The sequence below is a fragment of the Thauera sedimentorum genome, assembly GCF_014489115.1.
GTDB lineage: Bacteria > Pseudomonadota > Gammaproteobacteria > Burkholderiales > Rhodocyclaceae > Pseudothauera > Pseudothauera sedimentorum.
The window spans coordinates 56,104-168,233 of sequence record NZ_JACTAH010000003.1 but is presented as its reverse complement, the minus strand read 5'-3'; the positions used below and the strand labels follow the sequence as shown (position 1 = coordinate 168,233).

The window sequence follows — 112,130 nt, the reverse complement described above, 5'->3', positions numbered from 1 at the left end:
TACGCCGTGTTCGGCGGCATGAAGGGCATCACCTACACCCAGGTGGCCCAGTACATGGTGCTGATCCTGGCCTACACCGTTCCGGCCGTGTTCATCTCCCTGCAGCTCACCGGCAACCCGCTGCCGCAGCTCGGCCTGGGTTCCGACATCGCCGGCACCAGCGTGTCGCTGCTCGACAAGCTGAACCTGGTGGTCAAGGACCTCGGCTTCAGCGAGTACACCAGCTCCGTTCCGGGCTCCTACCTGAACATGTTCGTGTACACCATGTCGCTGATGATCGGTACCGCCGGTCTGCCGCACGTGATCGTGCGCTTCTTCACCGTTCCGAAGGTGAAGGACGCCCGTAGCTCCGCCGGTTGGGCCCTGGTGTTCATCGCCATTCTCTACACCACCGCTCCGGCCGTGGCGGCGATGGCCAAGCTGAACCTGATCGCCACCACCAACACCGCGGTTGGCCTGGAGCGCAGCGCCGATGGCCGCATGGTCACCAACGCCGAAGCGATCATGGCCAACAAGGACCTGTACGCGGCTGATGCCAGCCTGGTGTACGAAGAGCGTCCGGGCTGGATGAAGCGCTGGGAGCAGACCGGCCTGCTGAAGTGGGAAGACAAGAACGGCGACGGCCGCATCCAGTACTACAACGACAAGAGCAAGAACGCCGATGCCGTTGCGAAGGCCGAACAGGCTGGCTGGAAGGGCAACGAGCTGACGGTGAACGCCGACATCATCGTGCTGGCCAACCCGGAAATCGCGCTGCTGCCGAACTGGGTGATCGCGCTGGTTGCTGCCGGTGGCCTGGCCGCCGCGCTGTCGACCGCTGCCGGCCTGCTGCTGGCGATCTCCTCGGCGGTGTCGCATGACCTGGTGAAGAACGTCTTCGTGCCGGATCTCTCCGAGAAGGGCGAACTGATGACCGGTAAGGTGGCGATGGCCGGTGCCATCGTGGTGGCGGGTTACCTGGGTCTGAACCCCCCGGGCTTCGCTGCCGGTACCGTGGCCCTGGCCTTCGGTATTGCCGCCTCCTCGCTGTTCCCGGCGATCATGATGGGCATCTTCTCCAAGAAGATGAACAAGGAAGGCGCCATCGCGGGCATGCTGGCAGGTCTGTTCATCACCCTGTTCTACGTGTTCGCTCACAAGGGCATCTTCTTCATCAAGGGCACCGACTACCTCGGCCTGATCGGTGGCGCCAACAGCTTCTTCGGCATCACGCCGGAAGCCTTCGGTGCGATCGGTGCGCTGGTGAACTTCGCCGTGGCCTTCATCGTGGATAAGGTCACCAAGGAGCCGCCGGAGCACATCCAGGCGCTGGTCGAAAGCGTTCGTATCCCGCGTGGTGCGAAGGCGGTCGACGGTTCCCACGCCCACTAAGCAAAGGGTGTAAGCAAGCGATCCCGGCGGGCCCGCGACGCGGGCCCGCACCGGGAGAACAAGGAAAACCCCGCCGGATCTTCTGGCGGGGTTTTTTCTTTTGTGGCACCTTGCGCCCCTCGGCTCGCCGACGGCGCGAGCGAATCCGGAGTACCGTATGACCGCAATGGCACCCCATGTCAGCCTAGTGCTGAACTGGATCCTCTTTCTCGCCCTGTTTCCGATCGCCTTCTTCTGGCTGCGCCGGGCCTGGCGCATCGTCGTCAAGCGGGACTTCTCCGAGGTGGCGCTCAAGCGCGGCGAACCGCCCCCCAATCCCGCCAAGTTCGCGCCTTACAGCGCGGCCATCAATCTGGTGGGCGGCGTGGTGGTGGTGTGGACGATCTTCGGCGTGCTGACCGGCAGCTTCGATTTCGAGACCTGGACGACGCTGGCGGGGATCACCATCTGGAGCAAGTTCATGCTCGATTTCGCCCTGTCCCGTCACGCCCACCCGATGAAGCTCGGCCGCAAGCGTGGCGAGGCCCAGCCGGAGAACGGCAAGGGCGAGTAAGCGCCGGCACGCCCCGCGGGCAAACGCCCGCTGCATGGCGGGCTTCCGGCCTGCGAAGCGTGAAGGCTCGCTGCGCGGCTCAGCGCCGCTCGGCCACCCCGTAGGTGTGATCCAGGCGGTTCATCACGTAGACGTAGATGGCGATGATCGCCAGGTAGACGATCAGCGCGCCCTGGGCAAAGGCGTAGAAGCCCAGCGGGAAGCCGAACAGCTCGAACTCGTTGAGCGCGATGGCGTAATAGGCGCCGACGAAGGTCACCCCGAACCATACCGCCAGCAGGGCGGCCGTCAGCATGCGGGTACGGCGCCAGTAGGCGAGTTGCTTGTCGGTCAGCTGCATCGTGTGGCCACCGTCCTTGAACTCATTGCTCGTGCGCCCGGTGGCGGACGAAGTCGCCGGCCAGGCGTTGCTGCACCTCGCCCGGGGCCGGTTCGTAGGAATGCGGGCTCAGCGTGCATTCGCTCTCGCCGGCACAGATCGACTTCAGGCGGGCCTCGAAGCCTTCCAACTCGGCCATCGGCACCAGTGCGGTCAGGCTGATCCGTCCCTGCGCGTGGCTGTCGGTGCCGTTCAGGCGTCCGCGCCGGCTGGCGAATTCGGCGCTGATCTCGCCGAAGTGGCGCTCGTCCGCGCTCACCCTGACCTCCAGCAAGGGCTCCAGCAGCACCGGCCTGGCGGCGTTCACCGCCTCCTGCAGCGCGTGGCGCGCCGCGGTGACGAAGGACACCTCGTTCGAGTCCACCGCGTGGTGCTTGCCGTCGGTCACCACCACCTTCAGGTCCTGCAGCGGGAAACCCGCCAGGCAACCCTCGGCCACCGCCTGACGCACGCCTTTTTCCACCGCCGGCATGAACTGGGTGGGAATCGTCCCGCCCTTGATCTCGTCGGCCAGTTGCAGGCCGCTGCCGCGCGGCAGCGGCTCGACGCGCAGCGCCACTTCGCCGAACTGGCCGGCGCCGCCGGACTGCTTCTTGTGCCGGTAGCGCGCCTCGGCACTGGTGGCGACGGTTTCGCGATAGGGCACCGCCGGCGTGGCGGTGTCCACCTCCAGGTTCCAGCGGCTGGCGAGCTGCTCCAGCACCATGCGCAGGTGCAACTCGCCCAGGCCGCGCACCACGGTCTGGCGTGCCTGGGTGTCGAAGCTCACTTCCAGGCAGGGGTCTTCGTCGAGCAGGCGGGCGAGCGCTTCGGAGAGTTTCTGCTCGTCGCCATGTTTCTTCGGGATCAGTGCCAGGCCGTGGAAGGGCTGGGGGTAGGGAGGCGGCAGCAGGTGGTGCAGGTCCTCGTCGTGCGAGTCGTGCAGCACCGCGTCGCGGTGCAGTTCGTCGATGCGCGCCAGGGCGCAGATGTCGCCGGTCACACCGCGCGGGATCTCGACCTGCTGGCGGCCCTGGATGCGCAGCAGGTGGGCGACCTTGACCGGCTTGCGCGCATCGCCGATGTAGAGCTGCGCGCCGGCATCGAGCGTGCCCTGGTGAATGCGGAAGAGCGCCAGCTTGCCGCGGTAGACGTCGTTCTGGACCTGGAACACATGGGCGACGACATGGCGCCCGGGGTCCGCCACGACCTCCACCGGCAGCGCATTCGCGCCCTCGCCCTTGACGAAGCGCGGCGGGTTGCCTTCGGTGGGGTCGGGCATCAGGCGGGCGAGCACGTCCAGCAGTTCGGCCACGCCCGCGCCGGTCCGGGACGAAACGAAGCACACCGGTACCAAGTGGCCTTCGCGCAGGGCCTGCTCGAAGGGGTCGTGCAGCTGCTCGGGGTCCAGGCTCTCGCCTTGTTCCAGGTAGCTCGCCATCAGCGCTTCGTCGAGCTCGACCACCTGGTCGACGATGGCGTCGTGGGCGGCGGATACCGAAGAGAAGGCGGTTTCGGCGTCGTATTCGGGGGTGAAGAAGCAGTCGATGACCCGGCTTGCGTCCGGCGCGGGCAGGTTGATCGGCAGGCACTCGCGGCCGAAGGCCGATTCGATGGCGGCCATCACGCCGGCCAGGTCGGCGCCGCTGGCGTCGATGCGGTTGACCACGATCATCCGGCACTTGCCGGCGGCGGCTTCCATCAGCCGGCGGGTCATCGATTCGATGCCGGCCTGGGCATTGACCACGATGACCGCGGTCTCCACCGCCGGCAGGGCGAGCAGGGCGCGGCCGAGGAAGTCGGGGGTGCCCGGGGTGTCGAGCAGGTTGATCCAGTGTCCGGCCCATTCGAGGTGGGCGAGCCCGGTGTTGAGCGAGTGGCCCATGGCCTTCTCGGCCGGGTCGAAGTCGCTCACCGTGTCGCCGCGCTCGATGCTGCCTGCGGCGCCGATGCCGCCGGAGGCGGCCAGCAGGGCCTCGAGCAGCGTGGTCTTGCCGGCGCCGGCCTGGCCCAGCAGGGCGAGGTTGCGGATGTCGTGAACCGAGCTCGGTGTCATGATGCTTCCCCCCGTGGTTATCCGGTCGCGAAGACCTTTGCCCGCAAGTTTCCGCCTCCGGCGGCAAAGGAGCAATGGATCAGGTCAACATCCCGGCAGATTCCTCACGCGCTGCGCAGCCCGAGCGCGCGTGTCAGCGCCACCGCGGCCAGCGGCAGCAGCAGGCCGAGCACGGTCACGGTGAGCAGCAGCAGGCCCAGCTCGCTGTAGTCGGCGGGCACCTTCACCGCGCCGCTGACCGCATCGCGCACCTCGCGGGTCACGGTGTAGATCTGGTTCAGGTACTTGGTGCCCAGCTGCGAGGCCGACAGCGCCAGGTTGGTGAAGGAGGCCATCACCGCGAAGAAGGTGGCCTTGAGGTGGGGCGGGGCCGAGTTGGCGATCCAGGCCAGCATCGGCACCATGGACACCTGGCCGAGCGGCGACTCCAGCGCGGTGTTCGCGATGGCAATGAAGCGCGCATCCACCACGCCGCCGGTGACGCTGGCGGTCCATTCGTGCAGGCCGTGGTACATGCCGATGATGGGCAGCGACAGCAGGGTGCCGGCCAGGGTCAGGAAGATGACGATCTGGGCGATGGACTTTTCCGCCATGAAGCGGCGGAAGAGGAACAGCCCGGCCAGCGTGAGCGTGCTGACGATCAGGTCCAGGCGCGACAGGAAACTCTGGTCGAAGCCCAGTTCGTCGATCATCCACCAGCCCGAGCCGGCGCCGGACGAGGGCATGGCGCGGAAGATGAAGATGACGATCACCGTGCCGAGCAGGGTGCGTGCGGCTTCTGGGGCGAGTTCGCGCAGCAGCCGCGAGATCATGAAGCCGATGATGGCGAAGGAGCACACGAAGATCAGCTCCTGGCCGTACTCGATGCCGGACAGGCCGACGGTGAGGGTGATCGCCACGAACACCGCGCTGCCGCCCAGGATCCACCAGTTGGGCGCGGTCTTCTCCTCGGGCTGGTGCAGCAGGCGGTCGATGGCCTCGTCCTCATGGCCCAGGGCGGCGAGTCGTCGCGCCTCGCGGCGCTTGAGCAGGGCGGCCAGCAGCACGCCGCTGACCGACAGCAGCGGGATGATCAGCGCGTACTCGTAGATGCGCAGGTAGATGGCGACCTTGTCCGCCTCGGGCAGCGCCTCGCTGCCCTGGAACAGCACCACGTTGGCGAGCGCCACCAGCACGGTGCCGCCGATGATCGCCACCCGGCCGAGCATCTGCATGGTGGTGTGCATCAGGCGGATGGTCTCGGGTGCGATCGGCTGGCCGTGTTCGTCCAGGCGCGGCACCGCCTCCACCGTCATCGCGTCGGCCACCGCGTCCTGCATCACGTAGCCCACCGGGGCGAGCAGCACCGAGAGCACGAACCAGGCCTCGGCCGGCATCACCGCGCGCATCGCCTCCGGGTTGCCGATCAGGCCGATCATGATCAGCAGGCTGGCGGCGATCAGCGAGGCGCCGAGATAGACCAGCCCGGACTTGTAGCGCCACAGCAGGTCGACCAGGTGGCCGATCGGCATCTTCAGCGCCCACGGGATACCCGCCCAGAAGCCGAGCGCGGCGAGGAAGGCGGCGGAGAGGTCGAGGTAGTCCTTGATGAAGAAGGTGCCGACGATGCCGGTGAGGCCGGAGACCCCGGCGGCCATGTACACCATCAGCGGCGGCAGGTAGGACAGCCGCATCTCGCGGCCGAGTTCGAGGATGTTGCGGTCGAACCAGCGGTACAGGGCGTTCAAGGGCGCATCCTCATGCGTCGTGCGGACTTGTGGTGGAGATTCAGAGGCCGAACCAGCGCAGGATGGGCGGCAGCAGCCAGGGGAGGGACAGCGCGGTGATCAGTCCGTTCAGGCCCATCGCCAGCGCGGCGAAGGCGCCGCACTGCTCGCTGACCTGGAAGGCGCGCGCGGTGCCGATGCCGTGGGCCGCCACGCCGGTGGCGAAGCCGCGCACCGCGTGGTCGTCGATGCGCATCAGGCCGAACAGCCCGCGTGCGCCTATGGCGCCGAGGATGCCGGTGAGGATCACCAGCACCGCGGTCAGCGAGGGCAGGCCGCCGAGGCTCTCGGCCACGCCCATGGCGATCGGCGTGGTCACGCTCTTGGGCGCGAGCGACATCAGCGACTGGGTGCTGGCACCGAGCAGCGCGCCGATGCCGAAGGCCGACAGCGCCGCGGTGAGCGAGCCGGCGACCAGCGCGCCGAGCAGCGGCAGCAGCATGGCCTTGAGGCGCGGCAGTTGCGCATAGAGCGGAATCGCCAGCGCCACGGTGGCCGGGCCGAGCAGGAAGTGCACGAACTGCGCGCCGTCGAAATAGGTCTGGTAGTCGGTGCCGGTGATGCTCAGCACCGCCACCAGCAGGGTCACCGCGATCATCACCGGGTTGGCGGCGGGATGGAAGTTGGCCCGCTTGTACAGCCACCAGGCGCACTGATAGGCGACCAGGGTCAGGGTGAGGCCGAGCAGCGGGGTGGTGGAGAGATAGACCCAGATCTCGTCGATGCGCGGATTCATTCCGGTGTCTCCGCGCCGTTGCGGGGGCTGAGCGCGCGCAGCACCAGCGCGCTGACCGCCATCGCCAGGAAGGTGGAGCCGACCACCGCGGCCAGCAGCGGCAGCCATTCGTCCGCCAGGCGCTGGTAGTGCAGCATCACCCCGGTGCCGGCGGGCACGAAGAGCAGCGACAGGTGCTGCAGCAGGCCGCCGGCGGTGCTGCGCAGTTCGTTGCCCACCCGCCCGCGCACCACCAGGGTGAGGAAGAGCAGCAGCATGCCGATCACCGGGCCGGGCACCGGCAGCGCGAAGCCGCGGGCGATGACCTCGCCGATCAGCTGGTAGACGAGCAGCAGGGTGAGTGCGCCGATCATGGGTGTCCTCCCGCCTTCATGCTCAGTGCTGTGCCGCCTCTTCGGCCGCCAGCGCCCGGCGCATGCGCCGCAGGCCGAGCGCGACCAGGCCGGCGATCAGCGGGATCGACACCGCGGTGACCACCTCCGGGCTGGCCGGCGCGATGTAGTCCTTGCCGCCCTTGGCCAGGTACTGCACCAGCTGCGAGCCGTAGTAGGTGATCGCCACCACGGAGAGGCCTTCCACCGTCTCCTGCAGGCGCAATTGCAGGCGGGCGCGGCGGTTCATCTGCGCGAGCAGCTCCTGGTTCTGGCGCTGCAGCTCGATGTCCACCCGGGTGCGCAGCAGCTGCGAGTTGCGCGCGATCCGGCCGGAGAGGTCCTCCTGGCGGCGCGACATGGTGGCGCAGGTGTCGATGGCCGGGGTCAGGCGGCGGGCCATGAACTCGCCGATGGTGGGGAAGCCGGTCAGCCGGGTCTCGCGCAGTTCTTCGATGCGCTGCGTCACCAGGCGGTAGTAGGCGGCGGCCGCGCCGAAGCGGAAGGTGGTGTGCGCCACCGAGCGTTCGACCTCGGCGGCCAGACGGGTCAGGCGGGCGAGCACCGCGCGCTCGTCCTCGGCGCTCTCGGCACGGCCGATGCTGTCCATCAGGTCGGCCAGCTCGTCCTCGGCGCGCGACAGCAGGCGGCCGACTTCCTTGGCCACCGGGAAAGCGAGCAGGGCGATCACGCGGTAGGTCTCGATCTCCAGCAGGCGCTGCACGGTGCGCCCGGCCTGGCGCCGGGTCAGCGAGGCGTCGAGCACCTGGAAGCGCGAGAAACCGTCCACGATCTGGAAGTCGGTGAACACCCAGGCGGCGTCGTCGGCCACCTTGGCCACCACGGTCTGCCGGCCGTGAGGCGAGAGCTCGGCCATCACCTGGTCGGGCGCCACCTCGGCGACCGAGCGCACCTCCACATGGGTGGCGACGATCAGCTGGCCGGGAATGGCCTTGCGCCAGGCGGCCGGCACGTCGAGCAGGGCGTTGTCCTCGGCGCTGTCGCCGGTCTGTATGCGGCGGAAGAAGGTGTAGCTGGAGAACTCGTTGTGGCGCTCCCACTTCAGGCGGAAGCGGCCGGCGTCGAGGAAGAGATGGCCCGTGTCGGTGGCCGGCTCGGGCAGTCCGAGCTGCTCGGCCAGCAGGCGCAGGTGCTGGGCCTCGCGCTCGACGTTGCCCGCCTCATGCAGGAAGGCGAGGTAGGTGACCAGCTCCGGCGTGTCGATGGCGACCGGCGGGCGGGCGTGGATCTCGTCGCTGAGCGTCTGGCGCAGCGGATGCGACTGGAACAGGGACATGGGCGGCAGGTATGACCACGGGTTGGGCGCCTGTCCCGGCGGTCATGCCGGGGGTGGCGGAACAAGCGCAAGAGTACCTGCCTGCGCGCTTTGCGGGGAAGTCCCCGGCGTCATCGGCCGTCGTGCGCCGCGGCACCGGGGCGCGCGGCGCGCTACTGCTGCTGTTGCTGCGGCACGATGAGGATCTCCACCCGGCGGTTCTGTGCGCGGCCGGTTGCGGTGCTGTTGTCGGCAATCGGCCGGCTCATGCCGTAGCCCACCGCGAGCAGGCGGTTGGCCTCCACACCCTGCTGCACCAGGTAGCTGCGCACGCTGGCGGCGCGGTTCTCGGACAGCGTCTGGTTGTAGGCCGCCGAACCGGTGGAGTCGGTGTGGCCCTCCACCTGTACCACGGTGCCGGGGTATTGGCGGATGCTCTGCGCCAGCTGGCCGAGCACCGGCTGGAACTGCGGCTTCACGTCGGCGCGGTTGGTGTCGAAGGTGATGTTCTCCGGGGCCTGCAGGCGGATGGTGTCGCCCTCGCGCATCACCTCCACGCCGCTGCCCGACATGCTCTGGCGCAGCTCGGCCTCCTGCTTGTCCATCTGCCGGCCGATCAGGCCGCCCACCGTGGCGCCGATCGCGGTGCCGATCAGCACGCCCTTGGTGCGGTCGCCGCGGCTGGAGACCACTCCGCCGAGCACCGCGCCCGCGCCCGCGCCTATGGTGGCGCCGGTGGCGGTCTTGGCGTGTTCACCGGTATAGGGGTTGGTGGCGCAGGCGGTGAGCAGGGCGGTGGACAGGGCGGCGATGATGAGTTTGTTCATGGTTCGTTCTCCTCTCGTCGGTTCGTGACTGTCGTTGGACGGTGACACCCGGCAATGGTGCAATCCGCAGCCCGTGGGCGTCAGCCCCGGACGCGCCGATTTTTGTAAGCGCGTGTCAGCGGTGCGCAAAAAGAAGCCCGCTCCGCGTCGTGCGGGCGGGCCAAGGCCTGTAAAGGCAGGGATCGGGGTGTCGCGCCGGCTCAGGCCGCCTGCGCGTAGCGGCGCGCCAGCACGGCGAGCGGCAGGGGCTGGATGCGCGCGGCCTGGCCGGCGCAGCCGAAGGCTTCGAAGCGCGCGCGGCAGATCTCGCGCGCGGCCGCGGTGGCGGCGCGGAAGACCTTGCGCGGGTCGAACTCCTTGCGGTCCTGGTCGAGCAGGCGACGCATGGCGCCTGTCATCGCCAGGCGCAGGTCGGTGTCGATGTTCACCTTGCGCACGCCGTTCCTGATTCCGGCGACGATGGCCTCGACCGGCACGCCGTAGGTCTCGCCGATCTCGCCGCCGTGCTCGCGGATGATGGCCAGCCATTCCTGCGGCACGCTGGAGGAGCCGTGCATGACCAGGTGGGTGTCCGGGATGCGCCGGTGGATGGCGGCGATGCGGTCGATGTCGAGGATGTCTCCGGTGGGCGGGCGGGTGAACTTGTAGGCGCCGTGGCTGGTCCCGATCGCCACCGCCAGCGCATCCACCCCGGTGGCGGCGACGAAGTCGGCGGCCTGCGCGGGGTCGGTGAGCATCTGGCTGTGGTCCAGCGTGCCTTCTGCGCCCACGCCGTCCTCCTCGCCGGCCTGTCCGGTTTCCAGCGAACCGAGGCAGCCGAGCTCGCCTTCCACCGACACGCCCACCGCGTGGGCCATGTCGACCACCCGGCGGGTCACCGAGACGTTGTAGTCCCAGCTCGCCGGGGTCTTCATGTCCTCACGCAGCGAGCCGTCCATCATCACGCTGGTGAAGCCGGAGCGGATGGCCTGCTGGCACACCGCCGGGCTGGCGCCGTGGTCCTGGTGCAGGCAGATCGGAATGTCCGGCCATTCCTCCACGGCGGCCGCCACCATGTGGCGCAGGAAGGCCTCGCCGGCATAGCCGCGCGCGCCGGCCGAGGCCTGCAGGATGACCGGGCTGGCGGTCTCTGCGGCGGCCTGCATGATGGCGTGGATCTGTTCCATGTTGTTGATGTTGAAGGCCGGCACGCCGTAGCCGTGTTCGGCGGCGTGGTCCAGCAGCTGACGCAGGGCGATCATCGCCATGGGGGTGTCTCCTTTGTCGAATGTGTTCGCGGTTGTGGGCGTCAAATCGGGGGCGATCGCGGCCAAGGCCGCTCCTACGGGCGATTGCGGGACTTCAGGCGGCCTCGGATTCGTTCTCGTAGTGCGCGGTCGGCAGGATCCGCCGGCTGTTGGGCCGCGCGCGGATCTTCAGCGCGGCCACCGCGGGCAGCTCGCGGCCTTCGAGGAACTCCAGGAAGGCGCCACCGCCGGTGGAGATGTAGTCGATGTGGCGCTCCACGCCGAAGGCGGCGATCGCCGCCAGGGTGTCGCCGCCGCCGGCGATCGAGAACGCCCGGCTGGCGGCGATGGCCTCGGCCAGCGCGCGGGAGCCCTCGGCGAAGGCGGGGAACTCGAACACGCCGAGCGGGCCGTTCCACACGATGGTGCCGGCGGCGGCGAGCACCCCACCGAGCGCGGCGCGGCTGACCGGGCCGACGTCGAGGATCATCTCGCCTTCGGGCACCGCCTCGGCCGCGCGTACCGCCACCCGCGCGTCGGCGGCGAAGCGGTCGGCGGTGAGCACGTCTGCCGGCAGCCACAGGCGCGCGCCGCGCCGTTCGAGGCGGCGCTCCACCCGGCGGGCGGCGTCGAGCAGCTCGGGCTCGTGCAAGGACGCGCCGACCGACGCGCCGCGCGCGGCAAGGAAGGTGTTGGCGATGCCGCCGCCCACCACCAGCACGTCCACCCGGTCGGCCAGCCGCTCCAGCACGCTGAGCTTGGTGGATACCTTGGAGCCGCCGACGATGGCCACCAGCGGGCGGGCCGGGGCGGCGAGCGCGCGGCCCAGGGCGTCGAGCTCGGCGGCCATCAGCGGGCCGGCGCAGGCCAGCGGGGCGGCGAGCGCCAGCGCGTGGGTGGTGCATTCGCTGCGGTGCGCCGCGCCGAAGGCCTCGTTCGCGTAGACGTCGATCCAGCTCGCGATGCAGGCGGCCAGCTCCGCGCTGTCGGCCTTCTCGCCGCGGTTGCCGCGGCAGTTCTCCAGCAGCACCGCGCTGCCCGGGGCGACGTCGAAGGCGCCGCCCACCCAGTCGCGCACCAGCGGCACCGGGGCGCCGAGCAGTTCGGTTAGGCGTGCGGCCACCGGGGCGAGCGAGTCGGCGTCGCCGAGCGCGCCCTCGGTGGGGCGGCCGAGATGGGAGGCCAGCATCACTGCGGCGCCGGCCTCCAGGCACAGGCGGATGCCGGGCAGGGTGGCGCGGATGCGGGTGTCGTCGGCGAGCGTTCCGTCGGCGGCCAGCGGCACGTTGAAGTCGGCGCGCAGGAAGACGCGCTGGCCGCGCAGCCGGCCGTCGCGGGCGAGGTCTTCCAGACGGAGGAAGTCGGGTGCGCTCATCATTCGGCCTCCATCATCGCCACCGCGGTGTCGAGCATGCGGTTGGAGAAGCCCCATTCGTTGTCGTACCAGGCGGTGACCTTGACCAGGTCCTTGTCCACTCGGGTCAGGGTGGCGTCGAAGATGCTCGAATGCGGGTCGTGGTTGAAGTCGCAGGACACCAGCGGCAGCTCGTTCACCGCCAGGATGCCGCGCAGGCGGCCGTGAGCGGCCTCGCGCACCAGGTCGTTCACCTCGTCCACCGTGGTCGGCCGCGCGGCGACGAAGGTGAAGTCGGTGAAGGACACGTTGGGCGTGGGCACCCGCACCGCGAAGCCGTCCAGGCGGCCGGCCAGCTCGGGCAGCACCAGGCCGACCGCGGCGGCGGCGCCGGTCTTCGTCGGGATCAGCGACTGGGTTGCGCTGCGCGCGCGGCGCAGGTCGTCGTGATAGACGTCGATCAGCACCTGGTCGTTGGTGTAGGAATGCACCGTGGTCATCAGCCCGCGCACGATGCCCAGCGGACGGTGCAGCGCGCTGGCGAGCGGCGCCAGGCAGTTGGTGGTGCAGCTGGCGTTGGACACCACGCGGTGCGCGCGGCGCAGGCTGTGGTGGTTCACCCCGTACACCACGGTGGCGTCGACGTCCTCGCCGCCGGGCGCGGAGATCAGCACCTTGCCGGCGCCGGCCTCCAGGTGGGCGCCGGCCTTGGCCTTGCTGGTGAACAGGCCGGTGCATTCGAGCACCACGTCCACCCCCAGCTCGCCCCAGGGCAGGCGGGCGGGGTCGCGCTCGGCGAACACGCGGATGGCCTGGCCGTCGACCGTGAAGCCGTCCGCTCCAACCTCGATGTCGTGTGGGAAGGGACCGTGCACGCTGTCGTAGCGGGTGAGGTGGGCGTTGGTCTGGGCATTGCCCAGATCGTTGATGGCGACGATCTCGAGCGGGTGGCGGCGACCGTTCTCGAAGTGGGCGCGCAGTACGTTGCGCCCGATGCGGCCGTAGCCGTTGATGGCGACTCTGATGGTCACGTGGGTCTCCTCGGATGGTGGGTAGGGGAATTCGGGCGGGGATGGTGTGACGGGCGGATCGCGGCCAAGGCCGCTCCTACCGCGCTGTAGGAGCGGTCTTGGCCGCGATCGGCGGCTATACGAGGCGGCGCGCGGCGTCGGCCACGCGTTCGGCGGTGAAGCCGAAGAAGGCGGCCAGGTCCGCGGCCGGTGCGGATTCGCCGAAACGCTCGATGCCGACCACCGCGGCGCGCGGCGCGTCCGCCAGGTATTTCCACCAGCCGTCCGGCTGCGCGGCCTCGACCGCCACGCGCGGCACCCCGGCGGGCAGTACCGCGGCGCGCCAGTCGGCGTCCTGGCGATCGAAGGCGGCGGTGCAGGGCATGGACACCACGCGGGTGGGGATGCCGTCGGCCTGCAGGCGCTCGCGCGCGGCCATTGCCAGCGCCACCTCGGAGCCGGTGGCGATCAGCAGCAGCGCGGGCTTGCCCCCGGCGGCCTCGGCCAGCACGTAGCCGCCGCGCGCGATCGCCTCCAGCTGCTCGGCGTCGCGGGCCTGGTGGGGCAGGTTCTGGCGGGAGAGCGCCAGCAGGCTGGGGCCACGGTGTTGCACCGCGGCGCTCCACGCGGCCTGGGTTTCGACCGCGTCGCAGGGCCGCCACACGTCGAGGCCCGGAATCAGGCGCAGGCTGGGCAGGTGCTCGACCGGCTGGTGGGTGGGGCCGTCCTCGCCCAGGCCGATGGAGTCGTGGGTCATCACGTACACCACCCGCTGGGCGAGCAGCGCGCTCATGCGGATGGCGTTGCGGGCGTAGTCGGAGAACACCAGGAAGGTGGCGCCGAAGGGCAGGAAGCCGCCATGCAGGGCGATGCCGTTGAGTGCCGCGGACATGCCGAACTCGCGCACCCCCCAGTTGATGTGGCGCCCGCCGGCGTCGGCACGCACCGCGCCGCAGCCCGGCCAGTCGGTGAGGTTGGAGTGGGTCAGGTCGGCCGAGCCGCCGAGCAGTTCGGGCAGCGCGCGGGCGAGGCGGGCGATGGCCTGCTGGCTGGCCTTGCGGCTGGCGACGGTGGCGGTGTCCTTGTTCACCCCGCGCAGGATGGCCTGCGCCAGCACCGGGAAGCCCACCGGCAGTTGGCCCGCCATGCGGCGTTCGAACTCGGCGGCGGCTTCCGGCCAGGCGGCGCGGTAGGTCTCGAAGCGCGCCTGCCAGGCGGCGCGGCGTTCGGCACCGGCGGCGCGCGTGTCGAAGGCGGTGCGCACTTCCGCGGGAATCTCGAAGGGCGCGTGCGGCCAGCCCAGCGCCGCGCGGGTGGCAGCGATCTCCTCGGCGCCCAGCGGCGCGCCGTGCACGTCGGCCGTCCCGGCGCGCGCCGGGCTGCCGCGGCCGATGGTGGTGCGGCAGCAGATCAGCGTGGGGCCGACGTCGTTCTCCGCATTGGCAACCGCCTCGCGGATGGCGCGGTCGACCGCCGCCACGCTGTGGCCGTCCACGCTCTCGATGACGTTCCAGCCGTAGGCGCGGAAGCGCGCCGGGGTGTCGTCGGCGAACCAGCCGTCGACCTGGCCATCGATCGAGATGCGGTTGTCGTCCCACAGGGCGATCAGCTTGGACAGGCGCTGCACGCCGGCGAAGGAAGCGGCCTCGTGGCTGACGCCCTCCATCAGGCAGCCGTCGCCCATGAACACCCAGGTACGGTGGTCGACGATGTCGTGGCCGGGGCGGTTGAATTCGCGCGCCAGCAGCTTCTCTGCGAGCGCCATGCCGACCGCGTTGGCCAGGCCCTGGCCGAGCGGCCCGGTGGTGGTCTCCACCCCGGGGGTGAGGCCGTGTTCCGGATGGCCGGGGGTCTTGCTGTGCAGCTGGCGGAAGCGCTTCAGCTCATCGACCGGCAGGTCGTAGCCGGTCAGGTGCAGCAGGCCATAGAGCAGCATGGAGCCGTGGCCGTTGGAGAGCACGAAGCGGTCGCGGTCGGCCCACGCCGGGTCGGCCGGGTCGTGGCGCAGGTGGCGGGTCCACAGCGCGACGGCGATCTCGGCCATGCCCATCGGCATGCCGGGGTGGCCGGATTTCGCCTGCTCGACCGCGTCGATGGCGAGAAAGCGCAGCGCGTTGGCGCACAGGGTGTCGAGGGCGGCGGAATCGAAACGCATGTTCATGGCTGTGGCCTCCTCAGAGCAGCTTCTTGCGCCGCTCGATCAGGCGCCAGATGAAGGGGGTGAAGATCAGCTGCATCGCCAGCTCCATCTTTCCGCCGGGCACCACGATGGTGTTGGCGCGGCTCATGAAGGAGCTGTCGATCATGTTCAGCAGGTAGGGGAAGTCGATGCCCTTGGGGTTGGCGAAGCGGATCACCACCATGGACTCGTCGGCGGTCGGCACCGCGCGGGCGATGAAGGGGTTGGAGGTGTCCACCGTCGGCACGCGCTGGAAGTTCACATGGGTGCGGGCGAACTGCGGGCAGATGTAATGCACGTAGTCGTGCATGCGGCGCAGGATGGTGTCGGTGACCGCCTCGGTGGAGTAGCCGCGCATGCTCTTGTCGCGGTGCAGCTTCTGGATCCACTCCAGGTTCACCACCGGCACCACGCCGATCAGCAGGTCAGGGTGCTGGGCGACGTTGGCGGTCTCGGTGTGCACCGCGCCGTGCAGGCCTTCGTAGAACAGCAGGTCGCTGCCGGCCGGCAGGTCTTCCCAGGGGGTGAAGGTGCCGGGCTGTTGGCCGTAGGGCTCGGCTTCCTCGGCGTTGTGCAGGTACTTGCGGCGGCGCCCCCGCCCGGTTTCCGCGTAGCTGCGGAAGAGCTGCTCGAGCTCTTCGAACAGGTTGGCCTCGGGGCCGAAGTGCGAGAAGTGCGAGAGCTCGCCGCCGGCCTCGAATTCGGCCATCTTCTCGCGCATGGCCTGGCGGTCGTAGGCGTGGAAGCTGTCGCCCTCGATCACCGCGGCGCTCACGCCTTCGCGGCGGAAGATCTCCTCGAAGGTGCGCTGCACGGTGCTGGTACCCGCGCCGGACGAGCCGGTGATGGCGACGATGGGGTGGCGTTCGGACATGGCGTCCTCCTGGAGCGATGGGAAATCAGTGCTGCAGGAACAGGCTGCGGCTGTGGAACAGCGGCAGCTCGGCGTTCCCCTCGGTGGCCGGTTCCGCGTGATAGCGTTCGATGCGCTCGACCTCTTCGCGCGAGCCGAAGACGAAGCCAATGCGCTGGTGGAGTTCCTCGGGCGGCACCGTCAGTACCGGGCGGTCGCCGGTGGAGGCGCGCCCGCCGGCCTGCTCGACGATCATGCCGATCGGGTTGCACTCGTAGAGCAGGCGCAGCCGCCCGGGCTTGGCCGGGTCCTTGCGGTCGCGCGGGTAGAGGAAGACCCCGCCGCGCATCAGGATGCGGTGGGTCTCGGCCACCAGCGAGGCGATCCAGCGCATGTTGAAGTCCGCGCCGCGCTCGCCGGTCTTGCCGGCCAGGCATTCGTCCACGTAGCGGCGCACCGGCGGCTCCCAGAAGCGCGCGTTGGAGGCGTTGATGGCGAACTCGCGGGTGGCCTCCGGGATGCGGATGTCCGGGTGGGTGAGGAAGAAGTCGCCGATCACGGGGTCGAGGGTGAAGCCCGCGACGCCGTCGCCCACGGTGAGCACCAGCATGGTGGAGGGGCCGTAGATCGCGTAGCCGGCGGCCACCTGCTGGGTGCCGGGCTGCAGGAAGTCGGCGGCCATCGCGTCCTCGCCGGGGGCGGGGGCGCGCAGCACCGAGAAGATCGAACCCACCGAGACGTTCACGTCGATGTTGGACGAGCCGTCCAGCGGATCGAACACCAGCAGGTACTTGCCGCGCGCATGGCCCGCGGGCAGCGGGATCGGTTCCTCGTTCTCCTCGGACACCATGCCGGCCAGGTCGCCGCCCCAGTGGGTGGCGCGCAGGAAGATCTCGTCGGCCAGCACGTCGAGCTTCTTCTGCGTCTCGCCCTGCACGTTCTCGCTGTCCAGGCTGCCGAGCACCCCGCCGAGCGCGCCGTGGGCCACCGCACGCGAGATCGCCTTGCAGGCCTGCGCGACCTGCAGCAGCAGGGCGTTGAGTTCGCCGGTGGCGCCGGGATGGCGGCGGCGCTGGGTGATCAGGTACTCGGTGAGGGTGGTGCGCTCGATGGAGAACATGCTCGTGTCCCGGATTTGTTGCGAGGTCGTGACACGAGCCTAAGCATTTGCTGAAATAAGCTCCAATGAGGTTTTTGCGTGTTTTGAGATAAGGAATCCTGATGAAGCTCCCTCAACGCACCACGCTGCGCCAGCTGCGCGCCATCGTCGCGCTGGCCGACAGCGGCAGCTTCACCCAGGCCGCGCGCCTGCTGCACCTGACCCAGCCGGCGGTGTCGATGCAGGTGCGCGAACTGGAGGCCATCGTCGGACGGGTGCTGGTGGACGGCCGTCGCGAGATCCGCCTGACCAGCGCCGGCGAGGTGATCGTGCGCCACGCGCGCGAGGCGCTGGCCGCGCTGGAACTGGCAGAGGTCGAGCTGAAGGCGATGAGCGGGGTGGCGGCCGGCACCCTGGAGGTGGTGGCGATCACCACCGCGGAGTACTTCGTGCCGCACCTGCTGGCCGAGTTCGGCCGGCGCTACCCGGACATCGTCTTTCGTCTGACGGTGAGCAACCGCGAGGCGGTGTATGAGCTGCTCAAGGAGCGCCGGGTGGACCTGGCGATCATGGGCACGCCGCCGCGCGGCCTGCCCTTGCGCCGCATTCCCTTCGCACCCCACCCGCTGAGCTTCGTCGCCGCGCCGGATCACCCGCTGGCCGGACGGCGCAACATCCCGCCCGCCGCGCTGGCCGGCGAGCGCCTGCTGCTGCGCGAGCGCGGCTCGGGCACCCGCAGCAACCTGGAGCGCTTCCTGCGCGCGCACGGCGTGAAGGCGCTGCGCGCCGACGAGATGGGCAGCAACGAGACGCTCAAGCAGGCGGCGATGGCCGGCATGGGCGTGGCCTTCCTGTCGCACCACACCTTCGCGATGGAAGTGGCCAGCGGCCGGCTGGTGCGCCTGGACGTGCAGGACACCCCGGTGATCCGCGAGTGGAACGTGCTGGTTCATGCCGACCGCCCGCCGACGCCCGCGCTGGAGGCCTTGCTCGATTTCCTGCAGGCGGAAGGCGCGGAGCGCCTGCGCGAGAGCAGCGGCTGACCGCCGGGCCGCCGACGGCCGCACTTTCCCGTGGGAGCGGGCTTGCCCGCGATGCGGCGTTCATTGGCGCCCGGGAGCGCCGTTCGGTCCATGTCCATACACATGGCATGGTTTTGCGGGCATAATCCGAACGATCTATCTCGTGGCGCGCTCCGGCGCCATGCAAAGCGGAGAGTTCGGCGGTCGCATGAATCTCAACAGCAAGGTAACGTTCCTGTTCGCGGCGATCGCGCTCGGCATCCTGGCGATGCTGGTGGCGATCAGCCTGTATGCCTTTCGGTCGTTTTCCATCACCTCGTCGTCCGCGCATGTGCGCACCGCCGCCGAGGTGGTCCGCGTGCACCTCACCGAGGCGATGATCCAGGGCACCATCCAGCATCGCGAGCAGTTCCTCGCCCGGCTGATGGAGGTGCAGGGCCTGTCGGTGGCGCGCGTGGTGCGTTCGCCCATCGTGGACCAGCAGTTCGGCGCCGGGCTGGTGCGCGAGCTGCCGGCCGACGAGATCGAGAAGGCGGTGCTGGCCAGCGGCGAGCCGCGCTACGAGCTGCGCGAGGTCAATGGCGACACCCTGTTCCGCGGCACCATCCCCTTCGTGGCCTCCACCGAAGGCACGCCCAACTGCCTGCAGTGCCACAACGTGCCGGAAGGTGCGGTGCTCGGCGCGGTGACCATGGAGATGTCGATTGCCGACCTCAAGGAGCGCGCGCTGATGACCGTGGCCGGCCTGGTGGCGATGGTGGCGCTGTTCGCGCTGCTGGCCATCGCCCTGGTCCGCCGCATCATCCGCCCGGTGGGCGAGGCGGCGCGCGACGTGGAGGTGGCGGTGCAGCGGGCGCTGAAGGGCGATTTCAAGAGCCAGATCGCCGCCTATCCGCAGGACGAGATCGGCCAGATCGCCAACGACACCAACCGCCTGCTGAGCTACCTGGACGGCGGGCTGGAGCGCATCACCCAGCGGGTGGTGCAGCTCACCGGGCGCAATCCGCGCCAGGATGAGAACAAGCTGGAAGCGACCATCGACATGGTCAACAGCCTGGCCGACGCCGCAGCCTTCAAGCAGGCGATCGAGGAGGACGAGACCAAGGGCGAGATCTACGACCGCTTCGGGCGCATCCTCACCGAGCGCTTCGGCATCACCACCTACTCGATCTACGAGGCGGCCGACGGCAAGCAGATGGCGCCGATGCTGGTCGATGGCGAGGCCGGCGGCGCCTGCCGCTGGTGCGATCCGCAGATCCTGGTGCGTTCGGAGACCTGCCGCGCCAAGCGTTCCGGCCATCCGGTCGACGCGATCGCCCAGCCGGGCATCTGCTACGCGTTCCGCGGGACGCCCGACGGTGGTGAGCCCCGCAGCCATTACTGCGTGCCCATCATCCAGTCCGGCTCGGTGGGCAGCGTGATCCAGCTGGTGGTGCCGGAGTCCGACACCCGCCGCCTGCAGGAGGTCGCGCCCTTCATCCATGTCTACGTGCGCGAGATGGCACCGGTGCTGGAAGCCAAGCGGCTCACCGAGACCCTGCGCGACTCCTCGCTGCGCGACGCGATGACCGGGCTGAACAACCGCCGCTTCCTCGAGGAATACGTCGACACCCTGATCGCGTCGGCCCGCCGCCGCCAGGTGTCGCTGGCCATCATGTTGCTCGACCTGGACTACTTCAAGGTGGTCAACGACACCTACGGCCACGACGCCGGCGACACCGTGCTGAAGGCGCTGTCCGGCGTGCTCAAGCAGTCGGTGCGCGCCTCCGACATGGTGATCCGCTTCGGCGGCGAGGAATTCCTCATCGTGCTGCAGGAGGCCACGGTGGAGGGCGCGGAGAAGGTCGCCGAGAACATCCGCCGCTCGGTGGAGCAGTTGAAGATCCAGGTGGCGGGTGCGGTGCTGCAGAAGACCATCTCGATCGGCCTGGCGATGTTCCCCGAAGACAGCGAAACCTTCTGGCAGACGGTCAAGTTCGCCGACGTGGCGCTCTACCGTGCCAAGGAGGCGGGGCGCAACCGGGTGGTGCGCTTCGAAGCGCAAATGTGGGAAGGCCACGCCGAGGCTTACTGAGCGCGGCCTTCGCTGTCGCTGTCTACAGCTTGCTGAAGCCCAGGTAACGCGCGAGGAAATGCGCCTTGCCGTGGGCGAGGAAACGCTCGAAGTCCCATTCGCCGGGCATCAGCAGATGTTCCCATGCGGGGCGGAACACATAGGCCTCGGCATCGGCACGGCCGCCGTCGGGCAGTTCGACGCATACCGGGGTCCTTGCGTACATCTCGCCCTCGAAAGCATCCAGGCGCTGCAGGGCAGCCGCGTCTACCTCGCGATAGAGCCTTCCCGCAACGCTGGCGCCGTGCCGGGGGACGATGGCCGGATAGGTCTCGTCGCGCACCGGATGGCGTGCGTAGCCGTGCAGCATGGCCGCGGTGGAAGAAAACGCCCCGCCTGCGACCCGCGCCATGATGTCCTCGCACATCAGCGAACCGTAGGTAAAGCAGGCGCGCTTCATGGTGTGCAGGCTCAGGTGCGCTGCCAGGCCTCGATCAGCGGATCGCGGTGGGAGGCAAGCTGCGCGACGCTGACCTCGATCACCGGCCCGCTCAGGGTGTGGCCCGCGCAGGCGGCTTCGAGCCGCACGCCGGTGCCGACCGGTTCGACGACGATGGCGCCCTGGTTGGCCTGCAGCCGGCTCTGGCGGTCGCGTTCGCCGATCAGCACGCTGCCGTTGGTGAGGTTGAGCTTGCCTTCGAGCTGGGCGGGCGTGCCGGAGCTGAGCTTGGCGGCCACCGTGCAGGGCAGCATGCGGTAGTCGCTGACCAGCTTGAGCGCGTGGCGGCGCAGGTGGCGCTGCAACTCTTCCGGCGTTTCGGGCAGCTTGCCCTGGGCATTGCGCGCCAGCTGTTCGAGTTCGTCGTCGGTCAGGTGGGGCGCCGCGGCGATCAGGGCTTCGCGCTCCAGCGGGCGGGCGGCGAGCGACGTGGCGGAGAGATGGTAGTGGTGGGCCGCGATGCTGGCCCCGGCCTTGGCAAGCTGCTTGCCGGCAACGGTGGGCAGCCCCTGGAAGACCATGGAGCCGAGGATCTCGCTGAAGGTCTTGCACAGGCTCTCGTGGTCCAGCTCCAGCAGGCGCTCGGGCGCGGCGACGTCTAGATCGAAGGTGAGTTGCAGCTTGACGTTTGCCTTGGACATCCGGGAACTCTCGGCCGATGGCGGAAAACTCGATTATGTTCCAATTTTCCAGCCTCGTGAAACATGACGAATGGGGTATCTGCCATGGATGCCCGTCCACGAAAAACGCGCCCCGCGGGGCGCGTTCTCTGCGACTGCTGCCGGCGCTCAGCGCACGACCTGGGCCAGCTCGCCGGCCTTGTAGCGCGCGGCCATCTTCTCCAGCGACACCGGCTTGATGCGGCTGGCCTGGCCGGCGCAGCCGAAGGCCTCGAAGCGCGCCTTGACGACCAGCTTGGCGGCTTCGCGCGCCGGCTTGAGGAATTCGCGCGGGTCGAACTTGGAGGGGTTCTCGACCAGGAACTTGCGCACCGCGCCGGTCATCGCCAGGCGGATGTCGGTGTCGATGTTGATCTTGCGCACGCCGTACTTGATGCCTTCGACGATCTCCTCGACCGGCACGCCGTAGGTTTCCTTCATGTCGCCGCCGTACTGGCGGATGATCTCCAGCAGCTCCTGCGGCACCGAGGACGAGCCGTGCATCACCAAGTGGGTGTTGGGGATGCGCGCGTGGATGGCCTTGATGCGGTCGATGGCGAGGATGTCGCCGGTGGGCTTGCGGCTGAACTTGTAGGCGCCGTGGCTGGTGCCGATGGCAATGGCCAGCGCGTCGCAGTCGGTCTGCTTGACGAAGTCGGCGGCCTGGTCGGGGTCGGTGAGCAGCGCGCTGTGGTCGAGCTTGCCTTCGGCGCCGATGCCGTCCTCTTCGCCGGCCATGCCGGTCTCCAGCGAACCCAGGCAGCCGAGCTCGGCTTCGACGGTGACGCCGATGGCGTGCGACAGCTTGACCACCTCGCGGCTCACCGCGACGTTGTACTCGTAGGAGGAGGGTGTCTTGCCGTCTTCCATCAGCGAGCCGTCCATCATCACGCTGGAGAAACCGGAGCGGATCGCCGCCATGCACACCGCGGGCGACTGGCCGTGGTCCTGGTGCATGACGATGGGGATGTTCGGATAGGCCTCGACGGCGGCGTCGATCAGGTGGCGCAGGAAGGCTTCACCCGCGTATTTGCGGGCACCTGCGGAGGCCTGCATGATGACCGGGCTGTCGGTTTCGGCGGCGGCTTCCATGATGGCCTGGACCTGCTCCAGGTTGTTCACGTTGAACGCCGGCAGGCCGTAGCTGTTTTCCGCGGCGTGGTCGAGAAGCTGTCGCATTGAAACGAGCGGCATGGTGTTCCTCCGAAGGGCGCCGGGCGGACCGGCATGAGCGTGTGAAAGACCGCCATTTTAGCCCGAGCGCGCGTGCCTTGCAGTGACTGCTTACCGGTGGACACAGCTCGCGGCGGGCAGCGATAAGGCGCTCAGCCTGGCAAGCGCGCTCCGTTGGAACGTAGGAGCGGGCTTGCCCGCGATGCGGCCTGCGGGGAAACGGACGCCGCAATCGCGGCCAAGGCCGCTCCTACACGAAGCGCGCCCGCAAAGTGCGCAATCGCCTGCCGGTGATGTGGCCCCTGCCCGGGTAGGAGCGGGCTTGCCCGCGATTGCTGCCTTGCAGGAGGCCATCGCCGCAATCGCGGCCAAGGCCGCTCCCACACGGGGTGCCCCGGCAGGGGTCGCCGGGAACGCGTCGCCACCTACTCCTGGCGCGGGGCGGGGTGGTCGCCGACGCGCACGATCTTCAGCGTGTTGGTGCCGCCCGCGGTGCCGATCGGTTCGCCGATGGTCAGCACGATCAGGTCGCCGTAGGTGACCACGCCCTGGTCGAGCAACAACTGCTCGGCCTCCCACAGCAGCACGTCGCGGTCGTGGTGCTGCTGGCTCATCAGCAGTGGATAGACCTCGCGGTACAGGGTCATCTGGTTGCGCGCGGCCACTTCCGGGGTGAGCGCGTAGATCGGCACGCCGCTGTTCAGGCGGCTCATCCACAGCGCGGTGGAGCCGGTCTGGGTGAGCGAGGCGATGGCCTTCACCTTGAGGTGGTAGGCGGTCCAGATCGCGGCCATGGCGATCGACTGGTCGATGCGGGTGAACACCTGGTCGAGCACCTCGCGGTCCAGCGTGACCTCGGCCGACTTCTCCGCTTCCAGGCACACCCGGCTCATGGCCTCGACCACCTCGACCGGGAACTGCCCGGAGGCGGTCTCGGCCGACAGCATCACCGCGTCGGTGCCGTCGAGCACCGCGTTGGCCACGTCGGAGACTTCGGCGCGGGTCGGCACCGGGCTGGTGATCATCGATTCCATCATCTGGGTGGCGGTGATGGTGAGCTTGTTGCGCTCGCGCGCGGCGCGGAGCATGCGCTTCTGCAGCGCGGGCACCGCGGCGTCGCCGACCTCCACCGCGAGGTCGCCGCGCGCCACCATGATGCCGTCGGAGGCTTCGAGGATTTCCTCCAGGTTGGCCACCGCCTCGGTGCGCTCGATCTTGGCGATCAGCAGCGCCTCGCCGCCGGCCGCGCGCATCAGCTGGCGGGCCATGTACATGTCGGCGGCGCTCTTGGGGAAGGATACGGCGAGGAAATCGACGCCGATCCTCGCCGCGGTGCGGATGTCGTCCATGTCCTTGGCGGTGAGCGCCGGCGCGGTCAGCCCGCCGCCCTGGCGGTTGATGCCCTTGTTGTTGGACAGTTCGCCGCCGACGCGCACCGAGGTATGGATCTCGTGACCCTGCACGCGCTCGACCGCCAGCTTGAGGCGCCCGTCGTCGAGCAGCAGGATGTCGCCCTGCTTTACATCTTTGGGCAAATCCTTGTAATCGAGGCCCACGCGCTCGGAATTTCCGAGCTCGCAGCGCGCGTCGAGGATGAAGGGCGCGTCTTTCTGCAGCGTGATCCGGCCGTCGGCAAACTTGCCGATGCGGATCTTGGGACCCTGCAGATCCGCCAGAATGCCCACCGGGCGGCGCGCTCGGGCCGATGCCTCGCGGATCGCCGCCGCGCGCGCGACGTGATCCTCCGCCGTGCCGTGGGAAAAGTTCATGCGCACCACGTCGATTCCGGCATGAACCATGCTTTCAAGAATCTCGGGGCTGGACGAGGCGGGACCCAGGGTGGCGACGATCTTGGTGTGACGCGGCATGCTGTCTCCTTGAATGATTCCGCGGCGGCCGGCGAGCGGGCCGTGCCGCGCGTGTGGCGCATCGCCCGATTCTAGCCGAGTGACCAGGGCACGGGGCGACCGATCCCCCGCGCCTGTCCTATGCTGCAAGCAAGTGGTGGGGAGAATGCGAATGGAAAGCGTGTCGGTAATCTTGCTGCTCGCTGCCGGAGTGGCCCTGCTCTGGCTGCTGTCGCGCATGCGCCTGGGGGGCATGGAGCCGGAGGAGATGCGGGAGCAGGCCGGCGAGCACCGGCCTTCCTTCCATGCGGTGGAGATCCGCACCCCCGACGGCGGTTGCGATACCGTGCGCTCGCTGAGGGGCAGACGCTTCCTGTCCGCCGAGGCGCCACCCATCCCCTTGCCCTCGTGCAGGCGCGACACCTGCGCCTGCTACTACGTGCACCACGAGGACCGGCGCTCCACCCAGCGGCGCAACCTGCAGGCCCAGGCGGCCTACGCCACCAACGGCAGCGTCACCGAGCGCCGGCGCAGCGTGGGGCGACGTGCGTCGGATCACATCCTGTTCGACGGCGGGCATTGAGCCCGCTCCCGCCGCTGAGCGGTTTCACACCGGCGAGCCGATACCTCGCTCCTGGAGGTCGGCAAGGTAGTCGTTGAGGTCGTCCGGGTGCAGGCCGAGTTCGCTGAGGACCTCGAGGCCGACGCGGTCCCAGTTGTAGTCGTGAATGCGCTGCGCGCGCAGGCGGGCGTGGTTGGCCAGGTGCAGGATGGCGACCAGGCTGCGCACCGCGCCGAGTTCGTCGCGCGGCACCACGTCGTGGTGCAGGATGGCCTGGGCGACGAACTCCGGCAGGTGCCAGTGGCGGGCCACCAGGTAGCCGATGCTGCAGTGGTCGACGTCGAAGCGCTGGTCTTCCTCGCGCAGGCTCGGGAAGTCCAGCCGTTCATCCAGCAGCAGGGTTTCGCAGTAGTCCGGAAAGCGCTGCATCAGCACCGGCACCCCGCACTCCAGGAACATGCCGGCCATGTAGGCCTGGTCGGCGAAGATGTTGCACACCGATACCCGCTCGTCGGCCACCAGGGCGGCCAGTTCGGCCAGCTCCCGGCTGCGCCGCCAGAACAGTTCGTAGGCCCGGCGGTTGGCGTCGCCGACGCTGGTGCTCAGCGCCACCGCGCGGGCGATGTTGAGCGTCTGGCCCACGCCGATGCGCATGATGGCCTGCTCCAGCGAGGCGGGCGGGCGGGTACCGCGCAGGGCCGGGCTGTGCACCACCTTGAAGATCATCGCGGCCAGGCCGGGGTCCCGGCCGATCACGGCGGCCACGCGGCGGGCATCGTAATCGTCGGTGGCCATCAGCTGGGCGAGGTCCAGCAGAACCTGCGGTTGGGGAGGAATGCGGATGCCGCGGGCGGCGGCGTCGGCCAGGCTGGCCTCGGAGGTGCGGGCGTTCATGGTCGGTCTCGCGACGTGGTTCGTGTTGCTGCGCACCATGGTGGGCCCGGATGCTCGCCGCGGCAAGTCGGCAAATCACCTACAGGGACACGGGAGACGGCCCCCGTGTCCCGCTCGCGTTCAGTCCTGGAAGCGCGCCTCCAGCGCGGCGATGGCCGGCAGGGTCTTGCCTTCCAGGAACTCCAGGAAGGCGCCGCCGCCGGTGGAGATGTAGCCCACGTCGTCGGCGATGTGGAACTTGGCGATCGCCGCCAGGGTGTCGCCGCCGCCGGCGATGGAGAAGGCTTCCGAGTGGGCGATGGCCGAGGCCATCATCTTGGTGCCGCCGGCGAACTGGGCGTGCTCGAAAACGCCCACCGGGCCGTTCCACACGATGGTGCCGGCGTGCGCGATGATGTCGGCGAGCTTGGCCGAGGACTTCGGGCCGAAGTCGAGGATGCGGTCGTGCGGGCCGACCTCGTCCACCGAAATGCGGTTGGCGCGCGCCAGCGCGGAGACCTCGTCGGCCACCACCACGTCCACCGGCAGCGGCACCTCGGCGCCGCGCGCCTTCATGATGTCCATCACCTGCTGGGCCTCGCGCACCATCTCCGGTTCGGCCAACGATTCGCCGATGCGCTTGCCGGCGGCCAGCAGGAAGGTGTTGGCGATGCCGCCGCCGACGATGAGCTGGTCGACCTTGTCGGCCAGGGTCTTGAGGATGGTGAGCTTGGTGGATACCTTGGCGCCGCCGACGATGGCCACCAGCGGACGCTTCGGCTCGTGCAGGGCCTTGGAGAGCGCGTCGATCTCGGCGCCCATCAGCATGCCGGCGCAGGCCACCGGGGCGAAGCGGGCGATGCCGTGGGTGGTGGCCTCGGCGCGGTGGGCGGTGCCGAAGGCGTCATTGACGTAGATGTCGCACAGCGCGGCCATCTTCTTCGCCAGTTCCTCGTTGTCCTTCTTCTCGCCCTTGTTGCAGCGGCAGTTCTCCAGCAGCACCACCTGGCCGGGTTCGACGGTGAAGCCGCCGTCCACCCAGTCGGAGACCAGCTTGACCGGCTTGTTGAGCAGCTGGCCGAGGCGCACCGCGACCGGCGCCAGGGTGTCGTCCGGGCCCACGGTGCCTTCGGTGGGGCGGCCGAGGTGGGAGGTCACCATGACCGCGGCGCCGTTGTCCAGGCAGTACTGGATGGACGGGATGGAGGCGCGGATGCGGGTGTCCTCGGTGATGTTGCCGGCCTCGTCCTGCGGGACGTTGAGGTCGGCGCGGATGAACACCTTTTTGCCGCGCACGTCGAGATCGGCGAGTTTCTTCACTTGCATGACAGTCTCCAGGGTTTCGGTTCAGTCGGATGTCGTTGCGGTATGCGGGTGGGCGCGGCGCGCCTGCCAGTGGTGCAGGGTGTCGACCATGCGGCTGGCGAAGCCCCATTCGTTGTCGAACCACAGCAGGGTGCTGGCCAGGTGGGCGCCGCTGGCGCGGGTCTGGCTGGTGTCGACGATGGCCGAATGGGGGTCGTGGTTGAAATCGATCGAGGCGTGCGGGTCGTCGGACCAGGCGAGCAGGCCGGGGAAACGGCTCTCGGCGGCCTCGCGCAGCACCGCGTTGAGCGTGTCCACGCTCATCTCGCGGCGGGTGGTCAGGGCGATGTCGATGGCCGAGACGTTGTGGGTGGGCACGCGGATGGCCTTGGCGGTGACCCTGCCGGCCAGTGCCGGCAGCAGGCGTTCGATGCCGCGCGCCAGTCCGGTGGACACCGGGATGATGGACTGCATGGCCGAGCGCGTGCGGCGCAGGTCGGTGTGGTGGTAGCCGTCGATCAGCGGCTGGTCGTTCATTACCGAGTGCAGCGTGGTGAGCAGCGCGTGCTCCAGGCCGAAGGCCTCATCCACCACGGTGAGCACCGGCACCGCGGCGTTGGTGGTACAGGAGGCGTTGGAGACGATGCGCTCGGCACCGGTGAGCGCATCCTGGTTGATGCCGTACACCACGGTGGCGTCCACGTCCTCGGCGCTGTGGCCGGGGTGGGAGAGCAGCACGCGCGGCGCGCCGGCCTTGAGGAAGCGTTCCAGCTCGATGCGCCGGCCGTAGCGCCCCGAGCATTCGATGACCACGTCGAGGTTCATCGCCGCCCAGTCGACCGCCTCCGGGCTCTCCGCATGGGTCACGGTGACCGGCTCGCCGTCGATGATCAGGCCGGTGTCGGTGGTTTCCACCTTGCCCGGAAAGCGCCCGTGGGTGGAGTCGAAGCGGGTGAGGTAGGCGATGGAGGCCAGATCGGCGGGCTCGTTGATCGCCACCACGCGGTAGTGTTCGCGCCAGGGCGATTCGTGCAGCGCACGCAGGAAACAGCGGCCGATGCGGCCGTAGCCGTTGATCGCGAGTCGAACCGGGGTGGAGGCGGAGCTGGTCACGGTATGGCCGGGTTATGGACCGGTAGTGGGGCCGGGAAAGCCGCGTATTTTAGCGTGTTAGCGCGCCGCCGTCCGGGCGACGCACGTCGAGCGGCAGACAAGGAAAAGCCCGCCGGGCCGGGGCCGGGCGGGCTGTCGCGGGGACGGTGCCGATTACTTGGCGGCCATCCAGGCGCGGGCGGCATCCAGCATGCGGCAGGAGTAGCCCCACTCGTTGTCGTACCAGGCCAGCACCTTCACCAGGGTGGAGCCGTCCTCGCCCTGGATGACGCGGGTCTGGGTGGCGTCGAAGGTGGAGGACACCGTGGTGTGGTTGAAGTCGGAGGACACCAGCGGCTCGTTGTTCACCGCCAGGATGCCCTTCAGCGGACCGTTGGCGGCAGCGGCCATCAGCTCGTTGATCTCTTCCTTGGTGGTGGCACGCTCGGCGGTGAAGGTGAGGTCCACCAGCGAGACGTTGATGGTCGGCACGCGCAGCGCGAAGCCGTCCACCTTGCCCTTGAGCTGCGGCAGCACCAGGCCGACGGCCTTGGCGGCGCCGGTCTTGGTCGGGATGATGTTGGCGGCGGCGGCACGCGCGCGGCGCAGGTCCTTGTGGCGCACGTCCACGGTGACCTGGTCGTTGGTGTAGGCGTGGATGGTGGTCATCAGGCCCTGCTTGATGCCGACGCTGTCGGCCAGGATCTTGGCCACCGGCGCCAGGCAGTTGGTGGTGCACGAGGCGTTGGAGACCACGCTCATGCCGGCCTGCAGCGCGCCTTCATTGACGCCCATGACGATGGTGGTATCCACGTCGTCGCCGCCCGGGGCGGAGATCAGCACACGCTTGGCGCCCTGTTCCAGCAGCGCGGCGGCCTTGGCCTTGGTGGTGTAGGCGCCGGTGCATTCCAGCAGCACATCCACGCCGTGCGCACCCCAGTTCACGCCCTTGGGGTCCTTGGTGGAGTAGAAGGGGATCTTCTTGCCGTCGATGATGATGACGTTCTCGCCTTCGGTTTCCACCGAAGTCGCGAAGCGGCCGTGGGTGGTGTCGTACTTCAGCAGGTGGGCGTTGGTGGCCAGATCGCCGGAGGCGTTGATGGCGACGACCTCGAACTCGTTCTGCAGGCCCTGCTCGTAAATGGCGCGCAGGGTGCAGCGGCCGATGCGGCCGAAACCGTTGATGGCAACCTTGATGGACATGGGGTTCTCTCCTCGTTACGAATCTGTCTGTCGGTCGTGCGCCTTAAAGCACGCCCTTGACCGCATCGACCACCGCCTCCGCGGTGATGCCGAATTCCTTGAACAGCTCGCCGGCCGGGGCGGACTCGCCGAAGCGGTCCAGGCCGATGACGCGGCCTTCCAGGCCGACGTACTTGTACCAGCCGTCGGTCACGCCGGCTTCCACCGCCACGCGCGGCAGACCGGCCGGCAGCACGGAAGCCTTCCAGGTCGCATCCTGGCGCTCGAAGACGTTGGTCGAGGGCATGGACACCACGCGCACCGCGATGCCGGCTTCACCCAAGGTCTTCTGCGCGGCCATCGCCAGCGCGACTTCCGAGCCGGTGGCGATGATCACCGCCTGCGGCTTGCCGCCCGAGGCTTCCGACAGCACGTAGCCGCCACGGCGGATCGCCGCGACCTGCTCGGCCGTGCGCGCCTGGAAGGGCAGGTTCTGGCGCGAGAAGCACAGGCTGCTGGGTCCGTCCTTGCGCTCGATGGCGCTGGCCCAGGCCACGGCCGACTCGGTGGTGTCGCAGGGACGCCAGACGTCCATGTTGGGGATCATGCGCAGCGTGGCGGTCTGCTCCACCGGCTGGTGGGTGGGGCCGTCCTCGCCCAGGCCGATGGAGTCGTGGGTGAACACGAACACCTGGCGCGCCTTCATCAGCGCGGCCATGCGCAGGGCGTTGCGCGCGTACTCGCTGAACATCAGGAAGGTGGCGGTGTAGGGGATCAGGCCGCCATGCAGGCTGATGCCGTTGGCGATCGCGGCCATGCCGAACTCGCGCACGCCGTAGTACACGTAGTTGCCGCCGCTCTCGCGCGAGACGCCCTTGGCACCCGACCACAGGGTGAGGTTGGAGCCGGCAAGGTCGGCCGAGCCGCCGATCAGCTCGGGCAGCTTGGGCGCGTAGGCTTCGATGCTGTTCTGGCTGGCCTTGCGGGTGGCGATGGTCTCGGCCTTGTCGACGACCTTGGCGAGCACCGCGTCCACATGGGCGTTCCAGTCGGCGGGCAGCTCGCCGGCCATGCGGCGCTGGAATTCGGCGGCCAGTTCCGGGAAGGCGGCGCGGTAGGCGTCGAAGCGGGCGTTCCAGTCGCGTTCGGCAGCGGCGCCTTGCTCGCGTGCGTTCCAGGCGGCATAGACCTCCGCCGGGATCTCGAAGGGGGCGTGCTTCCAGCCGATGTGCGCGCGCGCCGCGGCGATCTCGGCCGCGCCCAGCGGGGCGCCGTGCACGTCGTGGCCGCCCTGCTTGTTGGGGCTGCCGGCACCGATCACGGTCTTGCAGCAGATCAGCGTGGGCTGGGTGGTGTTGGCCAGCGCCTGCTGGATGGCTGCTTCGATTTCGACCGGGTCGTGGCCCTGCACGTCGCGGATCACCTGCCAGCCGTAGGCTTCGAAGCGCTTCGGGGTGTCGTCGGTGAACCAGCCGTCGACGTGGCCGTCGATGGAGATGTTGTTGTCGTCGTAGAAAGCGGTGAGCTTGCCCAGGCCCCAGGTGCCGGCCAGCGAACAGGCTTCGTGGCTGATGCCTTCCATCAGGCAGCCGTCGCCGAGGAATACCCAGGTGCGGTGGTCGACGATCTCATGGCCGGGGCGGTTGAACTCGGCGGCCAGCACCTTCTCGGCCAGCGCCATGCCCACCGCATTGGTGATGCCCTGGCCGAGCGGGCCGGTGGTGGTTTCCACACCCGGGGTGTAGCCGTATTCCGGGTGGCCCGGGGTCTTGCTGTGCAGCTGGCGGAAGCGCTTGATTTCCTCGATCGGCAGATCGTAGCCGGTGAGGTGCAGCAGCGCGTAGATCAGCATCGAGCCGTGGCCGTTGGAGAGCACGAAGCGGTCGCGGTCGGCCCACTTGGGGTTGGCCGGGTTGTGCTTGAGGTGGCGGCGCCACAGCACTTCGGCGATCTCGGCCATGCCCATCGGGGCGCCGGGGTGGCCGGAATTGGCCTGCTGCACGGCGTCCATGGCCAGCGCGCGGATGGCGCCGGTGATCTCGTTGAACACCGGGGCCTTGACGTTTCTGGAAAGCGACATGGTTTCCTCGGAAAGCCGCCGGCAGCGGCTGGAAAAAACCGGAATTATCGCCGAAAAACCGCCTTTCTTGGTAGCGCTTGATGCGCTGCATCAAAGAGGATGACGCCCGCTTTCGGGTTCGCCTGTAGGAGCGGCCTTGGCCGCGATGCGGCGGAGGTTTCACAACGGCCGCATCGCGGGCAAGCCCGCTCCTACCGCCCTGTCAATCGCCGTGGCCGGTTCTCTGCAGGCAGGAGCGGCCTTGGCCGCGATTGCGGCGGTGGTTTCCCGCAGGCTGAATTGCTGCCAAGGCCTCCTACACCCACTGGCGGCGGCGTTCCATCAGCTTCCAGATCAGCGGGGTGAGGATCAGCTGCATCGCCAGGTCGAGCCGCCCGCCGGGAATCACGATGGTGTTGGCGCGGCTCATGAAGGCGCCGTCGATCATCGTCAGCAGGTAGGGAAAATCCACCCCGCGCGGGTCCTTGAAGCGGATCACCACCATGGACTCTTCCAGCGTGGGCACGTCGCGCGCGATGAAGGGGTTGGAGGTGTCCACCACCGGCACGCGCTGGAAGTTGATATGGGTGCGGGAGAACTGCGGCACGATGTAGTGCACGTAGTCGTGCATGCGGCGCAGGATGGTGTCCTGCACCGCTTCCTTGGAGTAGCCGCGCAGCTTGGTGTCGCGGTGCAGCTTCTGGATCCACTCCAGGTTGATGGTCGGCACCACGCCGATCAGCAGGTCCACATGGCGGGCGACGTCCACCTCCTCGGTCTGCACCGCGCCGTGCAGGCCCTCGTAGAACAGGCAGTCGGTGCCCACCGGCAGGTCTTCCCACTCGGTGAAGGTGCCCATCGGCAGATTGCGCCGCATCGACTGTTCTTCGTTGTGGATGTAGTAGCGGCGGCGGCCGGTGGCCGACTCGCCATAGGCGCGGAACAGGGTTTCGAGGTCGTCGAACAGGTTGGCTTCCGGGCCGAAGTGGCTGATGCCGCGCTCGCCGCGCGCCTCGGCCTCGTCGATGTGCCGTTTCATCTCGTCGCGGGTGTAGCGGTGGAAGCTGTCGCCTTCGACGATGGCGGCGTTGACGTTCTCGCGGTGGAAGATGGCCTCGAAGGTGTGCTTGACCGTAGTCGTGCCCGCGCCGGAGGAGCCGGTGACCGCGATGATGGGGTGTTTCAGCGACATGGCGTGCTCCGCGGGGCCGTGCTCAAGTGCCTGCGGCCCGTTCGGCCTGAAGTTCGGTGAACACCCGCTTGGCGGCGACCACCAGGACGTGCACTTCCTCGAAGGAGAGCTCCGGGTAGTTCTCCCTCAGCACGCGGTAGGCCAGATGGTCCAGGGTGGCATTGCCCCAGCGGTTCTCCTTGGCGAAGAAGGGCGTGATCAGCTCGTAGGCGTCGTCGAAGATTTCCCGGACGTGGTGATACTTGCGGCGCTCGGGGCTGGTGGTGGGAGTGTCCATGAGCAGACTCGAATATTGGATGTCCGGCGAATGATAGCGCGGGGACGGGGCTCAGGAGTGTGCAGTGAGCCAGGCCCGCCATTCGGCGAACAGTCCGGGGCTGCCGGCGGCAATGACTCCGCGCTTGACGGCCGGGCCGGCCATCAGCGTGCCGCCGTCCAGCGCCGCGGCTTCGCCCCCCGCTTCCGCCAGGATCAGGCGGCCGGCGGCGTAGTCCCACAGCATCTGGCCGCCGTGCAGGTAGACATCCAGCCGCCCGGCGGCGACGAAGCACCATTCGAGCGCGCTGGAGCCGAAGTTGCGCTGCGAGTAGTAGGGCGGGCGCACCGCGAGCTCGTCACCCAGGTGATGGCTGATGCGCTTGAAATCCACGCCGGCGACCGCGTCGCGCAAGCTGGTGGCGGCCGGGCGCAGCGGCAGTTCCACGCCGTTGAGGAAGGCGCCCGCGCCCTTGGCGGCGTAGAAGGACTCGTCGGTCACCGGGTTGTACACCACGCCGAAGCGCGGTTCGTGCTCCACCAGATAGGCGATCGACACCGCGAAGAAGGGGATGCCGTTGGCGAAGTTGGTGGTGCCGTCGATCGGGTCGATGCACCACATGCCGCGCTTGCCTTCGGACCACAGGCGGGCCTGGGCTTCCGGGGTCATCTCCTCGCCGAGCACCGGGCCGGGCAGCAGTTCGGGCAGCGCGGCGGTGAAGCGGCGTTGCGACTCGACATCCGCCTCGGTGAACAGCGAACCGTCGGCCTTGCGATTGCGTGCGGACTTGAGATAGCGCGGCAGGATTTCGTCGCGCGCGATGTCGCGCACCAGGGATTCCAGGGCGCGGGCGCGGGCGAGGCGTTGTGCGGCTGTCGGCATGTCAGGGGTGTCCTGTACCGGAAGGAGGCGCCGGTGGGGCGGAAAGGGTGCAGTCGATGCGCGCCGGGCGGGTGGCCGGTGGCATTGATATCCGCATGGGTATTACGCGGTCCTTATAATAGCACGATGATTTCGCGCTTCTTTTTCCCCGAAAGGCTGCCTGCGGGCGGCGAAGTGGTGCTGCCCGAGGCACTGGCCCATCATGCCGCCCGCGTGCTCCGGCTGCAGGACGGCGACGCTGTGATCCTGTTCGACGGCAGCGGCGGCGAAGTGCCGGCCCGGCTGGCGGTGTCCGGGCGGCGTTGGTCGGCATGGCTGGACGCGCCGTGCGCGGTCGAACGCGAGTCGCCGCTGGAGTTGGTGCTGGTGCAGGCCCTGGCCAGCGGCGACAAGATGGACTGGGTGGTGCAGAAATCGACCGAGCTGGGCGTGGCCGCGGTGCTGCCGGTGGCCGCTGCGCGCTCGGTGCTGCGCCTGGCGGGCGAGCGCGCGGACAAGCGGGTGGCGCACTGGCGGCAGGTGGCGGTGTCCGCCTGCGAGCAGTGTGGCCGCAACCGCATCCCCGAAGTCGCGCCGGTCGCCAGCCTCGACGCCTACCTGACCGCCTCGCGCGGCGTGCGCAAGCTGATCCTCGCGCCGGTGGCGGGAAAGGCGCTGCGCGACATCGCCCCGCCGGCCCGCGATGAAGCCGTGCACCTGCTGGTGGGGCCGGAAGGCGGCTGGAGCGAGGACGAAGTGGCGGCCTGCCTGCGGGCGGGCGCCGAAGCGCTCAGCCTGGGGCCGCGGGTGCTGCGTACCGAAACCGCTGGCCTGGCGGCGCTGGCCGCCATGCAGGCGCTGTGGGGCGACTACTGAGCCGCCGCCGGCATCGATCGATCACTACAACGAAGAAAAAGGGAGCTAAGGCATGTTCGAGTCCGCGGAACTGGGGCACAAGACCGACAAGGCGGAGTACGAGGCCGCGGTACCGCCGCTGCGTGCGGAACTGCTCGATGCGCAGTTCGACCTGCTGGAGCTCAAGCAGTTTGCGGTGGTGGTGCTGATCAACGGCATCGACGGCGCCGGCAAGGGCGAGACGGTGAACCTGCTCAACGAATGGATGGACCCGCGCCACATCGAGGCCTGGGCCTTCGACGCGCCCTCGTCCGAGGAGGCCGAGCGCCCCTTCATGTGGCGTTTCTGGCGGGCGCTGCCGCCCAAGGGCAAGATCGGCGTGCTGTTCGGCAACTGGTATTCCGAATCCATCCATGCCCGGGTGCACAAGATCTGCAAGCGTGCGGAGCTGGACCAGCGCCTGGATGCGATCAGCCGCTTCGAGGCCATGCTGGTGCATGAGGGCGTGCTGCTGATCAAGCTGTGGTTCCACCTCTCCAAGTCGGGGCAGAAGGCCAGGCTGAAGGCGCTGGAGAAGAACCCCAAGACGCGCTGGCGGGTTACCGAGCGCGACTGGAAGTACTACGAGCTGTATGACCGCTACCGGGAGACCGCCGAACACGTGCTGCGCCATACCAGCACCGGGGACGCCCCCTGGCTGATCGTGGACGGCTCCGACGAGCGCTTCCGCTCGCTGCTGGTCGGTCGCACCTTGCTCGACGCCTTGCGCAAGCGCATCGAGTCGGTACAGAAAGGCTGGGTGCCGCGCCAGATTGCCGCGCCCCTGCCGCCCTCGCTGGATAACCTGAACCTGCTCAACAGCCTGGTACTGAGCCAGGAGATGAGCAAGAAGGAATACAACGAGCTGCTGGAGGAGTACCAGGGGCGGCTTGCGCTGCTGTGCCGTTCCGAGGCCTTTCGCAAGCGCTCGCTGGTGCTGGTGTTCGAAGGCGCCGACGCAGCCGGCAAGGGCGGGGCGATCCGGCGCATCACCGCGGCACTCGATGCGCGCAGCTTCCGCGTCGTGCCGGTGGCTGCGCCGACCGAGGAGGAGCGCGCCCAGCCCTACCTGTGGCGCTTCTGGCGGCATGTGCCGCGCCAGGGCAAGGTCACCATCTTCGACCGCTCGTGGTACGGGCGGGTGCTGGTCGAGCGGGTCGAGGGTTTCTGCTCGGAGGCCGACTGGATGCGCGCCTATGCCGAGATCAACGACTTCGAGGACCAGCTGATCGATGCCGGCGCGGTGGTGGTGAAGTTCTGGCTGGCGATCAGCGCCGATGAGCAGCTGGCGCGCTTCAAGGCGCGCGAGGCCGAACCGCACAAGCGCTTCAAGATCACCGAGGAAGACTGGCGCAACCGCGACAAGTCCGGCGAGTACGCCCAGGCGGTGTGCGACATGGTCGACCGCACCAGCACCGAGAATGCCCCGTGGACGCTGGTCGAGGCGGACAACAAGCTGTATGCCCGCATCAAGATCCTGCGCACCCTGTGCGAGCGGCTGGAGGCGGCGCTGGGCTGATGCGCGGTGCATGTGGCGCCCGGCCGGACGATTTGTCGTGCATGGGGCGCTAGAATAAGCTTGCAGCCAGGATGACGGCCGCCGCAGGCCTGCGGCGGCCCGTTTGATATCACGCCAACCTGTGGTGAGCGCTTGAACGCCGAACTTCCCCAACCCGCCGGACTGTCCGCCGAGGCGGTCGACAGCACCGCCAGCTTCGTCGCCTGGGTACGCGGCGCGGCGCCCTATATCCATGCCTTTCGCGGCAAGACCTTCGTCATCGCCTTCGGCGGCGAGGTGGCCAGCGGTGACTCCGCCCAGCGCCTGGCCTACGACTGCAACCTGCTCGCCGCCCTGGGCATCCGCCTGGTGCTGGTGCATGGCGCGCGCCCGCAGATCGATGCGGAGTGCGTGCGCCGCGGGCTGGAGCCGCGCTTCCACAACGGCCTGAGGGTCACGGATGCGGCGACGCTGGAGTGCGTCAAGGCCGCCATGGCGGTGACCCGCATCGAGGTCGAGGCGCTGCTCTCCCAAGGCCTGCCGAACACCCCGATGGCCGGCAGCTACATGCGCGTCACCGGCGGCAACTTCATCACCGCGCGCCCGGTGGGCGTGGTCGACGGCGTCGACTATCAATACACCGGCGCGGTGCGCAAGATCATCGCCGAGGAGATCAACGCCGACCTCGACCAGCAGAACGTGGTGCTGATCTCCCCGCTGGGCGTGTCGCCGGCCGGCGAGATCTTCAACCTGTGCATGGAGGAGGTCGCCGAAACCGTCGCAGTCGCGCTGAAGGCCGAGAAGCTGATCTACCTGTGCGACGCCCCCGGCCTGCTCGATGCCGACGGCCGGCTGATCGACTCGGTGACCGCAGACGAGGCCGAACGCATGCTGGAGGCGGGCGAGGGGCTTACCGAGGACCTGCACCTGTTCCTGCCCTGCGCCCTGCGAGCGGTGCGCCGCGGGGTGGCCCGCGCCCACCTGATCGATCGCGACAAGGACGGCGGCCTGCTGCTGGAGTTCTTCACCCATTCCGGGGTCGGCACGGTGGTGTCGCGCGCGCCGCTGTTCCGCCTGCGCGAGGCCACGGTCGAGGACGTCGCCGCACTGGTGGCGCTGATCACCCCGATGGAAACCGACGGCACCCTGGTGCGGCGCGGTCGCGAATTGCTGGAGCAGGAGATCGAGCGCTTCACCGTGGTCGAGCACGACGGCGTGCTGGTCGGCTGCGCCGCGCTCTATCCCTTCTCCGAGGAAAACGCCGCGGAACTCGCCTGCCTGGCGGTGACCCCGGAATACCGTCGCGCCGGGCTGGGCGACCAGCTGCTGCGCCGCATCGAGCGGCGCGCGCGCGCCCAGCGCCTGGAGCGCCTGTTCGTGCTCACCACGCGCACCGCGCACTGGTTCCGCGAGCGCGGGTTCAACGAGATCGGTCCCGAGGCGCTGCCGCGCCAGAAGCGCGAGCTGTACAACTACCAGCGGCGCTCCAAGGTGTTCGTCAAGCCGCTATGAACATCGCCCGCCCCTTTCTGAACCGGAATGCCTCGGGCTGCCGGGCCGGGAGGGGCAGATGAGCGGGCGCTTGCGGGGTGTCGTGCTGTCGGTGCTCGCGGCGGCCGGTGCGACGCTGGTGTCGGGTGCGGCAGCGCTGGGCGGCAGCGTCCTGGGCGCGGATGCCTGGCCGGGCATCACCGCCGCCGCGCTGGTTGCCGGCCTGTTTGGCGGCACGACGGCCTATGTCTGGCTGGGAGCACGCGGGGGCGGGGGCCTGCCCTCGTCCGCCAAGCCGGGAGATCCGGGTGAATCGGGGCTGCTCGCCACGCATGCCGCACACGGTCCGGCGATTCGCGGACGGCTGACCGGCGTAGACAGCGATGCGGTCGCCGAGCTGCGCAGGCTGCGCGAAGTGGCGGAGGGCGTGCACGGCGTGGAAGCGCTGTTCGACGCCGATCTGCGCCTCGAATGGATCAGCCCGTCCATCCAGCGTCTGACTGGGCGCACCCCCGGAGAATGCCTGGCCGCCGAGCGCTTCGTCGATTTCCTGGTGCACGACTCGGATCGCCGGTACTGCCTGCGCACCATGCAGAAGGTGCTGGCGCGCGGGCAGGGCGAGGACTTCGAGATGCGCTTCGTTCAGGAAGGGGGACAGGTGTGCTGGGTCGCCTGCCACTGGCGCCCCTTGTACCTGGAAGACGGCACGGTGGGCGGCTTGCGCATGTCCGCAGAGGACATCCAGGGGCGCAAGGAGGCCGAGTACAAGCTGCTGGAGACCGTGGCGCAGCTGCGCCGGGCGCAGGCGCTGTCCGAGAACTATCTGATGCGCAGCAACGACGAGCGTCAGCGCCTGTCCGCGCTGCTCAACGTGATCCGGCTGGGCATCCTGTTCATGGATCGCGACCATCGGGTGCTGTACTACAACCGTGCAATGCTCGACATCTGGCAACTGCCGGTCCACGAGAACCTGATCGGCGTGCGCGATGTGGTGCTGGAGAGCCGCGTGGTCGGCCTGCTCGAGTCGCCGGAAGCCTACTTTTCCCATATCCGCGAGGTGGTCGGGCGGCACGAGATCAGCGACCCCTTCGAGATCCGCCTCAAGGACGGCAGGGTGCTGACCGACGTGTCGGCGGTGGTGGAGGACGGCAGCCAGGGGCGGCGCGGCATCGGCCGCGTGTGGATCTACGAGGACGTCACCGAGCAGCGCAACACCGCGCGCAAGCTGGTGGCCATGGCCGAGCGCGACCCGTTGACCAATCTGTACAACCGGCGGCGTTTCCACGAGGAGCTCGAGCGCCTGCTCGCCGACGCGGCGCGCCGCGAGGTGAAGGTGGGCCTGCTGGCGATCGACCTCGACGGTTTCAAGCCGATCAATGACGAGTTCGGCCACCAGGCCGGCGACGAGGTGCTGGTGACGCTGGCGCGCGAGGTGGGCGGCATCATCCGCCGCAACGAGCTGTTCTTCCGCCTGGGCGGCGATGAGTTCGGCGTGCTTGCACCGGATGCCGACGAGGAAGACCTGATCGGTCTGGCGAGGCGCATCGTCGAAGGCATCGGCGCCCTGCGTTTCGAGTTCGGAGGCCGGCCCGCCAGCCTGACCGCCAGCCTGGGCATCGCCTTCTACCCGGATCATGCCACCGACGGCGAAGCGCTGATTGCCGCCGCCGACCATGCCATGTACCGCTCCAAGAACAGCGGGCGCAATTGCTGGAGCGTTGCCGAAAGGGCAGGAGGCGAATCCGCTAGAATGTCCACCTCAGGACGTGATGAACCCCAAACAGGAGAACAGTGAAGATGGCCCGGATGGTCAACTGCATCAAGCTCGGTCGCGAGGCGGAAGGGCTGGACCTGCCGCCGATTCCCGGCGAACTCGGCAAGCGGATCTACGAGAGCGTCTCCAAGGAGGCCTGGCAGCAGTGGGTCAAGTACCAGACCATGCTGATCAACGAGAACCGCCTCAACCTGATGGACGCCAAGGCGCGCAAGTACCTGGCCGAGCAGATGGAGAAGCATTTCTTCGGCGGCGGCGCGGATCAGATCGGCGGCTATGTGCCGCCTGCGAGCTGAGCCGGGCGGCAGGTCGATGAAAAAAGGGATGGCAGTGCCATCCCTTTTTCTTTGGACGTGGAGCGTGCCGCCCCCGGTGTCAGCTGCCTGACCTGGCCCTGTCCTTGGCGGCTTCCTGCTCGATCACTTCGGTTCCCGCGTAGCGCACGTCGCGGCCGTGGGCCATGTAGATCACGTACTCGGAGATGTTCACCGCGTGGTCGCCGATGCGCTCCAGCGACTTGGCGATGAACAGGGTCTCCAGGCTGTTCGAGATGGTGCGCGGGTCTTCCATCATGTAGGTGATCAACTGGCGGGTCACCGCCTCGAAGCAGGCGTCGACCTCCTCGTCCTTGTGCGCGATCTCGGGCGCCAGGGTGACGTCGCCACGGGCGAAGCTGTCCAGCGCCTTGCGCAGCATGTCCTGGGCCAGTGCGGCCGGATGGCTGAGGTCGACCTTGGGCGAATAGGGCAGGTCGCCCGAGTGCAGGCGGCGCGCCGCCTTGGCGACCTTCTTGGCCTCGTCGCCGATGCGCTCCAGGTCGGTGACCGTCTTCATCGCGCCGAGCACTGCGCGCAGGTCGCCGGCGGCCGGCTGGCGCTTGGCGATCAACTGGCTGCAGGCCTCGTCGATCTCCACTTCCAGCAGGTTGATGCGGTGGTCGCCGGCGATGACCTTCTCGATCAGCGCCTTGTCGGCGGTGCGCAGCCCGGTGAAGGCGTTGCTCACCTGGCTTTCCACCAGGCCGCCCATCTGCAGCACCCCGGTGCGGATCGCTTCGAGGTCGGCGTCAAACTGCTTGTAGATGTGCTCGGTCATTTTGGGCATGGGAGTATCCGTAACCGCTGCAGGCTAGCATTCGTGCGTTAAGGTTTTGTTTCAGCCGCGCTCGTGGCGCTGTACCCCGCCGGGGGCGGCGAGCAGCAGCACGTCGGCGCCGCGGCGGGCGAACAGGCCGTTGGTGACCACGCCGACGATCTGGTTGATCGCGCTCTCGAAGGCCTGCGGGTCGTCGATGGCCAGGCCATGCACGTCCAGGATCAGGTTGCCGTTGTCGGTGACGAAGCCCTCGCGAAGCTTGGGCGTGCCGCCCAGCGCGGCGAGCTCGCGGGCCACGTGGCGCACGGCCATCGGGATGACCTCCACCGGCAGCGGGAAGCGGCCCAGGGTGGCGACCTTCTTGCTGGCGTCGCAGATGCACACGAAACGCTCGGACACCGCGGCGACGATCTTCTCGCGCGTCAGCGCGCCGCCGCCGCCCTTGATCATCGCGAAGCCGCCGTCGATCTCGTCGGCGCCGTCCACGTACACCGGCAGGCTGTCCACCTCGGTGAGCTCAACCAGCGGAATGCCGTAGGCGCGCATCCGCGCCGAACTGGCCTCCGAGCTGGACACCGCACCGGCAATGCGCGACTTGATGCCGGCCAGGCCGTCGATGAAGTGGTTGACGGTCGAGCCGGTGCCTACGCCGATCACCGCGCCGTCGGGTACATAGTCGAGCGCGGCGAGCGCGGCGGCTTTCTTGAGTTCGTCCTGGGTCATTGCCTTGGGTCCTGCGGGGAGAGGGCTGGCGTGCCAGCCGCTGGAATGGTTGCGGAGCGGGGCATTATTACCATAAATCCGCGTTTCGTCGTGCCGAAGGCGGCCGCGCTTGGCCGTATACTTCGGCGCCATGACAACTAGCCTGCATTTCTCGCACCATCCCTGCTGCGGGTGCCGATACGCTCGCCGTGGCACGCCGTACTCGCTTACGCCGCCTCGACCTAGGGTCGGCTACGCCTTCGGCGTCGCCCGGTCCGTGCGGCGCACCACAGCGGCGCCCCGCCCCCCTCGCTACGGGACGCTGTGAGAAATGCGGTCTAGATCCGTCCACCAGGCCGCGCTGGACGTGCTGATGCGCGTCGAGCCGGATGACAAGTGCCGCGCCACCGATGCGCTGCTCGCCGACTGGCGCGCGGGCGTGTTGCCTGCGGTGCCGGCCGGCAACGATACCGAGGCGGTGCGGGAGGCCGGCCGGCCGCCACGCCCGGAACTGGTTCCGCCGCAACAGGTGCCGCTGCGCAAGGCCGGCTCGGTGGAAGGCCACGCCGCGTTGCTGCACGCGATCGCGCATATCGAGTTCAATGCGATCAACCTGGCGCTCGATTGCGTGCACCGTTTCCGCGCGCTGCCGGCCGACTTCCACGACGGCTGGCTGGTGGTGGCGGCCGAGGAGGCCTATCACTTCCGCCTGGTGCGCGAGCGTCTGCGCTCGCTGGGTTTCGACTATGGCGATTTTCCGGCGCACAACGGCCTGTGGGAGATGGCCTGCAAGACCGCGGACGATCCGCTTGCGCGCATGGCGCTGGTGCCACGGGTGCTGGAAGCCCGCGGGCTCGACGCCACCCCGCCCATCATGGCCAAGCTGCGGGCCATCGGCGACCGTGACAGCGTGGCGGTGCTGGAGATCATCCTGCGCGACGAGATCGGCCACGTGGCGCTGGGCGACCGCTGGTTTCGCATCCTGTGCGCCGAGCGCGGGCTGGAGCCGGAGGCGACCTACCTGAAGCTGATCGACGCGTTCGACGCGCCACGGCCGCGGCCGCCCCTGCACGTCGAGGCGCGGCGCGCGGCCGGTTTCAGCGAGGCGGAACTGGCGGGCTTTGGCGCGAAGGCTCCTTCAGTCACCCGTCCGCAATAGCGGTCCTGGCCGCGCTGGGGCGGTTCGACGCCCCCGTGACGGCCATCGCCGGCAGCCCCTCTCTTACAGGTTGCCGTAGGAGTGCAGGCCCGACAGGAACATGTTCACGCCGAGGAAGGCGAAGGTGGTGACCAGCAGTCCGACCACCGCCCACCAGGCGAGCATCGTGCCGCGCAGGCCCTTGGTCAGGCGCATGTGCAGCCAGGCCGCATAGTTCAGCCAGACGATCAACGCCCAGGTCTCCTTCGGGTCCCACTGCCAGTAGGTGCCCCAGGCCTCGGCCGCCCACAGCGCGCCGAGGATGGTGGCGATGGTGAAGAAGGCGAAGCCGATGGCGATGGCCTTGTACATCACGTCTTCCAGCACGCGCGGGGCGGGCAGGCGGGAGGCGAGTATGCCGCGCTCGACCAGCAGGTGCGCCACGCCGACCATGGCCGCCAGCGCGAAGGCGCCGTAGCCGACGAAGTTGGTCGGCACGTGCACCTTCATCCAGTAGGACTGCAGCGCGGGAATCAGCGGCTGGATCTCGTGGGCGCCGCGCGAGAATGCGTACCATAGCAGGAAGGCCACCGCCGCGGAGATCACCACCATGACGAAGGCGCCCATGCGGCGGGTGTTGTAGCGCAGCTCGTAGTAGAGGTAGAGCAGGGCGGTGATCAGGCTGAAGAGGACGAAGACCTCGTACAGGTTGCTGATCGGGATGTGGCCGATCTCGGGGCCGACCAGGTAGGACTCGTACCAGCGCACGAACAGGCCGGCCGTACCCATCGTGGTGCCGATCCAGGTGAGCGTGGAGCCGGTCTTCTCGCCGAAGTCCGAGCGCGCCAGCAGGCCCAGCCAGTAGGCGCCGGTGGCCATGAAGTACAGCGCGCTCATCCACATGATCGCGGTCTGGCTGGAGATCAGGTACTTGAGCAGGAAAACCTGCTCGGCGCGCGCCAGGTCGTCCTGGTAGAGCCAGATGCTGGCCAGCGACAGTACCGCGACCGCCGCCAGGAAACCGCGGAAGGGCTTCCAGTACCAGCCGATGGCGATCAGCACGGGTACGTGCAGCACGAGGATGATGTCGTCGTAGACATCCATGAAGGCGCTGTAGTGCGCCAGTGCGATGCCGGCACCGACGACCAGCGCCAGCGCGTAGAGCCAGTCGAAGAGATCGCGGTTGCGGAGCACGCCGGACGGTGTCCGGACGGTTTGTGCGAGTTCCATCAGTGTCCTCGTTGGGTGGCATCGACGGCGCCGGCCGCCGGGTCGAGCAGGGTGCGCAGTGCGCTGGCGTGGCGCTCGAAGGTCTCGTCGACGTCGATCGCCTTGCGGTTGGACGACATCGTCACGAGTCCGTTTCCATCTTGCTTGAGCAGCACGAAGAGGCGCCGCTCGCGGATGTAGAGCATGGCAAAAACGCCGAGCACGAGCAACAGCGAACCGATATATACCAATGGCTTGCCGGGCGAACGGGTGACCTGCAGCACCGTGGCCTGCACCTGTTCGTAGCCGGTCAGCTGCATGTACAGCGGCGCGTCGTAGAACAGGCTGTCGGACAGCGCGGCCATGGTGTCGCGCAGGTAGGCGGCGCGCGATTCGTCGATGGTGACCGGCGCCATCCCCGCCTGCTCGCGCGCCAGTTGCCAGGCCTCCCATACCAGGCTCTGGAGGATGCGGACGAACACCTCGGCGGCGCGCTCGCGCTCGGCCTCGGGCACGCCTTTCTCGATGAAGGTGCCGATGCTCTCGTAGCCGCGTTCGCCGAACAGGGTCAGCGTGTTGATGGCGGTTTCGACCAGGCGCGCGCGGGTGTCCGCGGCCTGCCCGCTCTCGCCCAGGCTGGCCGTCGCGAAGCGTGCGGCGAGCGTCTCGCGCCGCTCCGGATCGAAGACGATGTCGCGGATGGCGAACCAGGTGTCGATCTGGCCGTCCTCGTCCACCGGCAGGCGCAGGAAGCGGAAGGCTTCGGCCTGCGAGGCGCGGGTGCCGGTGTACATGTACCAGCGCCCGTCCACCTGGATCGGCAGCATGTAGTTCTTGTATTCGCGCGCCTGGCCGGCCTCGTCGCGCAGCTTGAAGGTGAAGCTCGGGCCGATGTTACGCAGGTCGCGGCCGTCGTCGCTGGGGCGGGCGCCGCTGCCCAGGTGGCGGGTGAACTGCTCGACACCTTTGCCGGGCTGGTCGCCCTCGCCCATTTCTTCGACGTTGAACGGTGTGAAGCCGGTCAGCTCCAGCGCATAGCTGAAGCGCGGGTGGTTGAGTTGCAGGGTCTCGCCCACCCGACCCTCGATCTCGAGCACCGGCAAGGGGGTGCCGGTGAGCATGTTGCGTCCGGCGATCTTCAGCAGGGAGCCGCCGTCGTCGAAGCTGGCCTGGTACATCAGCACGCCGCGGTACTCGAGCGGATGGTTCACCTCGATGGTGTGCTCGAAGGATTCGCCGCTGGCGTCGTCGGTGACCACGATGTCGCTGGCGAAGCGCTTGGGCATGCCGTTCTCGTAGTGGTCGATGTGGAACTTCTTCAGCGACACGCTGAAGGGCAGCTCCTGCAGCAGGATGCCGTCTTCCACGCTGAGCACCGCGACGTTGGCCGAGCGCCCTTCCGGGATGAACACGTTGCCGCGATAGCTCCAGTTGTCCTCGCCCAGGCGGGCGGACTCGGGGATATCGACGATGAGCTGGTTGCCGGTGGTGGTCTGCTTGTCGCCCAGCCACATCTGCATCTTCAGCGGCAGGTTGCCGTCGAGCAGGCCGCCGATGCAGATCAGCACGATCGCGCCGTGCGCGAGGAAGTAGCCGCTGCGTCCCGCGCTGCCCTGCTTGGCGGCGATCAGCACGCCGTCAGAACGCTCGTTGACCCGCGCCTTGAAGCCGTTCTGCGCCAGGTAGCTGCCCACGCGGGCCTGTCCCTCGCCGGTCGGCAGTCCGCCGGGCAGATCGGCCTGATGGGCGAACTGTCGCAGCGAGACCTCCCGCGCATGCTCGCGGAAGCTGCGCATCTCGCGCAGCATCGGAGCGGTCTGGCGCATGATGCACAGGCTGGTGGAGATCACCAGGAAAGCCAGGATCACCAGGAACCAGCCCGCGTTGTACACCGCGTACAGGCCGAGCTTCTCGAAGATCGGGAACCAGAACGGGCCGAACTGGTTGAGATAGGCGTTGAAGGGTTCGTTCTGCTTGACCACGGTGCCGATCACCGAGGCGATCGCCAGCACGGTGAGCAGGCTGATGGCGAAGCGCATCGAACTCAGCAGTTCGAACAGCGCCTTGGAAGTGCTGCGTTGCATCCTGGTCCTTCAGCGGGAGGAGCGTCAATCGGGAATGGACCGCCGGCGTCGCCGCGGGTTCGGCCCATCTGGACGAAAAAAAGGGGTGGACGAGCCACCCCTTTCTCTACCGCATGGCAAATGCGCTCAGCGCAGGCCGGCCGCGTAGTCGGCCACCGCGCGCATTTCGGCGTCGGTCATCTTGAGCGCGATCATGCGCATCATCTGGTTGGGATCGTTGGCACGGCCACCGTCGCGGAACTTCTGCAGCTGCAGCGTGGTGTACTCGGCGAACTGGCCGGACAGGCGCGGATACTGGGCCGGCATGCCGGAGCCGGTGGGGCCGTGGCAGGCGGCACAGGCGGGCACGCCCTTGTCGGCGATGCCGGCGCGCCAGATCTTCTGGCCGAGTTCGACGGTTTCGAGGTTCTTGGTGGGCTCGGGCTGCAGGGTCTGGCTGGCGTAGTACTGGGCCACCGCAGCGATGTCCTCATCGGCCACCAGCGCAGCCATCGCGCTCATCGCCGGGTCCTGGCGGGCGCCGGACTTGAACTCGGTCAGCTGCTTCGCGAGGTACTCCTTGACCTGCCCTGCGATCTTCGGATTGGCCGAAAGCTGGCTGTTGCCGTCCGCCGCGTGACAGGCCACGCAGATGGTTTCGGCGATCTGTTTCGCCTTGGCGAGATCGGGAGCCTGCTCCTGGGCCTGGAGGCTGCCTCCGACCAGCAGCAGCGAGAGCAGCAGGGAACGCTTGATCATAGTGTCCTCGGAAAGCCGTGAGTGGTTGTCTCAAACTTGGTATTCTAATACAGGAAGCCGGTTTTGCGCGACGCAATGTGGGTTTTCCGGCCGCAAGCCCGCCCGCTTGCCCGCTCTACGACAGCCCTTCATGCCACTATTTCGCAACGCAACATTCGAGATCTCCATCGCGCAGAGCGCCGCGCTGCCTCTGGCGACCGGCGCGGAGGTCGCTTTCGCCGGCCGTTCGAACGCCGGCAAGTCCAGCGCCATCAACACGCTTGCCGGGCATACCCGGCTCGCCTACGTCTCCAAGACGCCCGGCCGGACCCAGCTGATCAACTTCTTCCGCCTCAATTGCGGCGCTGCGCTGGTGGATCTGCCGGGCTACGGCTACGCCCAGGTGCCGGAGAAGGTTCGCCGCCAGTGGCAGGGCCTGCTCGAGGACTACCTGAAGAAGCGCGAGAGCCTCATCGGCCTGGTGTTGATCATGGATTCGCGCCATCCGCTGACGCCGCTCGACCAGGCGATGATCGGCTGGTTCGCCCCGACCGGAAAACCGATCCACGTCATGCTGACCAAGAGCGACAAGCTCTCGCGCAACGAAGCCAACAAGACCTTGTTTGCCGTGCGCAAGGAACTCGCGCCGCTCGGCGAACGGGTGACCGTCCAGCTTTTCTCCAGCCTGAAGAAGACCGGTGTGGAGGAATGCGAGGCGGTGGTGGCTGGCTGGCTGGGGCTGGCGCCGCCGAGCGCGCAATAAAAACCCCCGGCCAAAGGGGAGAAATGCCGGGGGTGGAAAATGCCTTAACTGGATTAAGGCACCCGCTCAGGGAGGTGAAGCGGGAGACGGCTCAGCACCATCTGCTTGCTAAGATTGAGGCTGTCCGCGGAAGTTCCAGCCTGATTTCGTTACCGGATGTATCCCTGAATTTCGATTCCTGAAGAGAGTGAACGCGACCATGCGACCCACCGGATCCTTTCCCCTTACCCGCATGCGGCGGATGCGCCGTGACGATTTCTCCCGCCGGCTGATGCGCGAATCCGCGCTGAGCGCCGACGACCTGATCTACCCGGTGTTCGTGCTCGATGGTGCGGATCGCAGCGAGCAGGTGGCCTCGATGCCCGGCGTGGAGCGGGTCACCATCGACCGCCTGCTGCGTGTGGCCGAGCAGGCGATGGAGCTCGGCGTGCCCGCGCTGGCGCTCTTCCCGGTCATCGAGACGAGCCTCAAGAGCGCAGGGGCCGAAGAGGCCTGGAATCCGGAAGGGCTGGTGCCGCGGACGGTGCGCGCACTCAAGGACCGTTTCCCGGAACTGGGGGTGATCACCGACGTGGCGCTCGACCCCTACACCAGCCACGGTCAGGATGGCCTGATCGATCCCGAAGATCCGCGCGGCTACGTGATGAACGACGAGACGCTGGAGGCGCTGGCCCGCCAGGCGCGCAGCCATGCCGAGGCCGGGGCCGATGTGGTTGCGCCGTCCGACATGATGGATGGGCGTGTTGGCCGCATCCGCGCCGAACTGGACGCCGGCGGCCACATCCACACCCGCATCCTGGCCTACTCGGCCAAGTACGCGTCCAGCTTCTACGGCCCTTTCCGCGACGCGGTGGGTTCGGCCGGCAACCTTGGCAAGGGCAACAAGTACACCTACCAGATGGACCCGGCCAACTCGGACGAGGCGATCCGCGAGGTCGCGCTGGACATCGCCGAGGGCGCGGACATGTTCATGGTCAAGCCTGGCATGCCCTACCTGGACATCGTGCGGCGGGTGAAGGCCGAGCTCCAGGTGCCGACCTACGTCTACCAGGTCAGCGGCGAGTACGCGATGCTCAAGGCCGCCGCGGCCAACGGCTGGCTGGACGGCGAGGCCTGCATGCTGGAGAGCCTGCTCGCCTTCAAGCGCGCCGGGGCCGACGGCATCCTGACCTACTTCGCGCTGGACGCTGCCCGCAGCCTGAAGCGCGGCGCGTGAGCGCAGCTTTCCTGCGTACGCCCGGCACCGTGCCGGGCTGTGTCCTGCGCCCCTTGCAGGCTTCCGATCTGCCCGCGGTGCTGCGCCTGCAGGCTCGGGCCTATCCGCCGGCCTATCACGAGGGCGTCGAGGTCTTCGCCTCGCGCCTGGCGCTGGCGCCGGGCGGCTGCTGGTTCGCCGAGCGCGGCGGCCAGGCCGCCGGTTACGTCATCGCGCATCGCTGGGCGGAACCTCGACCGCCGGACCTGCATGCGCCGCTCGCCACCTCTGGCGTGGGTGAGCGCGACGTCGTCTTCCTGCATGACATGGCGATCTGCCCGCAGGCGCGCGGCAGCGGGTTGGCGCAGGGACTGTTCCGCAAGGTGCGGGCCTGGGCCATGCGCGAGGGCCTGGCGGAGATCGTTCTGGTGTCGCTGGCCGACGCGCGCGGCTTCTGGCAGCGGATGGGCTTCGTCGCCGATCCGGTGGCATTGCCTGCCGCCTACGGCGACGGGGCGTGCTGCATGCGCCTGGCGCTGTCAGCGAAGTAGGCCACTCATGCCGCGGCGCAGATCGAGCACCGAGGCGATCTTCAGATCCACGTAGGCGGGGCTGCGCAGGCTGCGGCTGACCCACACGGTGCGTATGCCGAGGCGGCGCGCGGTGCGCAGGTTGTCGGGCGAATCCTCGACCAGGATGCAGCGGCGCGGATTGAGCCGGTGCGCGCGCAGGACCTCGCGGTAGGCGCGGATCGCCGGCTTGGGGTGCAGCTTCATGCGCTCGATGCCGAACACGTCGGCGAAAAGCCTCCGTACGCCCATCAGCTCGAGGACCGTCTCGGCATAGCGCTGCGGACCGTTGGAGAACACGATCTTCGGCCCGGGCAGCGTGCGCAGCAGGCCGCCGAGGGCGCGGTCGAAGACCATCAGTTCGTGCAGGCGGTCGAAGCGGTGGGTCTCGTCGAGGAAGTGATGCGGATCGGTGCCGTGGTGGCGCATCAGGCCGGTGAGCGTTGCGCCGTAGCGCCGCCAGTACCCGACCCGCAGGGCGTTGGCCTCGTCGGTGCTCAGCCCCAGATGGCGCTCCAGGTAGGCGGTCATGCTGCGGTTGATGTGCGGGAAGATGTGCGGGCTGGCGTTGTGCAGCGTGTTGTCCAGGTCGAACAGCCAGACGGGGGCTTGGGTCATGCGCGGCGCTTGCTCAGAGTGGGCGGGGCTGGAAGCGGACGATCGCGCGTCCGTCCTCGGTGGTCTTGGGCGCGGCCTTCCAGGCATGCCCCTGAATGAGCTCGAAGGTGGCCGGCAGGCGGCCGTCGCGTCGCAGGGTTTCGTACCGCGAGCGGGCGGCCTCCCATCCGCCTCGCCCGCTCAGGCCGCGCGGACGGCTGCTGGCTGCGTTGCCGCAGCCCGGCAGGCGCAGGTCGGCCAGCAGGCTGTCGAAGTCGGCGTAGGTCAGGGTGAGCATCTCCATGTCCATCACCGGATCGGCGAAACCCGCCTGCACCAGCGCGTCGCCGATGTCATGCATGTCGATGAAGCGGTGCACCCGCTCGCCGGCATCTGCGGGCAGGACATCGCGCAACTCCCTCAGGGTGTCCGGCCCCAGGGTGGAGAACATCAACATGCCGCCGACTTCCAGCACGCGGTGCATCTCGCGCAGCGCGGGCAGCGGGTCGTGCAGCCAGTTCAGCATCAGGTTGGACCACACCATGGACACGCTGGTGCGCGCCAGCGGCAGTGCGGCGGCGTCGGCGCACAGCAGCGGCGTGGCATTCCGGCGGCCGAGCAGGCGCCCCAGCAGGCCGCGCGCAGCGCGCTCGCGGCCGGATGCTTCGGCCAGCATCGGTTGCGCGAAGTCGACCCCGAGCAGCCCGGCCTGCGGATAGCGTGCGGCGAGCAAGGCCAGGTCGGCACCCGGTCCGCAGCCCAGGTCGAGGATGCGGCTGGGCTCGATGCGGATGTATTCCAGCCGCTCGTCCATGCGCCGGGCGAGTTCGCGCGCGAGCACGTCCGCCCCGTCATAGCGAGCGGCGGCCGCGGCGAAGCGGCGGCGCACCAGCGCGCGGTCTAGCGCGAAATCCTGCGGGGCCGGCACGGCGCGGGTCAGATGGACTTGAGTCCGAGCCGTTCGAAGAGCTGTTCGTCGCGGTCGGCGCCCGGGTTGTCGGTGGTCAGCAGGCGGTCGCCGTAGAACATCGAGTTGGCGCCGGCGAGGAAGCACAGCGCCTGCATCTCGTCGCTCATCTGCTGGCGTCCGGCCGACAGGCGCACGTAGCTGGTGGGCATGGTGATGCGCGCCGCGGCGATGGTGCGCACGAACTCGAAGGGGTCGATGGGCTCGGCTTCGGCCATCGGCGTGCCCGGAATCGGCACCAGGTTGTTGATCGGCACCGATTCGGGCGGGGTGGGCAGGTTGGCGAGCTGGGCGATCAGCGCGGCGCGCGCACGGCGCGATTCGCCCATGCCGACGATGCCGCCGCTGCACACGTTGATGCCCGCCTTGCGCACCTCGCCCAGGGTGTCCAGGCGGTCCTGCTGGCTGTGGGTGGTGATCACCTGGCCATAGAACTCGGGCGCGGTGTCGAGGTTGTGGTTGTAGTAGTCGAGGCCGGCGTCGGCGAGCTTCTCGGCCTGACCCTCCTTGAGCATGCCCAGGGTCACGCAGGTCTGCAGGCCGAGCTTCTTGACCTCGCGCACCATCTCCAGCACCGGTTCGAGGTCATTGTCCTTGGGGCCGCGCCAGGCCGCGCCCATGCAGAAGCGCGAGGCGCCCTTGGCCTTGGCGGCACGGGCATTGTCCAGCACCTCGTCGAGCGGCAGCAGGCGCTCGCGCTCGAGGCCGGTGTCGTAGCGTGCCGACTGCGAGCAGTAGCCGCAGTCTTCCGAGCAGCCGCCGGTCTTGATGGAGAGCAGGGTGGAACGCTGGATGGCGTTGGCGTCGAAATGCGCGCGGTGGACCTGCTGGGCGCGAAACACCAGGTCCATGAAGGGCATCTCGAACAGGGCCTGCACTTCAGAGACCTGCCACAGGTGGCGGTCGGTACCGTTGGGGGAGATGGGGGCTGCGGGGCGTTCTGCGACGCCTGCGATCGAAGTCATTGTCATGAAACGGTTTCCGGGCTGTAATGCGTAATTATGGATGTTCCGACATTGGCGGAAAGCTTGTCAAACCCGACTTCCTTTCAGCGCGTGTTCCGTGTCGTCGCCGACCTGCTCGCGCCGCAGGATTGCTTCGTCTGTGGCGGCGCTTCCGGCGGCGACGCGGTGTGTCCGGCCTGCCTGGCGGAGCTGCCCCGCCAGCCCGAGCTGGCCTGCCCGGTGTGCGCGCTGCCCACTCCGGGGGGCGCAGTGTGCGGCCACTGCCTGAATGCGCCGCCGGCCTTCGACGCCACGCGGGCGCTGTTCAGCTATGCCTTCCCGGTCGACCGCATGGTGCAGGCGCTGAAGTATCATCACCGCCTCGCGCTGGCGCGCTTCTTTGCGGACGGCCTGCAGCGAATGCCGGCGTCAGGGGGCGTGGATCTGCTCTTGCCCATGCCCCTGCATGTGCAGCGCCTGCGGCGGCGAGGCTTCAACCAGGCGGTGGAAATTGCGCGCCCGCTCGCCAGGGCCTGGGGCCTGCCGCTGGAACTGGCCGCGGTTCGGCGCGAACGCGATGTCCCGGCACAGGCAGGTCTGGCCCGCGCGGCGCGCATCGCCAACCTGCGTGGCGCCTTCCGCTGCGAGCGGCCGCTGGCGGGGCTGCACGTCCTGGTGGTGGACGATGTGATGACCACCGGCGCCAGCCTCAACGAACTCGCCCGCACCCTGAAGCGCCAGGGCGCCGCGCGGGTGGAAAACCTGGTGCTTGCCCGGACTCCGTAAGCTGGGGGCGGGCAGCCCCTTTGCCTTGAGTCCGGATTGCTCATGTTCGACATCGTCCTTTTTCAGCCCGAAATTCCGCCGAACACAGGCAACGTGATTCGATTGTCGGCCAACTGCGGCGCCCGGCTGCATCTGGTGAAGCCGCTCGGCTTCGAGATCAGCGACAGGACGCTCGCGCGCGCGGGGCTGGACTATCACGACCTGGCCCATGTGAGCATCCATGAAGACTGGAGCGCCTGCCTGGCGGCACTGGCGGGCCGGCGGATCTTTGCCTTCAGCACGCGCGGGCGCCGGCGCTACGACGAGGTGCGATACCAGTCCGGGGACGTGCTGCTGTTCGGCCGCGAGACCAGCGGCCTGCCGGACGAGATCCTCGGCGCGCTGCCGCCGGCCCAGCGCCTGCGCATCCCGATGCGTCCGGCCAATCGCAGCGTCAACCTCTCGAATGCCGTGGCGGTGGCGGCGTTCGAGGCATGGCGGCAGCACGATTTCGCCGGTGCGGCCGTGCCGGACTGAGAGTGTGCGAATGAATCTACTGCGCGGGCCGATGGCGGCGTTGCGCGGTGCTCGCTACGATTGCTTCGCACATTCTGAGCGGGACAATATCGGTGGATAGACCGCCTTCACGCCTGTAGGAGCGGCCTTGGCCGCGATTGCAGCACCATTCCGTCATCGACCGAATCGCGGCCAAGGCCGCTCCTACACGGGCTTACTCGTGTTTGGGGTCGCGGGCGAGGAGCTGGTCTACCGCCTGCTCGGCGGACAGACCCTGATGCAACAGCGCGTCCACCGCCTCGCACAGTGGCATCTCGACGCCGTGGCGGGCCGCCAGGGCGGCGACCTCGCGTGCGGTGGACACCCCTTCCGCGACGTGTCCGAGCTCGCGCAGGATGTCGTCCAGCGTCTTGCCCTGGGCCAGCGCCAGGCCGACGCGGCGGTTGCGTGACAAGTCGCCGGTGCAGGTGAGGATGAGGTCGCCCATGCCGGCCAGGCCCATCAGGGTTTCCGGCCTTCCGCCCAGGGCCACCGCCAGGCGGGCGATCTCCGCCAGGCCGCGGGTGATCAGCGCGGCACGGGCGTTCAGGCCGAAGCCCATGCCGTCGGAGACCCCGGCCGCGATGGCCATGACGTTCTTGATGGCGCCGCCGATCTCGGCGCCTACCAGGTCGTTGTTCGCGTATACGCGCAGCAGGGGCTGGTGCAGGATGGGCAGCCAGCGTTCGATGAAGTCGGCGTCGCGCGATGCAAGGGTGATCGCGGTGGGCTGGCCGCGCGCCACTTCGGCGGCGAAACTCGGGCCGGTCAGCACGCCGCAGGGTGCGTCTTCGCCGAGTTCCTCGGCAACGATCTCGTGCGGCAGGCGTCCGCTACCCGCTTCCAGCCCCTTGCAGGCCCAGACCAGCGGTGTTCCGGGCTGGATCTGCTGCAAGCGGCGCACGGCTTCGCGCAGGCCCGACAGCGGCGTGACGACCAGATGCAGGTCCGCTCCGCGGGCTCCCTCCGCCAGGTCGTCGGTCAGGTTCAGCGTATCGGGCAGGGGCACGCCCGGCAGGTAGCGGCGATTCTCGCGCTCGTTGCGCATCGCGCCTACATGCACGGTGTTGCGGGCCCACAGCGTTACGGAATGCGGGCCATGGAAAGCCAGGGCCAGGGCGGTGCCCCAGGCGCCGGCTCCAAGGACGGCGATCCGCATCCGTCTACAGCCCCCACACGTCGGTGACGCGCAGGAAACCGGTGGCGCCGTCGCGGTGGCGGACGCTCACCCAGCCATTGGGGGCGCTGCCGGCCAGTTCCAGCACGACGTCCTTGACCGCCTCGAAGGCGACCGGAGCGGCTTCGTCCGGGCTGCGCCGCGCGGTGGTGCGCTCGGCACTCACCAGCACGGTGCGCTTGTCGACCAGTTGCCGCGCCTCGATCCAGCTCAGCGCGCCGCGGGGGTCGCGCACCTTGACCCACTTGTCGAGCACCACCACCACTTCGACCGGCGTGCCGGGCGCGATGATGTAGAGGCGCTTGCCCTGGGCCGACGGGGCGTCGAAGAGGATGGCCGGTTCGCTCACCGAGCGGAAGTCGATGGCCTGGGCAGTGCCGGCAAGCAGGGCGAGGGCGGCGGCCAGGGCCGCGGAACGGAAAGGCGTGCGCATCGGCGTTTACTGCACCGGCGCCTCGGCCCCGGCGCGCTGCTGTTGCTGAGCCTGGTAGAGGGCCTCGAAGTTGACCGGGGCGAGCATGACCGGCTGGAAGCCCGCACGGGTCACCGCGTCCGATACCGCCTCGCGGGCGTAGGGGAAGAGGATGTTCGGGCAGCCGATCATCAGCACCGGTTCGAGCTCGCCTTCGGGGATGTTGCGGATCTGGAAGATGCCGGCCTGCTGGACTTCGACCAGGAACACGGTCTTGTCCTCGCCCAGGGTGGCGGTGACGGTGACGGTCAGGGTCACGTCGAAGATGCCGTCATCGACGCCGTTGCCGTCGGTGCGCAGCTGCACGTTGATCTGCGGGGTCTCGCGGTCGAGGAAGATCTGCGGCGCGTTCGGCACTTCCAGCGAGAGATCCTTGACGTACAGCTTCTCGATGCTGAACACGGGTTGGGCGTTTTCGGTCATGTATCTGGTCCGGTGGGATTCTGATGGGTTGATCTGCGATTCCGCAGGGCGTCAGGCGCCGCCTTGGAGCAGCGGGTCCAGCTTGCCTTCGCGGTCGAGCGCGTAAAGGTCGTCGCAGCCGCCGACATGGTAATCGCCAATGAAGATCTGGGGAACCGTGCGGCGCCCGGTGAGCTGCATCATCTCGTCGCGGCGCTCGGGGTCGAGGTCGATGCGGATCTTCTCCACGCTGTCGATGCCCTTGCGCTTGAGCAGCGCCTCGGCGCGGACGCAGTAGGGGCACACGCCGGTGGCGTACATGCGGATGTTGGGCGGATTGCTCACTTCTTCTTCCCCTTGTCTTTGTTGCGGCCGCGGTCGACCGGCTGGCCGGCCTTCTCCCATTCGTAGAGGCCGCCGCGCAGGTTGAAGAGCTTCTCGAAACCGGACTTCTTCAGCGCGGCGATGGCACCGGCCGAACGGGCGCCGCTGGCGCAGCACAGGATGAGCGGGCGGTCGCGCAGCTTGTCGAGTTCGCCCTTGCGCCGTTCGAGATCCTTCAGCGGGATGTGGCGTGCGTTGGGGATGTGCCCCTTGTTGTATTCACCGTCCTCGCGCACGTCGATCACCACCGCGTCCTCGCGGTTGATCAGCAAGGTGGCCTCGATCGGCGAAAGCAGCGACTTGTCGGCCTTGGCACGCACCGCCTCGATCAGCAGCCAGGTGCCGCTGAATGCCGCCAGCGCGGCCCAGTGCCAGTTCTGTTGCAGGAATTCCACTTCGTGTTGCTCCGTTGAGTATGGTCAGTTGCCCGGCTTGTCGCTGCAGAACACTTCGCGCATCAGCACGATGAGCTGCAGCGTGCGCTGGTCGCCCACGCGGTAGAACACGCGATTGGCGTCCTTGCGCGTCTGCAGCACGCCCTTGTCGCGCAGGATGGCCAGATGCTGCGAGATGTTGCTCTGCGAGGTGCCGACGGCATCGACGATGTCCTGCACGCAGACCTCGGTGTCACCGAGCACGCACAGGATCTTCAGTCGCAAGGGATGGGCGATGGCCTTCAGTGCCCGGGCGGCGGTCTCGATGTGCTCGTGCCTGTCGATGAGCGTGAAGATGTCGTCTTTGTTCACGATGGTCCGCGGGAAGGCAAAGGAGCTAGTATAAAATACCGCGCCACGGATTGTTGCTTGACTGTTGGACGCCCTGCGACAGCCCGCGCTGCCCGTCGTCCTCCCTTTCCGGATACCCGAGCGTACATGCACAACACCGTTCTGCCACGCGAAGGCCAAGTTGCCCGGGCCGCCGCCAGCCACCGCCAGCCGGCGCACGGTGGCGCCAGCCCAGGTCCTGCGGCAACCGCAGGTGAGCCGTCCGCCGCCTAGGCGCTTCAGGGACGACCGCCGAACGCTCCATGCCAGCACTATCGAGTCATCGATTCCTCGCCCTTGCCGCCACGCTTCTGATCGGGCTGTTGCCGCTCGGCGAGAGTGCCGCCAATCCCGCGAGCGAGGCCGAGCAGCGGCGTGCGGATCTGGACGAGGTCAAGCAGCGCATCCGTGCCCTGCAGAAGGAAATTGCCGCAACCGAGGAGTCGCATGGCGGCGCCACCGCGGCCCTGGTCGCTGCAGAGCGCGAGGTGTCGAGGCTCAAGCGCCGCCTGCGGCAACTGGCCGGCGAGCGGCTGGAGGCCGAACGGGCGATCGCCCGCCTCGAGCGCGAACGCGCCGAGGTCCAGGCGCGTATCGACGCCCGTCAGACAGAACTGGGCGAATGGTTGCGGCGGCATTACATGTACGGCGGCGCCGACGGCGTTGCGCCCTTCCTGTCCTCGCGTGACCCCAACCAGCTCGCGCGCGACGCCCATTACCTGGAGCATCTCGGTCGCGCCCGATTGGCGCTGATCGACGTGTTGCGCGGGGATCTCCGGCACAAGGCGGAACTCGCGACCGCAGAGGCGGCGCGCCGCGACCGCCTGGCCGCCCTCGAGGCGGAACAGCAGGCGCGGCAGGGCGAGTTGCAGGCGGTGCAGGAGACACGCAAGCGCGCAGTGGCCGAGCTGGCGGCGCAGCTGAAAGGGCAGCGCAGGGAAGAGGCGAGCCTGCGCCAGGACGAGCAGCGGCTCGGCCGCCTGATCGACGCTCTGGCGCGCGCCGCACGCGCTCAGCAGCGTGCACGCGAACAGGCCGCGGCCAACGCCTCGCGCCAGCGCTCCGGCACGGTCAAGTCGCCCAGCCAGTCGGCCGAGCCGGTCGTCGGCCGGGTGCGCGAGGCGGCTGCTCCGGGCGCGACTTCGGTGGCCTTCGACAAGCTGCGCGGCAAGCTGCGTTTTCCGGTGCGCGGAGAACTGGTTGGCCGCTTCGGCGCTCCAAGGGCGGAGGGTGGCACGAGCTGGCGCGGTGTGTTCATCCGGGCGGCGGGTGGAGAAGATGTGCGTGCAGTGGCGGCGGGCGAGGTGGTGTATTCGGATTGGCTGCGCGGTTTCGGCAACCTGATCATCATCGACCACGGCAAGGGTTATCTCACCGTGTATGGCAATAATGACGCCCTGCTGCGCGAGGTGGGCGACGGGGTGGCCGGTGGCGACCCGATTGCCAGCGTGGGGAGCAGCGGGGGCGGCGAAGAATCCGGTTTATACTTTGAAATCCGCCATGAGGGCAGGCCGGTGGACCCGATGCAGTGGGTCAGGCTCGATTAGCGTGGTTGGTTAGTGGCGGTGGTCCGCCGATGGAGTTTTCATGCGTAGCAAGTTGCAGAACCTCGGGCTCATTTTCACCGGCGTGCTCGCCGGCGTCCTGATCAGTCTGAATTTTTCCGCCAATGCCGACAAGGCGACGATGGCGCCCCTGCCGGTCGAAGAGCTGCGAGCCTTTGCCGATGTGTTCAACGCCATCAAGCAGGGCTACGTCGAGCCGGTCGAGGACAAGAAGCTGATCACCCATGCGATCAGCGGCATGCTCTCGAACCTCGATCCGCATTCGGCCTACCTGGACGTCGAGGCGTTCAAGGACCTCCAGGTCGGCACGCAGGGCGAGTTCGGCGGCCTGGGTATCGAGGTCGGCATGGAAGACGGCTTCGTCAAGGTGATCTCGCCGATCGAGGACACGCCCGCGTTCCGCGCCGGCGTGCAGGCGGGCGACCTCATCGTCAAGCTGGACGATACCCCGGTCAAGGGCATGTCGCTCAACGATGCGGTCAAGCGCATGCGTGGCAAGCCGAGTACCCGCATCACCCTGACCATCATGCGCAAGGGCGAGACCGCACCCATCGTGGTCACTCTCACGCGCGAGGTCATCAAGGTGCGCAGCGTGCGCTCCAACGTCGTCGAGCCGGGTTACGGCTACGTGCGTGTCGCGCAGTTCCAGGAGAACACTGCGGCTTCGCTGGTCGAACATCTCGGCAAGCTCACCCGCGAAGGCCCGCTGAAGGGCTTGGTGCTCGACCTGCGCAACGATCCGGGCGGCCTGCTGCATGGCGCGGTCGGTGTGGCCGGCGCCTTCCTGCCGTCGGAGACTCTGGTGGTGTCCACCGACGGACGCGCCGAGGACGCCAAGCGCGAGTACCGCGTGATCCCCGAGGACTACCTGCGCGGCCGGCGTGACGACTTCCTGCGCGCGCTGCCGCCGGAGATCCGCGACGTGCCGATGGTGGTGCTGGTCAATGGCGGCTCGGCCTCCGCGTCCGAGATCGTCGCCGGCGCGCTGCAGGATCACAAGCGCGCGGTGGTCATGGGCACGCAGACCTTCGGCAAGGGCTCGGTGCAGACCATCCTGCCGCTGAATAACAACACCGCGATCAAGCTCACCACGGCGCGCTACTACACGCCGAGCGGGCGCTCCATCCAGGCCAAGGGCATCGAGCCGGACATCGTGGTCGAGGAGAGCGTCAATGGCTCCTCGCGCCGTATCCGTGAAGCCGACCTGCAGGGCCATCTGGGCAACGACCGCTCGCCCGAGGAAGCTGCACCGCCGGCCGAGCAGGGGGGCGCCGATCAGGAGGAGCCGCAGGTGCGCTTCGAGATGGGCGGAAAGGACGATTACCAGCTCAGTCAGGCGATCAGCCTTCTAAAGGGTCTGCAGATCGTCCAGAATAAAAAGTAGCGTCTGAAGTCGGGCGTCGAGGAGAGGGGGAGTGATGCGCCGCGAAACCGCCTACAAGCTGGCCGGACGGCAGCACGAGCATCCGGTCAGCGGTGCGGGCATCGACAAGGAGCGCGAACTGCGCTTCAAGGCCCTGCCGCCAGGGCAGGTCGATGCCGCGTATCGCTCCTTGCGTGTGCTCAAGGGCCTGCAGGTCGAACGCCGGGCCAGTCCGCTGGCGCTGACGGTGCGCTACTCGGTGCTGGAGTACTCGATGGAGTCCATCGAGAACGCGCTGCGCGAGGCCGGCTTCGCGCTCGACAACACGCTCTACATGAAGCTGGTGCGCGCCTTGGTGTATTTCTGCGAGGAAACGCAGCGCCACAACCTCGAATCGCCCGAGCGCCTGATCAAGAAGTCGAACGAGGTCTACATCCAGGCCTGGGATCACCACCCGCACGGCGATCACGACGACACGCCCCCCGAACTGCGCGAGTACAAGTAAGCGCTCATGACGCTGCCCGACGGGCGTCCTGCCGGCTGCGCAAAGCCACTGCTCCCATGAACGACGATCAACTGCTGCGTTACAGCCGCCACATCCTGCTGCCCGAGATCGATGTCGAGGGGCAGGAGGCCATCCTCGGCGCCCGGGTCCTGGTCGTCGGCGCGGGCGGCTTGGGCTCGCCCGCCGCCATGTATTTGGCCGCGGCCGGTGTCGGCACCCTGGTGCTGGCCGATGGCGACACCGTCGATCTCACCAACCTGCAACGCCAGATCCTGCACAGCGAGCAGGGCGTCGGCATGAGCAAGGTCGAGTCCGGCCGGCAGACGGTACATAGGCTCAATCCCCTGGTGCGCGTCGAGACCCTGGCCGTGCGTCTCGAAGGCGAGGCCCTGGACGAGCAGGTGGCGGCGGCCGACGTGGTGCTCGACTGCTGTGACAACTTCGCCACCCGGCATGCGGTCAACCGCGCCTGCGTGCGCCATCGCCGGCCGCTGGTGTCCGGCGCTGCGATCCGCTTCGATGGTCAGGTATCGGTTTTCGATCTGCGGCGCGAGGGCGGCCCCTGCTACAACTGCCTGTTCCCGGAGGGGCTGGAGGTCGAGGAAGTGCGCTGCGCGGTGATGGGCGTGTTCGCGCCCATCGTCGGCATGATCGGCACGACCCAGGCGGCCGAGGCGCTGAAACTGATCATCGGCTGCGGCACCTCGCTCGACGGCCGCCTGCTGCTGCTCGACGGGCTGGCCATGGAGTGGCGCAGTGTCAGCCTGGCGCGCGACCCGGCCTGCACGGTTTGCGGGACGGAGCGCCCAACGGCCTGAGCCGAGGGTCAGCGCCCGGGGCGGGCAATCAGGCGGAAGTCCTCGCCCACCGCCCGCAGATCGACTAGCTTCAGCCGAAGGGCGCGGTCGAGTGCGGCGAGTTCGGGCAGGCGGAACAGTCCCTGTGCGGCTTCGCCGACCAGCATCGGCGCAAAGTACATCAGCAGCTCATCCACGCAGCCTTCGCGCAGCAGCGAGCCGTTGAGACCGAAGCCGGCCTCGACGTGCACCTCGTTGAGGCCGCGCCGGCCCAATTCCTGCAGCAGCGCAGGGAGGTCGACCTTGCCGGCGGCGTCGGGCAGGCGGAGCAACTCCGCGCCGCGCTCGCGCAGGGCCGCGGTTCTTTCGGCATCGTCCGTCGCGGTGGCGATCAGGCAGTGTCCGCCGGCAAGGATGCGCGCCTCGGGGGATACCTCAAGGCGGGCGTCGACCAGCACCCGCAGCGGCTGGCGGCTGCAGGGCACCGCGCGTACCGACAGCTGGGGGTCGTCGGCGCGCACCGTGCCGATGCCGGTGAGCACGGCGCAGGCACGCGCACGCCAGCGGTGGCCGTCTTGCCGCGCGGCCTCGCCGGTGATCCACTGGCTGACTCCGTTGTTGAGCGCCGTCTTGCCGTCCAGGGTGGAGGCGGTCTTCATCCGCAGCCAGGGGCGGCCGCGGGTCATGCGCGAGATGAAGCCGATGTTGAGTTCATGGGCCTGCGCCTGCAGCAGTCCGGCTGCGGTGTCGATGCCGGCGGCGCGCAGGCGGGCGAGGCCCTTGCCGGCGACCTGCGGATTGGGGTCTTCCATTGCCGCGATTACGCGCGCGACGCCGGCCGCGACCAGGGCGTCGGCACATGGCGGGGTGCGCCCGTGGTGCGAGCAGGGCTCCAGCGTGACGTAGGCGGTGGCGCCGTGCGCCCGCTCGCCGGCGGCGCGTAGCGCATGGACCTCGGCGTGCGGTTCGCCGGCGCGTTCGTGCCAGCCTTCGCCGACGATCTCGCCGTTCCTGGCCAACACACAACCTACGCGCGGATTGGGGGTGGTCGTCTCCAGCCCGCGTTCGGCCAGCGCCAGGGCGCGGGCCATCATTGCGTGGTCAGTTGCCGAAAAGGTCATGCTCGGGATCGGGCTGCTCGGGTTGCCCCTTGCGTCCGCGTCGCGGGCGGGTCTGGACCTCACGGATCACATCCGAGAATTCATCCACGTCGGCGAAGTTGCGATACACCGAGGCGAAGCGGATGTAGGCCACCTTGTCGAGCTTCTTCAGCTCCTTCATCACCAGCTCGCCGAGTTTCTCGCTCGGCACTTCCTGTTCGCCCATGGACAGCAGGCGGGCCTCGATGCGGTCTACCGCCGCTTCCAGCGCCTCGGTGGTCACCGGGCGCTTGCGCAGCGCGAGTTGCATGCTGCCGGCGAGCTTGGCGTGGTCGAATTCGGTACGGTTGCCGTTGCGCTTGACGATGTGCGGCATCTTGAGATCGATGCGCTCATAGGTGGTGAAACGCTTGTCGCACTTCGGGCAGCGCCGGCGTCGGCGAACGACGTCCCCGTCCTCGTTCTCGCGAGTGTCGGTGACCTGGGTGTTGGGATCGCCGCAGAAGGGGCACTTCATGGCAGGTGCCGGCGCTGGATGCCCGGGCGGGCGGCGAAGTGAACGCCGCCCGCCCGAAGGCTCACTTGCCGTAGACCGGGAAGCGGGCGCACAGCTCGGCCACCTGGCCGCGCACGCGCTCGATCACCGCCTGGTCTTCCGGCGCGTCGAGCACGTCCGCGATCAGGTGGGCGATCTTCTCGGCTTCGATCTCGGTGAAGCCGCGGGTGGTCATCGCCGGCGAGCCGATGCGGATGCCGGAGGTGACGAAGGGCTTCTCCGGATCCTTGGGGATGGAGTTCTTGTTCACCGTGATGTGGGCGCTGCCCAGCAGCGCTTCGGCAGCCTTGCCGGTGATGTTCTTGGAGCGCAGGTCGACCAGGAAGACGTGGCTCTCGGTGCGGCCGGAGATGATGCGCAGGCCGCGCTCCTCGCCGAGCACGCGCGCCATCACGCGGGCGTTGGCGATCACCTGTTCCTGGTAGTTGCGGAAACCGGGGGTGGCGGCTTCCTTGAAGGCCACCGCCTTGGCGGCGATCACGTGCTCCAGCGGGCCGCCCTGCAGGCCGGGGAAGATGGCGGAGTTGATCGCCTTCCCGTGCTCGGCGCGCATCAGGATGATGCCGCCGCGCGGGCCGCGCAGGGTCTTGTGGGTGGTCGACGTGACCACGTCGGCGTGCGGCACCGGGTTGGGGTAGTAGCCCGCGGCGATCAGGCCGGCGTAGTGGGCCATGTCCACCCAGAAGATGGCGCCGACTTCCTTGGCCACCTTGGCGAAGCGCTCGAAGTCGATGCGCAGCGAGTAGGCGGAGGCGCCGGCGATGATGATCTTGGGCTTGTGCTCGCGGGCGAGCGCTTCCATCGCCTCGTAGTCGATCTCTTCCTTCTCGTCGAGGCCGTAGGCCACCACGTTGAACCACTTGCCGGACATGTTGAGCGGCATGCCATGGGTGAGGTGGCCGCCTTCGGCGAGGCTCATGCCCATGATGGTGTCGCCCGGCTTGGCGAAGGCCATCAGCACGGCCTGGTTGGCCTGCGAGCCGGAATTCGGCTGCACGTTGGCGGCTTCCGCGCCGAACAGCGCCTTCAGGCGGTCGATGGCCAGCTGCTCGACCACGTCGACATGCTCGCAGCCGCCGTAGTAACGCTTGCCGGGATAGCCTTCCGCGTACTTGTTGGTGAGCTGGGAGCCCTGGGCTTCCATCACCGCGCAGGAGACGTAGTTTTCGGACGCGATCAGTTCGATGTGGTCTTCCTGGCGGCGGTTTTCCGCCTGCACGGCGGCCCACAGCTCCGGATCGACCTTGGCGAGGGTGTCTTGCGAGGAGAACATTCGACAGGCTCGGAAGGGTTGTTTTAAAAGCGGATATTACCATGCGCCCAAAGGGTGCATGGTGCGTTGTGCAGTGCGGGAGGCGGGCTCAGGCGTTGGACAGTTCGTCGCGGGCGCAGTCCAGGTGGGACTGGTCGGCCCAGGAGACGAGGTGCCAGCGGTCGCCGGCGATTTCCAGCCAGTTCAGCGCGGCGTTGGGGATGGCGAAGTCGCGTGCCGTGTCGAGCGGCTTGCCGGTTGCCAGCCGTCGGGCGATGTCGAGCACGCCACCGTGGGTGACGACCAGCACCTGCTCGCCCGGGTGGCGTCGGGCAATCGCCAGCAGCGCATCGCGGATGCGTCCGGCAAAAACCGCCAGGCTCTCGCCGCCGCCGGGGAAGACGAAGTCAGGATCGCGCGCGAGGAAGCGCGCGTACTCCTGGGGGTGGCGCGCCTGTGCCTCTTCGTAGGTCAGTCCCTGGAAGAGGCCGTAGTGACGTTCGCGCAGGCGGCTGTCGGCGATCACTTCGAGCGACAGCGCTTCGGCGGTGGCATGGGCGGTCTGGCGGGCGCGCAGCAAGTCGCTGGCGTAGGCGGCTGCGAAACGGTGCCGGGCCAGCACGGCCGCGGTGTCGCGGGCCTGGACCTCCCCCCGGTCGTTCAGGGGGATGTCCAGGTGGCCTTGAAGGCGTCGTTCCGCGTTCCAGGCCGTCTCGCCGTGACGGACCAGGCACAGCGTGGTGGGGCTCACCATCCGCCGTTGTCACCGCCGGCCGGGGCGCCCCAGCCACCGTCGGACGGCGGCGCCTGGATCTGGATGGTGTCGAGATCGACCTTGACCTTTTCGTCCAGGTTGCCGGTGACCAACTCCGGGAAGGCGATGATCAGCGCAAGCATGAAGACCTGGATGCACACGAAGGCCACCGAGCCGCGGTAGATCTGCGTGGTCTTCACGCCGTCGGTGCGCTTGCCGGTGACCCGGTCGATGAAGGCGCCGACCGGTGCCACGCTGCGCAGGTAGAACAGCGCGAAGCCGAAGGGGGGCGTCAGGAAGGAGGTCTGCAGGTTGAGCGCGATCATCACGCCGAACCAGATCAGGTCGATCCCCAGCTTTTCAGCCACCGGGGCGAGCAGCGGAATCAGGATGAAGGCGATCTCGAAGAAGTCGAGGAAGAAGCCCAGGAAGAAGATCACCGCATTCACGAAGATCAGGAAGCCGATCTGGCCACCGGGCAGCTTGTCGAACAGGTGCTCGACCCACTCCTTGCCGTCCATCGCGGTGAAGGTGAAGCTGAACACGGTCGCGCCGATCAGGATGAACAGCACGAACACCGACAGCCTGGTCGTGGATTCGAGCGCCTCGCGCAGCTTGAGCATGTCCAGACGCTTGCGCGACAGGGCCATGAGCATGGCGCCCAACGCGCCCATCGCACCGCCTTCGGTCGGGGTCGCAATGCCGAGGAAGATCGTGCCGAGCACCAGGAAGATCAGCGCGAGCGGCGGTACCAGTACGAAGGTGAAACGCTCGGCGATCTGCGAGAGCAGCCCGAGGCGCAGCAGGCGGTTGAGGCCGGCAAGCAGCAGGGCGAGCGCAGTGCCGAAGGTCAGGGCGATGACCACGACCTCTTCCAGCGTGGTCACTACTTCGCGGCCTTCGAGGGCGCCGAGGATGTTGTCGTAATAGGCCCCGAAAAGCACCGAAATGCCGATGATCAGGGACAGGAACAGGACGAGCGAGCGCAGGCCCGATGCGCCGTTGGGCTCGCGGTAGCGGATCGCCTCCGGCGGCAGGGCGGGAACCATCTTCGGGCGGAAGATCGCCAACCCGATGACGAACAGGGCGTACAGGCCGACCAGCATGAAGGCCGGAATGAATGCACCCTTGTACATCTCGCCCACGCTGCGGCCGAGCTGGTCGGCCATGACGATCAGCACCAGCGACGGCGGAATGGCCTGGGCCAGCGTGCCGGAGGCAGTGATGACGCCGCAGGCGATCGGCCGGCTGTAGCCGTAGCGCAGCATGATGGGCAGCGAGATCAGGCCCATGGAGATCACCGAGGCCGCCACCACGCCGGTGGTCGCGGCCAGCAGCGCGCCGACGAAGATCACGGCGATCGCCAGGCCGCCACGCACCGGGCCGAACACCTGGCCGGCGGTGTCGAGCAGATCCTCGGCCATGCCGCTGCGCTCGAGGATCAGGCCCATCAGGGTGAAGAACGGGATGGCCAGCAGGATGTCGTTCTGCATGATGCCGAACACGCGCAGCGGCAGGGCCTGGAACAGGGTGCCGTGCAGCAGGCCGAGCTCCATGCCGATGAAGCCGAACAGCAGGCCGCAGGCCGACAGCGCGAAGGCGACGGGGAAACCGGACAGGAGGAAGAAGACCACCGATCCGAACATGATCGGGGCGAGGTTGGCAGCGACGAATTCCATCATTTGCGGGCCTCGCCCGGAGCGTTTTCGGTGGTGTCCTGGGTGACGGCAGGCGGAGCAGCGTGCGCATCGGGTTCGTGCGCGAGGGGGTCCGGGCCGGCACCGGCGAGGTAGGCGATGCGCTTGAAGAGCTCGGAGATGCCCTGCAGGGCGAGCAGCGCGAAGCCTGCCGGCACCAGGGCGAACAAGGGCCAGCGGATCAGGCCGCCGGCGTTCGAGGACATCTCGCCGGTTTCATAGGCGGAGGTCAGCACCGGCCAGGCGAAAACGGAAAGCAGATAGCACATCGGCAGCAGGAAGAAGAGGATGCCGCCGATGTCGATGAGGGTTCGGGTGCGCTTGGACAGCTTGTTGGCCAGTACGTCGATGCGTACATGGGCGTTCTGCAGGAATGCGTATCCCGCGCCGAGCATGAACACGGCTGCGAACAGATACCACTGGATCTCGAGAAAGGCGTTCGAGCCGACGTTGAACAGCTTGCGAGCGATTGCGTTGGCGGCACTGATCAGCGTCGCGGCGAGGATCAGCCAGATGAGCGTCTGGCCGACCAGTCGCGTGAGGCGATCGATCATGCGTGAGAGCTTGAGCAGCATTCCCATTGGGGGCGGAGGTCCTGCAGTAGAGCTTGGCGTCGGTTGGCGACACCTGAAACGGGGCGGCCGTCAGACGGCCGCCCCGACGAACGACGCCCCAGGCGAGGCCCGGGGCGTTGAAGGGCTGAATCAGCCGAGGCGCTGGGCCGACATGTACTGGTCGTAGCTGCCGTCGGCGATCGGCGCCCACTGGTACTGGTCGGCCAGGAACTTGGAATAGTCGCCGTAGATCTTCTTCCAGTTGGCGTTCTTGTCGTTCAGCTCGGCGTAGACCTCGCGCGAGGCCTTGAACGCGGCATCCATCACGTCACGCGGGAAGCGGTTCAGCTTGGCGCCTTCGGCGATCAGCTGCTTGAGCGCGGTCGGGTTGCGCGCGTCGTACATGGCCTGCATGTTGACGTGGGCGTGCGACGCGGCGCTGGTGACGATCGCCTTGTACTCCGGCGACAGGCCGTTCCACTGCTTGTCGTTGATGTACAGCGACAGCTGGGCGCCGCCTTCCCACCAACCCGGGTAGTAGTAGAAGGGCGCGACCTTGTGGAAACCGAGCTTGAGGTCGTCGTACGGGCCCACCCACTCGGTGGCGTCGATGGTGCCGCGCTCCAGCGACTGGTAGATCTCGCCGCCGGGGATGTTCTGCGGCACGCCGCCGACCTTGGCCAGCACCCGGCCGCCGAAGCCGCCGATACGCATCTTCAGGCCGTTGAGGTCGGCTACCGACTTGATCTCCTTGCGGTACCAGCCGCCCATCTGCGCGCCGGTGTTGCCCATCGGGAAGTTCACGATGCTGTACTGCGAGTAGAAGTCGCGCATCAGCTTCATGCCGTTGCCCTGATACATCCACGCGCTGAGCGAACGGGAGCTCATGCCGAACGGAATCGCGCAATCGAAGGCGAAGGTCTCGTCCTTGCCGAAGAAGTAGTACGGAGCGGTGTGGGCGCACTCGATGGTGCCCTGCTGAACCGCGTCGACCACGCCGAAGGCCGGAACCAGCTCGCCGCCGGCATGCACGGAGATGACGAACTTGCCGCCGGTGGCATCCGAAACCTGCTTGGCGAACACTTCGGCCGCGCCGTAGATGGTGTCCAGCGATTTCGGGAAGCTGGAAGCCAGACGCCAGCGGATCTGCTGCTGGGCCTGAACCAGGGCGGGGGCGGAGCCCGCGGCGAGGATACCGGCCAGACCAGCGCTCTTCATGAATTTGCGACGTTCCACGATCTCTCCTTTGCTTGTGATGTTATTGCGAAGCGAGACCGATTATAGGGATTCGACCCCCGTGGAAAACCGCGGAAAACCCTAACCTTGTTCGTAGTGCGTGGCGGCGCAGCGGCTCAGCGCCCGGCGATCTTCATGCGTTCGATCAGCAGCGAGCCGCAATGCTTCGCGCCGCGCGGCAGGGCGTCGTTGCCCACCGCGACGATGCTGGTGAACATGTCGCGCAGGTTGCCGGCGATGGTGATCTCTTCCACCGGATGCTTGATGCGCCCTTTCTCCACCCAGAAGCCGGCCGCGCCACGCGAGTAGTCGCCGGTGACGTAGTTCACCCCGTGGCCGAGCAGTTCGGTGACCACCAGGCCGCGCTCCATCTTCTTCACCAGACCGGCGAAATCGAGTTCGCCCGCCGCCACCCGCAGGTTGTGCGAGCCGCCGGCATTGCCGGTGGTCTGCATGCCGAGCTTGCGGGCCGTGTAGGTGGACAGGAAATAACCCTGCAGCATGCCATCCACCACCACATCGCGGTCGTGGGTGGCCACGCCGTCGCTGTCGAAGGGGCTGCTGCCGAAGGCGCCGCGCAGGTGCGGGCGTTCGGCGATGTTGATGATCGGCGAGAAGACCTGCTTGCCCAGGCTGTCGAGCAGGAAGGAGGACTTGCGGTACAGCGCGCCGCCGCTCACCGCCTGGACGAAGTTGCCGATCAGCCCGACGGCCAGCGGTGCCTCGAACAGCACCGGCACCTCGCAGGTGCGGATCTTCTTCGCGCCCAGGCGGGCCACCGCGCGTTCGGCGGCACGGCGGCCGACGTCCTCGGCGCTCATCAACTCGTCCGCCTTGCGCCGGCTGTCGTACCAGTACTCGCGCTGCATGCCGTCGCCTTCGCCGGCGATCACCGAGCAGGACAGGCCGTGACGGGTGGTGGCATAGCCGCCCATGAAGCCCAGGCTGTTGGCCGAGACGAAATGCGAGCGCTGCGCCGACACCGAGGCGCCCTCGGAGTTGCTCACCTTGTCGCTGGTGGCGAAGGCGGCCTCCTCGCAGCGGTGGGCGAGCGCTATGGCCTGGTCCACGCTGAGCGCCCAGGGGTGATCGAGATCGAGGTCCGGGCAGTCCTTCGCCAGCAGCGCCGCGTCGGCCAGGCCGGCGCAGGGGTCGGGCGCGGTGAAGCGGGCGATCGACACCGCCGCCTCCACGGTGGCCTTGAGCGCCTTGCGCGAGAAGTCCGAGGTGCTCGCGTGGCCGCGCTGCTGGCCGACATAGACGGTGACGCCGATGCCCTTGTCGCGGTTGTACTCGATGGTGTCCACCTCGCCGCGGCGCACCGTGACGGTCTGCCCGACACCTTCCGAGACGTCGGTCTCGCAGGCCGAGGCGCCGCGCTTGCGGGCGAACTTCAGCACATCGGCGGCAATCTCCTGCAGCTGTTCATGGGAGAAGGCGAAATCTTGAGCGGACATGGGCGTGGGACCGAAAGGCGCAAAGGCTATAATCTTACCCCGATCACACCTCCACCCCGATTCCATGACGCACGACCACCACGACGGCGACTTCCACGAGTACGACGGGCCGAGCAAGAGCCAGCGCAAGCGGGACATGCACGCGCTGCAGGACCTGGGCGAACAGCTGGTCGCGCTGTCGGTCGAGCGCCTGCGCAAGGTGCCGATGCCCGAGGAGCTGTTCGACGCGGTACGCGATGCCCAGCGCTTTACCGCGCACGGCGCACGGCGCCGCCAGATGCAGTACATCGGCAAGCTGATGCGCAACATCGACCCGGAACCCATCCAGGCGCAGCTCGACGCCTTCAACGGCGTCTCGCGTGCCGAAACCGCGCGCCAGCACCGGCTGGAGAAGCTGCGCACCGACCTGCTCGAGGACGAGAAGGTGATCGGTACCGTGGCCGAGACCTGGCCGCAGGCCGATCTCCAGCACCTGCGCACGCTGCGCCGCAACGCGCTCAAGGAGCGCGAGCAGAACAAGCCGCCGCGGGCCTTCCGCGAGCTGTTCCGCGTGCTGCGCGAACTGGACGAAGGCGCACGCGCTGCGCAGGCCGAGCAGCAGGAGATTTCCGGGGACGAGGAATGAGCGACACGATGCGCATCGGCCTGCTGTCGATCAGCGATCGCGCCTCCGACGGCACCTACGAGGACCAGGGCATCCCGGCGCTGCGCGACTGGCTGGGCCGGGCGCTGCGCTCGCCCTGGGAAGCGGTGACCCGCCTGATTCCGGACGAACGCGAGCGCATCGAACGCACGCTGATCGAACTGGCCGACCGTGAAGGCTGCAAGCTGATCCTGACCACCGGCGGCACCGGTCCGTCGCCGCGCGACGTCACGCCCGAGGCCACGCTGGCGGTGGCCGACAAGGAGATGCCCGGCTTCGGCGAGGAGATGCGCCGCATCAGCCTGAACTTCGTGCCCACCGCCATCCTGTCGCGCCAGGTCGCGGTGATTCGCGGCCAGACGCTGATCGTGAACCTGCCCGGCCAGCCCAAGTCCATCCGCGAGACCCTGGAAGGCGTGCGCGCGGCCGACGGCAGCGTGAGCCACGTGGGCATCTTCGCCGCGATTCCCTACTGCGTGGACCTGATCGGCGGGCCGTACATGGAAACCGACGAGTCGGTGATCAAGGCCTTCCGGCCGAAGAGCGCGATCCGTCCGCGCCCGTAGGCGCGGCGCTGCTTGCACACGACAGGGCCCATTCGCCCGTATGAGCGGCCTTGGCCGCGATGCGGCGATCGGCTCATCAACGGCCGTATCGCGGCCAAGGCCGCTTCTACCGGGGCACGATGCGGATCACCTTGCCCTTGAACTGCGGCGAACCCGGAGTGCCGGCCGCCAGCTGCCGGCGCCGCTCCAGCTCGCGCCACCAGCCGCGCATGCCCAGCAAGGCCGCCAGCACCAGCGCATAGAGCAGGGGCTCGAGCACATCGGCCTTCACCAGCCACCAGAAATGCACCACGCCGAGAACGGCGATGGCGTACACCGAACGGTGCAGCGCCTGCCAGCGCCGCCCGCCGAGGCGGCGGATGGCGAAGGCGTTGGAGGTGGCGGCCAGCGGCACCATCAGCACGAAGGCGGCGAAGCCCACGGTTACATAGGGGCGTTCGAGGATGTCCTCGGCGATCGGCGTCCAGTCGAACCACAGGTCCAGCCACAGCCAGTTGGCCAGGTGGGCGCAGGCCCAGGCAAAGGCGAACAGCCCCAGCATGCGGCGCAGGCGCAGCAGCCAGTGCAGGCCGGTGAGCCGGCGCAGCGGGGTCACTGCGAGGGTGATCAGCAGCATGCGCAGCGTCCATTCGCCGGTGCCGCGCTGCAGGGCCTCGATCGGGTTGGCGCCCAGCGTGTCGCCGAACCAGCCTGCGGCGAGCAGCACCGCGGGCAGCAGGCAAAGCAGGAAGACGAAGGCCTTGGTGGCGGCGATCTGGCGTGCGGAGGGGGTGCGCAGGTTCATCGGTGCTCGTGGGTCAGAAGTTCTTCTTGAGGTCCATGCCCTGGTAGAGCTGGGCCACCTGTTCGGCGTAGCCGTTGAACATCAGCGTGCGCCGGCGGCGCAGTTCGCCGATGCGCCGCTCGGTGGCCTGGCTCCAGCGCGGATGGCGGACCTCGGGATTGACGTTGGAGTAGAAGCCGTACTCGTGCGGGGCGGCCTTGTTCCAGGCGGTGGCGGGCTGCTTGTCGGTGAGCCGGATGGCGACCAGCGACTTGGCGCTCTTGAAACCGTATTTCCACGGCACCACCACGCGCAGCGGCGCGCCATTCTGCGCCGGCAGCACCTCGCCGTACAGGCCGAAGGTGAGCAGGGTGAGCGGGTGCAGGGCCTCGTCCAGGCGCAGACCCTCGGTGTAGGGCCAGTCCAGCACCGGCCGGCGCAGCATGATCTGCGGGTCGTAGTGGGTGACGAACTCCACATACTTTGCGCTGCCCTGCGGCTCCACCGCACGCAGCAGGGCGGCCAGCGGATAACCGACCCAGGGCACCACCATGGACCAGGCCTCCACGCAGCGCAGGCGATAGATGCGCTCTTCAAGCGGGGCGAGCTTGCGCAACGTATCGATCTCGAAGGTCCGCGGCTTGTTGACCAGGCCCTCGACGCGCACGGTCCACGGCTCCAGCGCCATGCGCGATGCGTTCTTGGCAGGGTCTTCCTTGTCGGTGCCGAATTCGTAGAAGTTGTTGTAGCTCGTCACCGCGTCGTAGGGGGTGCGCTCCTCGTCGGTGCCGTAGGGGCCGGCGAGCAGCGGGCCGAGCGCGCTCGCCGCACGCGCCTCGGGCAACAGGCCGTGCCACAGCGCCGCCCCGGCGGCCAGGCCCAGGCCGGCGCGGCGGATGAAGTCGCGCCGGCTGTCGAAGAATTCGCGCGGGGTGATCTCGGAAGGCAGGATGTCTGTGGGGCGTCTGATGAGCATGATGTGGATCTCGCGGGACTATGCCGTCTGGTCGCCCTGGCGTGCGCAAACCTTACAGGCGGCGGCCGGCTTGTGACCCCGTCCCATCGGCCGAGGTTCAATCCGGCTGGACGTGCAGCCGGGACGGGCTGCTAGAATCGCCAGTTCCCCCAACGACAGTGCAAGAGTAAGCCATGTCCGCCTCGGTCAAGATCCATATCGACGACGTCCGCATCCAGGAGATCAAGGAGCTCGTGCCGCCGGCGCACGTGCTGCGCGAGTTTCCGGCCAGCCACAAGGCCGCGGAAGTCGCCTACGAGGCGCGCCAGGCGATCCACCGCATCCTCTACGGCGCGGACGACCGCCTGCTGGTGGTGATCGGCCCGTGCTCCATTCATGACACCGACGCGGCGCTGGAATACGCCGACCGCCTGAAGAAGGAAGCCGACCGCCTCAAGGACGACCTGCTGGTGGTGATGCGGGTGTACTTCGAGAAGCCGCGCACCACGGTGGGCTGGAAGGGGCTGATCAACGACCCCTACCTGGACAACAGCTTCCGCATCAACGAAGGCGTGCGCCTGGCGCGCAAGCTGTTGTGGGAGATCAACGAACGCGGCCTGCCGGCGGGCACCGAGTTCCTCGACATGATCACCCCGCAGTACATCGCCGACCTGATCTCCTGGGGGGCGATCGGCGCGCGCACCACCGAGAGCCAGGTGCACCGCGAACTGGCCTCCGGCCTGTCCTGCCCGGTGGGCTTCAAGAACGGCACCGACGGCAACGTGAAGATCGCCATCGATGCGATCAAGGCCGCGCAGTCGCCGCACCACTTCCTGTCGGTCACCAAGGCCGGCCACTCGGCCATCGTGTCGACCCGCGGCAACGAGGACTGCCACGTCATCCTGCGCGGCGGCAAGGCGCCCAACTACGACGCTCCCAGTGTGGACGCGGCGTGCAAGGAACTGGCCGCCGCCGGCGTGCCGGGCAAGGTGATGATCGACTTCTCGCACGCCAACTCCAGCAAGCAGCACCGCCGCCAGATCGATGTGGCGCGTGACGTGGGCGGGCAGATGGCCGCCGGCGACGAGCGCATCATCGGCGTGATGGTCGAATCCCACCTCAAGGAAGGCCGCCAGGACCTGGTGCCGGGCAAGGAGCTGGAATACGGCAAGAGCATCACCGATGCGTGCATCGGCTGGGAAGACAGCATCGAGGTGCTCGACATCCTCGCCGAAGCGGCGCGCGCGCGCCGGGTCAAGCGCGCGGCCGAGATGGAGTGAGGTTCCGGTAGTCGTCCGGCAGCCGGGCGGTCGCCGGTTCTCGAAACCCGGTGCTTGCGCCGCTGCCGGGTGAATCCCGGCAAGGCGAGCCGGCTCTTGCGATGGCCTCAGGCAGCGAGCCGGTTCACCTCTACGGTCACATGGACCAGTTCCTCGTGGATGCCCAGGCGCTGCCTGAAAAATGAAGGCGTGGCGTCCGCGCTGGTCGCCACGCCGAGGATGCAGGCGTATTTTCCGCGGCCGACCCGCCAGACATGGAGGTCGGTGATTTCGGCCTCGATGCCGCATTCCGCCACCACCTCGCGGATCTCCGCGACCACCGGCGCGTCCATCTCCGCGTCGAGCAGGGCGCGTCCGGTGTCGCGCAGCAGGCCGTAGGCCCACGCCGCGACCAGGCCGGCGCCGACGATGCCCATGACCGGGTCCAGCCAGTCGGCACCCCACAGCATGCCGCCGAACAGGGCGACGATGGCCAGCAATGAGGTGGCGGCGTCCGCGAGCACGTGAAGATAGGCCGCGCGCAGGTTGAGGTCGTGATGAGCGTGCCCGTGGCCATGCTCATGCCCATGCCCATGCCCATGGTCGTGATGGTGGGAATGATGATGGTGGCCGTCGCGAAGCAGCCAGGCGCAGGCCAGGTTCACCAGCAGGCCGGCGGCGGCGATGGCGATCGCCTGCTGGTAATGGATGGCGACCGGCGACACCAGTCGCTCGACCGAGTGGTAGAGCATCAGCGCTGCGACCCCGAGCAGGAACAGGGCGCTGGTGTAGCCGCCGAGGATCTCGATCTTCCAGGTGCCGAAGGCAAAGCGCCGGTCCTGCGCGTAGCGGCGCGCCGCACCATAGGCCAGCAGCGACAGGCCCAGCGCCAGCGCATGGGAGCTCATGTGCCAGCCGTCCGCAAGCAGGGCCATCGAGTTGAACACATAGCCGCCGATGATCTCGACCACCATCATCGCGGCGGTCAGCGCCACCGCGCGGCGGGTGTTGCGCTCGGCCAGCGGGTTGCCTTCGTCGAAGGTGTGGGTGTGTTTCCAGTCGGCGGTGGCTGAGGTGTTCATGGTCGAATCTGCGCGTATCGGGCCGGTGAGATACTATACCCCAGTATATATTCAGCAAGGAGGGCGGCAGCGATGGCGCATACCGTGAAGGGACAGAAGCAGCTCCTGACCCGTGTCCGGCGCATCAAGGGGCAGGCCGAGGCGCTGGAGAAGGCCTTGGGCCAGCAGGCGGAGTGTTCGGCGGTCCTGCAGCAGATCGCGGCGATCCGTGGGGCGGTCAATGGCCTGATGGCCGAGGTGCTGGAAGGACACATCCGCGAGCACCTCGGGAGGCAGGACGCCACACCGCAGGAACGGGCGGACGATGTGGAGCAGGTGGTCGGTGCCTTGCGCTCCTACATGAAGTGAGTGCGCCGCGCGCCCTCAGTGCATGGTCCCGGCGCCGCGCGGCGGGGTTTCGCAGTAGCCCCAGAGCATGGCCCAGTCGTATTCGGGCAGCCGGCGCACCTGGTCGTCGTGGGCGTAACCCTGGATGCGGATGTCCTGCGCGCCGAGCGGGCGGCGCTGCGGCTGGGGGTGGATGCGGCCGCCGGGGGCGAGCAGCGACAGGGCCTCGCGCGGCGCGCCGCCGCCGCTGCGGCGGTTGACGATGGCCAGCTCGCCGTTCGACAGGCGCACCATGCTGCCGGGTGGAAAGCGCCCCAGGCGGTCGACGAGCAGGCGGGCGAGATGGTGGTCGAGCTGGCGCAGGTCGTCGCCGAAGACATGCTCGACCAGCTGGCTGCGGGTGCCGGTCCGGGCCAGATTCCAGTAATGCGGGCTTCTGCCGCGCCGGCCGAGCAGGCGGGCGGCGAACACATCCGCCACGCGCAGGATGCGCGCACCCAGGGAAATCTCGCTGCGCTGCAGGCCGCGCGGATAGCCGCTGCCGTCGATGTTTTCGTGATGTTCGGCGACCGCGCGCAGCCAATCGGCCGGCAAGGGGCCGAGTCGGGCGAGTACCCCCGCGGCGTGCAGGGGGTGGCCGAGGAGTGCATCGCGCCCGCTTTCGTCCGGTGCCTCGCTTCGTGCGTGCATGCGGTCGTGCAGGGCGAGGCTGCCCAGGTTCATGGTGAGCGCGGCGCCCACCAGGTTGCCGACCGCTTCGTGCGGCAGGCCGTGCGCATGGCCGATCTCGGCGGCGAACAGGGCGGTCAGGATCAGCTGGCCAATCGCCGGCGAGGCCGGGCGGGCGAGGCGTGCATGGCCGATGCAGGCGTCGGGGTCGAAGCGCCAGGCCGAATGGCATTGCGCGGCCAGGTCGATGAAGGTGTCGGCGGTCGGCGCGTCTCCGCTGGCGACCAGGCCCTCCAGCACCGCGAGCGCTTCCCCGATGTCGCGCAGCGTGCGCAGCGGCGCCTGGTGGGCGGCGTGGGGCGCGTTGTTCGCGCGGCAGTACAGGCGCCGCGCCGCAGGGGCGGCCAGCATGTGCTGGCCGAGCGGTCGGCCCTGGCGTAGCAGCAGGTTGCCGCGTTCGTCGAACAGGTCGAAGGGGGCGACACCGCCGGCAAGGGTCGGCGGCAGGACAACGGGGCGCAGGATGGAGGCGGACATGGCTGGTGTTTCCGTGCTTGCCGGCGTGGCCAACATGGCCGCACCGTGCACGCTCTTCAGCGATATCCGTGCCAGGGCAATTCCTGCCGCCCGGCGGGGTGGGGCCTCAGACGCGCAGCAGCGCGACCTTCAGCGGCGGCTTGCCGTCCACGCTGGGGAAATCCCCTTCCGGTGCGATCCACTCCACCTCGCGCAGCGGCCGCCCGGCCTTGCGGGCGCTGCGTTCCAGCTGCTCCAGCCAGGCATCGCGCTCCACCTGGGCGACGTTGTTGCAGCACACCAGGGTGCCGCCTTCCTCGGTGGCGAGCAGCGCCGGCTTGAACAGCGCGGGGTAGTCGTTGACCAGGTCGACCACGCCGAACGGGCTCCTGGCGTAGCGCGGCGGGTCGAGGAAGACGATGTCGAAGCGGTGCGCGGCGAGCTCGGGGAAGGGCGGCATGCGCTTGCCGCGTACCACCTTGGGCTGGCCGATGCCGGCGTACTGGCGCAGGGCGGCGAAGGCGTCCGACTTGATGAAGCGCACCCGGATCGGCAGCTCGTTGAGGCGGGCGTTGTCCTTGCCCACCGCGAGGCTGGATTCGGCGAAGTCGACGTTCACCACATGGCGCGCGCCGGCCTTGGCCGCGGCCACGCCCACGCCGCAGGTGTAGGCGAACACGTTCAGCAGCGACTTGCCCCCGGCCTCCTGCATTACCCGCCGGCGGGCGGCGCGCAGGTCGAGGAAGAGCCAGGGGTCCTGTCCCGCGTGCCGTGCCTGGAAGCGGTAGCGCACCCCCAGTTCGGAGAACTCGCAGGGCGTGTGGGCCAGCGCCTGCTGCTCGGGGTGCAGCGTGTTGGCGATGCGCGAGTTGCCCGCGCTGCGGTCGTTCCAGATCAGCGGCAGGCCGGGCAGGGCGGTGGCGTAGAAGGCTTCGAGCTCGGCCAGCTGGGCCGCGTCGAGCGGACGATGGAAGGTCTGCGCCAGCAGCATCGGACCGTAGCGGTCCACGGTGAGCCCGGGCAGGCCTTCGGCGGTGCCGTGGAACAGGCGATAGGCGTCGGTCTGCTCAGCGAGCAGGCCTTCGATCAGCGGACCGCGGGCGGCGAGTGCCGTGGCGAGCAGGTCGGATAGCGGGGTGGTCATCGGCGGGTCGTCCGGCAGCGGCGGGGCGCCAGTATGCCCCAGGCGCCGCGCCGGGCGATACCGGCGCGGGCTGCAGGCCGCGGCCATTCGCGTTACGCTTGGCGGCTACCGCAATCCTGGCTGTCGCTGCCGATGTCCCGCCTGATCCTGTTCAACAAACCTTATGGCGTGCTGTGCCAGTTCACCGGCGAGCCCGGGCGCGCGACGCTGAAGGACTACATTCCGGTGCCCGGCGTGTATGCGGCGGGGCGGCTGGATACCGACAGCGAGGGCCTGCTGCTGCTCACCGACGACGGCGCCCTGCAGCACCGCATCGCCGACCCGCGCCACAAGCTGCCCAAGACCTACCTGGTGCAGGTGGAGGGCGAGCCCGACGAGGCGGCGCTGGCTGCGCTGCGTGCCGGGGTGGATCTGGGCGATTTCGTCACCCGCCCCTGCGAGGCGCGCCGGGTGGCGGCGCCGGACTGGTTGTGGCCGCGCGATCCGCCGGTGCGCTTTCGCAAGACGGTGCCGACCAGCTGGCTGGAGATCGTGCTGCGCGAGGGCAAGAACCGCCAGGTGCGACGGATGACCGCCAAGGTCGGTTTCCCCACCCTGCGCCTGCTGCGCGTGGCGATCGGCGACTGGCGGCTGGCCGGGCTCGCGCCGGGCCAGTGGCGGGCCGAAGAGGTCGAGCCGCCCGCTGCGGGACGGCCCCGGCCGGCCGGCAAGGCGACTACGAGCACCACAGGCGCCACGGCCGGGCGCGGGCGGCGGCCAGCACGTTAGAATGCCCGCGACTGAACTTCACGGATTGCCGCCATGACGTCCGCCCCGGGCCTGCGCCACGCCTTCGCCGCACTTGTCTCGACCCTGCTGCTGCCTGCGGCCCTGGCCCAGCAGGCCATGCCGCTGACCGAACTGAGCGCGGGCATGTACCGCATCGAGGCGGAGGTGGCCCACACCCCTCAGTCCCGCCAGACCGGCCTGATGAACCGCCGCATGATGCCGGCGCAGCGCGGCATGGTGTTCGTCTTCCCGCAGGCCGCGCGCCACTGCATGTGGATGAAGAACACCTTCATCCCCCTGTCGGTGGCCTTCATCGACGAGGACGGCCGCATCCTCAACATCGCCGACATGACGCCGCACAGCGAACAGAGCCACTGCGCGGCCGACGCCGCGCGCTACGCCCTGGAGATGAACCGCGGCTGGTTCGCCGACAAGGGCCTGGGCGCAGGGGCAAGGATCCGCGGGCTGGACCGGCTGCCCGCGCCGCAGTGACGCCCGGCGCGCCAAGCGCCGAATTGAAGCGTTTTCCCCCGTCTTATCGCCCGGCAAGTCTTGCCGGGTGCCGGCCATAATTGCCGCATGTCGATCTCCGTCCGCACTGACGCTCCCGCAGTGCGACGGACCCGGAGCCGGCCGTGGCCGAAGAAAGCGATCTCGAGAAGACAGAACAGCCATCACCCAGGCGACTGGAACAGGCCCGCGAGGAAGGGCAGGTTCCGCAGTCGCGCGAGCTGTCGACCTTCCTGGTGACCATCACCGGGGTGGCCATGCTGTGGCTGCTCGGCGGCTGGTTCGCCGAGCGCATGTTCATGCTGACGCGCCGGGGATTCATCTTCGAGCGCGAGGCCGCCTTCGATCACACCCTCCTGATCGACCGCCTGCAGGACGTTCTGGGCGGCGCGCTGGTGACCATGCTGCCGCTGTTCTTCGCGCTGATGATCGCCGCCGTGGCCGCTCCCATCATGCTCGGCGGCATGGTGTTCGCGCCCAAGGCGCTGGGTTTCAAGTTCGACCGCATGAACCCGATCAAGGGCTTCGGGCGCATGTTCTCGGTGCACGGCCTGATGGAGATGGTCAAGGCCATCCTCAAGGCGCTGCTGGTCGGCGGCATCGGTGCGCTGGTGCTGTGGAGCACCCGCGACCACATCTTCGACCTGATGACCGAGCCGCTCGAGGTCGGCATGCCGGATTTCGCCGACACGGTCATCTTCACCACCTTGCTGATCTCGCTCAGCCTCGGCCTGCTGGCGCTGATGGACGTGCCCTTCCAGCTCTGGCAGTACCAGAAGAAGCTGCGCATGACCAAGGAAGAGGTCAAGCGCGAGAACAAGGAGCAGGAAGGCGATCCGCAGGTCAAGGGCCGCATCCGCGCCGCGCAGCGCGAGATGGCGCGCCGTCGCATGATGGCCGCGGTGCCCGAGGCCGACGTGGTGGTGACCAACCCGACCCACTTCTCGGTGGCCCTCAAGTACGACTCGGCCAAGATGGGCGCACCCATCGTGGTGGCCAAGGGCCGCGGCGACGTGGCGCTGAAGATCCGCGAGATCGCCAAGGAACACGACGTGCCCATGCTCGAAGCGCCGCCCCTGGCCCGTGCGCTGTATGCCCACTGCGAACTGGAGCAGGCCATCCCCGGCGCGCTGTACACCGCGGTGGCCGAAGTGATGGCCTACATCTACCAGCTCAACCACTGGATGGAGAACGGCGGCCTGCCGCCCGAGGCTCCTGCCGAACTGCCGGTGCCCGAGGGTATGGACCCGGGCGCGCCCGACTGAACGACCGACTGCGACCCTGAATGAACGACATCCTCAACCTGCGCGACCTGCTCAGCCCGACCCGCCTCCGCCAGCTCGCCGCCCCGGTACTCATCGTCATGATCCTGTCGATGATGGTGTTGCCGCTGCCGGTCTTTCTGCTCGACGTGTTCTTCACCTTCAACATCGCGCTGTCGGTGATGGTGATGATGGTGGCGATGTACACCAAGAAGCCGCTGGAGTTCTCGGTCTTCCCCACGGTGCTGCTGGTCACCACGCTGCTGCGCCTGTCGCTCAACGTCGCCTCCACCCGCATCGTGCTGCTCGAAGGCCATGCCGGCGGCGACGCCGCGGGCAAGGTCATCGAGGCCTTCGGCGAAGTGCTGGTGGGCGGCAACGTGGCGGTCGGCCTGGTGGTGTTCGTCATCCTCACGCTGATCAACTTCATCGTGATCACCAAGGGCGCCGGGCGCATCGCCGAAGTGAGCGCGCGCTTCACCCTGGACGCGATGCCGGGCAAGCAGATGGCGATCGACGCCGACCTCAACGCCGGCCTCATCGACGAGAAGGAGGCCAAGCGCCGGCGCAAGGAGATCGGCCAGGAGTCCGACTTCTTCGGCGCCATGGACGGTGCCTCCAAGTTCGTGCGCGGCGACGCCATCGCCGGCATCCTGATCCTGGTCATCAACATCATCGGCGGCCTGTTCGTCGGCATGGTCCAGCACGACATGGCCGTCGCGGACGCGGGGCGCACCTACGCTCTGCTGACCATCGGCGACGGCCTGGTCGCGCAGATCCCCGCGCTGATCATCTCGGTGGCCGCCGGCCTGGTGGTGTCGCGCGTGGGCGACGAGGGCGACATCGGCAGCCTGGTCATCGGCCAGGTGTTCGCCCACCCGCAGGTGATGTTCCTCACCGCCGCCATCCTCGGCGTGCTGGGCCTGATCCCGGGCATGCCCAACTTCGTGTTCCTGCTGCTCGCGACCCTGATCGCCTCATTGGGCTGGTACCTGTTGCGCAAGGCGCAGGCCGCCGCCGCGGCCGAGGTGCCTGCGGCCGCCGCGGCCGCCGCCGCGCCGGCGCAGGAAGCCCAGGAGGCGAGCTGGAACGACGTCGCCCCGGTCGACGTGCTCGGCCTGGAAGTCGGTTACCGGCTGATCCCGATGGTGGACAAGGGCCAGGACGGCGAGCTGCTCAAGCGCATCCGCGGCCTGCGCAAGAAGTTCGCCCAGGAGGTCGGCTTCCTGTCCGCGCCGGTGCACATCCGCGACAACCTGGAGCTCAAGCCGAACTCCTACCGCATCGCGCTCAAGGGCGTGGAGATCGGCAGCGGCGAGGCCTACCCGGGCCAGTACCTGGCGATCAACCCGGGGCGGGTGACCGGACCGATGCAGGGGCGCGAGACCAAGGACCCGGCCTTCGGCCTGCCGGCCTACTGGATCGACGCCGGCCAGCGCGAGCAGGCGCATGCGCTGGGCTACACCGTGGTCGATGCCAGCACCGTGGTCGCCACCCACCTCAACCACCTCATCCTCAACCATGCCGCCGAACTGCTCGGCCGCCAGGAAACCCAGGCCCTGCTCGACCACATCGGCAAGGAAGCGCCCAAGCTGGTCGAAGACCTGGTGCCCAAGGTGCTGCCGGTCTCCACCGTGCAGCGCGTGCTGCAGAACCTGCTGGAAGAGGGGGTCAACATCCGCGACATGCGCAGCATCATCGAGGTGCTGGCCGAGCACGCGCCGCGCAACCAGGACCCGGTGGAACTCACCGGCAAGGTGCGCGAGGCCCTGGGCCGCGCCATCGTGCAGTCGCTGTTCCCGGGCAATGCCGAGCTGCAGGTGATGGCGCTCGAACCCGGCCTGGAGCGCATCCTGCTGCAGGCCATGAGCGCCGGCGGCGACGGCGGGGCGATCGAGCCGGGCCTGGCCGATACCCTGCTGCGCCAGACTGCGCAGATCGCCCAGCGTCAGGAGGACATCGGCCTGCCGCCGGTGCTGCTGGTGCCGGCGCAGCTGCGCATGCTGCTGTCGCGCTTCCTGCGCCGCGCGGTGCCCTCGCTGAAGGTCATCGCCAATTCCGAGGTTCCCGAATCGCGCACCATTCGCGTGACCGCGATGATAGGCGGCAACGCCTGAGCGGTTCCCGGAAGGATAGGGCGGAGGAGGTCGCGCGGATCAGCCGGCCCGTGCGGCCTCAGCCGTGCTCCGCATGCGTTTCCAGCAGCGCCTGCAGGGCCTCGGCATCCATGGCGCGTGCGAACAGCCAGCCCTGGTAGGCGTTGCAGCCCTGTGCGCGCAGGTAGTCGAACTGGGCGGTGGTTTCCACCCCCTCGGCGATGACTTCCAGGCCAAGGTTGCGGGCCATGGCGAGGATGGTGGCGACGATGGAAACGTCATCGCGGTCGTCCGGGATGCCGCTGACGAAGCTGCGGTCGATTTTCAGACGGTTCAGCGGCAGGCGCTTGAGGTAACTCAGCGAGGAATAGCCGGTGCCGAAATCGTCGACCGCCAGGGTGACCCCCAGGGCGCGCAGGTCTTCGAGCGCGCGGGTCGTCTCCTCCACGCCGTGCAGCACCTGGCCTTCGGTGATCTCCAGCTCCAGCTGCGCCGGCGGCAGGCCGCTCACCGCCAGCGCATCGCGCACCACGGTGACGATGTCGTCGTGGGTGATCTGCTGGCCGGACAGGTTCACCGCGACCTGCAGCGGATGGCCGGCGGCCCGCCAGCGCATGGCCTGCCTGCAGGCGGTGAGCAGCACCCAGCGGCCGATGGGCACGATCAGGCCGGCCTCTTCGGCCAGCGGAACGAACTTGTCCGGCGGCACCAGGCCCAGTTGCGGATGCAACCAGCGCAGCAGGGCCTCGACGCCGACGATGCGTCCGCTCGCGCAATCCACCTGCGGCTGGTAGTGCAGATGCAGTTCATTGCGTTCGATGGCGCGGCGCAGTCCGGCTTCCAGGTCGAAGCGTTCGCGGCTGGCCTGGGCCAGCTCGGCGGTATAGAAGCGGAAGGCGTTGCGCCCGGAATCCTTGGCGCGGTACATCGCGGTGTCGGCGTTCTGCACCAGCGTACTGGCCTCCTGGCCGTCGTCGGGGTACAGGCAGATGCCGATGCTCGCGCCGATGAAGATCTCGTGATGCCCCAGGCGGAAGGGTGCCTCCAGCACTTCCAGCACCTTGCGCGCCACGTGCTCGGCGGCCGCCGGGCCGTCCGGGTCTTCCAGGATGATGAGGAATTCGTCGCCGCCCAGGCGGGCCACGGTGTCCTGTTCGCGCAGTACCGCGTTGAAGCGGCCGGCCACCGCGCGCAGCAATTCGTCGCCTACCGCGTGCCCGAGGCTGTCGTTGACGTTCTTGAAGCGGTCCAGGTCGATGAACAGCACCGCCACCCGCTCGTGGCGGCGGCGCGCGCGTTCCAGCGCGTGCACCAGGCGGTCCTGCAGCAGGGCGCGGTTGGGCAGGCCGGTCAGCCCGTCGTAGTGGGCGAGTTGGCGGATGCGCTCCTCGGCGTGCTTGCGTTCGGAGATGTCGGTGAACATGGCGATGTAGCGCTGCACCGTGCCGCCCGTATCGCGTACCGCGGCCAGCGACAGCCATACCGGAAAGTAACCGTTGCGCTGGTGGCGGAAGCGCGCTTCCCCCTGCCAGCGCCCCTGCTTCTCCGCCGACTGCCAGATGTGTTCGCAGAAATCGGCACTCTCCGGGCTGCACAGGGCTTCGCACAATTTCAGGCCGGCAAGCCGTCCGGCATCCGTTCCGGTCAGCTGCAGGCCGGCGCGGTTGACCTCGACGATGCGGTGCGCCTCGTCCATGATCAGGATGCCCTCCTGTCCGCCCTCGAAGACGCTGGCCGCGAGCGCCAACTGTTCGGACTGGCGCACGATGCGCTCGCTCAGCGGGCGGATGGCGCGCGAAGTCAGTGCCGCGCCGACCAGCACCAGCAGGACGATGGTGCTCACCGGCACGATCAGCTCGTCCAGCGCGGGGCTGTAGAGCTGCGCACGGCCGGTGGTCATCGCCAGCGCCCACTCGGGCGCCTGCGGCAGGGGCATGATGAAGGCCACCTGGTTCGGTGCGCCGTGCAGCGGGAGGGCGTGGCCGGGGCTGGGCGGACGCTTGCTCAGCAGGGTGTGCAGCGGATCGTCCCCGGCGGCCGTCTGCAGCGTCCGTGTGGCGCCGGCGAAGTGCAGCAGACGGCCGTCGTCCAGGTTGGCGAGGTAGTAACGGGTCTCGCCGCCATACTCCTGAGCCTCGGCCAGCAGGCGGCCGAGTTCGACCAGCTGGAAGGCGATGATGTCGCTGCCGACGCGCTTGCCATCCGCCGCGAGGATGGGGGCGCCGACCACCAGGGTGGGCTCGCCATCGATCTCCACCGGACCGCGCAGCAGGGCCTCGCCGCTGCCGTCGGCGGGGTCCGGCCAGTGCTCCGGCGGCACGGTATGTCCCAGATGCACCACCGCTTCGCCGGCGGCGTCCAGGCGCACCATGCCGGCGATGCTGGGCGAATGCGCGAGCGCATCGCGCAGGCGGGGCGTGGTGAAGCGCTCCAGTTCGGGCAGGCTCAGTTCCCAGCGGTTGTAGCGTTCGAGCGCCTCGCGCAACTGCGTGCGGCTGGTCACCTGCAAGGCCACCGCGCGGAAGCGGGCCATCAGCTGCCCGGCGGCTTCGGCCTGGCTGCGGATGTTGTAGCCCACCGAGGTTTCGATCTGCTTGCGGGCGTCCAGATACAGGGGAAGGGCGGTGGCCAGGCCGGTCAGCAGGCCGGTGGCCAGGATGCCGCCCATGGCGAAGAGGCCGATACGCCGCTGCAGATGCGCAGTGTGGAAAGAGGTGCGATGCGGCGTCGACGGTGCGTTCATGGCGGGATTCTCGCACAGGGGAGCCCGCCCGACGGCTGCGGTGTTGCCATGTCCGGGGCGCTCGGCGACGCCTTGCAGCGGACGAATAGGCGGGGGAAACCCGGTTTATTCCTTCCTATCCGCAACGGGGTAGGCGGCCATAATCGGAACCATCCTGCGCTGAGAGCGCGGTAGTCGGAGAAACACCATGAACGTCAAACGCTATTTTGCCCAGACCGCCCGCGAAGCCCTGCGCGCGCTCAAGGAAGAACTCGGGGCCGACGCCATCGTCCTGTCCAACCGGGCGGTCGAGGGCGGGGTCGAGATTCTTGCCTTGCCGGGCGATGCGGTTGGTGCCTTGCCGTCCGCCACCCGCAGCCAGCGCCCCGTCGCGCAGGCGGTCGCGAGCGCAGCGGCGCAGCCCCCGGCGGAAGACGAAGACGACTACCGTGTCAGCCTGCGCGCCCGGCCCGCGGCGGCCCAGCGTCCCGCGCCGGCCCGTGCGGCCGCGCCGGCGATGCGCCCCTTCGCGCCGCCCCGGGTCGACCACGCCGACTACCCGCCGCGCAGCCGTGCGCCCTCGACCGCAGCCCTGGCCGCCGAGGCTGCCGATCCCTGGGCCGAGGCAATCGCCGCCGCCCAGGCTGCCACCGCGCCGGCCGTCGCACGCAAGCCCGCGCTGCGCGAGGATGCGCCCGCGCCGCGCCGCGAGGCTGTCGAGCGCGACAGCCGCGAGCAGGACGCCCGGGTGCGTGAACTGCAGGAAGCCAATACCAAGCTGATGGCCGAACTGTCCGGCATCCGCGGCATGATCGAACGCCAGCTCGCCGGCTTCGCCTGGGGCGAGACCCGCCGCCACGCGCCGGTGCGCGCCGACCTGGTCGGCGAGCTGCTGGAAGCCGGCTTCTCCGCCGCGCTGGCTCGCCGCCTGGTGGAGGCGGTCGCCGAGGACGCCGAGCCCGCGCAGGGCCGCGATGCGGTCAAGGCCGCGCTCAACCGCGAACTGCGTGCGCTGTCCTCCGACGCCGACCTGATCGACCGCGGCGGCGTGTATGCCCTGGTCGGCCCCACCGGGGTGGGCAAGACCACCACCACCGCCAAGCTCGCCGCGCGCTGCGTGGTGCGCCACGGTGCCGACAAGCTGGCGCTGATCACCACCGACGGCTACCGCATCGGCGCGCAGGAACAGCTGCGCATCTACGGCCGCATCCTCGGCGTGCCGGTGTTCTCGGTGCGCGACGCCGCCGACCTGCGCCAGACCCTGGCCGAGCTGCGCAACAAGCACATGGTGCTGATCGACACCGTCGGCGTCAGCCAGCGCGACCGCATGGTGGCCGAGCAGGCCGCGATGCTGCTGGGCGCCGGCAACGTGCGCCGCCTGCTGCTGCTCAACGCCACCTGCCGTGGCGACACTCTGGACGACGTGGTGCGCGCCTACAAGGGCCCGGACCTGGCCGGCTGCATCCTCACCAAGGTGGACGAAGCCGCTTCCCTGGCCCCGGCCATCGACGTGGCGGTGCGCCGCGAACTCGAACTGTTCTACGTGGCCAACGGCCAGCGCGTGCCGGAAGACCTGCACCTGCCCAACCGCGCCTACCTGCTGCACCGCGCGATGCGCGAGCAGGCCGAAGGCTCGCCGTGGAAGCTGCAGGGCGACGAAGCCGGCCTGATGCTCGCCGCCGGCGGCGCGGGAGCCTGATCATGATCGACGCACGGGAAGACCAGGCCGCCGGGCTGCGCCGTCTGTTCCGGCGTGCGCCGCCCACCGTGGTGGCGATGTACGCCACCGGACGTCATGGCGCGCACAACGCACTGCGTGCCGCCCACTGCATCGCCGGGCGCAGCGAGCGGGTGATCCTGCTCGACGAGGCCCCGGGCGAGGCCAGCCTCGCCGCGCGGCTCGACCTGCCGCAGGGTCCGGACCTGCTGAGCGTGCTCGACGGGCGCTGCACGCCGGCCGAACTGCTGCAACCCGTCCCCGGCCTGCTCGGGCGCATCGCCACCTCGGCCGCGGCGCTCGCGCTGCCGCTGCTCGACGCCGAGCGCCGCGAGGCGCTGCTCGGGGCGATCCGCCAGATCCAGCGCCACACCGGCTTCGTGCTGATCCACGCGGCGGCGCAGGGCGCAGACGACCCTTCGCCCTTCGTCTATGCGGCGCCGCGCCGCCTGGTGGTGGCCGAGGCCAGCGCCACCGGCGCCACCGAAGCCTACCGGGTGATCAAGCAACTCGCCGCCGCCGGAGCGGGCTCCCTGCATGTGGCGGTCGCGCGCGCCAAGAGCCGCGCCGAAGCGGCCGCCTTCTTCGACAGTCTCGACGCGCTGGTGCGCCGCCATGTCGGCGCCGCGCTGGCCTGGCTGGGCGAGGTCGAACGCGACGATCTTGCCGGCGGGCTTGCCCATCCGGTGGCCGAGTCCAGCCCGCGCGAGGCCGAGCACGCCTTCCTTCGCCGCCTGTCGGCCCTGGGGGCGGCCAGCGTGCCGCGCGCCCCGATGCGGAGGTGACGATCATGCTCGCACTCACGTATGCATCTGGTCATCGCGGCCCTGCTGCGGGAAAATGGCGAACCGCGGGCCAGAACGAAGGCCCGCCGCCCAAGACCAGCCGCAGGAAGAAGATTCAGGTCACCTGGATGTACGACGCCGAAGGGAATCTCGACAAGGACCACCTGGTGGAGGCCTACGCCCCGCTGGTCAAGCGCATCGCCTATCACCTGATGGCGAAGCTGCCGGCCAGCGTGGACGTCGACGACCTGATCCAGAACGGCATGATGGGCCTGCTCGACGCCATCAACCGCTACGAGGACGGCCTCGGCGCCCAGTTCGAGACCTATGCGGTGCAGCGGGTACGCGGCGCCATGCTCGACGGCCTGCGCGAGAACGACTGGCTGCCGCGCAGCCTGCGGCGCGACATGCGGCGCATCGAAACCGCCGTGCATACGCTGGAACAGCAGAACGGCCGCCAGCCCACCGAGGCCGAACTGGCCAGCGCGCTCGACCTGCCGCTGGCCGAGTACCAGCGCCTGCTGCAGGACGCGCGCGGCTATCAGCTGGTGCATTTCGAGGATTTCACCGACGGTGACGGCGAGGACTACTTCGAGCGCCACCTCGGCGTGCATGAGACCAATCCCGCCGACCTGCTGGAAGATGCCGACATGCGCGGCAACCTGGTCCTGGCCATCGACGACCTGCCCGAGCGCGAAAAACTCGTGATGGCCCTGTACTATGACGAGGAACTCAACCTGCGGGAGATCGGCGAGGTGCTCGGCGTTACCGAGTCGCGCGTCTGCCAGCTGCACAGCCAGGCGATAGCCCGCCTGCGCTCGCGCGTGCTGGGGCAGCGTGGCGCGGCGCCGGCGGCGCGCCGCGGTCGTCCGCCCAAGAAGCCGGCTGCCGGGGCCTGAGCCCCGCGGGCGGCGGAGACATCGTTCATGGACAGCATCAGCCTGGTCGGCCTTACCCTGGGCCTGGCGGCCATCCTGGTCGGCCAGATGCTCGAAGGCGGCCACATTGCCTCCCTGGTCCAGCCCACCGCGGCGCTCATCGTGCTCGGCGGCACGCTGGGCGCGGTGATGCTGCAGAGCCCCCTGCGGGTGTTCGTCGACGGCATGCGCATGAGCAAGTGGGTGTTCGTGCCGCCGGTGCTGGCACCGGCCGAGCTGATCACCATGGTGGTGAGCTGGAGCCACACCGCACGCAAGGAAGGTCTGCTGGCGCTGGAGAACCAGATTCCCCGCCTGCCCGAGCCCTTCATGCAGAAGGGCCTGCAGCTGCTGGTCGACGGGGTCGAGCCCGATCGCCTGCGTGAGGTCATGGACGTGGAGATCTCCGCCTGGGAGGCGCAGATGAAGCTCGGTTCCAAGATCTGGGAGGCCGCCGGCGGCTATGCGCCCACCATCGGCATCCTGGGCGCGGTGATGGGGCTGATCCACGTCATGGAGAACCTGTCCGATCCGTCCAAGCTCGGCTCGGGCATCGCGGTCGCCTTCGTCGCCACCATCTACGGCGTGGGCTCGGCCAACCTGATCTTCCTGCCGATCGCCAAGAAGCTCCAGGCGCATATCGCCAGCATGGTCTCGCAGCGCGAGATGCTGGTCGACGGCCTGGTGGGGATCGCCAACGGCGACAACCCGCGCATCATCGAAGGGCGCATGCAGGGCTACATCGTCTGAGGCCGCGGCCGGACGAGGAGGGGCGGTTCCCATGGGGCGGCGACGCAAGGCTGAGGAAGAACACGAGAACCACGAGCGCTGGCTCGTCTCGTACGCGGACTTCATCACCCTGCTGTTCGCCTTCTTCGTGGTGATGTACTCGCTCAGCTCGATCAACGAGGGCAAGTACCGCGTACTGTCCGATTCCCTGATGCAGGCCTTCCGCAGCGGGGCCATCCTCGAAGGCGCCCAGCAGGTCACCGAGCCCGCGGTGATCTCCGGTTCGGTGGTGCCGCCGATCGCCCGCAAGACACCCGAGCAGGTCCAGGAAGAGCAGCGCCGCCGCGACATCGCCAAGCGGATGAACAACATGGCCGACGAGATCCGTCGCGTGCTCGGACCGCTGACCCGCGACGGCCAGGTGACGGTGACCGAAGGCGCCCACGGCATCACCGTGGAAATCAACGCCAGCGCGCTGTTCCCGCCCGGCGAGGCCACCCTGGGCAGCGAGGCGGTGTCCGCGCTGCAGGCCGTGGCCGGCGTGCTCGCGGCGGCCACCTTCTCGATCACCATCGAGGGTCATACCGACAACGTGCCGATCAACACCTTCCGCTTCCCGTCCAACTGGGAGCTGTCGGCGGTGCGGGCCTCGTCGGTGGTGCGGCTGTTCGTCGAGTCCGGCGTCAATCCCGAACGGCTCACCGCGGCCGGCTACGCCGACCAGCGTCCGGTGGCGCCCAACAGCACGGAAGACGGCCGCGCGCGCAACCGGCGGGTGACCATCCTGATCGAGTCGATGATCGCCGAACCGCCGCCGGGCACGGCGCCGGGGCGCATCCGCCCGGACGATCCGATCCGCTCGGTGTTGCCCGAAACGCCGCCTGGCGACACCATTTTGGAACCTTGATTTGGGTCAATATTGCGCCGCCGCATCCGTCACATCATTGCAACATTCGAGACAAGGCGGAGCGCGATGATGGCGGAGCTTTTCCAGTGGAGTGACGAGTTCAGCGTGGGTGTCGGCGACATCGACGACCAGCACTTCGAACTCGTCGGCCTGCTCAACCAGTTGCACACGGCGGTGCGTGAGCGGCGCGGCTCGGCGGCGGTGCGCAGCACGCTGGACGAGCTGGTGGACTACACCCGTACCCACTTCGCGGTCGAGGAACGCATGATGCGCGACTCGGCCTACCCGGACTACGCCGAGCACCGCATCTACCATGAGGCGCTCATCGACCAGGTACGTGCGCTGCAGCAGAAGCTCGACTCTGGCGAGGCCTCGATCACCTTCGAACTGCTGCACTTCCTGCGCGTGTGGCTGGTGCGCCACATCTGCGAATCCGACAAGCGCTTCGGCAAGTGGTACCAGGAGCACGGCACCCGCGCCGACTGGATGCCGGCGATGCAGCAGGCGATGAAGCAGCGGCGCTGGTGGCAGTTCTGGCGCTGAGACGCGGAGGAAGACTGCTCGGCAGCCTTGCGCCAGCACGAGATTCCGAGCGTGTCGAAGCGTCGATTTTCTTTACACTTTTACTCAGATGCAGGTATCCATGCATACCTGCATTGCGGTAATTCCAAGCTAAGCCTCTGATCCAGCGGGGAATGCTCTTCCATTACGGTGTCCTGGAACGGATATTGCTGTACATCGCGGAGTGCGGTGTCGCGTCCGATGCGGCCCGCGGACAATTCCCGACTCGCTGGAGCAATCATGCGGACCTTCCTGCACACCGCCGGGCGCCACCTGGCTTCTTCCCTCATCGCCCTCGGCATCGGTTTCGCGGCGCCTGCCGCACACGCGGCGCTGGTGTCGGCGACCAATTCGGTCGGCGGCTCAGCCGATGACTCGTTCATCGATCGCAGCGTCAACATCGTGTCGGGCGGGCTGATCACCGACCTGAACATCACGGTGTCGTGGAGCAAGTGCGGTCAGGGCTTCACCGCCAACTACTTCTGCAACGGCGGCAGCTTTCCCTTCCCTGGGGAGGCCTACATGATGCTGACCGGTCCTACCGGTATCGCCGTCAGCCTGTTCCCGTCGAGCTATTTCAGCGGCCCGGGCAGCAGCATCGACGTGACCAACACCTTCGACGACGAGGCGGCCAGTGCGCTGCCCGGCACCATCCAGTCCGGCAGCTTCCGTCCGGTGGGCAGCCTGTCGGCCTTTGACGGTACCGATGTGTTCGGGTTGTGGACGCTGCGTATCGGCGACACCGTCGGTGCCGATCCCATCCTGTTCCGGTCCTTCACGCTCAATGTCACCACCCAGGAGCAAGGTGTGCCCGAGCCGGGTTCCCTGGCCCTGCTGGGGCTCGGACTTGCGGGGCTGGCCGGCATGCGCCGGCGCAAGGCGATCTGAGCCTTGTCCCTGCGCCGCGAGCATCGCGGCGCGCCAATACGACTACGGCGACCCCGCGGGGTCGCCGTAGTCGTTTCATGCGCGGCGGCGGTTCAGCGACGGAAGCGCTCCTCCGCGATCACGTCGGCCACCTCGCCGGTCGGGCGCTCCTCGCTGCGCGCGCGGGCGAAGATCTCCATCAGGTTGTCGTAGATGCCGGCGACGTGCGCGGTCACCGTGGCCTCGTCGTAACCCACGCGCTCGTAGTACACGTCGATGATGCCGCCGGCGTTGATCACGTAGTCCGGCGCGTAGAGGATGCCGCGGCGCATCAGCTCGGCGCCGTGGCGCGACTCGGCGAGCTGGTTGTTGGCCGCGCCGGCGACGACGCTGGCCTTCAGCTGCGGGATGGTGGTGTCGTTGATGATCGCGCCCATCGCGCACGGGGCGAACACGTCCACGTCCAGGCCGAAGATGGCTTCCGGGGCGACCACGGTGGCGTCGTACTCCTTGGCGGTACGCAGCAGGTTGTCGCGCTGGATGTCGGTGATCCACAGCTGGGCGCCCGCCTCCTTGAGGTGGCCGGCCAGGTGGTGGCCGACGTTGCCCACGCCCTGGATGGCCACCTTCAGGCCGTCCAGCGAATCGCGGCCGAGGCGCTCCTTGACCGCGGCCTTGATGCCGACGAAGGTACCCCAGGCAGTAGCCGGCGAGGGGTCGCCGCTGCGGGTGCTGCCGTCGGCGGCGGGCTTGTCGTGCACGCCCGCCACATGGCTGGTGAATTGCGACATGTACTTCATGTCGGCCACGCTGGTGCCGGAGTCCTCGGCGGCGATGTAGCGCCCGGAGAGGTTCTCCAGCGCGCGGGCGAAGGCGGCCAGCAGTTCCGGGGTCTTCTGGGTGCGCGGGTTGCCGATGATCACCGACTTGCCGCCGCCCAGCTTGAGGTTGGCCATCGCGGACTTGTAGGTCATGCCGCGCGACAGGCGCAGCACGTCGCGCACCGCTTCCTCCTCGGTGGCGTAGGGCCACATGCGGCAGCCGCCCAGCGCGGGGCCGAGGTTGGAATTGTGCACGGCGATGATCGCGCGCAAACCGCTCTTGTCGTCGCTGACGAATACGACTTGTTCGTGGTCGGCGAAATCGCTCAGGGAAAATACGGCCATGGTCTTGTGTCTCCTTCCTTGGTGGGGGTGGTGGCGGTCGGGTGGGGCGTCGCGCTTGTGGCGCGACGTCCTGTCCGGCTGCCGGTAAATCCTTGCTTGCTCCGGGGTGGCGGTGGTGATCGCGGCCAAGGCCGCTCCTACGGTAGGAGCGGGCTTGCCCGCGATGTGGGCGTTCAGCCAGCCAGCACCGCGATGGTCTTGCGGGCTTTCTGCGGCGCGCTGCCGGGCGCGGCTTCCTTGCGCCGGAAGGCGTCCAGCAACTCGGCCTGGCGCTTGCGTGCGGAAGCCAGGTAGCGCTCGCGCACATGGCCGAAGCCGCGGATGCGGTCCGGGATGTTGGCCAGCTCGACCGCCGCTTCCAGATTCGACTGTTCCAGCCCGCCAATGATTTCCTCGACGATGCGCTCGTAGTCGGCGATCAGCTCGCGGTCGAGCTTGCGGTCGTGGCTGCGCGCGAAGGGGTCGAGCAGGCCGCCGCGCAGGCTGCGGAAGCGCGCCAGCATGCGCATGGCCTTGAGCATCCACGGCCCGTAGGTCTTCTTCTTCAGTTCGCCGGTGGTCGCGTCCTTGTCGGCCAGGGTGGGCGGGGCGAGGTGGAAGACCAGCTTGTAGTCGCCTTCGAACTGCTCCTCGATGCGGGCGAGGAAGTCGGTCTGGGTGTACAGGCGTGCCACCTCGAACTCGTCCTTGTAGGCCAGCAGCTTGTGGTAGCCGCGCGCCACCGCCTCGGTGAGCAGGCTCATGCCCGGCGCGACGCCGGTTTCCGCCTTGCGCACGCGTTCGACCAGCGCGGTGTAGCGCTTGGCGTAGGCCGCGTCCTGGTAGTCGGTGAGGTGGGCGGCGCGGCGCGCGATCAGCTCGTCCAGGCTGGCGGAGAGCTTGTGGTGCGCCGGGGTGCCGAGCTGCGGCCGCGCCGCGGCGCGCACCGCCTCCGGGTCGACCGCGGCGCGGCGGCCCCACTGGAAGGCGGCCTTGTTGGCCTCCACCGCGGCGCCGTTGATCTCGATGGCGCGCAGGATGGCCTCACGCGACAGCGGCACCAGCCCGCGCTGCCAGGCGTAGCCGAGCATGAACAGGTTGGTGGCGATCGAGTCGCCCAGCAGATCGGTGGCCAGGCGGCTGGCGTCGAGGAACTCGACGTTCTGCGCGCCGAGCGCGTCCACGATCTGCCCTTCCATCGGCGAAGTGGGGAACTGCGGGTCCGGGTTGGCGCCGACGTCGCCGCTGCGCGCCTGGGCGGCGAAGCCGCGGACGAACTCGCTGGTCATGGTCTGGTCGCTGTTGATCACCGCGCGGGTGTGGCCGGCGCGCATCTTGGCGAGCGACTCGTCGCTGGCGGCGACCACCAGGTCACAGCCGATCACCGCGTTGGCTTCACCGGCGGCGACGCGCGCCGCGTGCAGTTGCTCCGGACGGTCGGCGATGCGCACGTGAGACCACACCGCGCCACCCTTCTGCGCCAGGCCGGCCATGTCGAGCACGCTCACGCCCTTGCCTTCCAGGTGGGCGGCCATGCCGAGCAGCGCGCCGATGGTGACCACACCGGTGCCGCCGACGCCGGTGACCAGGATGCCCCAGGGGGCGGCGGTGGCCGGCAGCTGCGGGTCGGGCAGGGCGGCGAAGGCGTCCGCCGGGCTGCCGGCGGCCTTGCCCTTCTTCAGCTTGCCGCCTTCGATGGTGACGAAGGAGGGGCAGAAGCCCTTCACGCAGGAGAAGTCCTTGTTGCACGAGGACTGGTCGATGGTGCGCTTGCGGCCGAACTCGGTCTCGACGGACGCCACCGACATGCAGTTGGACTTCTCGCTGCAGTCGCCGCAGCCTTCGCACACGTGGTCGTTGATCACCACCCGGGTGGCCGGGTCGGGGAACTTGCCGCGCTTGCGGCGGCGGCGCTTCTCGGCCGCGCAGGTCTGGTCGTAGATCAGCGCCGAGACGCCCGGCACCGCGCGCAGCTCGCGCTGCACCGCGTCCAGTTCGTCGCGGTGGCGCATCGGCGTGCCGTGCGGCAGGTCGGACGGGCCGTAGGCGCGCGGGGTGCCGTCGGTGACCACGACGAGATTGGTCACGCCCTCGGCGGCGAGCTGGCGGGCGATGATGGGCACGGTCAGCGTGCCGTCGTGCGGCTGGCCGCCGGTCATCGCCACCGCGTCGTTGTAGAGGATCTTGTAGGTGATGTTCACCTTCGCGGCGATCGACTGGCGGATCGCCAGGATGCCCGAGTGCATGTAGGTGCCGTCGCCCAGGTTGGCGAACACGTGCTGGGTGCCGGTGAACGGCGCCTGGCCGACCCAGGGCACGCCTTCGCCGCCCATCTGGCAGAAGGTGCCGGTGGATTCCGGCGACAGCCAGGTGGCCATGTAGTGGCAGCCGATGCCGGCGATGGCGCGCGAGCCTTCCGGCACCTTGGTGGAGGTGTTGTGCGGACAGCCCGAGCAGTAGTGCGGCACGCGCGCGATCGACAGGCGCGGCTTGGCCAGCGCCGCTTCCTTGGCTTCCAGGAAGCTCAGGCGGGCCTTGATGCGGTCCGAGGTGTGGAAGCGCGCGATGCGCGCGGCGATCACCCGGGCGATCATCGCCGGGGTCAGCTCGCTGGCCGCGGGCAGCAGCCAGTCGGCGTGCGGCAGGCTCCACTCGCCCTTCTCGTCGAACTTGCCGATGACGCGCGGGCGCACGTCCTCGCGCCAGTTGTAGAGCTCTTCCTTGAGCTGGTATTCGAGGAACTGGCGCTTCTCTTCAACCACCAGGATCTCTTCCAGGCCGTCGGCGAAACGGCGCACGCCCTCGGCCTCCAGCGGCCACACCATGCCCACTTTGTACAGGCGGATGCCCAGTTCTGCGGCGAGCTGATCGTCGATGCCCAGGTCTTCCAGGGCCTGGCGCACGTCCAGATAGCTCTTGCCGCTGGTCATGATGCCGAGGCGCGCGTTGGGGCTGTCGATCATCGTGCGGTCGAGCTGGTTGGCGCGCGCATAGGCCAGCGCGGCGTAGAGCTTGTGGTGCACCAGGCGCTTTTCCTGAACCAGCGGGGGATCGGGCCAGCGGATGTTGAGGCCGTCGGCCGGCAGCGGGAAATCGGCCGGGATCACGGTCTGCACGCGGAACGGGTCCACGTCCACCGAGGCCGAGGTCTCCACCGTGTCGGCCAGCGCCTTGAAGGCCACCCAACAGCCCGAGTAGCGCGACAGCGCAAAGCCGTGCAGGCCGTACTCCAGGTACTCCTGGATGTTGGCGGGTGCGAGCACCGGCATCATCAGCGCCTTGAACACGTGCTCGGTCTGGTGGGGCAGGGTGGAGGACTTGGCCGCGTGGTCGTCGCCGGCGATCACCAGCACGCCGCCGTGCTTCGAAGTGCCGGCCGCGTTGGCGTGGCGGAACACGTCGCCGCTGCGATCCACGCCCGGACCCTTGCCGTACCACATGGCGAACACGCCGTCGTATTTGGCGTTCTTGTCCAGGTTCACCTGCTGGGTGCCCCACACCGCGGTGGCGGCGAGGTCTTCGTTGAGACCAGGCTGGAAGACGATGTGCTGCGGTTCCAGGTATTTCTTCGCCTTCCAGAACTCCTGGTCCACGCTGCCCAGCGGCGAGCCGCGGTAGCCGGAAACGAAGCCGGCGGTGTTCAGGCCGGCGGCCGCGTCGCGCATGCGCTGCATCATCGGCAGGCGTACCAGCGCCTGGATGCCGGTCATGTAGGCGCGGCCGGAGGTCAGGGTGTACTTGTCTTCGAGGGCTGCGGGGGCAAGTGTTTTCGCCATGGTATGCGTGCGGCGCGCAGGTCCCGGCGGGCGGCGCTTGTGGCGCACGTGCCGGCGGCTGGCGGCCTTGTCTCCTTGTTGGGTTGTCGATGTCCGGTTCGGGTGCGGAACGTTCTGCTGCGGACTGCCAGTGACGCACTCTAGGCAGCGGGGAGGGAAAAGATTTTTCTGATTCGGCGGTTCTATGGGTGCGATAAGAAAAATTTTTTCCCTCATCAGCAAATACGATCGACGCTCCCCGCGGCCCACCCACGAAAGCCGCGGGCAAACAAACGACAAGGTGGAGACGGGACTTCGTGGCCGGGCGGCATACCCCCGCGGGTGCACGCTGCCTGCTCCCCTTGATCGACCGCGCCACGAGCGCAAGCCAAACAAGGAGGAGACTCTTCGTGATCCATCAAAGCATTTCCGCCGGCCGTGCAGCGGCCTCTCTCGCACCCGCCCGTCTCGTCGACTGCAAGCGGGGGCGATGAACATGGCCAAGGCACATTCCCACGGTCAATGGACCTCCCGCATGGGCTTCGTGCTCGCCGCCACCGGTTCGGCGGTCGGCCTGGGCAACATCTGGAAATTCCCCTACATGATCGGCCAGAGCGGCGGTGCCGCCTTTGTGCTGGTCTATCTCGCCTGCATCGCGCTGATCGGCCTGCCGATCCTGGTGGCCGAATGGATGATCGGCCGGCGCGGACAGAAGAACCCGATCAGCACCATGGCCGAGGTGGCCGCCAAGCACGGCAGCAGCCGCAGCTGGGCGGTGGTCGGCTTCACCGGCGTGCTTGGCGCCTTCCTGATCCTGTCCTTCTACAGCGTGATCGGCGGCTGGGCGCTGTCCTACATGGGCGATGCGGCCACCGGCGCCTTTGCCGGCATGGACAAGGACGCCACCGGCGCGGCCTTCACCGCTTTCCTCGGTAACGCCGGCAGCCTGCTGACCTGGCACAGCGTGTTCATGCTGCTCACCGTGGGCGTGGTGGCGATGGGCGTGGCCGGCGGCCTGGAGCGCGCCTCCAAGCTGATGATGCCGGCGCTGGGCGTGCTGCTGCTGGTGCTGGTCGGCTACGGCATGACCACCGGCGGCTTCGGCCAGGCGGCGGCCTACCTGTTCAACCCGGACTGGAGCAAGCTCAACGGCGGCGTGGTCATGGCCGCGCTGGGCCACGCCTTCTTCACCCTGTCGCTGGGCATGGGCATCATGATGGCCTACGGCTCCTACCTGGGCGAGGACGTGGACCTGCTGCGCACCGCGCGCACCGTGGTGATCATGGACACGGTGATCGCCATCGCCGCCGGCCTGGCGATCTTCCCCATCGTGTTCGCCAACGGCCTGGACCCGGCCGCCGGCCCCGGGCTGATCTTCGTCACCCTGCCGCTGGCCTTCGGCAACATCACCGGTGGCGTGGCGCTGGGCACCATCTTCTTCCTGCTGCTCACCTTCGCCGCGCTGACCTCGGCCATCTCGCTGCTCGAGCCGGTGGTGGAGCTGGTGGAGGAGCGCACCCCGCTGAGCCGCGTGGGCGCCACCGTGATCGCCGGTTTTGCCACCTGGGCGCTGGGCATCGCCGCGCTGCTGTCCTTCAACGTGTGGGGCGACGTGACCCTGCTGGGCCTCAACATCTTCGACCTGCTCGACCAGCTCACCAGCAAGTTCCTGCTGCCGCTCACCGGCCTGGGCGCAATCGTCTTCGCCGCTTGGTGCCTGGACCAGGAAAGCGTGCGCCGCGAGCTGAAGCTCTCGGAGGGTGGCTACGCCCTGTGGCGCATCGTCACCCGCTTCATTGCGCCGATTGGCGTGCTGGCGGTGTTTGTCGGCAATCTGTAGGGCGTGGTGGCGGGCGGTGGGGTTGATTCCATCGTTCGCTTCACGCGGAGTTCAAGCAGGTCTTTCATCTGCTGAGAAAAAAAGCCAACCGGAGGCGGTTGGCTTTTTTGTTGTCTGCTCGAAGGCTGGCGGGTAGTGGGTAGAGCGCAAGCAGTGCGATCTAACCGGAAGCTCCTCGGCCACAGCTGTTGGCACAGACTGTGCGATTGAGCGGCGGCGGTAATGCCGATAGCCGCAGCACGACACTCAGCGCCAGTGAGCGGCAAGTCTCCGATTCCTCAAACTTGCGGTATCCGCTGAGTCCGTGTGAATACCGCTCGATCAGGGGTTCATATTGCCAGTCCACAGTCATGTGCCTTCGTAAAGGTACTAAGGGTTGTCGGACGAAGTGGGCCGCTATAGGGAAGGCAGCTGTCAGCTAGGTCGGTCCAGAATCTAAGCTCCGACAGGAGTACTGTCTTGCGCCTTATCCCGCTCAGAAATCGCCAAGTTGAGTTTCTGCTCGATTAGCGACCGAAGAGCATGGAGAACCTCGGAAGAGACAATTTTCTTTGCGTCTGCATTTGGAGAGCTCTTGTGCACCCATCGCATAACCTCAAATACTAATTCTGAACTAGGACTAACCGACCTCGATCCACTAAACGAGAAGGAAACTCGGCATTCGCCTTCGTTCGGTCCGACTGCGAATGGAAACGTCACATCCATTCGGAGAATATAGTAATGCTTATAGTATTTCTCGTCGTTGATCAGAAATATGTCATTCAGCCTATCTCCATCCACATTAAATCGCCGGACCGTTTGTTTCATCCAAGCGATTTGAGGGTCATCGGGCAAGGCGGGGCCGTTGGTGTCCAGGCAAATGTCTATATCATTTACACTGCCGGCCTGTAAGCAAGCCCCATATCCTGCGGTTAGTCGCTTGAAGTACCTAATGCGCTCTTCATTGTTTAAGAATCCAAAGGTCACCGAAATCGGCTCATCACCCTTGACGAGATTCTCGCCGTAAAGCACCTTTGCAATACGCGATGTGATCTTTTTGTTGACAACTTCAGTTTCCTTCGATGAATGAGTTGAAGTAAACTCAAGCTTCAACTCACCCCCTTGACGCTCAATCGTTACTTGCGCATCGAAGCTAAGTTCTCGCTGAATCCAGTCCTTGCTGAAATCTTGGCGTTGAATCTGATATGGAATTGTGACTTTATCTGCATTGACAACAACCAGGGTTGGGCTGGTAACGAAATCCACACCCGAAGCCTCGCCTAGCATATCAAATGATTCAGCAAAGAGACTCTTCTTCAGCGGAGTAATCCAATCCACCCCTTTTGCCACCAAATCCAAGCCAGCTACCTTAACCTTTGGCTGCGATTCGCGACTGACACTGCTTTCAATCAACCTTGTAAAATTATCCGGAGTTAAAAGCGTTGCAGAAAGAAGTGGAACAGTTATTGCCTTATCGGAGTTCCCAACAAATACCCCCTTTTCCTTGAGTGCCACGTATATTTCTCCGTAGCTAAGGTGATCGCTTCCCAAGAGAATTCGGAGGTCTGAGCCCGACACAATGCTGGACTTGAGATCAATGGCGTGAGCTTTGGTCATGACTAAGCCTCATTCAGAAGGGCCAAAATAGAGCGATTGAAAGAGAAAGGCTCAATCGTTTCATTACGGTCTGAAAAGGCCAGTCTCGCCAGATCTGCAGCCGCCTTATCGGTCGCGGGATTATAATCCGGCATACCGATTCTTATGGTTGCAACCAGGCCTGTACAAAATCTCAGTCCATAGGCTATCAATTTTGTGTACGCATCCGTACTGAATGCCTGATTTGCATAAATGATCATTTCTGTCTTCTCGCCCTCGTACATAACAATGGGCAGAACGTCCGAAGCAATTATCTCAAGAGGCAGAAATGCGCCAGTTCTTGCCTCGTCTACAGTAGTGACCGTGCCAATGACTGGGAAGAAGAACGCCCAATCATTCTGGCGGCGCTCGATGTCGTCCATGACCTTCATGACGAAGCCCGCACGCCCGCTGTCGATCAAATAAATGGGGACGTCCGACTCTTGTTCCAAACGGATTTTCGACAAGATCGGCTTAATGTCTCGCTCGATATCTTCTGCATCGTTGTGCACCCAAATCAGGAGCCCGGAGTGAGAGACCTTCTTGCGCGCCTTGAATGCCTTGGTCGCTTGAGAAACTTCTTCGCTATAACGGGCACACTCGATCACCTCGTGAAGCTCGGCTAGATGCTCTTTGAATTCTCGCTTTAATGCAGACTCAGATGCAGGATAGGAGCCAATCTTGTTCTTGACCGAGACATGTACCACATCCGTTCTTGCGTCATGAAATGGATTGTTGTACAGAAATATCTGGTCCTCTCCGTGACTAGTCCTTTGATTTCCCTTTTCATTCCTATGAGTCGGCGTGTTACATTTTATGGGAACGTTTTTTAAGCTTTTTTTCCACCCAATTCGATGCAAAAGCCCTGCAGCGATACTCTCTCCGATTTCACCGGAGCTTTTTGATTTCTCCCCTGCCATTCCTATTCTCCAAGTTCGATATCAATAATGGCCCGATAGCCATTCTTTGTCTTACTTATTGAGCAGTTTTCCAAGCGAGCCTTGGGATTGGCGACAGTTAAGCCAATTCCATCGCCTAGGGGGTATTGGCGGAGCACGTTTCTGGCTTGACGAATGAGAAGCGCTGAATCGAGTGCGCTTCCTGATAATGCCGAAAAGCCCGAATGATCCTCAAGTTGCTGCGTCAGTCTACTCACTTCATCGCGATCTAGATATCGCTCAGAAACCTCTTCCACATCTCGATAGTTGACCGTTGCACTGGCGGAAAAAATGTCAACTAAATCTCGACGCAAGGACATTCCGGCCTCTATATCAATCCTTGAGCAGACTTGCTTAACAAATTCTGCGGCCAGTTTGGAAGTTGATTTTCTGGTTTGTCTTGGCCTCGCTTTCAGAAAAAGCTCTGCCCAGTACTTTGTTTGCTGACTGCCTGATTCTTTGACGAAGACGCCAACGTCGTCTCCAAAAATCAGAGCGCCTTTTTGAATGCTGGTTACTGGAATTCCATTGATTTCTATGAGGTTTATGGAATCGTCTGATTTTTCTATATCAAAGAATTTCTCACGTTGCTCAATCTTATAGAGCCCCAGTGCCGCATGTGGTATGCCGTCAACTCGCACATCCTGAAAGAGAATTACGATGAACTCACCCTCCGCAATGCTGGGATGCATCGAAGCCGAGTAAAGGTGTTTCGCAATATTCTGGCTGACGCTCACAAAATTTTCTTCGTCAGCCAGTATTCGCGCAGAGAAATGCTTTGCGGCATTCAGGCTGATATCGGACTCGTGATAGAACTCAAAGTCTTCGCCTGATTTTGCAAGGGGTGTGAGATAGTGTCGAAGAAGCGTGCCGCGCAATTCCGCAGTCCCGCGCACTTCCTGCTGTGAGAATTCACACCCTTCTTCCCGCAGACGATTTCCTACTCGATGAACCACGCAGTGCGTGACCCTTGCTGAACTGACATCTAGCATTGATTCCCCCTGGGCAGACTTGTGGTAACCACGTAATGCTGTAGTCCTAAATGTAACATCATGTTCAGCCAACTTCACTGTGGAAAGCCTGCACGGGAGTCCCGTTGTGCGCATTCACTGTGTGCCATGCAAGTCAGTGCCGGTCTGACCGCTGCCGTTGAACGGCCTTTGAGCAATCCGTTGCCGCCCTGACTGTCGACAGAAAGCCAACGACGGCAATGGCCGATTTCCAGCCGTTCCGACGCCCCCATCGGCCTAGTCAGCGAAACATGCTCCCGTAACCCTCTTCCGACAGCACCTGGCGCACGGCCGGGCGGCGCAGCATGCGCTGGTAATGCGCGTGCAGCGGCTGGGGCAGGGCGATGCCGGTGCGGTCCGCCCAGAACTCCACGTAGAACAGTGCGAAGTCCGCGATGCAGGGCTGTTCGCCCAGCACGTACTTGCGGCCTTCCAGCTTGGGTGGCACTTCCTCGAAACCGACCTGCACGATCTTCTCGCCCTGGCGGTGGATCATCGACTTGCGGCCTTCGTCGCGGGTGTAGGCGTCGGTGACGAAGATGCGGGGGAAGCCGTCGCCGTGGATCTTCTTGCCGGCCATGTCCATGACCCACTGGCAGAGTTCGCGGTCCCCCTCGTTGCCGGGCAGGAACTTGCCTTTGGCGAAGCGCTTGCCCAGCCACCAGGCGATTGACTGCCAGTCGGTGAGCGGGCTGCCGTCCGGGGTGACCAGGGTCGGGATGGTGCCGTTGGGGTTCATCGCCAGGTATTCCGGGCGGCGGTTGTCGCCGGCCAGCAGGTTGACCAGGTAGACCTCGAACACCTGCTCCAGCTCTTCCAGCAGGATGTGGATGCCGGTGCTGCACGAGCCCGGGGTCATGTAGAGCTTCATGTTCATGCGTCGGCTTCCTCGGCGTCGTGGCGCGGGTCCAGCAGGCCTTGCTCGCGAATCATCGCCTTGAAGGCCTTCATGACCGGGCGGGAGATCATGGTCTCCGCCAGCACGCGTTTCTCGTAGATGGTGAGCTTCATCGCCTCGTCCGGCTGCGCGCCGGCCTGGGCGATCAGGCGGTGAATGTCGGCGCCCAGCTGGATGCCGGGCCGCTCACGCACCGCGTGGTACAGATGAGTCATCACCTGCTTCTCGGTCGGGCGCATCCTGCATTTGCCGTCGAGGATCTTAAGCATCACGGTGACGGCGCAATCGACGTCGCTGGGCGTCAGCGCCTGGCTGGCGACCCAGTCCCGCACCTCGCTGGCGGTCTTCATGCCACGACCTCGCCGGCTGCGGTGCGGCGGGCGTAGTCGAGCAGCGAGGGTTCGATGTCTTCCCAGGCGTAGCTGGAGACGGCGCTCACGCCGATCTTCGCCAGCTTCTCGGTCGGGCCGTCGCCGATCTTGGCGACGAACACCGCGCGGCAGTCCTTGATGGTCTCCAGGATCATCGCCATCGCGCTCTGGCTGCCGGTGTTGCCGTGGCAGTAGTGCGCCACGTCGCGCGATTCGATATAGCGGCAGTCCTCCGGGCTGACTTCGTAGATGCGAAAGTGCCTGGCGTGACCGAAGTGGTCGCTGATGGCCTGGCCTTCCTTGCTGGCCACCGCCAGCCGCAACGGTTCGCTCATGGGATCACCTCACTCGGTCAGGGTGTGGCGCAGCAGCTTGAGGCAGGCCAGGGAGGACGCCAGCTCGACGGCGCGCATGTCGTCGAAATTACGTACCTGCGGATCGGCGCCGGCCTCCAGCAGCAGCTTGAGCAGTTCCGGGCGGTTGCTGGAGGCGGTGTACATCAGCGCGGTGGAGCCGGCGTCGTTGCGGTTGTCGAGTTCGATGCCAGCAGCGATCAGCGCCTGCACCAGCTCGACGTTGCGTGGCACGCAGGCCAGCCACAGCGCGGTGTTGCCGTCGTCATTGCGCCGATGCACATCGGCGCCCAGCGCCAGCAGTTCCTTGGCCGGTGCGAGTTCGCCCTGCAGGGCGGCGCGCATCAGTGGGGTGAGGCCATGCGGGCCGCGGGCATCGATGTCGTCCGGCGGGTAGTTCCACTGCGCCAGGAAGGCCTGGAGTTCGCTGCTGATCGTCACTCAGGCACCCTCCGTTTCCGGGATGCCGGCAAGGGCATCGGCCAGCGGACGGTAGCCGCCATCGACGCTATACACGCGCTGGAAGCGGAAGTCGCTGAACATCTGCGCGAAGGTCTGACTGGCGTTGCCGTGGTAGCAGTAGATCAGCACCGGCGTGGTCCTGGCGATCTTGCCCACCCACAGCGGCACGCGATCTTCGGTGAGCTGCATGGCGCCTTCGACATGCGCCTGCTGGTAGCTGGGCATGTCGCGCACGTCGAAGATGCGGATTTCGCGCTCCTTGCGGATCAGTTCGGCGGCCTCGGCCGCTGGCAGGCACTGGAAGGGGACACGTTCGGCACGGCTCATGATTGAAGCTCCAAAAGGGCGGGTTCAAGGCTGGCGGTCGGCATAGGCCGGGGTCGACTCGATGCGCGGGTCGTTGACCGGGCTGCCCACCGTGAAGTGATACAGGCTCTGCCAGCGCTGGCCGCTGAGGCCCAGCAGCTCGTGGACGGGATCGTCGAAGAAGCAGCCGATGCCGGTGCCGCGCAGGCCGTGGGCCTCGGCTTCCAGGTAGAGCTGCTGGCCGAGCAGGCCGCACTGGCGGTAGAGCTGGCGATAGGCCCAGGGCTGGGCCGCGATGTTGTCGTCGAAGGCGCACAGCATGCCGGCGGCGAAGCAGGCATTGGCGGCCAGCTCCTGATGGCAGTGCAGGTTGCGGGCGATGCGCTGCAGTTCCACCGGCTGGCGGGCGGCCAGCAGATAGAGTTGGTCGAAGCCTTCCACCGGGTTGCATTCGAAACGCGGGCCGAGTTCGGCCAGCAGGGCAGGGCCGATGGTGGCGTCGCGCAGCAGCAGGTACAGGCCTGGCGCCATGTCTTCCACGTGCTGAACGAACAGCAGCAGGGCGGCGTTCGAGGGCTGGCTCAGGCAATCCCAGGGCGCTGCGGCCACTGGCTGCAGGCGTTGCAGCAGGCTGCGCAGGGTGGCCCGCGGCAGGTGGTAGTAGTGATCGAAACGCTGGGCGCTGCGCCGGCCGAGGATCAGTTCGGCGGCCGGGCGTTCGCACGCCATCTGGCGCGGCAGCGGCGCGGGCAGGTCGTAAGCGGGGGCGATGCTGCCCGCCGGCTGGCGGCTGGCTTCGGCCACCGCGTCGATCACCGGCCAGCGGTACATCGGATGGCGGTCGATGCTGCTGGCCACGCCCTGCCAGCGGGCACCGGCCGCCAGCTCGCGGGCCTGGGCGCTGCTCAGTTCGAAGGCGGGCAGTTGCGGATGACGGATCGCCAGCAGCAGTTCGGCTTCCTCGATCTCGGTCGCCGGGGTCTTGCGCGCCGGGTAGTCCTGCTGGCGGTCGACTCCCAGCAGCGCCGCCAGATCGGTGCTGGCCAACTGCGGCTGCTCCTGCAGGCCCCAGCCCAGGCAAGCCGCGGCCATGCGCAGGCAGCCGGCGGCATGGCCGGTATCCAGCTGGCAGTAGCGGAAGGCGCGCTCGCCGTACTTCCAGGCCTCGCGCCACATCACCGAACTCAGTGCCACCGCCAGCCGTGGCTGGCCGGTGCCGGCCGGGTGGGCGGCGCGCAGTTCGATGCTGTGGTTTTCCGGGCGGTAGTGGTAGAGGCCATCAGCCAGACCGGCGATGCCGTGGATCAGCAGCCAGGCTTCGGTGGGGTGCAGGTTGCCGCTCGAGGGATTGGCGCGCACCGCCCAGCGGTCCGGGCCGAGGTTCTTCCAGGCGGTGAGACCCAGCGACAGCTGCAACAGGGCCGCGATGCTGGCCAGGTCGACCGGCACCGCTTCGATGGCTTGATCGAGGCTGCCGAACGGGCGCGCCAGTGCGTTGCCCAGTGGCGTACCGGCGCGGGCTTCCTGCAGCAGCGGCAGGGCGATCTGCGGGCAGCCCTCGTAGTGGCGGAACGGTGCCGGCATCTCGTCCCAGTCCAGGGAGCCGGGGCTGCGGGCATAGGCCTCGAAGCGATGCTTGGTGCGCTGGTGATAGTCGCGGATGAGGTCGAGTGCAGCGGGAAGTTCGCAAGTCGGACTGTTCATGACGGAGCCACGGGCCGGGGTACTGGGGTACCAGCAAGAGCAGTACCAGCCGCCGGCAGCGCTGCAGGCCGCGAATCATGCGGGCTTGGGAGCCGAGCGCCCGGGCGGGCTTGTCGCCTGTGTGACAATCGGCCAGCCCTGTTGGGCACACCACAGAAAGCACAAAGCCCGCCGGGTGGCGGGCTTTGGAGTGGTGCGTCGGGCAGGGCGTACCCGCTTAGCTGGGATGGGGCGGTGGCCTCAAAGCGGCAGGGCCGTTTCGTTCTTGATCTCGCGCAGCGCCACGCTGGAGTGGGTGACGTCCACCTCGGGAATCTTCAGCAGGAAGTTGTGCATGAACACCGAGAAGGCTTCCAGGTTGGGCAGGTAGAGCTTGAGCAGGCAGTCGGTCTCGCCCAGCAACTCGTAGCATTCGACCACCTCGTCGTAGCCCTTGACCACCTGCTCGAAGCGGTCGAGCACCTCGGTGCTGTGCTTCTTGAGCTTCACCCGCACCCACACGCAGGTGCCCAGGCCCAGCTTCTGGCGATCGGCCAGGGCGACGTAGCCGCGGATGATGCCGGCTTCCTCCATCTCCTTGACCCGCCGCCAGCACGGCGAGGGCGACATGCCGACCTTGTCGGCCAGCGCCTGGGTGCTGAGGGTGGAGTCTTTCTGCAGCAGCGCCAGGATGCGGCGCTGGGTGGGGTCGAGTTTCATTCCTGTGTCCTGCCGGGGGCGTCGTCCTGCACATGCCCTATGGTCTGGTAGCGCCGCCGGTACTGCGCCGGGCTCACGCCGGCGGTGCGGCGGAACAGGCGGCGGAAGAAGGCGGGGTCGCCGTAGCCTACCATGGCGGCGATGGTCTCGACCGCGGTGCTGCTGCGCTCCAGCAGGTGCTTGGCCTCCTCGATGCGCAGCGCATGCACGTAGGCCAGCGGGGTGAGGCCGGTGGCGGCCTTGAAGCGGCGCTTGAACGAGCGCTCGGCAAGGCCGGAGCGCGCGGCCATCTCGCCCACCGGGTTGTTGTGGTCGTAGTGCTCGGCGATCCACGCCTGGCTGCGCGCGATGGCCGCATCCTCGTGGCGGGCCACCCGGCACATGGTGGCGAAGGGCAGCTGGCCTTCGCTGCGGTCGCCGAAGATGAACACCTTGGCGATGCGCACCGCCTCGGCCTCGCCGCACAGGCGGGCGACCAGATGAAGGGCGAGGTCCTCCCAGGAGGCCTGGCCGCCGCTGGTGACGATGCGGTGCGCGGGGCCGGCCGGCACCAGGATGCGCTCCGGGTGCAGGCGGACCAGGGGGTAGTGCTCGCGGAACAGGCCGGTGGCGCACCAGTGGGTGGTGGCCGGCAGACCGTCCAGCAGGCCCGCCTCGGCCAGCAACAGGGAGCCGGTGCACACCGAACACACCAGCGCGCCGCGCTCGAACTGCTGGCGCAGCCAGGCGGCGGCCTCCGGCCAGCGCCCGCGCGGGCTGGCGCCGGGCGGCAGGGAGAGGTCGCCCACCACCACCAGGTCGCAGCGCTCGACCGCGGCGAAGGCGGCCTGCGGGGCGATCGGCAGCCCGACCGCGCTGGCAAACGGCGCGGTGTCCGGCGCTACCAGCTGCGGGCGGATGCGCCGCGCCGCCGGCGCCTCGCCGGTCAGCGCCGGCCAGGCTGTGCCCACCGCGGCGAACACCTCGTACAGGCCGTAGGGCACCGTCGGGGTGCAGTCGGGCAGCACCACGATGGCGGCTTCCAGCGGCGGCAGTTGCGCGCTCATGAGGCAAAACTGGCACGAACGCCCCGCTGCTGTCCACTCCCGCTCTGAGCAGGGCGGCTGCGCGCGCCTAGTCTTGCCATTCACGCCGCGTGGGCGGCGACAACGGAGAGACAGGACATGGAAGCAACGCTAGACAACCCGCAGCACGCGCGGCACGAGTTCAACTAGGCGGCGGCCGAGGCCTTTGGCGAACAACTGGCCGGCATCCTCGACCACGGCGCGCTGGCGGTGATGATCTCGGTGGGCCATCGCAGCGGGCTGCTCGACGCGCTGGCCGCGGGGCCGGCGACCAGCGCCGGGCTGGCGGCGCGCAGCGAACTGGCCGAGCGCTACGTGCGCGAATGGCTGGCCGCGCTGGTGACCGGCGGCGTGGTGCGCTGGGACCCGGCCAGCGCGCACTACACACTGCCCGCGGAGCACGCCGCCAGCCTTACCCGCGGCGGCCGGCTCGGCAACATGGCGGTGTATGCGCAGCACGTGGCGATGATGGGCGCGCTGGAACCGCTGATCCTGCAGTGCTTCGCCAGCGGCGCGGGCACGCGCTACGAGGACTACCCGCGCTTCCACGAGGTGATGGCCGAGGACAGCGCGCAGACCGTGGTGGCGCAGCTCTTCGACCACGTGCTCGGCATCGACGACGGCCTGGTGCCGCGCCTGGAGGCCGGCATCGAGGTGCTGGACGCCGGCTGCGGTCGCGGCGCGGCACTGATCGAACTGGCCCGCCGCTTTCCCGCGAGCCGCTTCACCGGCTACGACCTGTGCCGCGACGCAATCGGCCACGCGCAGCGCAGCACCGCGGCGGCCGGGCTGGACAACCTGCGCTTCGCGGTGCGCGACCTCAGCCATCTGGACGATGCCGCGCGTTTCGACCTGATCACCACCTTCGACGCGGTGCACGACCAGAAGCATCCGCAGCGCTTCCTCGATGCGCTGTTCGCCGCGCTGCGCCCGGGTGGGCGCTACGTGATGCAGGACATCGGCGGCTCCGCCCGGCTGGAGAACAACCTGGACTTCCCGATGGCCTCCTTCCTCTACGCCATCTCCTGCTTCCACTGCACCCCGGTGTCGCTCGGCCAGGGCGGCGAGGGGCTGGGCACCATGTGGGGCTGGGAGACCGCCGAAGCCATGCTGCGCAGCGCGGGCTTTGCCGAGGTGCGGCGCACCGTGTTCGCGCACGACCCGATGAACGTCTGGTTCCTCGCCCACAAGCGCGAGTGAGCCGAAGCGGGCGGGCAGGGCGGCGGACTTCGATTATGCTCACGGCTGATCCCTCATCCCTCGACCGGGGCCGCCTTGCCCGAATTACGTCTGGAACGCTTCGCCACCCGCCATGTCGGCCCGCTCGATCTGCGTATCGGCGCGGGCGAGTGCGTCTGCCTGCAGGGCGCCTCGGGCAGCGGCAAGTCCCTGCTGCTGCGCGCGCTGGCGGACCTCGATCCGCACACCGGCGAGGCCTGGCTGGACGGCGTGGCCTGTTCGGCGATGCCGGCGCCGCAGTGGCGCCGCAAGGTGGTGCTGGTGGCCGCCGAGAGCCAGTGGTGGCACGCCCGCGTGGGTGCGCACTTTCCGCCCGGCTTCGAGCGCGCGCAGCTGGCAGCGCTCGATCTGCCGGGCGAGGCGCTGGACTGGGAGGTGGCGCGCTGCTCCACCGGCGAGCGCCAGCGCCTGGCCCTGCTGCGCGCGTTGGCGCTGCAACCGGCGGCGCTGCTGCTCGACGAACCCACCGGCAACCTGGATGCTGAAAGCAGCGCGCGGGTGGAGGCCCTGGTCGCCGACTACCGGCGCGATCACGCCGCCGCGGTGCTGTGGGTGAGCCACGATGCGCGCCAGGCCGCGCGGGTGGCGAGCCGCAGCCTGATGCTGCGCGAAGGGCGGCTGGAAGCGGCTGCGACGGCGGCGGAGGTAGAGGCATGAACGTCGTGGCGTTGTCGCCCGCCGACCTGATGATCGCTGCGTCGTTGATCCTGCTGCTGGCCGCGTTGTCGCTGCGCCTGCGCCTGGGCGTGGAGCGCCAGCTGCTGGTCTCGGCGGCGCGCACCACCGTGCAGTTGCTGCTGATCGCGCTGGTGCTCAAGGCGGTGTTCGAGTTCGCGCGCCTGCACTGGGTGGCGTTGATGGCGGCGGTGATGATCCTGGCCGCCGGGCGCGAGGTGATCGCGCGGCAGAAGCACCGCCTGAACGGCTGGTGGGGCTACGGCATCGGCACGGTGTCGATGTTCGTGTCGTCCTTCACCGTCACCGTGCTGGCCCTGGTGGCGGTGGTCGGCAACGATCCCTGGTACGCGCCGCAGTACGCCATTCCGCTGCTCGGCATGGTGCTGGGCAACACCATGAACGGTATCGCCCTGGGGCTGGACCGCCTCACCCAGGACGCGGTGCAGCGTCGCGCGGTGATCGAGGCCCGCCTTGCGCTGGGCGAGCGCTGGCAGGAGGCGATCGCCGACATCCGCCACGACGCGATGCGCGTCGGGCTGATCCCGATCATCAACGCCATGGCCGCGGCCGGCATCGTCAGCCTGCCGGGCATGATGACCGGCCAGATCCTCGCCGGCTCGCCGCCGCTGGAGGCGGCCAAGTACCAGATCCTGGTGATGTTCCTGATCGCCGGCGGCACCGGCTTCGGCACCATGGTGGCGGTGAACCTCGCCGCGCGCCGGCTGTTCGACGAGCGCCACCGGCTGCGGCCCGAACGGGTCGGCAGCCGGGGCTGACCGGGTTCAGCTCTGGCGCAGTTGCAGCGCCTGGTATTCGAGGAATTCCTCCAGCCCGTACTCGCCGCCCTCGCGTCCCAGGCCGGAGTGCTTGAAGCCGCCGAAGGGCGCGCGAGGGTTGAAGGCGCCGCCGTTGATGTCGATCTGCCCGCTGCGGATGCGCCGCGCCACCGCCAGCGCGCGTTCGTCGCTGCCCGCCCACACCGCGCCGCCCAGGCCGTAGATCGAGTCGTTGGCGATGCGGATCGCGTCCTCGTCGCCGTCGTGCGGCAGCAGCACCAGCACCGGGCCGAAGATCTCCTCCTGCGCCACCGTGGCCTTGGCGTCCTCGCACACCAGCACGGTGGGCGAGACGAAGTAGCCCTCGGGCAGGTCCGCAGGCTGTTCCGCGCCGCCGCACACCAGGCGGGCGCCTTCGGCGACGCCGCGGCGGATGAGCTCGCGCACCCGGTCGCGCTGGGCTTCGCTGACCAGCGGGCCGAGGCGGCTGCCTTCGGCCAGCGCGGGGCCGAGGTTCATCTTCGCCATCGCCTCGGCGGCGAGCGCGGCGGCCTCGTCCAGGCGGTTGCGCGGCACCACCAGGCGGGTGTGCGCCGAGCAGGTCTGGCCGGAGTTGAGCAGGCAGTTGGACACCGTGGCCTTGACCGCGGCCGGCAGGTCGGCGTCGTCCAGCACCACCGCGGCGGACTTGCCGCCCAGTTCCAGCGCGAGCTTCTTGACCGTGGCCGCGGCCAGCTCGGCCACCCGGCGGCCGGCGCGGGTCGAGCCGGTGAAGGACACCATGTCCACCCGCGGGTCGCGCGCCAGCACTTCACCCACCACCGGGCCGTAGCCGGTGACCAGGTTGAACACGCCCGCCGGCAGGCCGGCCTCGTGGATGGCCTCGGCGAGCAGGAAGGCGTTGATCGGCGCCACCTCGGAGGGCTTGAGCACCACGGTGCAGCCGGCCAGCAGGGCGGGCGCGACCTTGAGGGTGATCTGGTTGAGCGGGAAGTTCCACGGGGTGATGGCGCCGACCACGCCGACCGGCTGGCGCAGCACCAGCGAGTTGCCGACCTGGCGCTCCCACTCGAAGCGTTCGGCCATCGCGGCGTAGTTCTTCCAGTGCCACAGCGGACCGCCGACCTGCACACGCGAGGCCATCTTCAGCGGCATGCCGACTTCGCGGGCGATGGCTTCGGCCAGCTCGGCGCTGCGCGCTTCCAGCGCCTGGGCGATGCGTCCGACCGCGGCGGCGCGCTCGGCCGGCGTGGTGCGCGACCAGCCGTCGAAGGCGGCATGTGCGGCGGCCACCGCGCGTTCGGCATCGGCCGGGGTGCCGGCAGGGATGCGCGCGTAGGGCTGGGCGGTGCTCGGATCGATGACCTCGATGGTGTCGCTGCCGACCGGATCGGTCCATTGGCCGTCGATGTAGAACTGGGTGCGCAGCATGGGCATGTGGTGTCTCCTGAGTGTGTTTGTGTTTGTGCTTGTCGGGTGATTTTAGGGCGTATTCACGGCATCCGCGGTGCTGCGCTCGTTTCCTCGTCGGCAGTATCGCGGCCAAGGCCGCTCCTGCAGCCCGCCTGCTGCCTCGGCCGGGCTTCCGGCGGTCGAGCGGGCTTGCCCGCGATGGTGGGAAGTTCGCGGGCAATGGCTTCATGCCGGGTGCGTCATTGCGCAGGGGGCGGGGCGTCCTGCGCGCGCAGCATCTCGCGCAGGCGTTCGATCAGCGTGGGGTCGGTATGGCCTTGAGCCAGCATGTAGGCGTTCTCGCCCTTGCGATTGACCGCCTTCGGGTCCGCGCCGCGTTCGAGCAGCAGCGCGGCGATGTCCAGCATGCCGCCGGAGACCGCCAGCAGGAAGGGGGTGTTGCCTAGCGGGTCGCGTACGTTGATGCGCGCGCCCTTGCGGATCAGGATCTCGGTGATGTTGCGGTAGCCCTCGCTCGCCTTGCCGCAGGCCACCAGCAGCGGTGTGAGCCCCAGGCGGTCGGGGGCGTTCACGTCGGAGCCGGCCTTGAGCAGGATGCCGGCGATCACCGTGTAGCCGCGCTTGAGGGCGGCGAGCATCGGCGTCGCGCCGCGTTCGTCGGCGATGTGGATGTTGAAGCGGGCGCGCACGTAGAGATCGATCAGTTCGATATCGCCGGCGTCGAGTGCGCGGAAGAAGTCCGCGCGCTCCAGCATCAGGCCGCGGCGCGCGAGCTCGCGGCGGGCGTCTTCGGTGCGTTCGGCCGCGGACAGCGATTCGGATTCGCGGAAGGCGCGCACCCGCAGGATGTCGTTGAGGACTTCCTTGGGAAAACCCTGGCGCCCGCCGCGCTTGTCGATCAGCAGGTCGCTGAAGTAGTCGTCGAGTTCCGGCAGGTCCCACAGCTGTTCGATGCGCGTGAGGACGCGGTCGAACTGCTCCTCCAGATGCCGCGGGTAGTCGTCCCCCATGTCTTCGAACAAGGGGTGCTTCATGCTGTCTCCTGGTGCCTGTTGCTGCCCGGTTGTCTTGTACGCGCAGTGTACTACCCACTCCGGGGCGTGGCACACGGGCTTACGGCGGCGGGCTTGTGTGGCGCATGCGTCCTGGCGATGGCGACTGCGGTATTCCACAATAGCAAGGCACTTCGACGTGTAACAGTATTGTGCCGCTCTTCGGACGGCTGCCGTCCGGAAGCCCAGGCCGCAGCGGTTTTCGACCAGGTGCGGCCGGGTCGAATGCGCATCGAGCGCACAGGTTCTTCACTTGGAGGAGAGAGTAATGAAAGTTCGCGCAATCCTGCTGGGCCTCGTCATGGCCGGCCTTTCCGCCGGCGCCGCGGCGGCCGATCCCATCGTGATCAAGTTCAGCCACGTGGTGGCCACCGATACGCCCAAGG

At 68.0% G+C, this 112,130-nt stretch carries 108 protein-coding genes (2 of these 108 only partly in view); 40 read left to right on the top strand and 68 right to left on the bottom strand.

Going from position 1 to position 112,130, the window contains the following annotated elements:
- Both IAI53_RS18105 and IAI53_RS18100 read left to right on the top strand, forming a co-directional pair.
- Positions 1-1,371, top strand: the 3' portion of a protein-coding gene (locus tag IAI53_RS18105; protein ID WP_187719627.1) for a sodium:solute symporter family protein. 492 nt of this gene lie to the left of the window's left edge; the window shows 1,371 of its 1,863 coding nt (coding positions 493-1,863); the start codon falls outside the window, past its left edge; it ends in the stop codon at positions 1,369-1,371.
- A 166-nt stretch (positions 1,372-1,537) separates the two neighbouring features.
- Positions 1,538-1,924: a hypothetical protein gene (locus tag IAI53_RS18100; RefSeq protein ID WP_187719693.1), complete on the top strand. Its 387-nt coding sequence runs from the start codon at positions 1,538-1,540 to the stop codon at positions 1,922-1,924.
- Between the two features lie 79 nt (positions 1,925-2,003).
- Here the strand turns inward: IAI53_RS18100 and IAI53_RS18095 are convergent, their stop codons facing one another.
- The 13 genes from IAI53_RS18095 to IAI53_RS18035 form a co-directional block, all read right to left on the bottom strand.
- A complete protein-coding gene (locus IAI53_RS18095; RefSeq protein WP_187719626.1) occupies positions 2,004-2,264 on the bottom strand; it encodes a DUF4212 domain-containing protein in 261 nt (86 codons plus the stop codon).
- 22 nt (positions 2,265-2,286) lie between these two features.
- Entirely contained in the window at positions 2,287-4,338 is a 2,052-nt protein-coding gene (gene fusA / locus IAI53_RS18090; RefSeq protein WP_187719625.1) for an elongation factor G, read from the bottom strand.
- 104 nt (positions 4,339-4,442) lie between these two features.
- Positions 4,443-6,011, bottom strand: coding sequence for an MFS transporter (locus tag IAI53_RS18085; protein ID WP_187719692.1), 1,569 nt, complete (start codon positions 6,009-6,011; stop codon positions 4,443-4,445).
- 94 nt (positions 6,012-6,105) lie between these two features.
- Positions 6,106-6,840, bottom strand: coding sequence for an LrgB family protein (locus IAI53_RS18080; protein ID WP_187719624.1), 735 nt, complete (start codon positions 6,838-6,840; stop codon positions 6,106-6,108).
- Positions 6,837-7,193, bottom strand: coding sequence for a CidA/LrgA family protein (locus IAI53_RS18075; RefSeq protein WP_187719623.1), 357 nt, complete (start codon positions 7,191-7,193; stop codon positions 6,837-6,839). The genes IAI53_RS18080 and IAI53_RS18075 overlap by 4 nt, the downstream gene beginning before the upstream one ends.
- Positions 7,194-7,215: 22 nt before the next feature.
- Positions 7,216-8,508: a DUF3422 family protein gene (locus tag IAI53_RS18070; RefSeq protein WP_187719622.1), complete on the bottom strand. Its 1,293-nt coding sequence runs from the start codon at positions 8,506-8,508 to the stop codon at positions 7,216-7,218.
- Between the two features lie 152 nt (positions 8,509-8,660).
- Positions 8,661-9,314 carry a YiaD family glycine zipper/OmpA-like lipoprotein gene (locus IAI53_RS18065; RefSeq protein ID WP_187719621.1) on the bottom strand — a complete coding sequence of 218 codons (654 nt, stop codon included), beginning with the start codon at positions 9,312-9,314 and terminating at the stop codon, positions 8,661-8,663.
- A gap of 200 nt (positions 9,315-9,514) precedes the next feature.
- A complete protein-coding gene (gene fba, locus IAI53_RS18060) occupies positions 9,515-10,561 on the bottom strand; it encodes a class II fructose-bisphosphate aldolase (protein ID WP_187719620.1) in 1,047 nt (348 codons plus the stop codon).
- A 94-nt stretch (positions 10,562-10,655) separates the two neighbouring features.
- Positions 10,656-11,915: a phosphoglycerate kinase gene (locus IAI53_RS18055; RefSeq protein ID WP_187719619.1), complete on the bottom strand. Its 1,260-nt coding sequence runs from the start codon at positions 11,913-11,915 to the stop codon at positions 10,656-10,658.
- Positions 11,915-12,925: a type I glyceraldehyde-3-phosphate dehydrogenase gene (gene gap, locus IAI53_RS18050; protein WP_187719618.1), complete on the bottom strand. Its 1,011-nt coding sequence runs from the start codon at positions 12,923-12,925 to the stop codon at positions 11,915-11,917. Before gap (IAI53_RS18050) ends, IAI53_RS18055 begins: the two co-directional genes overlap by 1 nt.
- Before the next feature lie 115 nt (positions 12,926-13,040).
- Positions 13,041-15,065 (bottom strand): transketolase, encoded by a 2,025-nt coding sequence (tkt, locus tag IAI53_RS18045; protein ID WP_187719617.1) that lies wholly within the window; start codon positions 15,063-15,065, stop codon positions 13,041-13,043.
- A gap of 13 nt (positions 15,066-15,078) precedes the next feature.
- On the bottom strand, positions 15,079-15,957 hold the full coding sequence (locus IAI53_RS18040; protein ID WP_187719616.1) for a phosphoribulokinase: 879 nt from the start codon (positions 15,955-15,957) through the stop codon (positions 15,079-15,081).
- Between the two features lie 25 nt (positions 15,958-15,982).
- On the bottom strand, positions 15,983-17,056 hold the full coding sequence (locus tag IAI53_RS18035; protein WP_187719615.1) for a class 1 fructose-bisphosphatase: 1,074 nt from the start codon (positions 17,054-17,056) through the stop codon (positions 15,983-15,985).
- Between the two features lie 101 nt (positions 17,057-17,157).
- On the opposite strand from IAI53_RS18035, the gene IAI53_RS18030 reads away from it, so the two are divergent.
- The gene (locus IAI53_RS18030; protein ID WP_187719614.1) at positions 17,158-18,078 is read left to right on the top strand and encodes a LysR family transcriptional regulator; all 921 of its coding nucleotides are present in this window, start codon (positions 17,158-17,160) and stop codon (positions 18,076-18,078) included.
- A gap of 187 nt (positions 18,079-18,265) precedes the next feature.
- On the top strand, positions 18,266-20,131 hold the full coding sequence (locus tag IAI53_RS18025; protein WP_187719613.1) for a diguanylate cyclase: 1,866 nt from the start codon (positions 18,266-18,268) through the stop codon (positions 20,129-20,131).
- Positions 20,132-20,153: 22 nt separating this feature from the next.
- Here the strand turns inward: IAI53_RS18025 and IAI53_RS18020 are convergent, their stop codons facing one another.
- The 4 genes from IAI53_RS18020 to pyk form a co-directional block, all read right to left on the bottom strand.
- Positions 20,154-20,570 carry a gamma-glutamylcyclotransferase family protein gene (locus IAI53_RS18020; RefSeq protein ID WP_187719612.1) on the bottom strand — a complete coding sequence of 139 codons (417 nt, stop codon included), beginning with the start codon at positions 20,568-20,570 and terminating at the stop codon, positions 20,154-20,156.
- A gap of 11 nt (positions 20,571-20,581) precedes the next feature.
- A complete protein-coding gene (locus tag IAI53_RS18015) occupies positions 20,582-21,250 on the bottom strand; it encodes a hypothetical protein (RefSeq protein WP_187719611.1) in 669 nt (222 codons plus the stop codon).
- Positions 21,251-21,397: 147 nt separating this feature from the next.
- Complete coding sequence (fba, locus tag IAI53_RS18010) at positions 21,398-22,462, bottom strand: class II fructose-bisphosphate aldolase (protein WP_187719610.1); 1,065 nt, start codon at positions 22,460-22,462, stop codon at positions 21,398-21,400.
- A 404-nt stretch (positions 22,463-22,866) separates the two neighbouring features.
- The gene (pyk, locus tag IAI53_RS18005; protein WP_187719609.1) at positions 22,867-24,309 is read right to left on the bottom strand and encodes a pyruvate kinase; all 1,443 of its coding nucleotides are present in this window, start codon (positions 24,307-24,309) and stop codon (positions 22,867-22,869) included.
- Between the two features lie 151 nt (positions 24,310-24,460).
- Here pyk and IAI53_RS18000 point away from each other — a divergent pair, with 151 nt between their 5' ends.
- Positions 24,461-24,871 carry a hypothetical protein gene (locus tag IAI53_RS18000; RefSeq protein ID WP_187719608.1) on the top strand — a complete coding sequence of 137 codons (411 nt, stop codon included), beginning with the start codon at positions 24,461-24,463 and terminating at the stop codon, positions 24,869-24,871.
- Between the two features lie 24 nt (positions 24,872-24,895).
- On the opposite strand, the gene IAI53_RS17995 is transcribed toward IAI53_RS18000, so the two are convergent.
- The 8 genes from IAI53_RS17995 to IAI53_RS17960 all read right to left on the bottom strand — a co-directional run bounded on the left by IAI53_RS17995 (position 24,896) and on the right by IAI53_RS17960 (position 33,691).
- Positions 24,896-25,744: an HDOD domain-containing protein gene (locus IAI53_RS17995; RefSeq protein WP_187719607.1), complete on the bottom strand. Its 849-nt coding sequence runs from the start codon at positions 25,742-25,744 to the stop codon at positions 24,896-24,898.
- 120 nt (positions 25,745-25,864) lie between these two features.
- A complete protein-coding gene (locus IAI53_RS17990; RefSeq protein WP_187719606.1) occupies positions 25,865-27,049 on the bottom strand; it encodes a phosphoglycerate kinase in 1,185 nt (394 codons plus the stop codon).
- A gap of 21 nt (positions 27,050-27,070) precedes the next feature.
- Positions 27,071-28,141: a type I glyceraldehyde-3-phosphate dehydrogenase gene (locus tag IAI53_RS17985; protein ID WP_187719605.1), complete on the bottom strand. Its 1,071-nt coding sequence runs from the start codon at positions 28,139-28,141 to the stop codon at positions 27,071-27,073.
- A gap of 153 nt (positions 28,142-28,294) precedes the next feature.
- On the bottom strand, positions 28,295-29,323 hold the full coding sequence (gene gap / locus IAI53_RS17980; RefSeq protein ID WP_187719604.1) for a type I glyceraldehyde-3-phosphate dehydrogenase: 1,029 nt from the start codon (positions 29,321-29,323) through the stop codon (positions 28,295-28,297).
- Between the two features lie 43 nt (positions 29,324-29,366).
- The gene (gene tkt / locus IAI53_RS17975) at positions 29,367-31,382 is read right to left on the bottom strand and encodes a transketolase (protein WP_187719603.1); all 2,016 of its coding nucleotides are present in this window, start codon (positions 31,380-31,382) and stop codon (positions 29,367-29,369) included.
- A gap of 295 nt (positions 31,383-31,677) precedes the next feature.
- Positions 31,678-32,553 (bottom strand): phosphoribulokinase, encoded by an 876-nt coding sequence (locus tag IAI53_RS17970; protein WP_187719602.1) that lies wholly within the window; start codon positions 32,551-32,553, stop codon positions 31,678-31,680.
- Between the two features lie 22 nt (positions 32,554-32,575).
- Positions 32,576-32,830, bottom strand: coding sequence for a hypothetical protein (locus IAI53_RS17965; RefSeq protein WP_187719601.1), 255 nt, complete (start codon positions 32,828-32,830; stop codon positions 32,576-32,578).
- Positions 32,831-32,881: 51 nt separating this feature from the next.
- Positions 32,882-33,691, bottom strand: a complete 810-nt coding sequence (locus IAI53_RS17960) for an inositol monophosphatase family protein (RefSeq protein WP_187719600.1) — start codon at positions 33,689-33,691, stop codon at positions 32,882-32,884.
- Between the two features lie 126 nt (positions 33,692-33,817).
- Here IAI53_RS17960 and IAI53_RS17955 point away from each other — a divergent pair, with 126 nt between their 5' ends.
- The 5 genes from IAI53_RS17955 (at position 33,818) to IAI53_RS17935 (ending at position 39,623) form a co-directional block, all read left to right on the top strand.
- Positions 33,818-34,546, top strand: a complete 729-nt coding sequence (locus IAI53_RS17955) for a 16S rRNA (uracil(1498)-N(3))-methyltransferase (protein ID WP_187719599.1) — start codon at positions 33,818-33,820, stop codon at positions 34,544-34,546.
- A 52-nt stretch (positions 34,547-34,598) separates the two neighbouring features.
- Complete coding sequence (gene pap, locus IAI53_RS17950) at positions 34,599-36,083, top strand: polyphosphate:AMP phosphotransferase (protein ID WP_187719598.1); 1,485 nt, start codon at positions 34,599-34,601, stop codon at positions 36,081-36,083.
- 132 nt (positions 36,084-36,215) lie between these two features.
- Entirely contained in the window at positions 36,216-37,574 is a 1,359-nt protein-coding gene (gene argA / locus IAI53_RS17945; RefSeq protein ID WP_187719597.1) for an amino-acid N-acetyltransferase, read from the top strand.
- Positions 37,575-37,632: 58 nt separating this feature from the next.
- Positions 37,633-39,348: a sensor domain-containing diguanylate cyclase gene (locus IAI53_RS17940; RefSeq protein WP_187719596.1), complete on the top strand. Its 1,716-nt coding sequence runs from the start codon at positions 37,633-37,635 to the stop codon at positions 39,346-39,348.
- Positions 39,349-39,350: 2 nt separating this feature from the next.
- A complete protein-coding gene (locus IAI53_RS17935) occupies positions 39,351-39,623 on the top strand; it encodes an oxidative damage protection protein (RefSeq protein ID WP_187719595.1) in 273 nt (90 codons plus the stop codon).
- A 79-nt stretch (positions 39,624-39,702) separates the two neighbouring features.
- On the opposite strand, the gene phoU is transcribed toward IAI53_RS17935, so the two are convergent.
- A complete protein-coding gene (gene phoU / locus IAI53_RS17930) occupies positions 39,703-40,422 on the bottom strand; it encodes a phosphate signaling complex protein PhoU (protein ID WP_187719691.1) in 720 nt (239 codons plus the stop codon).
- Positions 40,423-40,482: 60 nt separating this feature from the next.
- Positions 40,483-41,145, bottom strand: a complete 663-nt coding sequence (gene rpiA / locus IAI53_RS17925) for a ribose-5-phosphate isomerase RpiA (protein WP_187719594.1) — start codon at positions 41,143-41,145, stop codon at positions 40,483-40,485.
- Positions 41,146-41,455: 310 nt separating this feature from the next.
- Here rpiA and IAI53_RS17920 point away from each other — a divergent pair, with 310 nt between their 5' ends.
- Positions 41,456-42,283: a ferritin-like domain-containing protein gene (locus tag IAI53_RS17920; RefSeq protein WP_187719593.1), complete on the top strand. Its 828-nt coding sequence runs from the start codon at positions 41,456-41,458 to the stop codon at positions 42,281-42,283.
- 63 nt (positions 42,284-42,346) lie between these two features.
- Here the strand turns inward: IAI53_RS17920 and ccsB are convergent, their stop codons facing one another.
- The 3 genes from ccsB to IAI53_RS17905 all read right to left on the bottom strand — a co-directional run bounded on the left by ccsB (position 42,347) and on the right by IAI53_RS17905 (position 46,293).
- Entirely contained in the window at positions 42,347-43,492 is a 1,146-nt protein-coding gene (gene ccsB, locus IAI53_RS17915) for a c-type cytochrome biogenesis protein CcsB (RefSeq protein WP_187719592.1), read from the bottom strand.
- Positions 43,492-45,555, bottom strand: a complete 2,064-nt coding sequence (locus tag IAI53_RS17910) for a cytochrome c biogenesis protein ResB (RefSeq protein WP_187719591.1) — start codon at positions 45,553-45,555, stop codon at positions 43,492-43,494. The genes ccsB and IAI53_RS17910 overlap by 1 nt, the downstream gene beginning before the upstream one ends.
- Before the next feature lie 126 nt (positions 45,556-45,681).
- A complete protein-coding gene (locus IAI53_RS17905) occupies positions 45,682-46,293 on the bottom strand; it encodes a c-type cytochrome (RefSeq protein WP_187719590.1) in 612 nt (203 codons plus the stop codon).
- A 130-nt stretch (positions 46,294-46,423) separates the two neighbouring features.
- On the opposite strand from IAI53_RS17905, the gene yihA reads away from it, so the two are divergent.
- From yihA to IAI53_RS17890, 3 genes are all read left to right on the top strand, one after another.
- On the top strand, positions 46,424-47,035 hold the full coding sequence (gene yihA, locus IAI53_RS17900; protein WP_187719589.1) for a ribosome biogenesis GTP-binding protein YihA/YsxC: 612 nt from the start codon (positions 46,424-46,426) through the stop codon (positions 47,033-47,035).
- A gap of 199 nt (positions 47,036-47,234) precedes the next feature.
- Positions 47,235-48,251, top strand: a complete 1,017-nt coding sequence (gene hemB / locus IAI53_RS17895; protein ID WP_187719588.1) for a porphobilinogen synthase — start codon at positions 47,235-47,237, stop codon at positions 48,249-48,251.
- Positions 48,248-48,781 (top strand): GNAT family N-acetyltransferase, encoded by a 534-nt coding sequence (locus IAI53_RS17890; protein WP_349771949.1) that lies wholly within the window; start codon positions 48,248-48,250, stop codon positions 48,779-48,781. The genes hemB and IAI53_RS17890 overlap by 4 nt, the downstream gene beginning before the upstream one ends.
- Here IAI53_RS17890 and IAI53_RS17885 read toward each other — a convergent pair.
- The 3 genes from IAI53_RS17885 to bioB are packed head-to-tail and all read right to left on the bottom strand — an operon-like array spanning position 48,770 to position 51,334.
- On the bottom strand, positions 48,770-49,417 hold the full coding sequence (locus IAI53_RS17885) for a pyrimidine 5'-nucleotidase (RefSeq protein WP_187719587.1): 648 nt from the start codon (positions 49,415-49,417) through the stop codon (positions 48,770-48,772). The two genes, IAI53_RS17890 and IAI53_RS17885, sit on opposite strands and share 12 nt — an antisense overlap.
- Before the next feature lie 13 nt (positions 49,418-49,430).
- Entirely contained in the window at positions 49,431-50,324 is an 894-nt protein-coding gene (locus tag IAI53_RS17880; RefSeq protein WP_187719586.1) for a methyltransferase domain-containing protein, read from the bottom strand.
- Positions 50,325-50,332: 8 nt separating this feature from the next.
- Positions 50,333-51,334 carry a biotin synthase BioB gene (bioB, locus tag IAI53_RS17875; protein WP_432813934.1) on the bottom strand — a complete coding sequence of 334 codons (1,002 nt, stop codon included), beginning with the start codon at positions 51,332-51,334 and terminating at the stop codon, positions 50,333-50,335.
- A 57-nt stretch (positions 51,335-51,391) separates the two neighbouring features.
- Here bioB and IAI53_RS17870 point away from each other — a divergent pair, with 57 nt between their 5' ends.
- Positions 51,392-52,093 carry a ComF family protein gene (locus tag IAI53_RS17870; RefSeq protein ID WP_225433403.1) on the top strand — a complete coding sequence of 234 codons (702 nt, stop codon included), beginning with the start codon at positions 51,392-51,394 and terminating at the stop codon, positions 52,091-52,093.
- A gap of 42 nt (positions 52,094-52,135) precedes the next feature.
- Complete coding sequence (locus IAI53_RS17865; RefSeq protein ID WP_187719584.1) at positions 52,136-52,609, top strand: tRNA (cytidine(34)-2'-O)-methyltransferase; 474 nt, start codon at positions 52,136-52,138, stop codon at positions 52,607-52,609.
- Between the two features lie 193 nt (positions 52,610-52,802).
- Here the strand turns inward: IAI53_RS17865 and IAI53_RS17860 are convergent, their stop codons facing one another.
- From IAI53_RS17860 to IAI53_RS17835, 6 genes are read right to left on the bottom strand one after another with little or no spacing between them, the layout of a single operon-like run.
- Positions 52,803-53,786, bottom strand: a complete 984-nt coding sequence (locus tag IAI53_RS17860; RefSeq protein ID WP_187719583.1) for an NAD(P)H-dependent glycerol-3-phosphate dehydrogenase — start codon at positions 53,784-53,786, stop codon at positions 52,803-52,805.
- Positions 53,787-53,790: 4 nt separating this feature from the next.
- Positions 53,791-54,237 (bottom strand): SH3 domain-containing protein, encoded by a 447-nt coding sequence (locus tag IAI53_RS17855; protein WP_187719582.1) that lies wholly within the window; start codon positions 54,235-54,237, stop codon positions 53,791-53,793.
- Positions 54,238-54,243: 6 nt separating this feature from the next.
- A complete protein-coding gene (secB, locus tag IAI53_RS17850) occupies positions 54,244-54,699 on the bottom strand; it encodes a protein-export chaperone SecB (RefSeq protein WP_187719581.1) in 456 nt (151 codons plus the stop codon).
- 51 nt (positions 54,700-54,750) lie between these two features.
- A complete protein-coding gene (grxC, locus tag IAI53_RS17845) occupies positions 54,751-54,999 on the bottom strand; it encodes a glutaredoxin 3 (protein WP_187719688.1) in 249 nt (82 codons plus the stop codon).
- A 20-nt stretch (positions 55,000-55,019) separates the two neighbouring features.
- Positions 55,020-55,457: a rhodanese-like domain-containing protein gene (locus tag IAI53_RS17840; RefSeq protein ID WP_187719580.1), complete on the bottom strand. Its 438-nt coding sequence runs from the start codon at positions 55,455-55,457 to the stop codon at positions 55,020-55,022.
- Positions 55,458-55,481: 24 nt separating this feature from the next.
- Entirely contained in the window at positions 55,482-55,808 is a 327-nt protein-coding gene (locus IAI53_RS17835; protein WP_187719579.1) for an ArsR/SmtB family transcription factor, read from the bottom strand.
- A 281-nt stretch (positions 55,809-56,089) separates the two neighbouring features.
- Here IAI53_RS17835 and IAI53_RS17830 point away from each other — a divergent pair, with 281 nt between their 5' ends.
- The 4 genes from IAI53_RS17830 to IAI53_RS17815 are packed head-to-tail and all read left to right on the top strand — an operon-like array spanning position 56,090 to position 60,077.
- Positions 56,090-57,373: a murein hydrolase activator EnvC family protein gene (locus IAI53_RS17830; protein ID WP_187719578.1), complete on the top strand. Its 1,284-nt coding sequence runs from the start codon at positions 56,090-56,092 to the stop codon at positions 57,371-57,373.
- 40 nt (positions 57,374-57,413) lie between these two features.
- Positions 57,414-58,775, top strand: coding sequence for a S41 family peptidase (locus tag IAI53_RS17825; protein WP_187719577.1), 1,362 nt, complete (start codon positions 57,414-57,416; stop codon positions 58,773-58,775).
- Positions 58,776-58,809: 34 nt separating this feature from the next.
- Positions 58,810-59,259: a hypothetical protein gene (locus IAI53_RS17820; RefSeq protein WP_187719576.1), complete on the top strand. Its 450-nt coding sequence runs from the start codon at positions 58,810-58,812 to the stop codon at positions 59,257-59,259.
- A 56-nt stretch (positions 59,260-59,315) separates the two neighbouring features.
- On the top strand, positions 59,316-60,077 hold the full coding sequence (locus tag IAI53_RS17815) for a HesA/MoeB/ThiF family protein (RefSeq protein ID WP_187719575.1): 762 nt from the start codon (positions 59,316-59,318) through the stop codon (positions 60,075-60,077).
- Positions 60,078-60,085: 8 nt separating this feature from the next.
- On the opposite strand, the gene ribD is transcribed toward IAI53_RS17815, so the two are convergent.
- The 8 genes from ribD to pmbA all read right to left on the bottom strand — a co-directional run bounded on the left by ribD (position 60,086) and on the right by pmbA (position 68,662).
- Positions 60,086-61,177: a bifunctional diaminohydroxyphosphoribosylaminopyrimidine deaminase/5-amino-6-(5-phosphoribosylamino)uracil reductase RibD gene (gene ribD / locus IAI53_RS17810; RefSeq protein WP_187719574.1), complete on the bottom strand. Its 1,092-nt coding sequence runs from the start codon at positions 61,175-61,177 to the stop codon at positions 60,086-60,088.
- The gene (gene nrdR / locus IAI53_RS17805; RefSeq protein ID WP_187719573.1) at positions 61,158-61,673 is read right to left on the bottom strand and encodes a transcriptional regulator NrdR; all 516 of its coding nucleotides are present in this window, start codon (positions 61,671-61,673) and stop codon (positions 61,158-61,160) included. The genes ribD and nrdR overlap by 20 nt, the downstream gene beginning before the upstream one ends.
- A 61-nt stretch (positions 61,674-61,734) precedes the next feature.
- On the bottom strand, positions 61,735-62,985 hold the full coding sequence (gene glyA / locus IAI53_RS17800; RefSeq protein ID WP_187719572.1) for a serine hydroxymethyltransferase: 1,251 nt from the start codon (positions 62,983-62,985) through the stop codon (positions 61,735-61,737).
- Positions 62,986-63,073: 88 nt separating this feature from the next.
- Positions 63,074-63,718 (bottom strand): histidine phosphatase family protein, encoded by a 645-nt coding sequence (locus IAI53_RS17795; protein WP_187719571.1) that lies wholly within the window; start codon positions 63,716-63,718, stop codon positions 63,074-63,076.
- Positions 63,712-65,400, bottom strand: coding sequence for a TRAP transporter large permease (locus IAI53_RS17790; protein WP_187719570.1), 1,689 nt, complete (start codon positions 65,398-65,400; stop codon positions 63,712-63,714). Before IAI53_RS17790 ends, IAI53_RS17795 begins: the two co-directional genes overlap by 7 nt.
- Positions 65,397-65,996, bottom strand: coding sequence for a TRAP transporter small permease subunit (locus IAI53_RS17785; RefSeq protein WP_187719569.1), 600 nt, complete (start codon positions 65,994-65,996; stop codon positions 65,397-65,399). Before IAI53_RS17785 ends, IAI53_RS17790 begins: the two co-directional genes overlap by 4 nt.
- 123 nt (positions 65,997-66,119) lie before the next feature.
- Complete coding sequence (locus IAI53_RS17780; protein WP_187719568.1) at positions 66,120-67,205, bottom strand: TRAP transporter substrate-binding protein; 1,086 nt, start codon at positions 67,203-67,205, stop codon at positions 66,120-66,122.
- A 116-nt stretch (positions 67,206-67,321) separates the two neighbouring features.
- Positions 67,322-68,662, bottom strand: a complete 1,341-nt coding sequence (pmbA, locus tag IAI53_RS17775) for a metalloprotease PmbA (protein ID WP_187719567.1) — start codon at positions 68,660-68,662, stop codon at positions 67,322-67,324.
- A gap of 64 nt (positions 68,663-68,726) precedes the next feature.
- Between pmbA and yjgA the strand changes: the two genes are divergently transcribed.
- Together yjgA and mog are read left to right on the top strand one after the other, a co-directional pair.
- Positions 68,727-69,287, top strand: coding sequence for a ribosome biogenesis factor YjgA (gene yjgA / locus IAI53_RS17770; RefSeq protein WP_187719566.1), 561 nt, complete (start codon positions 68,727-68,729; stop codon positions 69,285-69,287).
- Positions 69,284-69,871, top strand: coding sequence for a molybdopterin adenylyltransferase (gene mog / locus IAI53_RS17765; protein WP_187719565.1), 588 nt, complete (start codon positions 69,284-69,286; stop codon positions 69,869-69,871). Before yjgA ends, mog begins: the two co-directional genes overlap by 4 nt.
- Positions 69,872-69,977: 106 nt before the next feature.
- Here the strand turns inward: mog and msrQ are convergent, their stop codons facing one another.
- Both msrQ and msrP read right to left on the bottom strand, forming a co-directional pair.
- Positions 69,978-70,655 (bottom strand): protein-methionine-sulfoxide reductase heme-binding subunit MsrQ, encoded by a 678-nt coding sequence (msrQ, locus tag IAI53_RS17760; RefSeq protein WP_187719564.1) that lies wholly within the window; start codon positions 70,653-70,655, stop codon positions 69,978-69,980.
- A 13-nt stretch (positions 70,656-70,668) separates the two neighbouring features.
- The gene (gene msrP / locus IAI53_RS17755; protein ID WP_187719563.1) at positions 70,669-71,610 is read right to left on the bottom strand and encodes a protein-methionine-sulfoxide reductase catalytic subunit MsrP; all 942 of its coding nucleotides are present in this window, start codon (positions 71,608-71,610) and stop codon (positions 70,669-70,671) included.
- Positions 71,611-71,783: 173 nt separating this feature from the next.
- Here msrP and aroG point away from each other — a divergent pair, with 173 nt between their 5' ends.
- Positions 71,784-72,869 (top strand): 3-deoxy-7-phosphoheptulonate synthase AroG, encoded by a 1,086-nt coding sequence (aroG, locus tag IAI53_RS17750; RefSeq protein ID WP_187719562.1) that lies wholly within the window; start codon positions 71,784-71,786, stop codon positions 72,867-72,869.
- Between the two features lie 107 nt (positions 72,870-72,976).
- On the opposite strand, the gene dmeF is transcribed toward aroG, so the two are convergent.
- Complete coding sequence (gene dmeF / locus IAI53_RS17745) at positions 72,977-73,930, bottom strand: CDF family Co(II)/Ni(II) efflux transporter DmeF (RefSeq protein ID WP_187719561.1); 954 nt, start codon at positions 73,928-73,930, stop codon at positions 72,977-72,979.
- 72 nt (positions 73,931-74,002) lie between these two features.
- On the opposite strand from dmeF, the gene IAI53_RS17740 reads away from it, so the two are divergent.
- Positions 74,003-74,278, top strand: coding sequence for a metal/formaldehyde-sensitive transcriptional repressor (locus tag IAI53_RS17740; protein WP_187719560.1), 276 nt, complete (start codon positions 74,003-74,005; stop codon positions 74,276-74,278).
- A gap of 15 nt (positions 74,279-74,293) precedes the next feature.
- Here IAI53_RS17740 and IAI53_RS17735 read toward each other — a convergent pair whose 3' ends face one another.
- Positions 74,294-75,463, bottom strand: coding sequence for an HD-GYP domain-containing protein (locus IAI53_RS17735; protein WP_187719559.1), 1,170 nt, complete (start codon positions 75,461-75,463; stop codon positions 74,294-74,296).
- 106 nt (positions 75,464-75,569) lie between these two features.
- Complete coding sequence (locus IAI53_RS17730; RefSeq protein ID WP_187719558.1) at positions 75,570-76,586, bottom strand: class I SAM-dependent rRNA methyltransferase; 1,017 nt, start codon at positions 76,584-76,586, stop codon at positions 75,570-75,572.
- Between the two features lie 132 nt (positions 76,587-76,718).
- Here IAI53_RS17730 and IAI53_RS17725 point away from each other — a divergent pair, with 132 nt between their 5' ends.
- The 4 genes from IAI53_RS17725 to flhA all read left to right on the top strand — a co-directional run bounded on the left by IAI53_RS17725 (position 76,719) and on the right by flhA (position 81,243).
- Complete coding sequence (locus IAI53_RS17725) at positions 76,719-77,354, top strand: rRNA large subunit pseudouridine synthase E (RefSeq protein WP_187719557.1); 636 nt, start codon at positions 76,719-76,721, stop codon at positions 77,352-77,354.
- Between the two features lie 33 nt (positions 77,355-77,387).
- Positions 77,388-77,846 (top strand): DUF192 domain-containing protein, encoded by a 459-nt coding sequence (locus IAI53_RS17720; RefSeq protein ID WP_432813933.1) that lies wholly within the window; start codon positions 77,388-77,390, stop codon positions 77,844-77,846.
- Positions 77,847-77,989: 143 nt separating this feature from the next.
- Positions 77,990-79,129 (top strand): flagellar biosynthesis protein FlhB, encoded by a 1,140-nt coding sequence (gene flhB / locus IAI53_RS17715; RefSeq protein ID WP_187719556.1) that lies wholly within the window; start codon positions 77,990-77,992, stop codon positions 79,127-79,129.
- A 20-nt stretch (positions 79,130-79,149) separates the two neighbouring features.
- Positions 79,150-81,243 (top strand): flagellar biosynthesis protein FlhA, encoded by a 2,094-nt coding sequence (gene flhA / locus IAI53_RS17710; RefSeq protein ID WP_187719555.1) that lies wholly within the window; start codon positions 79,150-79,152, stop codon positions 81,241-81,243.
- Between the two features lie 58 nt (positions 81,244-81,301).
- Here flhA and IAI53_RS17705 read toward each other — a convergent pair whose 3' ends face one another.
- On the bottom strand, positions 81,302-83,965 hold the full coding sequence (locus tag IAI53_RS17705; RefSeq protein ID WP_187719554.1) for a bifunctional diguanylate cyclase/phosphodiesterase: 2,664 nt from the start codon (positions 83,963-83,965) through the stop codon (positions 81,302-81,304).
- Between the two features lie 187 nt (positions 83,966-84,152).
- On the opposite strand from IAI53_RS17705, the gene flhF reads away from it, so the two are divergent.
- The 7 genes from flhF to IAI53_RS18685 all read left to right on the top strand — a co-directional run bounded on the left by flhF (position 84,153) and on the right by IAI53_RS18685 (position 90,448).
- Positions 84,153-85,643: a flagellar biosynthesis GTPase FlhF gene (flhF, locus tag IAI53_RS17700; RefSeq protein WP_187719553.1), complete on the top strand. Its 1,491-nt coding sequence runs from the start codon at positions 84,153-84,155 to the stop codon at positions 85,641-85,643.
- 2 nt (positions 85,644-85,645) lie between these two features.
- Complete coding sequence (locus tag IAI53_RS17695) at positions 85,646-86,446, top strand: MinD/ParA family ATP-binding protein (RefSeq protein ID WP_187719552.1); 801 nt, start codon at positions 85,646-85,648, stop codon at positions 86,444-86,446.
- A gap of 128 nt (positions 86,447-86,574) precedes the next feature.
- Complete coding sequence (locus IAI53_RS17690) at positions 86,575-87,345, top strand: RNA polymerase sigma factor FliA (protein WP_187719686.1); 771 nt, start codon at positions 86,575-86,577, stop codon at positions 87,343-87,345.
- A 27-nt stretch (positions 87,346-87,372) separates the two neighbouring features.
- Positions 87,373-88,113 carry a flagellar motor protein gene (locus IAI53_RS17685; RefSeq protein WP_187719551.1) on the top strand — a complete coding sequence of 247 codons (741 nt, stop codon included), beginning with the start codon at positions 87,373-87,375 and terminating at the stop codon, positions 88,111-88,113.
- 31 nt (positions 88,114-88,144) lie between these two features.
- A complete protein-coding gene (motD, locus tag IAI53_RS17680; protein ID WP_187719550.1) occupies positions 88,145-88,999 on the top strand; it encodes a flagellar motor protein MotD in 855 nt (284 codons plus the stop codon).
- A 66-nt stretch (positions 89,000-89,065) separates the two neighbouring features.
- Complete coding sequence (locus IAI53_RS17675) at positions 89,066-89,542, top strand: bacteriohemerythrin (protein WP_187719549.1); 477 nt, start codon at positions 89,066-89,068, stop codon at positions 89,540-89,542.
- Between the two features lie 258 nt (positions 89,543-89,800).
- Positions 89,801-90,448, top strand: a complete 648-nt coding sequence (locus IAI53_RS18685) for a PEP-CTERM sorting domain-containing protein (protein WP_225433402.1) — start codon at positions 89,801-89,803, stop codon at positions 90,446-90,448.
- Positions 90,449-90,540: 92 nt separating this feature from the next.
- On the opposite strand, the gene IAI53_RS17665 is transcribed toward IAI53_RS18685, so the two are convergent.
- Positions 90,541-91,593, bottom strand: coding sequence for a Glu/Leu/Phe/Val dehydrogenase dimerization domain-containing protein (locus IAI53_RS17665; RefSeq protein ID WP_187719548.1), 1,053 nt, complete (start codon positions 91,591-91,593; stop codon positions 90,541-90,543).
- 173 nt (positions 91,594-91,766) lie between these two features.
- Positions 91,767-95,348: an indolepyruvate ferredoxin oxidoreductase family protein gene (locus IAI53_RS17660; RefSeq protein WP_187719547.1), complete on the bottom strand. Its 3,582-nt coding sequence runs from the start codon at positions 95,346-95,348 to the stop codon at positions 91,767-91,769.
- A gap of 475 nt (positions 95,349-95,823) precedes the next feature.
- On the opposite strand from IAI53_RS17660, the gene IAI53_RS17655 reads away from it, so the two are divergent.
- Positions 95,824-97,167: a sodium-dependent transporter gene (locus IAI53_RS17655; RefSeq protein WP_187719546.1), complete on the top strand. Its 1,344-nt coding sequence runs from the start codon at positions 95,824-95,826 to the stop codon at positions 97,165-97,167.
- A 435-nt stretch (positions 97,168-97,602) separates the two neighbouring features.
- On the opposite strand, the gene gapS4b is transcribed toward IAI53_RS17655, so the two are convergent.
- From gapS4b to IAI53_RS17605, 11 genes are all read right to left on the bottom strand, one after another.
- Complete coding sequence (gapS4b, locus tag IAI53_RS17650) at positions 97,603-98,763, bottom strand: GapS4b family protein (RefSeq protein WP_432813932.1); 1,161 nt, start codon at positions 98,761-98,763, stop codon at positions 97,603-97,605.
- A 2-nt stretch (positions 98,764-98,765) separates the two neighbouring features.
- Positions 98,766-99,701, bottom strand: a complete 936-nt coding sequence (gapS4a, locus tag IAI53_RS17645) for a GapS4a family protein (protein ID WP_187719544.1) — start codon at positions 99,699-99,701, stop codon at positions 98,766-98,768.
- 2 nt (positions 99,702-99,703) lie between these two features.
- Positions 99,704-100,789 (bottom strand): nucleoid-associated protein, encoded by a 1,086-nt coding sequence (locus IAI53_RS17640; RefSeq protein ID WP_187719543.1) that lies wholly within the window; start codon positions 100,787-100,789, stop codon positions 99,704-99,706.
- Positions 100,790-100,970: 181 nt separating this feature from the next.
- Positions 100,971-101,606, bottom strand: coding sequence for a glutathione S-transferase family protein (locus IAI53_RS17635; protein ID WP_225433401.1), 636 nt, complete (start codon positions 101,604-101,606; stop codon positions 100,971-100,973).
- Complete coding sequence (locus IAI53_RS17630; RefSeq protein WP_187719542.1) at positions 101,603-101,977, bottom strand: hypothetical protein; 375 nt, start codon at positions 101,975-101,977, stop codon at positions 101,603-101,605. The genes IAI53_RS17635 and IAI53_RS17630 overlap by 4 nt, the downstream gene beginning before the upstream one ends.
- A complete protein-coding gene (locus IAI53_RS17625) occupies positions 101,974-102,333 on the bottom strand; it encodes a NifB/NifX family molybdenum-iron cluster-binding protein (RefSeq protein ID WP_187719541.1) in 360 nt (119 codons plus the stop codon). The genes IAI53_RS17630 and IAI53_RS17625 overlap by 4 nt, the downstream gene beginning before the upstream one ends.
- A gap of 9 nt (positions 102,334-102,342) precedes the next feature.
- Positions 102,343-102,792: an ankyrin repeat domain-containing protein gene (locus IAI53_RS18500; protein WP_222948403.1), complete on the bottom strand. Its 450-nt coding sequence runs from the start codon at positions 102,790-102,792 to the stop codon at positions 102,343-102,345.
- On the bottom strand, positions 102,793-103,140 hold the full coding sequence (locus tag IAI53_RS18495) for a thiosulfate sulfurtransferase GlpE (protein ID WP_222948402.1): 348 nt from the start codon (positions 103,138-103,140) through the stop codon (positions 102,793-102,795).
- Between the two features lie 24 nt (positions 103,141-103,164).
- Positions 103,165-104,823 carry a SagB family peptide dehydrogenase gene (locus tag IAI53_RS17615; protein ID WP_187719540.1) on the bottom strand — a complete coding sequence of 553 codons (1,659 nt, stop codon included), beginning with the start codon at positions 104,821-104,823 and terminating at the stop codon, positions 103,165-103,167.
- A gap of 240 nt (positions 104,824-105,063) precedes the next feature.
- The gene (locus IAI53_RS17610; protein WP_187719539.1) at positions 105,064-105,522 is read right to left on the bottom strand and encodes an Lrp/AsnC family transcriptional regulator; all 459 of its coding nucleotides are present in this window, start codon (positions 105,520-105,522) and stop codon (positions 105,064-105,066) included.
- Positions 105,519-106,568, bottom strand: coding sequence for a GlxA family transcriptional regulator (locus IAI53_RS17605; protein WP_187719538.1), 1,050 nt, complete (start codon positions 106,566-106,568; stop codon positions 105,519-105,521). Before IAI53_RS17605 ends, IAI53_RS17610 begins: the two co-directional genes overlap by 4 nt.
- A gap of 228 nt (positions 106,569-106,796) precedes the next feature.
- Between IAI53_RS17605 and IAI53_RS17600 the strand changes: the two genes are divergently transcribed.
- The 3 genes from IAI53_RS17600 (at position 106,797) to IAI53_RS17590 (ending at position 109,279) form a co-directional block, all read left to right on the top strand.
- Positions 106,797-107,786: a class I SAM-dependent methyltransferase gene (locus IAI53_RS17600; protein WP_222948401.1), complete on the top strand. Its 990-nt coding sequence runs from the start codon at positions 106,797-106,799 to the stop codon at positions 107,784-107,786.
- A 75-nt stretch (positions 107,787-107,861) separates the two neighbouring features.
- Positions 107,862-108,482 (top strand): ABC transporter ATP-binding protein, encoded by a 621-nt coding sequence (locus IAI53_RS17595; RefSeq protein ID WP_187719537.1) that lies wholly within the window; start codon positions 107,862-107,864, stop codon positions 108,480-108,482.
- A complete protein-coding gene (locus IAI53_RS17590; RefSeq protein WP_187719536.1) occupies positions 108,479-109,279 on the top strand; it encodes an ABC transporter permease in 801 nt (266 codons plus the stop codon). The genes IAI53_RS17595 and IAI53_RS17590 overlap by 4 nt, the downstream gene beginning before the upstream one ends.
- Before the next feature lie 6 nt (positions 109,280-109,285).
- Here IAI53_RS17590 and IAI53_RS17585 read toward each other — a convergent pair whose 3' ends face one another.
- Positions 109,286-110,716, bottom strand: a complete 1,431-nt coding sequence (locus tag IAI53_RS17585) for an aldehyde dehydrogenase family protein (protein ID WP_187719535.1) — start codon at positions 110,714-110,716, stop codon at positions 109,286-109,288.
- 215 nt (positions 110,717-110,931) lie between these two features.
- Entirely contained in the window at positions 110,932-111,726 is a 795-nt protein-coding gene (locus IAI53_RS17580) for an ankyrin repeat domain-containing protein (RefSeq protein ID WP_187719534.1), read from the bottom strand.
- A gap of 286 nt (positions 111,727-112,012) precedes the next feature.
- On the opposite strand from IAI53_RS17580, the gene IAI53_RS17575 reads away from it, so the two are divergent.
- Positions 112,013-112,130, top strand: the beginning of a protein-coding gene (locus IAI53_RS17575) for a TRAP transporter substrate-binding protein (RefSeq protein WP_187719533.1). It continues 887 nt past the right edge of the window; the window shows 118 of its 1,005 coding nt (coding positions 1-118); the start codon lies at positions 112,013-112,015; its stop codon lies beyond the right edge, outside the window.

Coding starts and splice junctions, on each gene's coding strand:
- IAI53_RS18100 (WP_187719693.1), top strand. CDS start 1,538: ATGGCACCCCATGTCAGCCTAGTGCTGAACTGGATCCTCTTTCTCGCC.
- IAI53_RS18095 (WP_187719626.1), bottom strand. CDS start 2,264: ATGCAGCTGACCGACAAGCAACTCGCCTACTGGCGCCGTACCCGCATG.
- fusA (WP_187719625.1), bottom strand. CDS start 4,338: ATGACACCGAGCTCGGTTCACGACATCCGCAACCTCGCCCTGCTGGGC.
- IAI53_RS18085 (WP_187719692.1), bottom strand. CDS start 6,011: ATGCGGCTGTCCTACCTGCCGCCGCTGATGGTGTACATGGCCGCCGGG.
- IAI53_RS18080 (WP_187719624.1), bottom strand. CDS start 6,840: ATGAATCCGCGCATCGACGAGATCTGGGTCTATCTCTCCACCACCCCG.
- IAI53_RS18075 (WP_187719623.1), bottom strand. CDS start 7,193: ATGATCGGCGCACTCACCCTGCTGCTCGTCTACCAGCTGATCGGCGAG.
- IAI53_RS18070 (WP_187719622.1), bottom strand. CDS start 8,508: ATGTCCCTGTTCCAGTCGCATCCGCTGCGCCAGACGCTCAGCGACGAG.
- IAI53_RS18065 (WP_187719621.1), bottom strand. CDS start 9,314: ATGAACAAACTCATCATCGCCGCCCTGTCCACCGCCCTGCTCACCGCC.
- fba (WP_187719620.1), bottom strand. CDS start 10,561: ATGGCGATGATCGCCCTGCGTCAGCTGCTGGACCACGCCGCCGAACAC.
- IAI53_RS18055 (WP_187719619.1), bottom strand. CDS start 11,915: ATGAGCGCACCCGACTTCCTCCGTCTGGAAGACCTCGCCCGCGACGGC.
- tkt (WP_187719617.1), bottom strand. CDS start 15,065: ATGAACATGCGTTTCGATTCCGCCGCCCTCGACACCCTGTGCGCCAAC.
- IAI53_RS18040 (WP_187719616.1), bottom strand. CDS start 15,957: ATGTCCGAACGCCACCCCATCGTCGCCATCACCGGCTCGTCCGGCGCG.
- IAI53_RS18035 (WP_187719615.1), bottom strand. CDS start 17,056: ATGTTCTCCATCGAGCGCACCACCCTCACCGAGTACCTGATCACCCAG.
- IAI53_RS18030 (WP_187719614.1), top strand. CDS start 17,158: ATGAAGCTCCCTCAACGCACCACGCTGCGCCAGCTGCGCGCCATCGTC.
- IAI53_RS18025 (WP_187719613.1), top strand. CDS start 18,266: ATGAATCTCAACAGCAAGGTAACGTTCCTGTTCGCGGCGATCGCGCTC.
- IAI53_RS18020 (WP_187719612.1), bottom strand. CDS start 20,570: ATGAAGCGCGCCTGCTTTACCTACGGTTCGCTGATGTGCGAGGACATC.
- IAI53_RS18015 (WP_187719611.1), bottom strand. CDS start 21,250: ATGTCCAAGGCAAACGTCAAGCTGCAACTCACCTTCGATCTAGACGTC.
- fba (WP_187719610.1), bottom strand. CDS start 22,462: ATGCCGCTCGTTTCAATGCGACAGCTTCTCGACCACGCCGCGGAAAAC.
- pyk (WP_187719609.1), bottom strand. CDS start 24,309: ATGCCGCGTCACACCAAGATCGTCGCCACCCTGGGTCCCGCCTCGTCC.
- IAI53_RS18000 (WP_187719608.1), top strand. CDS start 24,461: ATGGAAAGCGTGTCGGTAATCTTGCTGCTCGCTGCCGGAGTGGCCCTG.
- IAI53_RS17995 (WP_187719607.1), bottom strand. CDS start 25,744: ATGAACGCCCGCACCTCCGAGGCCAGCCTGGCCGACGCCGCCGCCCGC.
- IAI53_RS17990 (WP_187719606.1), bottom strand. CDS start 27,049: ATGCAAGTGAAGAAACTCGCCGATCTCGACGTGCGCGGCAAAAAGGTG.
- gap (WP_187719604.1), bottom strand. CDS start 29,323: ATGTCCATCAAGGTTGCCATCAACGGTTTCGGCCGCATCGGCCGCTGC.
- tkt (WP_187719603.1), bottom strand. CDS start 31,382: ATGTCGCTTTCCAGAAACGTCAAGGCCCCGGTGTTCAACGAGATCACC.
- IAI53_RS17970 (WP_187719602.1), bottom strand. CDS start 32,553: ATGTCGCTGAAACACCCCATCATCGCGGTCACCGGCTCCTCCGGCGCG.
- IAI53_RS17965 (WP_187719601.1), bottom strand. CDS start 32,830: ATGGACACTCCCACCACCAGCCCCGAGCGCCGCAAGTATCACCACGTC.
- IAI53_RS17960 (WP_187719600.1), bottom strand. CDS start 33,691: ATGCCGACAGCCGCACAACGCCTCGCCCGCGCCCGCGCCCTGGAATCC.
- IAI53_RS17955 (WP_187719599.1), top strand. CDS start 33,818: ATGATTTCGCGCTTCTTTTTCCCCGAAAGGCTGCCTGCGGGCGGCGAA.
- pap (WP_187719598.1), top strand. CDS start 34,599: ATGTTCGAGTCCGCGGAACTGGGGCACAAGACCGACAAGGCGGAGTAC.
- IAI53_RS17940 (WP_187719596.1), top strand. CDS start 37,633: ATGAGCGGGCGCTTGCGGGGTGTCGTGCTGTCGGTGCTCGCGGCGGCC.
- IAI53_RS17935 (WP_187719595.1), top strand. CDS start 39,351: ATGGCCCGGATGGTCAACTGCATCAAGCTCGGTCGCGAGGCGGAAGGG.
- phoU (WP_187719691.1), bottom strand. CDS start 40,422: ATGACCGAGCACATCTACAAGCAGTTTGACGCCGACCTCGAAGCGATC.
- rpiA (WP_187719594.1), bottom strand. CDS start 41,145: ATGACCCAGGACGAACTCAAGAAAGCCGCCGCGCTCGCCGCGCTCGAC.
- IAI53_RS17920 (WP_187719593.1), top strand. CDS start 41,456: ATGCGGTCTAGATCCGTCCACCAGGCCGCGCTGGACGTGCTGATGCGC.
- ccsB (WP_187719592.1), bottom strand. CDS start 43,492: ATGGAACTCGCACAAACCGTCCGGACACCGTCCGGCGTGCTCCGCAAC.
- IAI53_RS17910 (WP_187719591.1), bottom strand. CDS start 45,555: ATGCAACGCAGCACTTCCAAGGCGCTGTTCGAACTGCTGAGTTCGATG.
- IAI53_RS17905 (WP_187719590.1), bottom strand. CDS start 46,293: ATGATCAAGCGTTCCCTGCTGCTCTCGCTGCTGCTGGTCGGAGGCAGC.
- yihA (WP_187719589.1), top strand. CDS start 46,424: ATGCCACTATTTCGCAACGCAACATTCGAGATCTCCATCGCGCAGAGC.
- hemB (WP_187719588.1), top strand. CDS start 47,235: ATGCGACCCACCGGATCCTTTCCCCTTACCCGCATGCGGCGGATGCGC.
- IAI53_RS17885 (WP_187719587.1), bottom strand. CDS start 49,417: ATGACCCAAGCCCCCGTCTGGCTGTTCGACCTGGACAACACGCTGCAC.
- bioB (WP_432813934.1), bottom strand. CDS start 51,334: ATGACAATGACTTCGATCGCAGGCGTCGCAGAACGCCCCGCAGCCCCC.
- IAI53_RS17865 (WP_187719584.1), top strand. CDS start 52,136: ATGTTCGACATCGTCCTTTTTCAGCCCGAAATTCCGCCGAACACAGGC.
- IAI53_RS17860 (WP_187719583.1), bottom strand. CDS start 53,786: ATGCGGATCGCCGTCCTTGGAGCCGGCGCCTGGGGCACCGCCCTGGCC.
- IAI53_RS17855 (WP_187719582.1), bottom strand. CDS start 54,237: ATGCGCACGCCTTTCCGTTCCGCGGCCCTGGCCGCCGCCCTCGCCCTG.
- secB (WP_187719581.1), bottom strand. CDS start 54,699: ATGACCGAAAACGCCCAACCCGTGTTCAGCATCGAGAAGCTGTACGTC.
- grxC (WP_187719688.1), bottom strand. CDS start 54,999: ATGTACGCCACCGGCGTGTGCCCCTACTGCGTCCGCGCCGAGGCGCTG.
- IAI53_RS17830 (WP_187719578.1), top strand. CDS start 56,090: ATGCCAGCACTATCGAGTCATCGATTCCTCGCCCTTGCCGCCACGCTT.
- IAI53_RS17825 (WP_187719577.1), top strand. CDS start 57,414: ATGCGTAGCAAGTTGCAGAACCTCGGGCTCATTTTCACCGGCGTGCTC.
- IAI53_RS17820 (WP_187719576.1), top strand. CDS start 58,810: ATGCGCCGCGAAACCGCCTACAAGCTGGCCGGACGGCAGCACGAGCAT.
- IAI53_RS17815 (WP_187719575.1), top strand. CDS start 59,316: ATGAACGACGATCAACTGCTGCGTTACAGCCGCCACATCCTGCTGCCC.
- ribD (WP_187719574.1), bottom strand. CDS start 61,177: ATGACCTTTTCGGCAACTGACCACGCAATGATGGCCCGCGCCCTGGCG.
- nrdR (WP_187719573.1), bottom strand. CDS start 61,673: ATGAAGTGCCCCTTCTGCGGCGATCCCAACACCCAGGTCACCGACACT.
- glyA (WP_187719572.1), bottom strand. CDS start 62,985: ATGTTCTCCTCGCAAGACACCCTCGCCAAGGTCGATCCGGAGCTGTGG.
- IAI53_RS17795 (WP_187719571.1), bottom strand. CDS start 63,718: ATGGTGAGCCCCACCACGCTGTGCCTGGTCCGTCACGGCGAGACGGCC.
- IAI53_RS17790 (WP_187719570.1), bottom strand. CDS start 65,400: ATGATGGAATTCGTCGCTGCCAACCTCGCCCCGATCATGTTCGGATCG.
- IAI53_RS17785 (WP_187719569.1), bottom strand. CDS start 65,996: ATGGGAATGCTGCTCAAGCTCTCACGCATGATCGATCGCCTCACGCGA.
- pmbA (WP_187719567.1), bottom strand. CDS start 68,662: ATGTCCGCTCAAGATTTCGCCTTCTCCCATGAACAGCTGCAGGAGATT.
- yjgA (WP_187719566.1), top strand. CDS start 68,727: ATGACGCACGACCACCACGACGGCGACTTCCACGAGTACGACGGGCCG.
- mog (WP_187719565.1), top strand. CDS start 69,284: ATGAGCGACACGATGCGCATCGGCCTGCTGTCGATCAGCGATCGCGCC.
- msrQ (WP_187719564.1), bottom strand. CDS start 70,655: ATGAACCTGCGCACCCCCTCCGCACGCCAGATCGCCGCCACCAAGGCC.
- msrP (WP_187719563.1), bottom strand. CDS start 71,610: ATGCTCATCAGACGCCCCACAGACATCCTGCCTTCCGAGATCACCCCG.
- aroG (WP_187719562.1), top strand. CDS start 71,784: ATGTCCGCCTCGGTCAAGATCCATATCGACGACGTCCGCATCCAGGAG.
- dmeF (WP_187719561.1), bottom strand. CDS start 73,930: ATGAACACCTCAGCCACCGCCGACTGGAAACACACCCACACCTTCGAC.
- IAI53_RS17740 (WP_187719560.1), top strand. CDS start 74,003: ATGGCGCATACCGTGAAGGGACAGAAGCAGCTCCTGACCCGTGTCCGG.
- IAI53_RS17735 (WP_187719559.1), bottom strand. CDS start 75,463: ATGTCCGCCTCCATCCTGCGCCCCGTTGTCCTGCCGCCGACCCTTGCC.
- IAI53_RS17730 (WP_187719558.1), bottom strand. CDS start 76,586: ATGACCACCCCGCTATCCGACCTGCTCGCCACGGCACTCGCCGCCCGC.
- IAI53_RS17725 (WP_187719557.1), top strand. CDS start 76,719: ATGTCCCGCCTGATCCTGTTCAACAAACCTTATGGCGTGCTGTGCCAG.
- IAI53_RS17720 (WP_432813933.1), top strand. CDS start 77,388: ATGACGTCCGCCCCGGGCCTGCGCCACGCCTTCGCCGCACTTGTCTCG.
- flhA (WP_187719555.1), top strand. CDS start 79,150: ATGAACGACATCCTCAACCTGCGCGACCTGCTCAGCCCGACCCGCCTC.
- IAI53_RS17705 (WP_187719554.1), bottom strand. CDS start 83,965: ATGAACGCACCGTCGACGCCGCATCGCACCTCTTTCCACACTGCGCAT.
- flhF (WP_187719553.1), top strand. CDS start 84,153: ATGAACGTCAAACGCTATTTTGCCCAGACCGCCCGCGAAGCCCTGCGC.
- IAI53_RS17695 (WP_187719552.1), top strand. CDS start 85,646: ATGATCGACGCACGGGAAGACCAGGCCGCCGGGCTGCGCCGTCTGTTC.
- IAI53_RS17690 (WP_187719686.1), top strand. CDS start 86,575: ATGTACGACGCCGAAGGGAATCTCGACAAGGACCACCTGGTGGAGGCC.
- IAI53_RS17685 (WP_187719551.1), top strand. CDS start 87,373: ATGGACAGCATCAGCCTGGTCGGCCTTACCCTGGGCCTGGCGGCCATC.
- motD (WP_187719550.1), top strand. CDS start 88,145: ATGGGGCGGCGACGCAAGGCTGAGGAAGAACACGAGAACCACGAGCGC.
- IAI53_RS17675 (WP_187719549.1), top strand. CDS start 89,066: ATGATGGCGGAGCTTTTCCAGTGGAGTGACGAGTTCAGCGTGGGTGTC.
- IAI53_RS18685 (WP_225433402.1), top strand. CDS start 89,801: ATGCGGACCTTCCTGCACACCGCCGGGCGCCACCTGGCTTCTTCCCTC.
- IAI53_RS17665 (WP_187719548.1), bottom strand. CDS start 91,593: ATGGCCGTATTTTCCCTGAGCGATTTCGCCGACCACGAACAAGTCGTA.
- IAI53_RS17660 (WP_187719547.1), bottom strand. CDS start 95,348: ATGGCGAAAACACTTGCCCCCGCAGCCCTCGAAGACAAGTACACCCTG.
- IAI53_RS17655 (WP_187719546.1), top strand. CDS start 95,824: ATGGCCAAGGCACATTCCCACGGTCAATGGACCTCCCGCATGGGCTTC.
- gapS4b (WP_432813932.1), bottom strand. CDS start 98,763: ATGACCAAAGCTCACGCCATTGATCTCAAGTCCAGCATTGTGTCGGGC.
- gapS4a (WP_187719544.1), bottom strand. CDS start 99,701: ATGGCAGGGGAGAAATCAAAAAGCTCCGGTGAAATCGGAGAGAGTATC.
- IAI53_RS17635 (WP_225433401.1), bottom strand. CDS start 101,606: ATGAACATGAAGCTCTACATGACCCCGGGCTCGTGCAGCACCGGCATC.
- IAI53_RS17630 (WP_187719542.1), bottom strand. CDS start 101,977: ATGAAGACCGCCAGCGAGGTGCGGGACTGGGTCGCCAGCCAGGCGCTG.
- IAI53_RS17625 (WP_187719541.1), bottom strand. CDS start 102,333: ATGAGCGAACCGTTGCGGCTGGCGGTGGCCAGCAAGGAAGGCCAGGCC.
- IAI53_RS18495 (WP_222948402.1), bottom strand. CDS start 103,140: ATGAGCCGTGCCGAACGTGTCCCCTTCCAGTGCCTGCCAGCGGCCGAG.
- IAI53_RS17615 (WP_187719540.1), bottom strand. CDS start 104,823: ATGAACAGTCCGACTTGCGAACTTCCCGCTGCACTCGACCTCATCCGC.
- IAI53_RS17610 (WP_187719539.1), bottom strand. CDS start 105,522: ATGAAACTCGACCCCACCCAGCGCCGCATCCTGGCGCTGCTGCAGAAA.
- IAI53_RS17605 (WP_187719538.1), bottom strand. CDS start 106,568: ATGAGCGCGCAACTGCCGCCGCTGGAAGCCGCCATCGTGGTGCTGCCC.
- IAI53_RS17590 (WP_187719536.1), top strand. CDS start 108,479: ATGAACGTCGTGGCGTTGTCGCCCGCCGACCTGATGATCGCTGCGTCG.
- IAI53_RS17585 (WP_187719535.1), bottom strand. CDS start 110,716: ATGCCCATGCTGCGCACCCAGTTCTACATCGACGGCCAATGGACCGAT.
- IAI53_RS17580 (WP_187719534.1), bottom strand. CDS start 111,726: ATGAAGCACCCCTTGTTCGAAGACATGGGGGACGACTACCCGCGGCAT.